The sequence below is a fragment of the Paenibacillus sp. EZ-K15 genome, from assembly GCF_002573715.1.
Classification (GTDB): domain Bacteria; phylum Bacillota; class Bacilli; order Paenibacillales; family Paenibacillaceae; genus Paenibacillus_AQ.
On sequence record NZ_PDHM01000028.1, the window covers coordinates 366,994 to 482,336 of the forward strand.

At 48.0% G+C, this 115,343-nt stretch carries 91 protein-coding genes and 4 pseudogenes (1 of these 95 running past the window's edge); 36 read left to right on the plus strand and 59 right to left on the minus strand.

Features of this window, described 5'->3' with window-relative positions:
• The first annotated feature begins 18 nt into the window (after positions 1-18).
• The 4 genes from CRG97_RS32005 to CRG97_RS32020 all read left to right on the plus strand — a co-directional run bounded on the left by CRG97_RS32005 (position 19) and on the right by CRG97_RS32020 (position 3,527).
• Positions 19-399, plus strand: a complete 381-nt coding sequence (locus CRG97_RS32005; protein WP_098749499.1) for a HEPN domain-containing protein — start codon at positions 19-21, stop codon at positions 397-399.
• Between the two features lie 131 nt (positions 400-530).
• Positions 531-965 (plus strand): VOC family protein, encoded by a 435-nt coding sequence (locus CRG97_RS32010; RefSeq protein ID WP_098749500.1) that lies wholly within the window; start codon positions 531-533, stop codon positions 963-965.
• Between the two features lie 514 nt (positions 966-1,479).
• Positions 1,480-2,925: a DEAD/DEAH box helicase gene (locus CRG97_RS32015; protein ID WP_098749501.1), complete on the plus strand. Its 1,446-nt coding sequence runs from the start codon at positions 1,480-1,482 to the stop codon at positions 2,923-2,925.
• Positions 2,926-3,023: 98 nt separating this feature from the next.
• Positions 3,024-3,527, plus strand: coding sequence for a VOC family protein (locus CRG97_RS32020; protein WP_098749502.1), 504 nt, complete (start codon positions 3,024-3,026; stop codon positions 3,525-3,527).
• A 53-nt stretch (positions 3,528-3,580) separates the two neighbouring features.
• Here the strand turns inward: CRG97_RS32020 and CRG97_RS33910 are convergent.
• Positions 3,581-3,811 (minus strand): annotated as a pseudogene (locus CRG97_RS33910) (cytoplasmic protein); the annotation flags it as partial.
• A 683-nt stretch (positions 3,812-4,494) separates the two neighbouring features.
• Between CRG97_RS33910 and CRG97_RS32035 the strand changes: the two are divergent.
• On the plus strand, positions 4,495-4,878 hold the full coding sequence (locus tag CRG97_RS32035; protein WP_237566635.1) for a hypothetical protein: 384 nt from the start codon (positions 4,495-4,497) through the stop codon (positions 4,876-4,878).
• A 14-nt stretch (positions 4,879-4,892) separates the two neighbouring features.
• Here the strand turns inward: CRG97_RS32035 and CRG97_RS32040 are convergent, their stop codons facing one another.
• Positions 4,893-5,972 (minus strand): ankyrin repeat domain-containing protein, encoded by a 1,080-nt coding sequence (locus tag CRG97_RS32040; RefSeq protein ID WP_098749503.1) that lies wholly within the window; start codon positions 5,970-5,972, stop codon positions 4,893-4,895.
• A gap of 160 nt (positions 5,973-6,132) precedes the next feature.
• Between CRG97_RS32040 and CRG97_RS32045 the strand changes: the two genes are divergently transcribed.
• Positions 6,133-7,143 (plus strand): DUF4303 domain-containing protein, encoded by a 1,011-nt coding sequence (locus CRG97_RS32045; RefSeq protein WP_098749504.1) that lies wholly within the window; start codon positions 6,133-6,135, stop codon positions 7,141-7,143.
• A gap of 45 nt (positions 7,144-7,188) precedes the next feature.
• On the opposite strand, the gene CRG97_RS32050 is transcribed toward CRG97_RS32045, so the two are convergent.
• Positions 7,189-7,755: a hypothetical protein gene (locus CRG97_RS32050; protein ID WP_098749505.1), complete on the minus strand. Its 567-nt coding sequence runs from the start codon at positions 7,753-7,755 to the stop codon at positions 7,189-7,191.
• 106 nt (positions 7,756-7,861) lie between these two features.
• The gene (locus CRG97_RS32055) at positions 7,862-8,596 is read right to left on the minus strand and encodes a hypothetical protein (protein ID WP_098749506.1); all 735 of its coding nucleotides are present in this window, start codon (positions 8,594-8,596) and stop codon (positions 7,862-7,864) included.
• Between the two features lie 244 nt (positions 8,597-8,840).
• Between CRG97_RS32055 and CRG97_RS32060 the strand changes: the two genes are divergently transcribed.
• The 6 genes from CRG97_RS32060 to CRG97_RS32085 all read left to right on the plus strand — a co-directional run bounded on the left by CRG97_RS32060 (position 8,841) and on the right by CRG97_RS32085 (position 17,672).
• On the plus strand, positions 8,841-9,977 hold the full coding sequence (locus CRG97_RS32060; protein ID WP_098749507.1) for a DUF418 domain-containing protein: 1,137 nt from the start codon (positions 8,841-8,843) through the stop codon (positions 9,975-9,977).
• A 19-nt stretch (positions 9,978-9,996) separates the two neighbouring features.
• The gene (locus tag CRG97_RS32065; RefSeq protein WP_098749508.1) at positions 9,997-11,118 is read left to right on the plus strand and encodes a sensor histidine kinase; all 1,122 of its coding nucleotides are present in this window, start codon (positions 9,997-9,999) and stop codon (positions 11,116-11,118) included.
• Entirely contained in the window at positions 11,115-11,720 is a 606-nt protein-coding gene (locus CRG97_RS32070) for a response regulator transcription factor (protein WP_098749509.1), read from the plus strand. Before CRG97_RS32065 ends, CRG97_RS32070 begins: the two co-directional genes overlap by 4 nt.
• A 51-nt stretch (positions 11,721-11,771) precedes the next feature.
• Entirely contained in the window at positions 11,772-12,317 is a 546-nt protein-coding gene (locus tag CRG97_RS32075; protein WP_098749510.1) for a hypothetical protein, read from the plus strand.
• Between the two features lie 158 nt (positions 12,318-12,475).
• A complete protein-coding gene (locus tag CRG97_RS32080; protein ID WP_098749511.1) occupies positions 12,476-13,981 on the plus strand; it encodes an alpha/beta hydrolase family protein in 1,506 nt (501 codons plus the stop codon).
• Between the two features lie 271 nt (positions 13,982-14,252).
• The gene (locus CRG97_RS32085; protein WP_161952980.1) at positions 14,253-17,672 is read left to right on the plus strand and encodes an S-layer homology domain-containing protein; all 3,420 of its coding nucleotides are present in this window, start codon (positions 14,253-14,255) and stop codon (positions 17,670-17,672) included.
• A gap of 134 nt (positions 17,673-17,806) precedes the next feature.
• Here CRG97_RS32085 and CRG97_RS32090 read toward each other — a convergent pair whose 3' ends face one another.
• The 8 genes from CRG97_RS32090 to CRG97_RS32125 all read right to left on the minus strand — a co-directional run bounded on the left by CRG97_RS32090 (position 17,807) and on the right by CRG97_RS32125 (position 32,292).
• Complete coding sequence (locus tag CRG97_RS32090) at positions 17,807-18,421, minus strand: hypothetical protein (protein WP_098749513.1); 615 nt, start codon at positions 18,419-18,421, stop codon at positions 17,807-17,809.
• A 204-nt stretch (positions 18,422-18,625) separates the two neighbouring features.
• Positions 18,626-21,739: a hybrid sensor histidine kinase/response regulator gene (locus CRG97_RS32095; RefSeq protein WP_481856232.1), complete on the minus strand. Its 3,114-nt coding sequence runs from the start codon at positions 21,737-21,739 to the stop codon at positions 18,626-18,628.
• Positions 21,740-22,132: 393 nt separating this feature from the next.
• On the minus strand, positions 22,133-24,913 hold the full coding sequence (locus CRG97_RS32100; RefSeq protein WP_098749515.1) for an endo-beta-N-acetylglucosaminidase: 2,781 nt from the start codon (positions 24,911-24,913) through the stop codon (positions 22,133-22,135).
• Between the two features lie 131 nt (positions 24,914-25,044).
• Positions 25,045-26,565: an ABC transporter substrate-binding protein gene (locus CRG97_RS32105; protein ID WP_098749516.1), complete on the minus strand. Its 1,521-nt coding sequence runs from the start codon at positions 26,563-26,565 to the stop codon at positions 25,045-25,047.
• A gap of 128 nt (positions 26,566-26,693) precedes the next feature.
• Positions 26,694-27,641: a carbohydrate ABC transporter permease gene (locus tag CRG97_RS32110; RefSeq protein WP_098749517.1), complete on the minus strand. Its 948-nt coding sequence runs from the start codon at positions 27,639-27,641 to the stop codon at positions 26,694-26,696.
• 21 nt (positions 27,642-27,662) lie between these two features.
• Positions 27,663-28,592: an ABC transporter permease gene (locus CRG97_RS32115; protein WP_098749518.1), complete on the minus strand. Its 930-nt coding sequence runs from the start codon at positions 28,590-28,592 to the stop codon at positions 27,663-27,665.
• A 251-nt stretch (positions 28,593-28,843) separates the two neighbouring features.
• Positions 28,844-30,394: a response regulator transcription factor gene (locus CRG97_RS32120; protein WP_098749519.1), complete on the minus strand. Its 1,551-nt coding sequence runs from the start codon at positions 30,392-30,394 to the stop codon at positions 28,844-28,846.
• A complete protein-coding gene (locus CRG97_RS32125; RefSeq protein WP_237566636.1) occupies positions 30,391-32,292 on the minus strand; it encodes a sensor histidine kinase in 1,902 nt (633 codons plus the stop codon). The genes CRG97_RS32120 and CRG97_RS32125 overlap by 4 nt, the downstream gene beginning before the upstream one ends.
• A 508-nt stretch (positions 32,293-32,800) precedes the next feature.
• On the opposite strand from CRG97_RS32125, the gene CRG97_RS32130 reads away from it, so the two are divergent.
• Together CRG97_RS32130 and CRG97_RS32140 are read left to right on the plus strand one after the other, a co-directional pair.
• Entirely contained in the window at positions 32,801-33,721 is a 921-nt protein-coding gene (locus tag CRG97_RS32130) for a hypothetical protein (RefSeq protein ID WP_237566637.1), read from the plus strand.
• 236 nt (positions 33,722-33,957) lie between these two features.
• Positions 33,958-36,591, plus strand: a complete 2,634-nt coding sequence (locus CRG97_RS32140; protein ID WP_098749522.1) for a family 16 glycosylhydrolase — start codon at positions 33,958-33,960, stop codon at positions 36,589-36,591.
• Between the two features lie 197 nt (positions 36,592-36,788).
• Here CRG97_RS32140 and CRG97_RS32145 read toward each other — a convergent pair whose 3' ends face one another.
• Positions 36,789-37,304, minus strand: coding sequence for a hypothetical protein (locus tag CRG97_RS32145; RefSeq protein WP_098749523.1), 516 nt, complete (start codon positions 37,302-37,304; stop codon positions 36,789-36,791).
• Positions 37,305-37,695: 391 nt separating this feature from the next.
• Between CRG97_RS32145 and CRG97_RS32150 the strand changes: the two genes are divergently transcribed.
• The 8 genes from CRG97_RS32150 (at position 37,696) to CRG97_RS32185 (ending at position 45,149) form a co-directional block, all read left to right on the plus strand.
• The gene (locus CRG97_RS32150) at positions 37,696-39,147 is read left to right on the plus strand and encodes an AcpB/EbpR/MafR family transcriptional regulator (protein ID WP_098749524.1); all 1,452 of its coding nucleotides are present in this window, start codon (positions 37,696-37,698) and stop codon (positions 39,145-39,147) included.
• Between the two features lie 137 nt (positions 39,148-39,284).
• Positions 39,285-39,995 (plus strand): purine-nucleoside phosphorylase, encoded by a 711-nt coding sequence (gene deoD, locus CRG97_RS32155; protein ID WP_015738049.1) that lies wholly within the window; start codon positions 39,285-39,287, stop codon positions 39,993-39,995.
• Positions 39,996-40,155: 160 nt separating this feature from the next.
• A complete protein-coding gene (locus CRG97_RS32160; protein ID WP_015738050.1) occupies positions 40,156-40,755 on the plus strand; it encodes an ECF transporter S component in 600 nt (199 codons plus the stop codon).
• 44 nt (positions 40,756-40,799) lie between these two features.
• Complete coding sequence (locus CRG97_RS32165) at positions 40,800-41,549, plus strand: energy-coupling factor transporter transmembrane component T (protein WP_098749525.1); 750 nt, start codon at positions 40,800-40,802, stop codon at positions 41,547-41,549.
• Positions 41,546-42,406: an energy-coupling factor ABC transporter ATP-binding protein gene (locus CRG97_RS32170; RefSeq protein ID WP_098749526.1), complete on the plus strand. Its 861-nt coding sequence runs from the start codon at positions 41,546-41,548 to the stop codon at positions 42,404-42,406. The genes CRG97_RS32165 and CRG97_RS32170 overlap by 4 nt, the downstream gene beginning before the upstream one ends.
• A complete protein-coding gene (locus CRG97_RS32175) occupies positions 42,403-43,209 on the plus strand; it encodes an energy-coupling factor ABC transporter ATP-binding protein (RefSeq protein ID WP_098749527.1) in 807 nt (268 codons plus the stop codon). The genes CRG97_RS32170 and CRG97_RS32175 overlap by 4 nt, the downstream gene beginning before the upstream one ends.
• Before the next feature lie 23 nt (positions 43,210-43,232).
• Positions 43,233-44,186, plus strand: a complete 954-nt coding sequence (locus tag CRG97_RS32180; RefSeq protein WP_098749528.1) for a nucleoside hydrolase — start codon at positions 43,233-43,235, stop codon at positions 44,184-44,186.
• A gap of 27 nt (positions 44,187-44,213) precedes the next feature.
• Entirely contained in the window at positions 44,214-45,149 is a 936-nt protein-coding gene (locus CRG97_RS32185) for a nucleoside hydrolase (RefSeq protein ID WP_098749529.1), read from the plus strand.
• Positions 45,150-45,191: 42 nt separating this feature from the next.
• Here CRG97_RS32185 and CRG97_RS33915 read toward each other — a convergent pair.
• The 10 genes and pseudogenes from CRG97_RS33915 to CRG97_RS32235 all read right to left on the minus strand — a co-directional run.
• A pseudogene (locus tag CRG97_RS33915) lies at positions 45,192-45,287 on the minus strand (uracil-DNA glycosylase); the annotation flags it as partial.
• Positions 45,288-45,417: 130 nt separating this feature from the next.
• Entirely contained in the window at positions 45,418-47,166 is a 1,749-nt protein-coding gene (locus CRG97_RS32195; RefSeq protein WP_237566638.1) for a S8 family serine peptidase, read from the minus strand.
• Between the two features lie 510 nt (positions 47,167-47,676).
• Entirely contained in the window at positions 47,677-48,453 is a 777-nt protein-coding gene (locus tag CRG97_RS32200; protein WP_098749530.1) for an AAC(3) family N-acetyltransferase, read from the minus strand.
• A 210-nt stretch (positions 48,454-48,663) separates the two neighbouring features.
• On the minus strand, positions 48,664-49,005 hold the full coding sequence (locus CRG97_RS32205) for a helix-turn-helix domain-containing protein (protein ID WP_098749531.1): 342 nt from the start codon (positions 49,003-49,005) through the stop codon (positions 48,664-48,666).
• Positions 49,006-49,529: 524 nt separating this feature from the next.
• The gene (locus CRG97_RS32210) at positions 49,530-50,108 is read right to left on the minus strand and encodes a TMEM175 family protein (protein ID WP_098749532.1); all 579 of its coding nucleotides are present in this window, start codon (positions 50,106-50,108) and stop codon (positions 49,530-49,532) included.
• Positions 50,109-50,960: 852 nt separating this feature from the next.
• Entirely contained in the window at positions 50,961-51,563 is a 603-nt protein-coding gene (locus CRG97_RS32215) for a hypothetical protein (RefSeq protein WP_098749533.1), read from the minus strand.
• Positions 51,564-51,962: 399 nt separating this feature from the next.
• A complete protein-coding gene (locus CRG97_RS32220; protein WP_098749534.1) occupies positions 51,963-52,403 on the minus strand; it encodes an SRPBCC family protein in 441 nt (146 codons plus the stop codon).
• Entirely contained in the window at positions 52,400-52,849 is a 450-nt protein-coding gene (locus CRG97_RS32225) for an SRPBCC family protein (RefSeq protein ID WP_098749535.1), read from the minus strand. The genes CRG97_RS32220 and CRG97_RS32225 overlap by 4 nt, the downstream gene beginning before the upstream one ends.
• Positions 52,846-53,352, minus strand: a pseudogene (locus CRG97_RS32230) (MerR family transcriptional regulator). Before CRG97_RS32230 ends, CRG97_RS32225 begins: the two are co-directional and overlap by 4 nt.
• Before the next feature lie 492 nt (positions 53,353-53,844).
• A complete protein-coding gene (locus CRG97_RS32235) occupies positions 53,845-54,765 on the minus strand; it encodes an alpha/beta hydrolase family protein (RefSeq protein WP_098749536.1) in 921 nt (306 codons plus the stop codon).
• A 418-nt stretch (positions 54,766-55,183) separates the two neighbouring features.
• Here CRG97_RS32235 and CRG97_RS32240 point away from each other — a divergent pair, with 418 nt between their 5' ends.
• Positions 55,184-55,561, plus strand: a complete 378-nt coding sequence (locus CRG97_RS32240) for a MarR family winged helix-turn-helix transcriptional regulator (RefSeq protein WP_237566648.1) — start codon at positions 55,184-55,186, stop codon at positions 55,559-55,561.
• 243 nt (positions 55,562-55,804) lie between these two features.
• Here CRG97_RS32240 and CRG97_RS32245 read toward each other — a convergent pair whose 3' ends face one another.
• A complete protein-coding gene (locus CRG97_RS32245; protein ID WP_098749537.1) occupies positions 55,805-56,059 on the minus strand; it encodes an AMP-binding enzyme in 255 nt (84 codons plus the stop codon).
• A gap of 756 nt (positions 56,060-56,815) precedes the next feature.
• On the opposite strand from CRG97_RS32245, the gene CRG97_RS32250 reads away from it, so the two are divergent.
• Together CRG97_RS32250 and nspC are read left to right on the plus strand one after the other, a co-directional pair.
• Positions 56,816-58,054, plus strand: coding sequence for a saccharopine dehydrogenase family protein (locus tag CRG97_RS32250; protein ID WP_098749538.1), 1,239 nt, complete (start codon positions 56,816-56,818; stop codon positions 58,052-58,054).
• Position 58,055: 1 nt separating this feature from the next.
• Entirely contained in the window at positions 58,056-59,183 is a 1,128-nt protein-coding gene (gene nspC / locus CRG97_RS32255; RefSeq protein WP_098749539.1) for a carboxynorspermidine decarboxylase, read from the plus strand.
• 176 nt (positions 59,184-59,359) lie between these two features.
• On the opposite strand, the gene CRG97_RS32260 is transcribed toward nspC, so the two are convergent.
• The 9 genes from CRG97_RS32260 to CRG97_RS32300 form a co-directional block, all read right to left on the minus strand.
• Positions 59,360-59,848 carry an imm68 putative immunity domain-containing protein gene (locus tag CRG97_RS32260; RefSeq protein ID WP_098749540.1) on the minus strand — a complete coding sequence of 163 codons (489 nt, stop codon included), beginning with the start codon at positions 59,846-59,848 and terminating at the stop codon, positions 59,360-59,362.
• A 60-nt stretch (positions 59,849-59,908) separates the two neighbouring features.
• On the minus strand, positions 59,909-61,582 hold the full coding sequence (locus tag CRG97_RS32265; RefSeq protein ID WP_098749541.1) for a DUF6138 family protein: 1,674 nt from the start codon (positions 61,580-61,582) through the stop codon (positions 59,909-59,911).
• A 283-nt stretch (positions 61,583-61,865) separates the two neighbouring features.
• The gene (locus CRG97_RS32270; protein ID WP_098749542.1) at positions 61,866-67,901 is read right to left on the minus strand and encodes a CehA/McbA family metallohydrolase; all 6,036 of its coding nucleotides are present in this window, start codon (positions 67,899-67,901) and stop codon (positions 61,866-61,868) included.
• 111 nt (positions 67,902-68,012) lie between these two features.
• Entirely contained in the window at positions 68,013-69,119 is a 1,107-nt protein-coding gene (locus CRG97_RS32275; RefSeq protein ID WP_098749543.1) for an SGNH/GDSL hydrolase family protein, read from the minus strand.
• Positions 69,120-69,349: 230 nt separating this feature from the next.
• Positions 69,350-70,114, minus strand: a complete 765-nt coding sequence (locus CRG97_RS32280; protein WP_098749544.1) for a Cof-type HAD-IIB family hydrolase — start codon at positions 70,112-70,114, stop codon at positions 69,350-69,352.
• A complete protein-coding gene (locus tag CRG97_RS32285; protein ID WP_098749545.1) occupies positions 70,111-70,947 on the minus strand; it encodes a carbohydrate ABC transporter permease in 837 nt (278 codons plus the stop codon). Before CRG97_RS32285 ends, CRG97_RS32280 begins: the two co-directional genes overlap by 4 nt.
• Positions 70,948-70,976: 29 nt before the next feature.
• Positions 70,977-71,927 carry a carbohydrate ABC transporter permease gene (locus CRG97_RS32290; RefSeq protein ID WP_098749546.1) on the minus strand — a complete coding sequence of 317 codons (951 nt, stop codon included), beginning with the start codon at positions 71,925-71,927 and terminating at the stop codon, positions 70,977-70,979.
• Positions 71,928-72,265: 338 nt separating this feature from the next.
• Positions 72,266-73,738, minus strand: coding sequence for an ABC transporter substrate-binding protein (locus tag CRG97_RS32295; RefSeq protein WP_098749547.1), 1,473 nt, complete (start codon positions 73,736-73,738; stop codon positions 72,266-72,268).
• 195 nt (positions 73,739-73,933) lie between these two features.
• The gene (locus CRG97_RS32300) at positions 73,934-74,521 is read right to left on the minus strand and encodes a YdcF family protein (protein ID WP_237566639.1); all 588 of its coding nucleotides are present in this window, start codon (positions 74,519-74,521) and stop codon (positions 73,934-73,936) included.
• Positions 74,522-74,839: 318 nt separating this feature from the next.
• On the opposite strand from CRG97_RS32300, the gene CRG97_RS32305 reads away from it, so the two are divergent.
• Positions 74,840-76,024 carry an ROK family transcriptional regulator gene (locus tag CRG97_RS32305; protein WP_237566640.1) on the plus strand — a complete coding sequence of 395 codons (1,185 nt, stop codon included), beginning with the start codon at positions 74,840-74,842 and terminating at the stop codon, positions 76,022-76,024.
• Positions 76,025-76,700: 676 nt separating this feature from the next.
• On the plus strand, positions 76,701-77,024 hold the full coding sequence (locus CRG97_RS32310) for a methyl-accepting chemotaxis protein (RefSeq protein ID WP_098749550.1): 324 nt from the start codon (positions 76,701-76,703) through the stop codon (positions 77,022-77,024).
• A 25-nt stretch (positions 77,025-77,049) separates the two neighbouring features.
• On the opposite strand, the gene CRG97_RS32315 is transcribed toward CRG97_RS32310, so the two are convergent.
• The 7 genes and pseudogenes from CRG97_RS32315 to CRG97_RS32350 form a co-directional block, all read right to left on the minus strand.
• Positions 77,050-78,426, minus strand: a complete 1,377-nt coding sequence (locus CRG97_RS32315) for an FAD-dependent oxidoreductase (RefSeq protein ID WP_098749551.1) — start codon at positions 78,424-78,426, stop codon at positions 77,050-77,052.
• Positions 78,427-78,985: 559 nt separating this feature from the next.
• Positions 78,986-79,171: pseudogene (locus CRG97_RS33925) on the minus strand (NAD(P)H-dependent oxidoreductase); the annotation flags it as partial.
• A 208-nt stretch (positions 79,172-79,379) separates the two neighbouring features.
• Positions 79,380-80,333, minus strand: coding sequence for an alpha/beta hydrolase (locus CRG97_RS32330; protein WP_098749552.1), 954 nt, complete (start codon positions 80,331-80,333; stop codon positions 79,380-79,382).
• Positions 80,334-80,838: 505 nt separating this feature from the next.
• Entirely contained in the window at positions 80,839-82,041 is a 1,203-nt protein-coding gene (locus CRG97_RS32335; RefSeq protein WP_098749553.1) for a pectin acetylesterase-family hydrolase, read from the minus strand.
• A gap of 334 nt (positions 82,042-82,375) precedes the next feature.
• Positions 82,376-83,551, minus strand: a complete 1,176-nt coding sequence (locus CRG97_RS32340) for an MFS transporter (RefSeq protein ID WP_098749554.1) — start codon at positions 83,549-83,551, stop codon at positions 82,376-82,378.
• 144 nt (positions 83,552-83,695) lie between these two features.
• Entirely contained in the window at positions 83,696-84,748 is a 1,053-nt protein-coding gene (locus tag CRG97_RS32345) for an LLM class flavin-dependent oxidoreductase (RefSeq protein ID WP_098749555.1), read from the minus strand.
• Positions 84,749-84,898: 150 nt separating this feature from the next.
• Positions 84,899-85,180 carry an ArsR/SmtB family transcription factor gene (locus CRG97_RS32350; protein ID WP_098749556.1) on the minus strand — a complete coding sequence of 94 codons (282 nt, stop codon included), beginning with the start codon at positions 85,178-85,180 and terminating at the stop codon, positions 84,899-84,901.
• 289 nt (positions 85,181-85,469) lie between these two features.
• Here CRG97_RS32350 and CRG97_RS32355 point away from each other — a divergent pair, with 289 nt between their 5' ends.
• Both CRG97_RS32355 and CRG97_RS32360 read left to right on the plus strand, forming a co-directional pair.
• Entirely contained in the window at positions 85,470-86,003 is a 534-nt protein-coding gene (locus CRG97_RS32355) for a sigma-70 family RNA polymerase sigma factor (RefSeq protein WP_343225221.1), read from the plus strand.
• Entirely contained in the window at positions 85,993-87,315 is a 1,323-nt protein-coding gene (locus CRG97_RS32360) for a hypothetical protein (protein ID WP_098749557.1), read from the plus strand. Before CRG97_RS32355 ends, CRG97_RS32360 begins: the two co-directional genes overlap by 11 nt.
• Positions 87,316-87,621: 306 nt before the next feature.
• On the opposite strand, the gene CRG97_RS32365 is transcribed toward CRG97_RS32360, so the two are convergent.
• The gene (locus CRG97_RS32365) at positions 87,622-88,497 is read right to left on the minus strand and encodes a DUF4261 domain-containing protein (protein ID WP_237566641.1); all 876 of its coding nucleotides are present in this window, start codon (positions 88,495-88,497) and stop codon (positions 87,622-87,624) included.
• Between the two features lie 334 nt (positions 88,498-88,831).
• Between CRG97_RS32365 and CRG97_RS32370 the strand changes: the two genes are divergently transcribed.
• Entirely contained in the window at positions 88,832-89,938 is a 1,107-nt protein-coding gene (locus CRG97_RS32370; protein ID WP_098749558.1) for a PRK06851 family protein, read from the plus strand.
• Between the two features lie 480 nt (positions 89,939-90,418).
• Here CRG97_RS32370 and CRG97_RS32375 read toward each other — a convergent pair whose 3' ends face one another.
• The 4 genes from CRG97_RS32375 to CRG97_RS32390 all read right to left on the minus strand — a co-directional run bounded on the left by CRG97_RS32375 (position 90,419) and on the right by CRG97_RS32390 (position 93,935).
• The gene (locus tag CRG97_RS32375) at positions 90,419-91,129 is read right to left on the minus strand and encodes a class I SAM-dependent methyltransferase (RefSeq protein WP_098749559.1); all 711 of its coding nucleotides are present in this window, start codon (positions 91,127-91,129) and stop codon (positions 90,419-90,421) included.
• A gap of 281 nt (positions 91,130-91,410) precedes the next feature.
• On the minus strand, positions 91,411-91,890 hold the full coding sequence (gene rlmH, locus CRG97_RS32380) for a 23S rRNA (pseudouridine(1915)-N(3))-methyltransferase RlmH (protein WP_098749560.1): 480 nt from the start codon (positions 91,888-91,890) through the stop codon (positions 91,411-91,413).
• A gap of 262 nt (positions 91,891-92,152) precedes the next feature.
• Entirely contained in the window at positions 92,153-93,277 is a 1,125-nt protein-coding gene (locus CRG97_RS32385) for a cytochrome P450 (RefSeq protein WP_237566642.1), read from the minus strand.
• 79 nt (positions 93,278-93,356) lie between these two features.
• The gene (locus tag CRG97_RS32390) at positions 93,357-93,935 is read right to left on the minus strand and encodes a TetR/AcrR family transcriptional regulator (protein ID WP_098749562.1); all 579 of its coding nucleotides are present in this window, start codon (positions 93,933-93,935) and stop codon (positions 93,357-93,359) included.
• Positions 93,936-94,202: 267 nt separating this feature from the next.
• Between CRG97_RS32390 and CRG97_RS32395 the strand changes: the two genes are divergently transcribed.
• From CRG97_RS32395 to CRG97_RS32405, 3 genes are all read left to right on the plus strand, one after another.
• The gene (locus CRG97_RS32395) at positions 94,203-94,376 is read left to right on the plus strand and encodes a DUF3934 family protein (RefSeq protein WP_098749563.1); all 174 of its coding nucleotides are present in this window, start codon (positions 94,203-94,205) and stop codon (positions 94,374-94,376) included.
• A gap of 44 nt (positions 94,377-94,420) precedes the next feature.
• Complete coding sequence (locus CRG97_RS32400) at positions 94,421-94,873, plus strand: HEAT repeat domain-containing protein (protein WP_202619027.1); 453 nt, start codon at positions 94,421-94,423, stop codon at positions 94,871-94,873.
• Positions 94,874-94,981: 108 nt separating this feature from the next.
• Entirely contained in the window at positions 94,982-95,275 is a 294-nt protein-coding gene (locus tag CRG97_RS32405; protein WP_098749565.1) for a hypothetical protein, read from the plus strand.
• A gap of 103 nt (positions 95,276-95,378) precedes the next feature.
• On the opposite strand, the gene CRG97_RS32410 is transcribed toward CRG97_RS32405, so the two are convergent.
• The 7 genes from CRG97_RS32410 to CRG97_RS32440 all read right to left on the minus strand — a co-directional run bounded on the left by CRG97_RS32410 (position 95,379) and on the right by CRG97_RS32440 (position 103,754).
• Positions 95,379-96,431, minus strand: a complete 1,053-nt coding sequence (locus CRG97_RS32410) for a GTPase (protein ID WP_098749566.1) — start codon at positions 96,429-96,431, stop codon at positions 95,379-95,381.
• Between the two features lie 189 nt (positions 96,432-96,620).
• Complete coding sequence (locus tag CRG97_RS32415; RefSeq protein WP_006207301.1) at positions 96,621-96,788, minus strand: CxxH/CxxC protein; 168 nt, start codon at positions 96,786-96,788, stop codon at positions 96,621-96,623.
• Positions 96,789-97,205: 417 nt separating this feature from the next.
• Positions 97,206-98,573 carry a S1C family serine protease gene (locus tag CRG97_RS32420; protein ID WP_098749567.1) on the minus strand — a complete coding sequence of 456 codons (1,368 nt, stop codon included), beginning with the start codon at positions 98,571-98,573 and terminating at the stop codon, positions 97,206-97,208.
• 1,073 nt (positions 98,574-99,646) lie between these two features.
• Entirely contained in the window at positions 99,647-100,594 is a 948-nt protein-coding gene (locus CRG97_RS32425) for a nucleoside hydrolase (protein WP_098749568.1), read from the minus strand.
• A 31-nt stretch (positions 100,595-100,625) separates the two neighbouring features.
• Positions 100,626-101,459, minus strand: a complete 834-nt coding sequence (locus CRG97_RS32430; protein ID WP_098749569.1) for a carbohydrate ABC transporter permease — start codon at positions 101,457-101,459, stop codon at positions 100,626-100,628.
• Positions 101,456-102,337: a carbohydrate ABC transporter permease gene (locus CRG97_RS32435; protein WP_098749570.1), complete on the minus strand. Its 882-nt coding sequence runs from the start codon at positions 102,335-102,337 to the stop codon at positions 101,456-101,458. The genes CRG97_RS32430 and CRG97_RS32435 overlap by 4 nt, the downstream gene beginning before the upstream one ends.
• 94 nt (positions 102,338-102,431) lie before the next feature.
• A complete protein-coding gene (locus CRG97_RS32440; RefSeq protein ID WP_237566643.1) occupies positions 102,432-103,754 on the minus strand; it encodes an ABC transporter substrate-binding protein in 1,323 nt (440 codons plus the stop codon).
• A 279-nt stretch (positions 103,755-104,033) separates the two neighbouring features.
• Between CRG97_RS32440 and CRG97_RS32445 the strand changes: the two genes are divergently transcribed.
• The gene (locus tag CRG97_RS32445; protein ID WP_098749572.1) at positions 104,034-104,789 is read left to right on the plus strand and encodes a helix-turn-helix domain-containing protein; all 756 of its coding nucleotides are present in this window, start codon (positions 104,034-104,036) and stop codon (positions 104,787-104,789) included.
• A gap of 237 nt (positions 104,790-105,026) precedes the next feature.
• A complete protein-coding gene (locus CRG97_RS32450; RefSeq protein WP_202619028.1) occupies positions 105,027-105,290 on the plus strand; it encodes an alpha/beta-type small acid-soluble spore protein in 264 nt (87 codons plus the stop codon).
• 167 nt (positions 105,291-105,457) lie between these two features.
• On the opposite strand, the gene CRG97_RS32455 is transcribed toward CRG97_RS32450, so the two are convergent.
• From CRG97_RS32455 to CRG97_RS32490, 7 genes are all read right to left on the minus strand, one after another.
• Positions 105,458-106,261, minus strand: coding sequence for an MBL fold metallo-hydrolase (locus tag CRG97_RS32455; RefSeq protein WP_071219359.1), 804 nt, complete (start codon positions 106,259-106,261; stop codon positions 105,458-105,460).
• Between the two features lie 7 nt (positions 106,262-106,268).
• A complete protein-coding gene (gene yycI / locus CRG97_RS32460; RefSeq protein WP_098749574.1) occupies positions 106,269-107,018 on the minus strand; it encodes a two-component system regulatory protein YycI in 750 nt (249 codons plus the stop codon).
• Between the two features lie 39 nt (positions 107,019-107,057).
• The gene (locus CRG97_RS32465) at positions 107,058-108,338 is read right to left on the minus strand and encodes a YycH family regulatory protein (RefSeq protein WP_098749575.1); all 1,281 of its coding nucleotides are present in this window, start codon (positions 108,336-108,338) and stop codon (positions 107,058-107,060) included.
• A complete protein-coding gene (gene walK, locus CRG97_RS32470; RefSeq protein WP_098749576.1) occupies positions 108,335-110,164 on the minus strand; it encodes a cell wall metabolism sensor histidine kinase WalK in 1,830 nt (609 codons plus the stop codon). Before walK ends, CRG97_RS32465 begins: the two co-directional genes overlap by 4 nt.
• Positions 110,164-110,895, minus strand: a complete 732-nt coding sequence (gene yycF, locus CRG97_RS32475; RefSeq protein ID WP_071219355.1) for a response regulator YycF — start codon at positions 110,893-110,895, stop codon at positions 110,164-110,166. The genes walK and yycF overlap by 1 nt, the downstream gene beginning before the upstream one ends.
• 1,220 nt (positions 110,896-112,115) lie before the next feature.
• Positions 112,116-113,684, minus strand: coding sequence for a peptidoglycan DD-metalloendopeptidase family protein (locus CRG97_RS32485; protein WP_098749578.1), 1,569 nt, complete (start codon positions 113,682-113,684; stop codon positions 112,116-112,118).
• A 272-nt stretch (positions 113,685-113,956) separates the two neighbouring features.
• Positions 113,957-114,646, minus strand: coding sequence for a hypothetical protein (locus CRG97_RS32490; RefSeq protein WP_098749579.1), 690 nt, complete (start codon positions 114,644-114,646; stop codon positions 113,957-113,959).
• Positions 114,647-114,900: 254 nt separating this feature from the next.
• Here CRG97_RS32490 and CRG97_RS32495 point away from each other — a divergent pair, with 254 nt between their 5' ends.
• Positions 114,901-115,343: the 5' portion of a response regulator transcription factor gene (locus CRG97_RS32495; RefSeq protein WP_098749580.1), read on the plus strand. The gene runs 235 nt beyond the window's last position; only the first 443 of its 678 coding nucleotides appear in the window; the start codon lies at positions 114,901-114,903; its stop codon lies off the right edge, out of view.

The following is a 115,343-nucleotide window of genomic DNA, read 5'->3' on the forward strand; positions in this document are numbered from 1 at the left end:
CGTTAGGAGGCAGCCGTTATGGAGAATAGTTTGCATCATATAATAAAAGATTATTGTCAACTTGCTAAATATCATATGAAATTAGCTCATATCATGAGAAATCACAATCGGTTCATGACGTCCCTCATCCTTTGTCATTCTGCTCTCATGGCCATGATCCGAGCTCTATTTATTTATGAGAACAGAACACTACCCAGCTCAGAGCTGACACTGGTTGATCTCTTGCAACTATTACATACGGACTACAACCCCGGGCTTGAAATCGTGGTGTTTGTTGGCAAGTTAAATTTTGTAATTTATGAGGATCAGCAGAGTTTAGAGGTCGTGAAGGAAGAAGATATGGATCGGCTGATAAAAAGAACAGAAGAGGTTTTAAGGGAATTATGTGGGAGAATGTGATACGGTTCCTCATCAGCAATCCCGAATAATCCTTCTGCCCTGAAAAAGCTAAAACACTGACATAACGCCGTCAGTTATCGCAGCTCATTATAGCTATAACACCAAACATAACAGGTTAAGGAAAATAAATGATGAGCACACACCCAACATTGCGAGGATTTGCGACCATCAGTTACTGGGCGGACGATATGGAAGCGGCAAAGGCTTGGTATTCCGATCTGCTGGGTATAACGCCATACTTCGAAAGGTCAGGTCCCGACGGGCAACTGGTATACGCCGAATTTCGGATTGGAGACTACCAGCACGAGCTGGGTCTCATCGATCGCCGTTTTGCCCCTGCACAACCAACATCCGGCCCCGGCGGAGCGATCATGTACTGGCATGTCGATGATATAGAAGCCACCCTCAGCCAATTGAAATCCATGGGGACTGAAGAGTACGAACCTCTCGTACACCGGGGAGAAGGATTCATCACGGCATCCGTTACGGATCCATTCGGCAACGTGCTGGGAATTATGTACAATGCTCACTATGTAGAGATGCTGAACTCACGAATCCCCGGATGACGAGAATCATGGTAATCAATAAAACGGTACACGTTCGAACTCGGCAAGAATAGCCAAATTGGTTAAGTGACAACCACAGCACAGAATATTATTGTGTAGTTAATTACAATGAAAGATCATTCGGCAAGTTACTTGGATTCTGTTGAAGAGGCCCTGTATTGGGCTGGATTGACAGCACACGCAAAAAATGGATACCGCGCAGACAGCACAACGATTCTCACCCAGGAAAAAAATGAGCAACTGGTCAGAGCTTAATAAAGAGCGCGTCCGACGGTTAGATCGATTAGGCTTCATGACAGTAGCCGGAAAGAAAGTATTATCCGATATGAAGACCGAATCTTTTATACGTTGTGTATTCATCAACCGATTTACGGTTATAGTTATCTAAGGGCTTTTTTCGTTCATGAATGTACCGATCCATATCATTGGATTCAGATTATAATGGATGAGTATATGATAGACGGTGAAAGTCTGTATATATAGGTATTCGAATATAGCGTAGAAGAGGTTGAAGATGAGCAGGAAACATTTTACGGATTATCAATTAAGCGAAGCGATAGTTAACGCGCTGAATAGCTTGGGCTATAATACACCGACAGAGGTACAGACGGAAGTCATTCCCGTTGCGCTTGAGAAAAGGGACCTTGTGGTCAAATCGCAAACAGGTAGCGGCAAAACAGCTGCTTATGGTATCCCGCTTTGCGAACTCGTGGATTGGAATGAGAATAAGCCGCAGGCATTAATCCTGACGCCAACCCGCGAACTGGCATTACAGGTCAACGAAGATATCACGAATATTGGGCGTTTTAAGCGGATCAAAGCAACACCTCTTTTTGGGAAACATCCTTTCCATATACAAAAAGCCGAGTTAAAGCAAAGAACGCACATGGTTGTGGGTACGCCGGGACGTGTGCTGGACCATATTGAACGCGGATCGCTCTCGCTCAATAAGATTGCCTATCTCGTCATTGACGAAGCAGATGAGATGCTGAATATGGGCTTTATTGAGCAGGTTCAGTCGATTATTCAAAAGCTGCCTCGTGACAGGGTCACCATGTTATTCTCTGCTACGTTTCCTGAGGATGTGGCCAATTTGGCCCACAAATATATGAACCAGCCTGCCCACATAGAGATTCAAGCCAGTGGTATAACAACTGCGACGATAGAACACACGCTCATTCAGGTGATGGAGACGAACAAGCTCGCTCTTCTTCAAGATTTGCTCATTATTGAGAGTCCGGATAGCTGTATTGTGTTCTGCCGCACGCAGGAGCATGTAGATAAACTGTTCAGATCATTGGCTGATCTCGGTTATCCATGTGATCGTATTCACGGTGGAATGGAACAGGAAGAGCGTTTCGAGGTCATGAATGCATTCAGAAGAGGACAATTCCGTTACTTGATAGCGACGGATGTAGCCGCCAGAGGTATCGATATCACGAATATCACCCATGTTATTAATTACGATATCCCGCTTGAGAAGGAAAGCTATGTTCACCGCACAGGGCGTACAGGACGCGCAGGCAAGACGGGAAAAGCGATTACCTTCGTCACACCGAAGGACGACAAGAGATTAGCCGACATTGAAGCGTATATTGGGTTTCCTATATCAGAAGTGAAAGCTCCCTCCATCGAAGCCGTCGATCGCCGGCGAGAAGCTTTCGAGCACAAACTAAAAATTCAACCTGAACTAAAAAAAGATAAGCGCGAGCAATTAAACAAACAAATTATGAAGCTTAACTTCAATGGCGGCAAGAAAAAGAAGCTTAGAGCCGTGGACTTTGTCGGGACGATTGCCAAGCTTGAAGGGGTAACCGCAGACGATATTGGGATTATTACGATCCACGATTTTGTGACTGATGTTGAAATCCTGAATAGCAAGGGACCTCTTGTGCTTGAAATCATGAAAAACACGACGGTAAAAGGCAAGCTGTTAAAAGTGCGCCAAGGGAATAAATAAAAAGTTGAAGACATAATCAACACTGACATTACGCCATCAGTCATCGCAGCTCATACTAGCTATAACACCAAACATAACGGGTTATAGGAGGAAAATAAATGATGAGCACACACCCAACATTGCGAGGATTTGCAACCATCAGTTACTGGGCGGACGATATGGAAGCGGCAAAGGCTTGGTATTCGGATCTGCTGGGTATTGCACCTTACTTAGAACGTCCGGGACCCGATGGTCAACTGGCCTATGCCGAATTTCGGATTGGAGACTACCAGCACGAACTGGGTCTCATCGATCGCCGTTTTGCCCCTGCACAACCAACATCCGGCCCCGGCGGTGCGATTATGTACTGGCATGTTGATGATGTAGAAGCCACCCTCAGCCAATTGAAATCCATGGGGTGCTGTAGAGTACGAACCTCTCGTACACCGGGGAGAAGGATTTATCACGGCATCCGTCACGGATCCATTCGGCAACGTTCTGGGAATTATGTACAATGCTCACTATTTAGAAATGCTGAATACCAGAATTCAGGCGTAACCGGAAGCTTACCGCTTACTCTCCGATCCAGAAAAAGGAGCAGCATAAGCTGCTCCTCATCATAAAGCCCTCAATAACATCCGCACTCACACAACATATTCTTCCATAATCTGCTCGATATCGAATGGAGTAACATCGAAGGCTCAAATATTTCACCGGAGCTGGGTTTCTTGCGCATCATCCAGCCCACGAAGCACTCGGGCAGGTTGCAGTACGGTTGATTCGTATACGAATGAAGAGTCGCCACAATATAACGTCCGCCGTATTGGACGATGGTCTGAATATGCAGAGCAATGAATTCGCATGCTCCTTGAGGAGCCGACACGATATCTCCGCTGTGCACGGCCTTCCTTCCTCCCTCAGCTTGGCCGAATAATAATCTTCATCTTGGACCAGTCTCGGGCTCCCGCCTAATTTGATCAGGAAAGACTGATCCATCGAATGGAGGTCGCTGCATGTCTCACGATGCGAAATAAGATGCTTGGTCAGGTCCGGGTGCGCAAAATGATCGTTCAAGCTCTCATCGGTCATTGCGTGCTCCATCACCTTGATAGAGCAATCAGGATATTGATTGTGCTTCACGTATTTCTCATAGTCATTAGGGATGAAAATAGAAATCATAGATGCCGGCTTGAAAGGATGAATAAGACTTAAATAGAAGTAATAGCCCAGGTCACCTTCCTGATGGTATCCGCTTTGTCGTCGAAATAGGCCGGGGCATTGCCGCCGATCCAGCCCGTACTTTGTCCTGTAGATGGACCTCGACCGGCCTCATACAGTATACAGTCCTTGCGCTCAGCTAAAATATTCGCGTAATTTTCCATACCTATGATATGAATCCGGTTAAAGGACCCTTTCCTCCTGCTGATTTAGTCCATGCGATGCCAAGTGATTCCGGCTTAATAGCCAGTCCTGCAGCAATGAGGCCTAGAACAAAATAAGCGAAACCTCTGGACTTATCTTTTTTGTTAAAATAAACTTAAAATGGAAGCCGAACGATTTTCGAATTCCCGATCATGATTGGAAAGCGAGGTGCAGCCATTGACGACCCTTATTGTGATCATCGTCATTTTCTCACTGATCACGCCGACAATCTTCATCACGAAATTTGCCAAGGAATTACGGGCGAACAACAAACGAAACGTGCAGCGCAAGACGATTCTCGCGAGCGGTACTCCAGCTCAAGCGCAGATCAACTCGATCCAGCAAACGAATGTGGAGGTCGAAAATCAACCTGAAGTGTTGCTCGACCTAAGCGTCACGAAACCGGATGGCGGGACGATCCATACCGTCGTAAGGACCGTTATCCCGATCATAAGCATCCCAACGTTCCAACAAGGCAATATCATCGAAGTAAGGCATATGACCATAGACAATGAGTTGAAATTCGAGGTCGTAGGCGCCTATATACCTTGACCATGAATTCTCGATTACAGCTCTCCCTCAAGAAAACGGATGAGGTACGATTCAGGCTGCGCGAGGAACTCGGTAAAGCTGCATAGATCGGCGTATGTCTGATGCTCCACATCGTAACAACCAATCAAGCCCTTTTTCTTGGGATTCCATACGAGCTGCAGATCGGAGTAATTGTCAATGTCGGCTGACAGGCGCAGAAGCTTTTGTCGGCCGACTTTCATCTCGATCGTATCCGTCAGGGTGAAGAAATCGATATACCCGATTTCATATTCATTCTGCGGCAGCTCAAGCCGCAGCTGGTCTCCTGTCAGAAAGCGGACGAGTTCATCGGTCAATTTATATTTTTTCAGCGCATACTTCTTGTTCTCCAAACTATGAAACTCGGCCGGCTCCAGCGATTTCAAGTAGTCCGCCAAGGCGGTATCCTTATTGCTCACAGCAATCGTATATGGTCGTTCACCGTCCTTTTCCGCTATCGTCACGTCCGCGCCTCGTTCAATCAAATGCTTTACCATGGCAAGATTCCCCATCCGCACGGCAACAGTTAACGGAGTGGCTCGATAAGGATAGACCATGTCGGGCTGATTATAATTGATGTCCGCCCCATGATCGAGTAGATAATCGAGGGTCTTATAGTCATGGTCCGACACGGCTTGGCGCAGTACAGCGCTGCCATGCAGCTTGATATCCAATCCCAGCTCATGAATGAGCGGGATGTTTTTTTTGTTGCCGTAATAGGCCTGTGCATATGCACCTGACCCGATTTGATTGAGTTTATCCAGTTCGGCGCCTTGCGCAGCGATATACCGAACGATATCTTCCTTTCCATAGCGAACAGCCTTTAAAAAAGCCGGATTATGATGGACATTCAGGTTAACGCCGTGTTCGACCAGCAGCTTCACAACATCCATTCGCTGCGAGACCAGCGCCAGATCGAGTGGGCTTAACGTCGTATATCTGCTTAGTACGATGCCCTCCTCGATATCCCAGCCTGCGGCGATTGCTTCCTGCAAAGCCGGAATGTTTCCTTTGTAGATGTTCATGGCTATTTCCGGCAGCTCTTCGAATTTACCGATATCTTTCAGAACGATCATCTATTTTCCTCCCTGCGAAAATCCTGTGTACGTATGCTTCTTCCTGAATTCAATAATTGGAATGAAATTTCCCTTTTTCACATGACTTGTAAGGCAGGAATGCCTCCGGCAAGCGTTGAATATGGCATAAACGATCAAATCAAAGGAGTTGTTCAAAGCAATGAGTGCGTACGACATGCATATCGGCAAACTAATCAGTGGGCGACGGGACTTGGAAGGCAGCGGGCTTTACATACTCTGTGCCCCCGATAAGACCATCGTCGAGCTGGATTCCATCCAGACGAATGACGTAATTCTAGTAAGCTCCAAAAACCTGGAGGATGCGCTGTACGAGTTTTGCCAATCGGCTATGGACAACTACGTCTCAGAAGGGAACAACCAGGATATCTATGCTTTTTCCATTTACACCGATACGTATCACGGCAGTTACGTCATATACATCAACAATCTCGAAGGTCTGGACCAAAGCGTGGAGCATGCCCTCGAATATGAACGGAAGCGGCATCCAGAGCGAGGGGATGACCGGATCCGGGAGCAGCTTTATTATGAATTGAAATACGCGGAAGCTGACTATCCGTTTATGTACGAAACCATGCCGGAGCGGCTCGGGACATGGCTTGGCATGTATGCCTGCATCATGTTGGAGGAGCCCGGTTATCTCGATATCGAGCAGCGTTATCTGTTTGAAAAAGAGCTCTTCGACTCGCAGCTATTCTTGATTGCCATCGATGTGATCCATCGCCTGCGGCACGACTTTGAGCGGCTCCGTCGAACCGATGATTTCATCGCCTATGTCTCAGCGGCGGACGGCGTCGGGGGGGATTCCCTGACGACCAGTCAGCTGCTTCGACGATGTGTCAGCGAAGAGCTGCTGTACAAGGCCATGCCTGACGTCAAAGAGAAAGACGAAGCCTTTCGGGCGGCCATAAATGCGGTACAGCAAAAGCCCCTCCGGGAGCAGGTTATGCACTGGGTTACCGTCATCGAGCAGGGAGAGTTCAGCAAGGGCAGCCCGTACAGCTTCTGGAAAACCGACTATGAAGCGTATGAGCAGTTGATCGAACTCGGCGAAACGGCTGTCCCTTACATCCGAGAGCATTTGAACAACAAGCTCAATGAGGATACGCGGCTGATCCTGGAGACGGTGCTTCGAGATTTGGGACAGCTCTAGCTTGCCGCTTGATCGGTTCCTACCCCATGAACAGCTCCTTAATGCTTACAAAGGAAATGGCGGAGCTTTTTCTGCTGCGATGTTATCGGGATGGACGTCTGCAGGCTCATGGCCATTCAAGCGGAGATACATGTATTCCATTTCTTCCAACGGCATTTGTAGCGTTCGGCTGATCTCATAGAGGTCGATGTCTTGCGATAGAAGCTCCCGTGCCTGATGGATTTTTCCATTTAGCCAACCGTTTTCGAGCATCCATTCCTTCACCCGGTCCAACAGCTGATTCTGGGTTACCGCATCTGCATGCTTTTTATATTTAGCAATGGATTCCGACAGATAGTCGTAGAGATAAATACCCAGTGCCTCGCGTTGCTCGTGCTTGGACATTCGTTGATACTGCTCATAGCTTAGGCTGATATCCAATTCAAGCGTATGATCCCTGCTATCAAAACGTCTGGATGTTTGCCGGCCGTAACTTTCCGGTAAAACGCGAAATACAACAAAGATATCGAATGGAAACTTCCAGGCGGCGGCTATTTCCTCTAACGGCAGCAGCTCGTCCCTCAATTGGCCTACGCACGTTCCGTGTGTATCCAGCGTAAAAGCTAGCTTCACCCCATGTCCCCCTTCAGTAGACCCTTTAAATAGTATGGCCTGCCTAAATTTATCTTGAACTTGAACACAGTTTCTCTCATGATGAGTGCCGATAATAATCTAAGTGTTATGAAATCCTTTCGCACCCTTTCGACAAGAGCCATGCCTCCATAACGGCAAACGCCTGCTCTGCATCCTGTTCATAGAAGACGGCTACCTCTTGCTGATAAGCATAATTGAATCGTACATATCCGCCCATTTCCCGGTAGAACAAAAGGCAAACATAGGGCGTTTCAATAGACAGATCAGAAGGAAAGGCCGCTTGACACACTCCCGCCAACTCAGGTAATGACAGCCCATCCTGCACCGGGGGCAAGCGTAAGAAGAGATGACTCCGCGTACCCGTCCACGGTTCATAATAAACGGCTTCCTCTTGGCTGCGCCCATACACCTGACGATATATTTCGTCCAGCACTTCCGCGTACAGGTCTTCATCGTCCTCCCGTGCCTGCAGCGAAATCGCCTTTATACGCTCCTCATGCCGGGGCAACCACAGCAGACCGGACGTCTTAGGATGCACGGCCAAAAAATCACCGTCTACCGTTGTGCCTATTGTGATACACTCTGCAATCTGCTGCTCGGTAATTGGGCTGTCTTCATCGTGCTCCCATAACCCGTACTCGGCAAAAGGCTGAAGCACCTCCGTATCCGGTAACTGGACATTCATCCATCCTCGGTAAGTCCCTTCGCCGAATCGCTGCAAAAACCGCAGGTAGCCCGGCGGATAAACAGCGGCCTCCTCCCTGGCAATCTCCTGATTTCGACCATCTGATAGAAGCCTGGGTTCAGATACGATGTACATGATCATCCTCCTATTTTTGAGTAGATTCATTTCCGTCAACGAACCTCAATTGGCAATGCTCCTAACCATTATTCCACAATTTTCAAGTGGTGACGATAGCCCCATCATCGCTTGCCCAATTCCCTTCTTCCAAATGTTATGACACGTGTCATACGGATCTCTTTACAGGTGTGAATGTTGCATCAAACGGATCGCATCTACAATAAAAACACGAGAGAATCAACAAGGAGAGAGGGAGTCGGAGATGGTACAACGAAAAGACAGAATCCGCCTGCTGGACATTTTGCGGGGCTTTGCGATTCTGGGAACGCTTGGGACGAATATTTGGATCTTCGCATATGCCGGGGACCTCAGCTACATTACAACCTTTGATCATTCCGGTTGGTGGGGAGCGAATGACTTACTTCGCATGATCGTCTTATTCCTGGTGAACGGGAAGCTGCTCGGACTGCTGACAATCATGTTCGGCGTCGGCCTGGAAATGAAGTACCGGCAGGCCAAGCGCAAGGGAAAGCCGTGGCCGGGTGTTTATTTATGGGCCGTCCTGTTTCTGGTCCTCGAAGGCCTGCTGCATTTTATATTGGTCATGGAGTATGACATCTTAATGAGTTATGGAGTTACCGCAATCATTGCAGCCTTCATCGTAAAGGGCGGCGACCGGCTCATCGCCCGCACGATGAACGTGATCGGCAGCGTCTTCGCCATTGCAATTCTGGCCCTCGCGGGACTGATGCTGACGAGCGGTGGCCATGTATCGTTGGGTAGTTTTGGCGATGTCGTTGCTCTTTATCAAGAAGGCACTTGGATGGAGCAAGTTCAATATCGGCTGGCGAACTTCCTTCCGCTGCGAATGGAGGCTATCCTCGTGATTCCGACCAATGTGTTTCTGTTCCTGCTGGGGGTTCGCTTCATGCGGGCAGGGGTATTCTCCCCGGATGAGAACGGCCAAAAACTGCGCAGAACGCTATTCAAGCTTGGGATATATGTCGGTGTGCCGCTCAACTTGCTCATTTTTATCCCCGGCGGCGCTTTCGATCTACCGGTGCGATATTTATTCGCCCCGCTAATGTCCATGGGGTATATAGCAATCATGGCGAGAATGATACAATATACGAAATGGGAATGGCTATGGCGCCGTCTGGAGAACGTCGGAAAAATGTCGCTAAGCTGCTATGTGCTCCAGAACCTCATCGCATCCGCTGTTTTTTACGGCTGGGGATTGGGCCTTGCCGGCAAGCTGAATTCAGCGGCCATTATCGCGATCTGGTTGGTAATCTCCGCATTTCTGCTGGGCATGTCGTCCCTATGGCTCCGCGGCTTTAAGCTGGGACCCATGGAGACCGTCCGCAAACAGGCGATAGGTTTCTTCGAATCAAGATAGCCGAAATTGGGGGCTTGATATGTTCTATAAGTTGTACCCGAGGGATCAGATTAAAAGTTATTTGCTCATCGATATCATACTGACCGTATTCTTATGCTACCAGGTGTTTCGTTCAGATACGGCGCTGGGACTGTGGGGCAGCCTCTTGCTGCTCCTGCTGTTCCTTGTTTCGTTCTATATCGCGCTGTGGCGCCGGGGCGGCTGGCTGTTGGCTGCCGTGCTGACGGGCCTGTTCGCCGTAGGCGTACTCGGGGTGTATACGGGGCCGAGCACCCTGCTGTTCGGGATCATTTTTGCCGACTTGCTGGGCCGGTCCAAGTCCAAGGTGCATATCGCCATCGGCAGCGGGGCCATTGCCCTATCATTCCTGCTCGTGTTCGTTTTCCGAAAGGAACCGCTGCTCGAAACGTCCAATGCCATTTACCTTCCGATCATGATCATTCAATCGGTATATCCGATCGTCATCTACATTAAGGAGAAAGCGAAAAGCCTGCAAGGGGAGCTGGATGAAGCCAACGAGCAGATCGCAAAGTATATCCAGCAGGAGGAGCGACAGCGAATCGCTAGGGATCTCCACGATACCTTGGGACAGACCCTCATGATGATCAAAATGAAGAGCGAGCTGGCGACGAAATGGGTGGATAAGGATGCTGCCCAAGCCAAGCGAGAGCTAGGCGAGATTCTGGATACCACCCGAACGGCCCTGAAGCAAGTGAGGGAGCTGGTATCCGATATGAAGTTCATCTCGCTGGCGACCGAGCTGGAGCATGCAGCCAAGCTGCTCCATACGGCGGGAATATCGCTGAGCATCGAGAATCCGGAGAAGCTTCCGCTGTTATCCAGCGTAGAGGAAACGATGCTTGCGCTCTGTGTTCGGGAAGCCATGACCAATATCATCAAGCATAGCCAGGCCAAGCGGTGCACCATTAGGCTGGAAACGAAGGACCATGCCTTCGGAATCTACATCGCGGATGATGGCGTGGGGCCGGCGGGGAACAGCGACGGAAACGGCATCCCGTCGATCATGGAGCGGATGAAGACGCTGGGCGGCTCTTTCGCCATCGCCCCGGCGCCTGAGGGAGGCACCAGGGTATCCTTGAATCTCCCCCTTCGCCGACATGAAAAGGAGGACGCTTCATGATTCGAATCGTCATTGCGGAAGATCAAAAAATGCTTCGCGGCGCATTCGCCTCACTGCTTAATTTCGAAGATGACATCGAGGTCGTGGCCGAGGTGCCTGACGGGCAGCAAGCCTGGGACGCGATCCAGCAGCATCAGCCGGACGTGTGCCTGCTCGATATCGAGATGCCTCATATCAGCGGCCTGGAATTGGCCGAGTCCATACGTCAAGCAGGTCTGCCCTGCAAAATCATGATCGTGACGACCTTCGCGCGCCCGGGTTATCTGCAAAAAGCGATGGATGCGCAGGTGGAGGGCTATCTGTTAAAGGACGAGCCGATCGATTTCTTGATCGAGGCCATCCGGCGGGTCATGAAAGGCGAGCGGGTTGTGAGCACCGATCTGGCGGCCGCACTCTTCATGAAGGAAGAGAACCCGCTCAGCGAACGGGAAATCGAAATGCTTCGCTTAACCAAGGAAGGGATGACCACAGGGGAGATCAGCAAAGCCCTGTTTCTGACGAGAGGAACCGTTCGCAACTACCTCTCCTCAGCCATACAGAAGCTGGATGCCGAATCCCGGCAGCAGGCCGTGGCGATCGCCGAGGATAAAGGGTGGCTGTAAACAACCCTGGACACAGCGCCCCTTGTTTATGACTTGAAGGAGGAGATCGAAATGAACGCTTTGACCCATACGACAGCCAGCGTTCCCTGGCAGCGGTTGACGACCGCCTATGGAAGAGGAACGGACATTCCGAGCCTCATGGAGACCGGGCAGTATGAGGAGTTGGCCAACCTGATCGAGCACCAAGGGACCCTGTGGCAGACAACGCCGTGGGCCCTGCTTATACTCCTGCGTAAGCTTGCCAAGCGGACACCACAGCAGGTCACCTCGGAGGAAGTTGAGCTGTACATGGCCGTAGCCTCTGCCATAACCGTGGAGTATATGGATTCGCAGCATACGATGGAGACGATGGACAAGCTGCTGGACGAAAAGTACTTATGGCCGGAGAACGAGGAAGAGGATGAATCGCGATGGGAGGAGGAAACGCCGCCTGGCTATGAGTCGGAGGCCTTTATCAGCTATTATTACTTCAGTTATGTGCTGCTAAGGGAGGCGATTCCTCTTTTCACCGCGATGCTGAACGGTAACGATAAGCTTGCTCCTGCTATTGCAGAGCTGCTGCTTCTGCTTGAAGCCAAAGAGCTTTTTGAAAAATAATGAAAGCATAAAAATAACCTTTGCTAACTTCTATGTCAGCAAAGGTTGTTTTGAGTTCAAGCACCCCATATTTAAACCATTTTTAAACGGAACTGGCCGTTCGTTTTAACCTTGATCCGTTACGATAAAAGAAAATGGAGCAATAAGGGAGAGAACGTATGCGAGTATTGGAAATGTTGTTAGTCACATCTTGCGTTTTGGTGCTGATGGACTTACTGTTCCGTAACACAATCAACCGGAGGACAGGGGCTATAGCCGGCATCGCTTGTGGTTCACTGTTAGCTGCGCAGCTGCTGTTTGAGGGCTATAGGTGGCAGATGATCCCAGCCTATATCATCGCCGCATTGCTTGTCGCCTTCGTCTTATTCAGGCGCAGTAAGATCACGAAACCGCTTCGTTTCATGATATTGACCCTATCTATTATTTTTCTGGGCGGATCGGTTGCCTTATCGGTATTACTGCCGATCTTTCATTTACCGAAGCCTTCAGGCGAGTTCAATGTGGGAACGGAAACGTTTCATTTTACCGATACCGACCGGGAAGAAACGTTTACCGAGCAGAAGGGCGACAAACGGGAACTTATCGTTCAGGTATGGTACCCTGCTGCGGAGTCTGGCCGAAATGCCGAGGAAAATATGGTGTTCCCTAAAGACAGAGGGCTGTTCCATACCTATATGCAAGCTTATTCCGGATATCTGGGCCTTCCCGCTCCCGCTCTCGACTACTGGAAATACAGCCAGGCCAATTCATCTATCCATGCCGATTTGCATCCCGCGGACAATCCGTATCCAGTGGTGCTGCTATCGCACGGCATGGGGGTCGGCAAAATTTTGCATACGTCGCAGGCTGAACATCTTGCCAGCCACGGTTATATCGTATTCGCCATCGATCATACTTACAGTACCGTTGTGACTACTTTTCCGGATAAGCGCGTGACCGGTTTCCTTACGGAACAGTCTCAGGATCGATTGTTTGAGGACAGCCGCGCCATTTTACATGTATGGAACGAGGATATCGCCTTCGTCGTGGATCAGTTGGAGAAGCTGCATTCAGGCGCCATCGCCAGCAAATTCAAGGGAATGCTGGATATGGACAACATCGGCATGATGGGTCATTCCTTCGGTGGGGCAGCAGCTTTTGAAGCTGTTTATTCCAACCCGCGAATCAAAGCCGGCGTGAATATGGATGGTACATTGTTCATAACGGAGAACCGGGATGCCATGAAGAAACCGTTTATGTTCCTGAAATCGGAAGAGTTTACGAATATAAACGAGAAGCAGGCGAAGTACCGCAATACCCCGGCCACGGAGGCAGAGCTCAAGGGACTCCGGTTAACGCGTGAACAATTCGACAACATTCTGGCGAATCGGGAATTGGAGCTGAAGCTGATGGACCGCCTATCGCAACAAGGACAAGGACGGACCATTTATATCGAAGGAGCCGGACATTATAACTTCACCGATCTTCAGCTCTACTCTCCGCTCATCAGACTAACCGGCATGACAGGAAGCATTAATGGAGCAAGGGGTGCAGAAATCGTCAATCGCTATCTTTTGGAGTTTTTTAACCAGCATTTACGCGGAACCGAGAGTAAGCTTCTGGCCGGTCCCACTGAGGACTATCCGGAAGTGAAGTATCCGAACTCGGTTTTTCAAGGAGAATAGATTGAAAGAGAAACGCTCTTCGTATAACGGAGGGCGTTTCTTTATGGGTTTAGCTTTTAAACAACCGCCTTCCCCTCCCATCATTCGTCCGAATTTCCATTTATGTGAGCAATTCATGCAAAATGCAACAGCCAATGTAGAGTTCTTGTAGAGATTTGCGTGATACAATTCCATCAAATTCAACCCTACCATATTGAGGAAAAATAACAACCGAGTAAAGACTATTAATTCCTTTAATAGGTTAGAGATCAGAACAGAGAGGATGGGAAATTTGATCAAGCTTTTCAAGAAAAAACAGGCAGCGTTATTCCTGAGCAGTATCCTGGTCATTGGTGGTTTACCAGCAGGATTAGCTCCGAATGAAGTGAGTGCTGCTGAACCACAGGAGGCTTTAATCACCACATCTAACGGTAACACCAGTTATGATCTGATTGACGGGACAACCACTCCCCCGGTTATTGTAGATTCAGCAGTTACGGTTCAAGAATCCGTCTACACGAAAAACTTGAATGCCGCTACAGTAGTTATTGAAAATTTCGTAGCTGGGGATACATTGAAGGTTACTTTAGCAAGCGGAATCACAGGAACTTATAATCCTGCTAATGGTATCCTGACATTAACGGGTGCAGCTTCGGTTGAAGACTATAAAAAGGTATTGTCTAGCGTTACCTTTTCGACAACCTCCAGCGTAACAACAGAAAGAACCATCAAATTCACGCTCGGCGATGCTCTTCCTTATGAAGCTAACGGCCATTTTTATAAATATATAAAAACAAGCAGCTCAATTACCTGGGATGTGGCAAAGGCTGAGGCCGAGAACAGTGAATATTTTGGACGTAAAGGGTACCTCGTTACGATTACAAGTCTGGAGGAAAATACCTTTGTAAAAGAAAAGACATTAGGTATCGGTTGGCTTGGTGCAAAAGATATCGAGCGGGATGCAAGCACACCTAAAAAAAATGGTGACTGGCGCTGGGTAACGGGGCCGGAAGGCTTGGAGAACAGCGGGCAAGGCACGAAATTCTATCAAGGTTATACAGGCAGCGGAAAAGACCTTTTGTATACCAACTGGGATGTTGGCGAGCCAAATGACCATAGTGGAACAGAATTCGTTGCGCATATTTTTGGACCCGGAAATAAAGCGGGTAAGTGGAACGATTACTCTCCAACCAACGCTTCAGTAACAGGATATATTGTTGAATACGGCGATATGCCTGGCGACAACAATGTTGTAATTAGCGCCGAGAAGACCCTTTCTTTTGTGAATGTTACCGAGCTTACAAAAGCAAAAGCGGTAGCCGATCAATTAAAAGAAGAAGACTATGCTGAGACAGAATGGCTTGAATTTGAAAAAGCTTTGGAAGATGCCAAAACGATCCTTGAAAATCGCAGCAAAACCCAAGACGAGGTAGACGCAGCCCTGAAAGCGCTGAAAGATGCACAAGAGCAGCTCAAGCCCCGGGTTACAATCACGGAGCCGAGCGGCGATACGGTATATGTGGCCCAGCCTGAGTTTGAGGGGAGCGTTCCTCAAGGTGCAACAGTCACCGCAGCTATTTATGATAAAGACGGCAAGCTTATCGGAACTCCTCAGGTCAAAGTGAATCCGGATGGTACATGGAGCTTTGCACCTGACCAAGAGTTGCCTGATGGCGACTATGTGGTTGAGGTGACTGCTGAAAAGGACGGCAAGACAAGCACAGAAAAGAAAAATGTGACGGTAGATACCACAAAACCGAATGTACAGATTACTGAACCAAGCGGTGAAAAAGTCAACGTGGCCAAACCGGAATTCAAAGGTATCGCGGACAAGGATGCAAAGGTCATCGTTGAGTTGAAAGATGAGAGCGGTAAGGTAGTTGCGACCCGCGAAGTGGACGTAGACAGCAATGGAAATTGGAGCTTCACTCCGTCCGAAGACTTAAAAGACGGAAAATACACAGTCAATGTAACGGCAGAGAAAAATGGCAAGGTGTCCAAAGACTCCAAGGTCGTTACGGTAGACGCAACAGATGAGTCACAGTTATCGGGTCTCGAACTAAAACGTGGGGATGGAACACCGATTGCGATCTCTCCAGCCTTTAACGGGGGAGTGACCCATTATCAGGCTTCGGTGACCCAAGATGTTTACAATACAACCGTAACGCTGGCAACTTATGACCCGAACGCCACGATCGAAATCTCGCTTAATGGCGGGGCATGGCAAGGAGCTCCTAACGGCTCTGCAAGTGATGAATTGCCGTTAGCATTCGGCACCAATACGATTGTTGTGAAGGTAACGGATTCCCAGGGAAATGTGACGGAATATACGCTGACCATCACCAGAGGCTCCAGTGACAATAATAACGGAGGTAATAACGGAGGTGATAGCGGAGGCAACGGCGGAGGCAGTACAACGCCTTCTACGCCGCCTACGACTACACCGCCCCCAACGGACCCTGGCGTGAATACGTCCGTGAACGGTAACGACGGTGGGTTTGCCACAGGGAAGACAACCACCTCTGAAGGTAACAAGCAAACTTCTGTACAGGTAAACAGAGATAAGCTTGGAGACATATTAACGAATGGAACAGGTCAGAAGCTGTCCATTCAATCTCCGAATGATGGGAATATGCAGGTTGATGGTTTAACGGCTGCGGACATTCGTTTGTTAGCTGATAAGGGAGCAAGCCTTGACATCGGGAATCCATTAGCTATCTACCCGGTGCCTAGCAAGCAATTGGACTTGAATTCAGTGTCCGGGCAGCTGGGAAATGCTGCGCTCAACGATATCGCCGTTCATATCGACATTAAACGCTCCTCGGAGACTTTGAGAAACAATGCCAAGAACAAAGCAACATCGGCAGGCTACCAGTTGCTGGTTGATCCGGTCGACCTGGAAATGACTTTTAGCCGAAATGGTCAGACCGTAAAATCCGGGCAATTGAACGGATATGCTCCAAAATATATCGCTCTGCCGGAAGGTATCGACCCGAATCGTATTACGACAGGCGTTGTGGTCAATCCGGATGGCTCGGTATATCATCTGCCAACCGTAGTTACGAAGATCGGGGATCGTTATTACGCGCAGATTCATGATCTACGCAGCAGTGGTTCGTACTCGGTTATCTGGAATCCGCAGGATTTCGATGATGTGAGAACTCACTGGGCTCAAACGGAAGTGAACAACATCTCTGCTCGCCTTGACCTGCAAGGGAATGGTGGCAATATGTTCGCTCCGAATCGAAATGTGACCCGGGCTGAATTTGCTGAGATTGTGGTATTGGGTCTTGGGCTGATGCGTCAGGAAGAGCCAAAAACAACATTTGACGACGTTACGGCAACTGCCTGGTATCGCAATGCGATCTCGATTGCCAGTGAATTCGGCATCGTACTCGGTTATAACGACGGCGCGTTCCGTGGTAACCAGACGATTACAAGAGAAGAAGGAATGGCGATGATCGCTCGAGGCTATCAATTGATCAAGCCAGGCCATGCAATTAGCGAAACAGAAATTAGCAGACTGCTCGCAGGATATGAAGATGCGGCCCAAGTAGCAAGATGGGCCCGACCTTCCGTAGCAACCTTGCTGTCGGCAGATATTGTCCAAGGAAGCGGAGATAAGGGATTAACTCCGAAATCCACGATGACGCGGGCTGAAACGGTAGCCTTGATGCAGCGTCTGTTGCAAGTTACCCATTTAATCGATTAAATCAATAAGTTTGAGTCAATGACCCGCATGAGGCCCTTTGGAAAAAGTGACCGATTGCGGGTCATTTTTGTTCGATAATCTGACATCTGAATTCGAACTCACAGATTGGATGCAATCCTGAATGGTTAGGTGGCCTATTTGTTATTCATAACAAGCTCATATTTCTTAAAAATCCAAGAGAAACTCATGTCATTCATGGCATCTTGACTTATGCGAACAGATGGCTTTTGCTCTTCCATAGCATCTTTCGAATGTACCGAGAAACGAAGCAGCTTTGTCATTTTCTTCGTATATTTTGCTATTTCATCAAAAAAATCATAAGTTAACGGCTGATGTCCCCGAATATCCTCATAAATATAATACTTCCCTTGTTCATCCTCTACATTGATTTGAACGCCTTTAGGAAGGGAGAGCATGACATACGGTAATTCATCTTCTGCCCACTGCCCAAGATAGGGAAATTGGACACCTTCATTTCTGACAAAGAATCCGGAGTTTTCATTACCCATAACAAAAGAAATAGAATAGACAAAGAAAGGGTGGTAATTGGGCTTTTCTGAAGCTGTAAAATACTGATAATAGGTTCTATACGCCTCATACACCTGATTTAGATCATCTTGGGTCCTGGCATAATTGGTATGATGGAATTGTGCTTGTTTTTGCTCAAAGAATGTCAAAACACTTTTAAATTCTTCCGGCGTTATAAAGAATTTCACTTTATAAAATCCGCTGTTTTTCAATCTATCCATTCATCTCACCGCCAAATATTAGACTCATTAGTTTTAATAATTCTGATACCTATTCCACATATCTCGCACTTTTTCCTGGATTTTTTCTATACCATTAATTTCCGCCGTTGTAATGACACATTTCATCGATGCAAAAACCCCAGTAAGGAAAAAAGCCGCAGCTTCAATGCTTCGGCTTTTTGTCGTTTAGAATAAAATAACCACTCACTTCGTTTCGCTGCGCACGTAAAAAGTTACCTTAGTCCCCTTACCTAATGTGCTTTTTACTTGGAGTCCTGTTCCGAAGTGCCGCTTTAAGCGCTGATCCGTATTGATCAGGCCGACTCCTGAGCTACGGTCTGCTCTTCTTTCCAATACCCGCTGCAGTTGAACTTCGTCCATTCCGATCCCATTGTCTTGAACGGATATCTCTGTTAGCGTGTCATGGACAGAAATCCGAATATGTATTTCCCCTCCACGAGTGCGCTTCATAATGCCATGTCTTATGGCATTTTCAACCAAAGGCTGAATCGAGAGGAAAGGGACTTTTAACTCTTCGCAGTCATCTACCTCCCAAACGACCTGTAGCCGCTCATCAAACCGGACCTTTTCAATGTATACATATGAGCGCACTAGACTTAACTCCTCTTTAATCGAAACAAGTCCATCCATATCTTGGAATCTAAATTTATACCTCAAAAAATTGCTGAATTCATCAAGCAAATGACGCATCTTATCCAAATTAATGTCACTTAGAGCGGTTACGGCACTTAATGCATTAAATAAGAAATGAGGTTGGATTTGCGCTTGAAGCCATGCAGCCTCTAACCGCAGTTGTTCCCGAACCGTTTGTTTAATCGTGGTTAGCGCCTCAATCCGCGATCTGATTTCTAATGCTTCCACTGGCTTTGTCACATAATCGTTTGCTCCTGCAAAAAAACCGCTTTGGATATCCTTCGGCTGGCTTCTTGCGGTAAGGAGCAGTACAGGGAGCTCGGTAAGTGTATATCGCTCTCGAATCCTTCGTGTCAGCTCATAACCCGACATCTGCGGCATCATAATATCGGTGATGACCAGATCCCATTCCTTCGTGTCCAGCATAGCCAATGCTTCTTTACCGCTCGTTGCCATCGTTACATCATAATCGTCAGGCGGTAGTATGGTTTCGAGCACTTGCAGATTAACAGGATCATCATCCACAATTAATAAGAGCGGACGATCACGATTCATTGCAATAAAGGTTGTTTGTTTTTCCGCTGACGGAATGTCCTCTTTTTCCAGAACGATTGAGGCTGTTTCCTGAGTCGACACTGCCTGTAATGTTGTGGGTTCGAATGAGTCGGAAACATCTTCTTCCTCCTCCGCATTCAAACCCGCTAGCTTTAACGAAAATGTAAACTTCGAGCCTTCTCCTAAAACAGAAGACACCTCTAAGGTACCTCGATGAAGCTCAATGAGTTGCTTGCTTATACTTAAGCCCAACCCAAAGCCGCCTTCGATCATGGTCTCATTCGCGCTGGCTTGCTCGTACGGAAGGAATAAGCGTTTCAGCATGTCCTCATCCATTCCGATCCCGGTATCAGCAATAACAATATACGCTCTTCCGTCATCTGCCAAAGCCTGAATTGAAATGATACCTTCATTCGTATACTTCACGGCATTATGAAGCAAATTGAAAACGATTTGAATCACCCGGTTCTCATCCGCAATGACGGGTGGAAAATCCTCAGGAATCTGATTTACAATTTTGACAGACTTCACTTCAGCGTTAAATTGCAGCATATCAATGACTCCGGTTACGATCGGCTGAATCGATATGACTTTTTTCTGTAGACGCGGATTGCCCTCCCGTAGACTCATCACATCAATCAAATCATTTAATATAAGTGTTAGCCGACGTCCTACAGATAGTACCGTTTCGAGTTCCTTGACGCTCCTATCCTGTAACAACTGTCGTTCCCTGTTCAAAACGGATTGTGACATGTTAAGGATGCTATGAAGCGGATTTTTGAATTCATGAGACGTATTCGCCAAAAATTGATCTTTATGGTCATTCACTCTTTGCAAGGTTGCGGCAATCTCCTTGGTGTTAGCATGCATGTTGAAATACCCCTTAAACCATACGGCGGCCAAGCATCCCATCGAAAAAATCAGATCAAACGGATAATGGGCAACGCTCAAAGCGCTTTCCCGCAAGATTAGCGCCCAAAGGAAATGATGGACCAGCGCAAGCATGGAAAAAAGCAGTAACAGATGGTCTTTGATACCCTTGATTACCTTTTTTACGATGGCAATGATCGTGATGATTGCTGTGGTAAAGCCCAATAGAAAATAAACTGGGAAGAGCATGATCACCTGAGGCGGAGCCAAGAACAAGGTCAAGCCGGCAGTCCCAATAATCATAACATTATAAACAGGATAAACCCTGCTCCAATAAGGGAGTTCGCGATGAGTGGTACATTCCAGCAACGCATAGCATCCAATCATGAACGCCGCATTGGACAGCCGAAAGTCCCAATCACTGCCGACGTAGAATAATTGATGGAACAACTTCTCATCCGTACTCAATACACTCGAAAGGGTTACGCACAAGGTCAGCAAAGAAAAATAAAGCAGCCTCTTTTCCCTATTTCCCAGTAAAAATAAAATAAGCGCATAAACCGAATGCATCAAAAATAGGATAGCTCCCAGCGTCTGCATGGAAACGGAGAGTTTCATTTCCCTCCCAATGGCTGCTTCCGAACCGAATTTAATGGACCTGGCAATGCCGCCGCTCCGACTATCCACATAATTTGCCGCCTGAATCACCATTTCGATGACGCCGTTGTCGTCTGCCGTAAAGCTTGTAGAATAAGGCAGGTTCTTCGCCGTATATTCATCCTTCGTTTCCGCTACCCGACCGGATTTGGCAAGCAACCGGCCATTTACGTATACTTCGGATGAAGTACGCACGTTGGATACACGAATGCTATAATTCATGTCGTTCTCTGGATTTACAAGAATACGCAGTCGATAGGTCCCAAATCCATAGGAAGTTGACTCTTCACCATGCAAAGCTTCATTCCATCCTCCCGGAACCGAAATCAGCTTTGGCTCGATCTCGGCTGACACACGCTGCCGACGACCACCATCCAGCAACCATTGTGAGGGATAAAACTCCCATTCCCCATCAAGTAAGAGAACGCCGCCATCTTCTGCATTCCAATGACGTAAATCCAATTGCCCATTCGGAATGGACACCTGCTTTTGATGAGGTAACAATTCCATCCACACCATGCGCAAGCTCGATAGAATGACTAACAATAACCCAATTAACAAGATCATATGACTCTTTTTCATTTGGTATTTTGGTGAGTCGTTTGCCAAGAAGTATTCCTCTCCTAATCCATTCTAATATAGGCACTGCTCCATCATTTACGGTTCCAAATAGATATGAAAGAACAACCATTGACGACTTCAATGCCATCAATGGTTGTTTGCGTTGCTTCATTATTTATATATCGACCAGGATGGTCAATTTCAGTAGCCTTGCAATCCGTGCTCTTACCTCGGCACGCGTCAATTGCGCAGCATCCAAATAGTGTCCTATATCAGATTAACAACCCTAACTATACAAAATCTATACATGCTGGACTCGGGCCTTGATGGCGGTTTTATGACGGGACCCAAACTATATAGCAACCAAAAAAAAGCGTCCCCATCTAAGGGAAACGCTCTTTCTAGTAATCCGAATTATTTTAAGCCCAGTACTTCAAAATCATAAATCCGCGCTGCCGTATCCCCGCCTTGTGTCGCCTTCTCTACTTGAAGACGCACGTACTGTGCGGAGGTAAGTTCGATGGCATGGCTGCTGACCGCTTTCGTATTGTCTTTGACCGATACCGCATCCTTCCATTCCTTGCCGTCCGAGCTTACCTGAATGGTGAATGCCCGCGTATTGAATGCGGCCGGCTCTCCTCCGGCTTCCGCATGCTTGATCACGAATTCGCTGATCTTATGCTCGGCTCCCAAGTCCACCGTCATCGAATGAGGCCCGTCTCCGACAGCACACCATTTGGTAGCCGTATTACCGTCCACCGCAAATTGAGGTGCTTCCTTCTCATTCACGAAGCTGGATGCTGACGTTTTCTTGCCAAGGGCAAGGTTGCCAACGCCATTCTCCGCTTCCCGTGTAACCGTAATGAGCTTCTTCCGAACCAAGTCCTCGCCAACGCTATTTTTAGCGGTTAGCGTCACTTCGTACGTTCCTTCCTCCGGATATGTCACTTTAGGATTCTGCTCCGTGCTGGATGCTGGCTGTCCACCGGGGAAGCTCCAGCTCCAGGACTCCGTCACTTCCGATGAAAGATCCGTGAATTGTACCGTTTCTCCCGGTGCGATCAGCGTTTTATCCGCTTTGAAGGCTGCAACCGGCTTCGGATATTCCGGCCAGTCAAAGCTTATCGACGATGCTTTTCCTTGTTCGTAATGGCGGTTCACCGGAATCACGACCATCTTGGTTGCCTGCTCTTTCAGCAGCCGCTTCATTTCCGGCACGTAATATACGGTATTCCCCGTCATGCCCATCAACTCGTACTTGCCGTCCGGATGAACCCGGTACACCTGGTAGTACATCACGTCCTCAGCCTGTTTCGGTGCCTTCCAAGACAACCGCGCATCCCCATATATTCCGTCGCGGAAGTCGTTCTCGATGACCTGCAGATCGGTCACCTGATGCGGCTTCTTCGCCTGATCGTTCACCCGCGTAACGGCCAGACGGCCGATATTGGCCCGATAATCCGCGATATCCGCGGCAGATTCGAATTGGAGCGAGATTCCCACGATCGTGCGGCCTTTATACTTGTTCAGCTTGACGCTTCCCTGCTTCCAATCCTGATCTGCGCCCGTGGCGGCCCACTTGCCAGGCTCGAAAAATTCATACTTATCCGGCGCATCGGAGAATGCCAAACCGATCTTTACCTTGGCGTCCTTCGCATTGTCCGCATAGACGAGCGATACTTCCGTCGTCGCTTCAACCGGGATATTCGCCTTATACAGCTTGACGTGAGTAGAGGAGCCTTTGCTTACGGCACCCGCCACCTGAAGCGAGCTTCCACCGTAATAAGACTTGTTGAAATCGAATCCAGGCTTGAGGGCTTCACCCTTGCCGTTCGTTTCCGTGATCCAGCGCCAGGTCGGCAAAATATCCTGCAGGCTCCGGTTGCTCCAGTCGCTGCTTCGCATCACTTTGCCGTCCACCGCAAACATATGGCCGTTACCGGTATTAAAATGGGTGACAAATTCGGAACCGGTGAGCACGGTTTTGGCAACGACATCATTTGCAATCCCTCTCCAGGCAAGCGGATCGGTCCCTTCAGGCTGCGAGGTATTAGCCGGATTCATCCCAGGTCCCGCCCAGAAAATCTGCTCCTTTTTCATATACTCCTCATGAGTTTTAGAGCTGTTGAACGCCCAATCAGGACGGTAAATGCCGAGGGAGGTCGTCGCTTTCTTGCCGTCCGGGAACACAACCGGCCAATTGAACTTGCCCTCGTAGCCGTTCGCCTCCACGTCGATGCCAGCGTAAAGATCATACGGGCTGCGACCAAGCTCTGCCGCTTTGGCCGGGGAGTTCAAGAATGGCGTGATGTAGTCGTATTTGCCATTCTTCTCGTCCTTAAACTGCCAGCGGAAATCGATAAACATATTGTCGGAAACGCGCTGATTCCCCGCCTGGAAGAACATCTCGTTCTTATCCGTCAAAGCTCCCTGCCACTTCACCGGGCCTTCCTTGATCATGGAATCGTACCAGATCACTTCCATGCCAGGCGCTTTTTTCTGCTGAAGATACGTTAAAAATTCAGCCATCTTGGCAGCATCCTCAGGCGTTCCGCCCTGAGTTTCCTGATTGATGAACCAGCCGTCAAATCCGTAATACGTTGCAACCTCAATCAGTTTGTCTGCAACCGGGAAGGATCCGTCCTCCCGCTGCTTTAACAGATCATGCAGCCACTGGATCTTGCCTCCATGCTCGGTTTGTGGCAAGAAAACGGTTCCAAAAACAGGTACGCCATTCTTGTGGGCCGCATCGATCACGTCGGCGCTTGGCGGAACGATCAATCCTTCACCTGCAGAGCCGCCCCACATCACCAGCTTGTCGATATACTGCCAGTTACTGAACGTATAGGTATGGAACTTCTCCGAGCCTTGGGATGGAGCTCCGCTTGTGCTTGGATACATGGAAGCAATCGATAAAACCTTCACTTCCTCCTTGGCATTGCGGTTTACCTTATGGCCCTGGATACGCTGATCCTCCAGCTTAACCGTCCCCCGGTTAAAAAGCGCATCCTTATCCGTGGACGGCGACCATTCCAGCAGCGTGTTCGGATACCAATAGGACGAGTGAGGCTGTGCTGCCTCGGCTTCTCCAGCAAAACCCGTCAGGGACGCAGCCAGCACAGCCGTGCTCATCCATACCGTCATTCTGCGTTTCCACTGGGCTTTCGTTAAATAATCCGGTTTGATTCGTTTCATGGGAAAACCTCCTGTTTATGTAATGATTTCGTGGTGAACAATGAATGCGTTTTCCATCCAAAAGAAGGAATGACAGAGAGAAACGGCCGCTTTAGATCAGCCGTTTCTACCCCTCATACACTTTTCATGGATTACTTGTTTTGTGCCTTCCACTCATCAAACTGCTTTTGAGCTTCAGCGATAACTTTGTCAATGCCAGCATCCTGGAATTTTTGTTTTGCTTTTGGCAAGTATTCTTCAGGATCGATGGAGCCGGTGTACAGTGCAGGAATGAATTCCTTCGCCACGTTGGTGATGGCCGCAACTTCTGTTTTTACCGGAGCCGTGTCGAAGTTAAAGCCGAACGTAGGAGCTACCACAGCCGAGCTGTTAAACTTCTCGAATGCTTCCCACTTGTCTTCAGGCTCGCCTTCATGAAGATACGTCAGGAACATATTGCCGAGCGCAAATCCAGGCATTGCATAGTTTTCCTGCATAGCAGGCATATCTTCGATGTATGGCCCTTCAAGCTTCTTGTAGTGCGTGCCTTCCAAACCGTATTGAATCATATTGCGCAGTTTCTCATCCGTGTTCAGCAGGTTCAAGAACATCATTGCCCGCTCCGGATTTTTGGAGTACGAAGAAATCGCCATCATCGAACCCGCTGCAGAGCTGGTGTAAATAACCGGATCATGCATCGGTCTTGTCACAATGTCATATTTCGCGTTTCTGGACCAGCCGAGCTCTGCGTATGGCTGTGTAATCTCGCGGTCCACGAGCCATTTGCCGGTTTTGATGTTATCAATGCCGTCCAGCGTCGCTACGTCCTCGCGCACATAACCCGCTTTATAGTATTTGCGCATCGTGGTCAGAGCCGATTTCAGTTCAGGTGAATCCAACAGGTTCACAAATTTAAAGTCTTTGGTGTCAAGGTACATACCGATCGGAATTTCATCACCAAGCGGGAAATCAACCGGCAAGTACGGCTTAAAGCCTTTCGGTACAGCAAGCGGTGTAATATCTGCAGGCTCGCTCTCTTTAATCGTTTTCAGAAGCGGCTCGAGATCCTCAAGCGTCGTTACATTGGAAATGTCCAGGTTGTACTTATCCAGATATTTCTTATTGAAGCGCCATACAAACTGCTGTGCCAGTTCCTTATTGGCCGGGATGCCATAGTTCACGCCGTTGACCTTCGTTCCTTCCAAGAAACGAGGATCCAGCGTTTCCTTAATGCCTTTTCCATATTGATCAAGCAGGTCATTCAGCGGCTTAAACGCGCCCTTCGCTGCATTTGGAAGATAATCGAACGCCCATGAGCTAGTGAAGGCGATGTCGTAATTCTCGCCGGAGCTTGTAATAACCTGCATCCGCTGGCTGTAATCGCCCCAGTCGATCATACTGATCTCAATCGTTGCATTGATTTTTTCCGTCAAATATTTATTGATTTCCTCTTGAACCACGGGAAGATCCTTCTGGTTAGGTCCGATCATGTACATTTTTAGTTTGACCGGATCCAGCTTGGATACATCGACCGTGCCGTCGCTTTGAACGGCTGCCCCTTCTTTCGAAGGTTCGCCAGGCTTAGCGCCTTCCTTACTGCCGCAAGCCGACAATACGACCGTCAGCAGAAGCACGAGAGCAAGGGACAGTATAGAGACCTTTTTCTTAAACATGTGTTTTTCCCCCTGTATCACTTAATGGTTAATGCTATATTGACACCGCTTACACACTTGAGACATCAAAGCCGGATTTCTCCGGCAGTGTGCGATGCGGGTACAACCTTATGAAATTATGCTTGAAATTATCCTTTGACCGAGCCTACGGTCAGGCCCTGGACAAAATATCGTTGGAAGAACGGATATGCCATAACAATCGGCAGTGTCGCCAATACGACCATCGCCATTCTCACCGTCTCTGTCGGCAGGCCAGCTGCTGCATCGAATGAACCGATATTTTGCGCATTCTGCGTCAGAAAGTCCATGTTCTTCTCGATCTTCATGAGCATGAACTGCAGCGGAGGCGTTGCCTGCGGATTGTTATAATACAGCAAGGCGTTAAACCAGTCATTCCAGTACCCTAAAGAGCTGAACAAACCAATCGTGGCAATCCCCGGCAGCGAGACCGGCATCACGATTCGGATAAAGGTCAGAAATTCGCCGGCGCCATCGATTTTGGCGGACTCAATAATTTCATCCGGAATGGTCGTTTGGAAAAAGGTCCTCATGACAATGATGGAGAACGCGCTCAAGGATAAAGGAAATATCAACGCCCAGATTGTGTTTTGCAGATGCAGAAACTGGGTCATCACGATATAACCAGGTACCATACCACCTGAGAACAGCATGGTAAAGAATGCAAGGAAGCTGAAAAAGCCTCTAAATTCAAAGTTTCGACGGGACAATGCATAGGCATAAGTCGTAACCAGAGCTAGACTCACCAGCGTCCCCAGTACCGTGACCAGGAGCGTTAAGCTGAATGAGGATAGCAATTCGCCTCCCGTTTCGAAAATATATTCATACGCTGCCGTACTGAACTGACTCGGCAGCAGCCTGAAGCCTTCCAAGACCAGGGTCTGTTCATCCGTCAAGGAAATAATAATAACAAATAGAAACGGAAAGATACAGGAGAACGAGAAGATGCCGATCACGATATTGAAAATCGTATTCCACAAAGGGGAGATGGCGTTATAGTCTCTCTTCTTTGAACGCTTTGCCGGCTGACTGGCGGTTTGTGTTGATAGCTGCGGCATTATAGGTACACCTCCCTCGGATTAGAAGATCGCATGATCTTTTTCAATTTTACGAACGATATAGTTAGCGACCAAAATCAGGATCAATCCTACAAGCGATTGGTACAAGCCCGCCGCCGTACTCATTCCGATATCTCCCATATTGATGAGTCCACGGTAAACGAAGGTATCGATAACATTCGTGACCGGATACAAGGCGCCCGAATCCTTCGGAAGCTGATAGAACAATCCGAAATCGGAACGGAAGATGCCCCCGATTGCCAATATGGTCAGTATGATCATCAGCGGTTTCAACAGCGGAATCGTTATGTATCGCACCTGCTTCCACTTGGTGGCTCCGTCGATGACAGCCGCTTCATAATAAGACTTGTCGATCCCTGTAATAGCGGCCAGGTAAATCACGCTGTTGTAGCCCACGCCTTTCCAGATGCCGACAAAAACGAGAATGAAGGGCCAATACTTCGCTTCCGAATACCAACTGATCGGATCTCCTCCGAAATAGGTAATGATTTGATTCAGCGTCCCTTTGTCCACACTCAGGAAGGTGAACGCAAAATAACTGATAATAACCCACGACAAAAAATGCGGCAAAAACATGCCGGTCTGATATACCTTGGCCGTCCGCTTGTTGACAAGCTCGCTTAGCATGATCGCAAAGCCCACTGCAAAGACCAGACCCAGGATGATAAAAGCCAGGTTGTATAGGATTGTATTCCTCGTAATGATATAGGCATCATTGGTTGTAAACAGATACTCGAAGTTTTTGAACCCTACCCATTCGCTGTTGAACACGCTGGCGAAAAAGCCGTCCGGACTTATACGGAAGTCCTTAAAAGCGAGAACGGTGCCGAACATAGGCAAGTAAGCAAAGATAAGAAACCAGATGGTTCCGGGCAGTATCATCAGCAGCATAAACCGGTTGCGTATTACCTTTTTGATGAACCCCGACATGAGCACTCCTCCTCTTCCCTGTTAAATACAAGTGATGCGACTGTTGTAGAAGATCCCCCATGATCTTTGTCGATGCGGCTATTCTATCACTCGCCCTTTAACTACTATCATTGTGCCAAGTAAGCGCTATCGCGCTCAAGTTGAAAAATACTAGAACGGGATGGATAAATTAAAGAATCCCCCAAAAAACAGCAAAGAACAGGCCAAAAGGTTATCCACCCTGAGCCTGTCGCTTATGGTTTACTGTTCATTTAGATCCGATACATGGACCTCATTTCGGTTGGAGATACGCCCGTATATTTTTTGAACTGCCTGTAAAAGTACGAGCTGTCCGTATAACCTACGCTGAACGCAATATCCGCCGTCTTCTGATCCGTATGTAATAGGAGCTGCGTTGCTTTCTCGATGCGGTACTGGTTCAAATAATCCGAGAAGCTTGCGCCGACCTCCTGTTGAAAAAGCTGCCCCAAATAATTCGGATGCATCTGCAGCCGCTGACTGAGCGTCTTCAGAGAAAGCTCTTCCGGATAATGATGCTGCACCTGTTCCACAAGAAACGAGACATGCAGGCTATAGCCCTGATCCGCTTCTTGCAGGCGCGCGAGACTGCGCTCGACGATACGCCATACATGATTTCGGAGCCCCTGGAGCGTATTAATCCGGTGCATTGGGGTAAATATCTCGCTGTAATCGGGGTTTTTCTCCATATCCTTCGCCGCGATCATCAGTTGGACTGCCGCATTCAAGCAGGTTCCCCGGGGTACCGTCTGCTCCCCACTGCTATCGCCGAGAACGGACTCGATATAAGCCTGCAAGGAGGGAACGTCCCCTTCGATCAGCAGCTTTGCGAACGTGTCGGGACGAGCGGACGGCGAAGAAGCCTGAACGGTCTCCGGTTCCGCAGGCGGACTGTAAAGGGTCATGTCATCTCCGGCAATCAGGCAGGCGTTGAAACGGCCCTTCGCCTTCCTGTAGCTCTCCTGAATATCTTTGAAATCATTGAGTCCCGCATTCCCTTCGGAGCACCACATGCGCAAGCCAGTCAGCTCTCGCAGCTTAGCCATGGCATTTCTCATGCCCTCTCGTGCGGCATCCCTCTGTTCATTCATCGCGACCGACATCACCACGATGTCGTCATCCGCATCGGGGAAGCAAATTACCTCATGATCTCCCCCAAGCTCTTCCGAAAAAGCCCGGCAATATTCATCGGCTAGGCTGGTTAAGCGATAAAGCTGGGATACCGGTCGTTCGTCGGATATGAGCCGCAAAACATAAACCTGGTAAGACACATAATTCAGCGGAATGCCGAGAAGTTCGGCTCTTTGTTTTAATTCCGAGCTTTTGATTTCGCCGTTGACCCATCGCTGCAAAATATTGCTTCGGAGGATCTTCCAATCCTCCTCGGAGCGAAACCGTTTCAACTCCTCGCGCTCCCAATCGCCGCGGATATGCTTAATGGTGGCTTCCAACTCCTCGATGTTGATCGGCTTCAAAATGTAATTCTGAATGCCGAGCGTGATCCCCATCTTCACATATTCAAATTCTTCGTACCCGCTCAGCACAATAAATTTGGTACGGGGATGCATTTCTTTAACCTTCTTGATAAGCTCGAGCCCGTTCATTCTTGGCATCATAATATCCGTGATCAGCAGATCCACCGGCTCTTCCCTCAACCGCTCAAGCGCTTGTAACCCATCGTTGGCCGAACCTGTTACGTGCAGGTCGTAATTCTGCCAATCCACAATGGTGGCCAAGCCCTGAGCAATCAAAGGCTCGTCATCAACAAAAAATACCTTCCTCATGTCGTCTCCCCCTTGCGAAGCATCGGTATTTCCATGCGGACCTCGGTTCCCTGTCCCTCTGTGCTGTTTATGGTCACTCCGTAATCATTTCCGTAGTTCAGCACGATTCGTTCATGCACGTTCATCAGCCCGATCGAACGGTAACCCTTGTCGGGAGGCTGGAGGACCTTATCCAGCGTGCCGCGGATTTGGGTCAGCTTTTCCTCCGGTATGCCCGTTCCATTGTCCGATACGATGATCACGACCCGGTCCCCTGCCCCATGAGCTCGGACTGAAATTTTATTGTTGTCTTCCAGCGGACGAAATCCGTGAACGATATAGTTCTCCACGATCGGCTGGACCAGCAGCTTGATAATGCTGACATTTTGGATCTCCGGATCCACCTCGATTTCCGTCTCCAGCCGTCCGTCATAGCGAATACGGAACAAGTCGAGATAAACGGAACACATGTCCATTTCCTCTTCAACGGTAACCACCGTGCTTTTTTTTACCATGTTCTTGAACATGACCGACAAGCTGTATATCATTTGACCCACTTCCTTCGCCCCCACGAAATACGCCTTCATGCGTATCGATTCGAGCGTATTATATAGAAAATGGGGGTTAATCTGGGATTGCAGGGCAACCAGCTCTGCGTTTTTTTGCTTGATTTCCGAGGTATACATTTTATCGATATATTGCTCCAAACGGTCGCCCATGTCGTTAAACCGGCGGGAAATCTGCTGAAGCTCATCTTCGCCGGACATCTGAATGCGCGTTGACAGATCCCCTTCGCCGATCCGGTTCATCGAGCGGATAATCCGCTGGACTTTTTTGGAGAACTTGCGAACGATCGTAAACGTAATCGCAAAACTGGCCGCCATAAACACAAGGGTGACCAGGATCAGTCCGGTTCTTAAACTCTCCGTGCTCTCTTCGATCAGGGATTGCGACACAATCCCCACGACTGACAGTCCCGCATTGCCGACATTTAATATGTTTACTTTGGAGGGTTCATCCAGCTCCACCCAGTCCCCGGCTTTTTCCTGTTCCAAGTGGTAGGGAAAGGCTTGACCGTAGTACTCATCCTCTGAATCGTAAATAACGGTTCCCTGCGCGTTCAACACTAGAATTCGGCCTTTTACTGAAGCACGGCTCTCCAGCCAGGATGAAATTTGCCGGGCGTCGAACTCCACATTCATCATTCCCACTCGATTCAACGTCCACGGATCCTTCAGCTCTCTCGAATAGGAATACGATCTTGGACTGGAACCTCCGGATGAACCCGAGGACTCGTTTTGAGGCATGGTATCCCAGCTGTGCTGCTCCCGGCGGGCGAACCAGGTCTCCCACTTGTTCTTGGAACCCGCTTCATTGTTCAACTGCTGGTTGGTCCGGCTGATATGCATGTAAAAATTGTTCGGATAGCTGTAGATCGACACGCTTCTGGCGCTTGACTCCTGCTCCAGGTAGTTTTTCAGCAAGGTATTGAAAGACCGTAAACGCTGCTCTCCCGTCCTGGTGTATAAATCCAGCCGGTATTTCAGGTAACTCTCATATTCGTTGTTCAAAAAATAGATCAGCTCATCGCTCAGCGTGGCATCTCCGTAAATTTGCTGAAATATATTCTGTATGCCCTCATACTGCCGACTCAAATAAATATTCAGAACATGCGCGGATTTGAGATTCGCATCGGTCTGCTCGCGGAGTATGCGCTGCGTCTGGTATTGATAAACCAGAGTTGCCGCAATCGCAAACAGCACGATCATGACGGTCGAGTACAGCACGACGATTTTGTTGAACATTTTTCGCTTCAGATGATTTAAATAGAATTGGCGCAGTCTAAAAATATGAAACACACCCTGTTCTATAATGGTCACTTCGGCACCCAGTGTACACCCTTTCCGTAAACCCGGCAATTGAAATTTGCATCGTTATGAAGCTCAAAGAAATACATCGCGCCCTTTTCGAAGCCCTCCAATCCTGAACTCCGTTCATACAACTGGACGGTGTATCAACGTTATCCTAGCGCGGCATGGCGGGCGGTGCAGGGAACGAGAAATGACATCCGTTCGTCCTGACCGAACGCATAAACGAAAATACTAAACTACGATTTGGAATGGAACGGACAAGTCAGCACACTGCATTTATGATATCGAGGAGCAGAGGAATGCCCTTCTATATGTTGAATATGTATATGGAAGAGAAGAGACAGATTACGGCCATCACATAAATGACGAGTGTTAAATCATATATGAAACCGAGGATATGAAAGATGAAACTTCAATTACTATATAATGAATATCTTAATCTAAAATTCAATAGAGGATCACCGTCCGTTCCATTGGACGGCTTTGAATATGGACTTCTTGAGGAAGATGGCGCTGAATTATTCTTTGTCGAACATAAAGATGAGGCCTTTGTTGAGTGGCGTACGAATTACAGCCCCGAGATCCCCATTATGTTGTGAGCCCGGACTGGAAGCCTGTGCTCTCGGCTTTTTTTAACCATCTGGACGTCTATGATGAACTCGTGCTCTATTACCTGTTATTTACGATCAACACGACGACGTCCATCGTAAGGACCAATCCATTCCTTGCCATGAATGATTTTATGAAGAACTACTGCTTTTTTCAGTTGGCTCAGTTGACGGATGCCTCCGGGTTGAACGAGGAGCAGAGGCAGCAATTAAGGGACTTCTTTTTCTTTTTCTACCTGTATGCTCACCCGGTTAATGAGGAGACGCTCTACGCCTTTTCATTCAACGGGCAAGATTTGATTCATACGAAAACCAATATCCGTATGGAGCATTATTTTACTGTATATCACGATTACTATAGCGAGAATCTCGGCAAGCATAAAGACCAACTCTTCATCGCTCCTCATGAAATTCATGCCTGCAAGGATCTCACACTGGAGCTGTTAAGGTCCATCGAGGGTAAATCACCCAAGCTAATCATGCCTCCCGAAGAGGGTTTAGACGCACTATTACAGCTGATCAATAACGTTGATGATTTGATTCATATGAACGCCGAAAATAAAACAACGTTATTCGGTATTATGAGAGACTTTCTCTCGGACAATCGCTCGAACCCCTATCGACAGCATTGTTTCCGTATGCTGCTCCAGAATTACGTTTGTTATATCCTTTATTTTAAGTTTGATGAAATTGATGATCTGGTCGATTACTTTAAAGGCACTCCGGTATGGTGCGAAGCGATCATCAACAACATCTTTACCGATGCCATCTTTATTCAGAAGATGATGTGGCAGAACCAGATCGGTATAACCAAGTATCCGAACGTGACCGAATTCTTCAATGAGGAGGCCCGAGGGATTTACCTGTAAGCCAATGCAGGGGCATCCCGCAAGGAATGGCCTAATGCGCCGCCTTCATCCCAGCTGGATCTTGATGACCGTTGCGCTCGTTCATATAAACCCGAAATTATGGGACCCAACCAAAAAAATGGTACCTATCCTTCTGATTATGATATTCGATAGAATAAAGATGTTCTTCGGGTGTAAGCGTTTTCCATCGCGCGCATAGTCTGGGAGAATCCATAATTCTTTAAGGGAGGGTATTTATGAAGCGATCTCAAATTTCGGAAAGCCGGTATAGGCAAAGGGTATTGAGTTTGTTCTTAGCGGTCGTGATGCTGGCTGGCATCGGTCTATTGCCGACTTCGAAAGTTCAGGCTGCTGAGGCTGCTGGAACCACCATTACCTCGATGTCTTACTTTTCAGCTGCAGACGGACCTGTCATCACAAAATCAGGAGTTGGGCAGGCCAGCTACGGTTTTGTCATGCCGATATTCAACGGAGGCTCTGCCACCTGGAATGATGTTGCCCAGGACCTGGGAGTAAAGGTGAAAGTAAATGGCAGCTGGGTCGATATCGACAGTGTCGGCAGCTTTGTCTATAACCAGAACTGGGGTCACTGGAACGACGGCGGCTTTACCGGCTATTGGTTCACGCTCTCCGCAACGACCGAAATTCAGCTGTACTCCAAAGCCAATGGGGTTACGCTTGAATATTCACTTGTATTTCAAAACATCAACAAAACAACCATCACCGCGATGACCCCGACCCAAGGACCGCAAATTACGGCAGGGTTTACGGGCGGTGCCGGCTTTACCTATCCTATTTTCAACAATGATCCGGCCATAACCTATGCGGCCGTAGCGGATGATTTGAAGGTGTATGTGAAACCTGTAAACAGCAGCCAATGGATCGATATCGACAACAATGCAGCCAGCGGCTGGATCTATGATCAGAACTTCGGCCAATTCACTGACGGAGGCGGTGGTTACTGGTTTAACGTAACGGAATCGATTAACGTCAAATTAGAATCGAAGACCTCTTCGGCTAACATCGTCTATACCATCTCCTTTAATGAGCCCGTAAGAAACTCTTATGTCCTTACGCCTTATGAAGGAACGTCCTTTACAGCCGATGCGAGCGGCGCTATCGGCATCCCGCTGCCTAAGATTGATGGGGGTGCGCCAATCGGCACGGAGCTTGGCAATTTCGTATACCAGATTAACATCAACGGACAATGGGTGGATCTGGACAATTCGAGCCAGAGCGGATTTGTATATGCCGCTAATGGCTACAATAACATGTCCGCCGCCAATCAGTGGGGGTATTGGGCCGACCATATCTATGGCCTGTGGTTCCAGCCGATCCAGGAGGATATGCAAATCCGCATCGGCTATCCATTAAATGGGCAGGCAGGTGGAAGTGTGGGCAGCAATTTCGTCAACTATACCTTGATTGGTAACCCGGATGCTCCCCGTCCGGATGTAACCGATCAGGAGGATATTCCGATCGGAACGCCAAACGACTCAGCCATCGAGGGCATGAATCTCATCTGGCAGGATGAATTTAACGGAACCGCGCTCGATCAGAGCAAATGGAATTATGAAACAGGTTATTATCTCAATGACGATCCCAATACATGGGGTTGGGGCAATTCGGAGCTGCAGCATTATACCGATCGTGCACAAAATGTTTTTGTACAGGACGGAAAACTTAATATCAAGGCTTTGAACGAGCCAAAATCCTTCCCGCAGGATCCAAGTCGGTATGCACAATACTCCTCCGGCAAGATTAACACCAAAGATCATTTTTCCCTCAAGTACGGCCGAGTGGACTTCCGGGCAAAGCTGCCTACAGGCAACGGCATCTGGCCTGCGCTCTGGATGCTTCCCCAAGATAATGTGTATGGAACATGGGCATCATCCGGTGAAATCGACGTGATGGAAGCAAAAGGACGCTTGCCAGGCTCGACGAGCGGCGCTGTACACTTTGGGGGACAATGGCCGACGAACCGGTATCTTTCCGGTGAATATCACTTCCCTGAAGGGCAAACCTTTGCCAATGACTATCATGTTTATTCCGTAGTCTGGGAGGAGGACAACATTAAATGGTATGTGGATGGCAAGTTCTTCTTTAAAGTGACCCGGGATCAATGGTATTCCGCAGCGGCGGCGAACAATCCAAATGCGCCTTTCGATCAGCCGTTCTACCTCATTATGAATCTAGCGATCGGCGGGACCTTTGATGGCGGCCGGACCCCGGATCCGTCCGATATCCCTGCAACGATGCAGGTAGACTATGTGCGTGTGTATAAAGAAGGGGAAGGCGGCGGCCAGAATCCAGGAAACGTGCCGGTTACCGGCGTAACGGTGAATCCGACCACGACACAGGTCGAAGTCGGGCAGAGTGTTCAATTAAATGCCAGCGTGGCACCGTCCAATGCAACGAATAAGCAGGTCACCTGGTCCGTTTCCGGTTCCAGCGTCGCTTCCGTGAGTCCGAACGGTCTCGTGACCGGACTCGCTCAGGGTACAACAACCGTCACGGCGAAGACCGCTGACGGCAATAAAGCAGCCAACGCCACGATCACCGTTGTACCGGCATCATCTACCGTGATCGTCATCGGCGATGAGGTGAAGGGCCTGAAGAAGATCGGCGATGACTTGCTGTTCTATGTCAATGGCGCAACCTTTGCCGATTTACATTATAAGATCAATAATGGCGGGCAGTTAAACGTAGCCATGGCTCCAACGGGGAACGGTAACTATACCTACCCTGTCAACAACCTGAAGCATGGGGATACCGTCGAGTATTTCTTTACCTATAACCCGGGGCAAGGAGCACTAGACACGCCTTGGCAGACGTATGTTCATGGGGTAACGCAAGGAACACCGGAGTAACCGGGGAAACTTGAACAGACATGTCTCTGCCGATAAACCGGTGTCTGCTCCGGGTTGCAAGAGCACAATATCCAATAAATCAGGGCAAACAGAAGGCCGTCGACATCATCGACGGCCTTGCTTCAGTGAATCAGCTATCGTAGGTTCTCCGTTAGCTGAATCAATGGTCTTAATATTTTTTGCATGTCGCTTCAATATTACGAATGTACACTCGCCGCTTTACTCGCCTGTCTGCAATGCAAGATTTTCATGGCGTATCTTGCTATAGGCTGTGCGACCAACATTTCAATCCAGAACGCTACGCCAAAGTTCCGAGGCCAGGTATGGAGGAAATTTTTAAACGGATCCAGACTTATGTGTTTCGTACCAACCATAGGGCCAATAATGGAGAGCAACAGAGATAATACCGTTACATTTAGTACGATATTTAATAGTACTCTTGCATTAAATCCATCGGTCTGTCCCACAAATTTAGGCATCACCTTACCAACGATCGGGCCTGCAATTAGCTTTACGCATAACACGACGATGATCCACATAATAGGAATCACTTTTAGACCATCCATGTAAACTTCTTTACTAAAGCCGCGTTCCAATCCCATAATAATCGGCGCGATCGTGTTTACTGAAATAATCGATATGATCAATAAAAATAATATGCCCTCTTTTCCGTTTCTAGGCAGTCTTGTCTCTACGTATTTCTGGTTTGCCATTCCCTATCATCACCCCTTCATATAAATGGTTCACCGTGTTATTTTAGCGATTTAGGAGCTTCTTCATAAGTGAACATTTCGTGAACATTCTCGCCTCACTGATCATTCGGTCATCAAGCCTTTTACACCAACACGTCGTTAAATTTCTGATATACCGATTGATTAAAACCCCAAAGCCCATTACGATTACTTATAAGGATACTTGTCCTGAGGCATAGCTATCCTCAAAATAGAAAAAGCACATTGACTGTATGCCGCGTAAAATGGGAAGCCTTCTGAATGTTTAACACGACTGTTTATAAATACGTACATTACGACTCATACTTAGGTCTATCAACGGGGAAGAGGATTGCCATCTAACCGAATCTTCCGTAAGGGGGAGAACAGACACATGGAAAAGGAATTCATACTGACACATAAGCTGTTGACCCTGCTCGATTCCGAATATCGCTGGTTCACCCTTGCCGAGATTGAAGAGCAGATTGGCGTATCGGACAAAACCATCCGTAAAATTATCGATGAAGCCAAGCAGGAGCTTCCTCCTGAGATTCATTTTGAAATTTCGCGTGGAAAAGGTGTCATTCTCCATTACGATAAACGAAATGTCGCGATTGGTGAGGTCATCTCTTCCATGTACAGGCAGAGAACCTTCTACCAGCTGCTCGCTGTGCTTTTTGCTGAGGGAGGGCGTTACTCGCTGGAAGAGCTGGCAGACAAGCTGTATATGAGCTCTTCCTCGCTGAAAAAGCTGATCATCCGGCTGAACAACCATGAATTGAAGCCATACCATTTGCGCATTGCGTATTCCATGCCAGAGGTCAAAGGCAGTGAAATCAGTATCCGTTATTTTTACTGGAAAATGTTTTACGATGCCTATGAATTTTCCGGCTGGCCATTTGCCGACATAGACCAAGCCCAGATCCATGAGTACATTACGGCGATCGAGTCGGAGAATGACATCGTGTATTTCCTTAACGCTAAGCGGAGCTTGTCGTTTCTGGCGGCAATCATGATTACCCGAGTGCTGCAGGGCAAATATGCGGATGTTCCCAACGGGCCATATGACTGGGAGAACCGCATGCTTCACGCCTCTGTTGCCGCATTGGCCAGAGCGCTGGAGCAGCGGTACGCCATTCATTTGCCGCTGGACGAAATCCGGTTTCTGCAGGCCATGTTCAGCTTGGGCCAATACAATTATTATGATGAAGCGAAAGTCAGCGCGATGATATCGAGGGAGAAAGCAAATCTCGTGCAAATCGGGGATGAAAAATATCAAATTATCAATCATTTCCTCATGCTGGCGCTTGCCGCGTTCCCTGCGATCGATATGAACGACCGGTTCATCTGGGAAATCAGAGATTTCTTTGAGAAGCTCCGGCTGGAAAATGCGCTTCCCGATCTGATCGCTATCTCGGCAAGCGGCCTGACGGAATATGTCCAAAGGGATTGCCGGCCCATGTACCAGAGCGTAAAAAGCTGCATGCAGGAATGGAGCCAGCGCTACCCGGGCATTCAGTATAACGACTATCATCTGACGAAGCTGACGCTGTTGATCAGCTCCAGCCTGCGCTATAACAGCAAAAAGGCTTTCCTGCTGATCGGCGAGGAATTCTCCATCCGCCATTACGTCGCCAAGCTCATCAAGAATGAAATCGGTGACGAGCTGATCATCAACACCTCCATCATGGAGGGGCTTACCGATGAAATGATTCAGAAGCACGGCATCGATTTCGTGATCAGCACGTTCCCCGTTGAGCTGCATACAGTGCCCGTGGTCATTATTTCAACGATACCGACCAAACGGGATTTAGAAAATATCCGCAAGGAATTAATGCAACCATGAGACCTCATGGTTGCATTTTTCCGTTAAGCTCCGTAACTTTCTGGTCTTGGTTATCCCTCCGATTCTTACTATGATGAAGGCATATCAATAATTAAAGCGCTTTCTTAAGAGGGAGGCCAGTAAGCAGGAGGAGCAAGATGAGCATACATTTGGGAGCACAACAGGGAGATATCGCAGAACGCGTGCTGCTGCCCGGCGATCCGCTGCGGGCGAAGTTTGTGGCAGAGCACTTTTTGGAGGAGGTATATTGTTACAACGAAGTGAGAGGCATGTACGGGTACACCGGCCTTTATAAAGGAGTTCCCGTTTCTGTCCAAGGTACGGGAATGGGCAACCCGACCATGAGCATATATGCGACGGAGCTGATTCAGGATTACGGGGTCAAAAAGCTGATCCGCATCGGTACTTGCGGCGCCATGCAAAAAGAGCTTCAGGTCCGCGACATCGTACTGGCCCAAGCCGTATCCTCCGACAGCAATCTGATGGAAAAAATATTTCATGGCTGTAATTACGCGCCAACCGCCGATTACGGCATGTTAAGCAAAGCGCATCAACTGGCTCAGGAGAAGCAGGTGAATGTCTTTGTCGGCAACATCTATAACTCCGATGAATTCTATAGGGAAACTTTGGACCGTCTTCATAAATTCATGGAATTCGGCGTCCTCGCGGTCGAGATGGAAAGTGCCGCCCTATACACGCTTGCTGCTAAGTACGGCGTCAGGGCCCTGTCCATATTGACGGTAGGCAGTCATCTGCTGACCAATGAACGCTCGTCCCATCAAGACAGCGAGAAGTCCTTCCACGACATGGTCGAGGTCGCGCTCCATACCATCTTAGCGGACGAATAGTCTTCCGCAGGATTGCTTGTATAACAAAAACGTCTATCGACGTACTCTCAAAGAAGACAGACCGCGTTTAGCGGTAGATTTTCTTGCGATATCAGGCAGCAGATCCTCTGAAGTTTATACTTTCTGATATCAACAAACTATGCTCTAGGGGGAAAAATCAATGGGAATCAAACGCGGATTTAAATATGATTTTTCGTTGTTGGCCATTTTGTTGATCCCGATCGGGATCGCCATCAATTTTGTTGGTGCGCAAATCATACTGCTGCTCAAGCTGCCGATTTACCTGAACACCATCGGGACGATTCTGACGGCCATGATCGCCGGTCCTTGGGTCGGTATGATTACGGGGGCGAGCACCAATCTTGTTGTCGGCATAACGAACCCGGTCTCGTTCGCATTTACGCCTGTACAAATGGCCGTCGGTCTGGTGGTCGGCCTGCTCTCCATGAGAGGCATGTATACGAAGCTGTGGAAAGTGATCTTGTCTTCATTCGCTGTCGTACTGACCGTTCTGATCGTGGCCTCTCCGATCCAGGTGCTGATGTTCGGCGGAGCGACCGGCAACTCTTCGGATGCTGTGGTTGCTACATTCCTGGCCTCCGGTCAGCAGATCTGGACAGCGGTATTCTCAACCAAAATCCTGGTAGAAAGCGTCGACAAAATCATCAGCAACGTCATTGCCTTTGTCATCGTGATGAAGATGTCCCCAAGATACTTGTCCAAGCTCAATTACGGTGCAGCTTTTATCAAAAAGAAATGACGTGTAGTCCATATTGGATACGCTTTCATAAAGGAGGGGTTCTTGTGAATAACGAACGGTCCTTGTTGAGCCGTCTTTATCCAACAACCAAGTTTATGATTACCATCGCTTTATGTTTGGCCGCATTTATCGTGCCCGGCTACGGGTTCAGCTACGCCGTTCTACCGATTTGCATGGTGCTGGCCTACTTCGCCGGCAGCTTTAAGGAGTTTTCCAATCTGGCGATCAAGGCTCTGCTGATGATTGTTGTGTTCATCTTTATTCTGCAAAGTTTCTTCTATCCCGGCAACGACATTCTGTGGAGCTGGAGCATCTTCTCCATCAAGCGGGAAGGACTTGAGTTCGCCCTGTTCCTAACATCCAAAATCGTGGCGGTGGCATCGGCCTTCATTCTGTTCTTCCGCATCACCAAGGTCAAGGATTTGGTCCATTCCCTGGAACAGATCGGCCTGCCGTCCAAAGTAACCTATGTCATCTTGTCCACCTTGCAGCTCATTCCGGAGATGAAAAAACTGACTCACGTCATCATGGATGCCCAAAAAACAAGAGGCGTTGAAACCGAAGGCAAGCTGCTTGTCCGCATGAAGGCCTTCCTGCCGACCCTTAGTCCGCTCATTCTCGGATCCGTGGCAAGCACGGAGGAACGGGTACTGACGCTGGAGTCGAGAGCCTTCTCGGCCAATGTCAAAAAAAGCAGCATCTACAAACTGGAGAAAACAAAGCATGACCGGCTGGTTCAAATTCTGCTGGTCGTACTGCTTGCTATCTTAATCGTCTGGAGAGTTGCGCTATGAGTATCATTACGATCAAGAATCTATCCTACCAATATCCGATCAGTGAGTCCAATGCACTCAAGAACGTAAATATAACGCTCGAAAGAGGCAAGCTGTATGCGCTGATCGGGGCCAACGGAGGCGGAAAAACGACCCTGTGCAACGTCATTCGCGGGTTTATCCCCCACTTCTATAAGGGAGATCTGCGCGGCGAGGTGCTGATCGAAGGCAAGGATATCCGCGAATGGGAAATGGGCGAGCTCTCCCAAAAAATCGGCTATGTGTTCCAGAATCCTTTTACACAGATCAGCGGCGTGAAGGATAACGTGTTTGAAGAGATTGCATTTGGCCTTGAAAATCTGGGCATGGAGCCTGCACTTATCCGGGAGAAGGTGGATCAGGTCATCAACATGCTGGAGATCGATTATTTGCGGGACAAAAACCCGTTCGAGCTCTCCGGCGGCCAGAAGCAGCGGGTTGCGCTTGCCTCCATCATCGTCATGGAGCCGGATGTGCTGGTCATTGACGAGCCGACCTCGCAGCTTGATCCGAAGGGAACAGAAGAAGTGTTCAAGATTATCGAGCTGATGAAGAAAAAGGGGAAAACCATCATACTCGTCGAACATAAAATTGAGCTGATTGCCGAATATGCCGACGATGTCATCCTGCTGAGCGAGGGTGAAGTAGCTATGCAAGGCAGCTCGCAGGAGATTCTTACCGATGAGCGTGCCCTGGCATTCGGAGCCGCGCTTCCCCAATATTCGCTGTTCGGCCTGGACATGCGCAAACGGGGGATGGATCTCGGGAGCATACCCTTAACGGAAAAAGAAGCCCTCGAGGCCGTGAAGACATGGATGAAGAAGGGGGTTAACGCATGAGCTTTCTGACTTTGACGAATGTTTCCTTTGCCTATCCGAACGGCTACAAAGCGGTGGATGGCGTCAACATGTCCTTCCAAAAGGGGGAATCCGTTGCCATTGTCGGCCAGAACGGGGCAGGTAAAACGACCACCGTCAAGATGATGAACGGGCTGCTCAAGCCTTCCGAGGGGGATGTCGTCATCGACGGCTGGAATACGCGGGATTATACCACCGCGCAAATATCGCGGAAGGTAGGCTATGTGTTCCAGAACCCGGACGACCAGATCTTTCATAACGATGTGTACAGCGAGATTGAATTCGGCCCCCGCAAGCTCGGCCTTCCGGAGGAACAGGTCAAAGCGAATGTCATGAAAGCGGCGGAGCTGGCAGGCGTCGTTCCGTTTCTTAAGGACAATCCGTACAATTTGCCCTATTCCATGCGTAAATTCGTAACGATTGCCTCCGTCATTGCGATGGATTCCAGCGTCATCATTCTGGATGAGCCGACGGCAGGTCAGGATCTTCCGGCCATGGCGCGGCTCGCCCATCTGATCGAGGCTTTAAACCAGGAAGGAAAAACCATCATCACCATCACGCATGATATGGAATTTGTCGTGAACAACTTCGAGCGGGTTATCGTCATGGCGAACCGCCAGGTCATTGCGGATGACGACAAGCGGGCCATCTTCTGGAATCTGGATGTGCTGGAGCAGGCGATGCTGAAGCAGCCGCATATCAGCAGGCTAAGCCACTCCCTGGATATCGGCCATAACATCCTGGCGATACCGGAGCTTGCGGACGAGCTTGCCAAGCATAAGTGAGGGAATAAGGGAGTGACAACGATATGGAGCAAGAGCAGGTTAAACACATCCTCTTGGATGTGGATACCGGCGTGGATGATGCCCTTGCGCTCATCTTTGCCGTAAAGTCCAATAAGCTGCATATAGAAGGCATTACAACGGTATTCGGCAATGTGGACGTGAAACAGGCGACGAAGAATACGCTCCGGGTGCTGGAATTGGCGCAGCCCCGGTACGAAATTCCCGTTGCCATGGGAGCGGATGCCCCTTTGTTTCGCCCTCGCCGGGAGAACGTAACCGCCATTCATGGAGCAAACGGCCTGGCCGGATATGAACTGCCGGAGGCGCGGCAATCGCCGGTGAACGAGAGGGCATCCGATTTCATCGTACGGAAGGTGCGGGAACAGGCGCATGACATTACGCTGGTCTTCACCGGCAGGCTGACCAATTTGGCGGTGGCACTCGCCAAGGACCCGTCGATCGCGCAGAAAGCCAAGCTGGTGCTGATGGGAGGCGCCATCAAGGTGCCGGGCAATATAACGCCCGTATCCGAAGCCAACATTCACGGCGATCCCGAAGCGGCGCACAGGGTGTTCGAGTCCGGGATTCCGATTACGATGGTGGGCCTGGACGTGACCGGAAAGGCCAAGTTCGGCGAGGCTCATTATCAACAGCTCATGAGCGGCTTCACGGATGAACAGGCAGAGTTAAAAGCTTTCATGCAGCATATATTCACCTTCAGCTTTGAGGCAAGCGACCGTTTGAACGAGGGCAGATACCGGCTGATGCATGATCCGCTGGCACTGGCTGTCGTCGAGGATGCCTCCCTTGTGGAGACGGAGGATTATTACGTCTATATCGAGACAAAAGGACAGGTATCCTCCGGTGCAACGCTGGTCGACTTCAGACGTCCGCAGTCACGGACCAATGCCTCTGTCTGCATGCAGGTCCGTGAAGAGGCATTCCTGCAGCATTATATCCGAACGGTGCTGTCATAACCGTCAGAGAAAGGAGGAACATGATTGATGCATCGAATCGTATTGGATGTGGATACGGGGGTTGACGACGCGTTGGCGATTGCCTACGCTGTCCGGTCTTCGGCTCTCGATATCCTAGGAATAACGACCTGCTTCGGAAACGTTCCGGTAGAGTACGCCACTCGCAATACGCTCCATGTGCTGGATCGACTTGGTGCAGCCGGAATCCCTGTCGCCATGGGGGAAGCCGCCCCCTTGTTCCATCCCTCGATGAAGTCGTATCCCGTCCAGTTTCATGGCGAGAATGGACTCGGCAACCTGGCATTCCCCGATCCGGCAGGCAAGCCGGTCTCAACGTCTGCGGCTGCCTTTATGGTGGATCAGATCCGGCGATATCCGAAGCAGGTAACGCTGATCTGCGTCGGTCCGTTGACCAATCTGGCTGCGGCCATTCTGCAGGCGCCGGAGATATCGTCGTTGGTCCGTCAGATTATCGTAATGGGTGGAGCCGTGGGCGTGGCGGGTAACCGCCGGATGCATGCGGAAGCGAATGTATACTCCGACCCGGAAGCGGCCCAGCTCGTCTTCCAATCCGGAGCTCCGATTACGCTGGTCGGACTGGATGTGACCATGCAGACCGAGCTCAGTCTGGAGGATATTCAGCGCTGGAGAGACCTGGATTCGGACCTGACCCGCTTCTTGGCCGACATGACTTCCTACTATATCGGAGGCTACCGGGAATCCTATGGCGACCGGACAGGCTGTGCCCTGCATGATCCGCTGGCGGTAGCTGTCGCGATCGACCTAAGCCTGGTCGAAGTTCAGCCGATGGTGCTCCAGGTGGATCTGGAAGGCATCCACTCCTATGGCAGAACCATTGCCGATCTGCGTCCGCGTTGTACCGACCGGCCGAACGTCAACGTCTGCACCGGCGTCGACGCCAAGCGGTTCCAGGAACATTTTATGGAGACCTTGATGAGATAAGCTGCAGCATAAGGAGTGAACGCCGGGTGCGTTCGCTCCTCTTTATGTTTCCCTCGCTGCTCTCTCCTCCCACTTCTCCCTCAAACCTTTCAAATCCTCGACAAAGAACCTTAGCAAATTGGGTCTTCTTCTTACGGCCCGGGTCCCGCACAAGAACGGGTTTACTGAAGGCACAGCTATGTTTTCAATGCACCGAATAAATAAAAGCGCCTCGCAGACGGATCTGCGAAAGCGCTCTGATCATTTACTCTGGATCAATTAAACCATATTATTTCTTCAACCATAATGCCGGTACGTTCGCCGGCTCCCAGCCCACCATCGAGGTATGTGCTTGAAGGCATTTGTATGTTGCTCCGCCATAAGTCACTTCGTCCCCGATCTTATACGATACACCCGGGGCCCAAGACGACGGCTGTGACGAATCGGAATCTGTCGTTGCCGTTACGGCATTGCTTGCTGCAGACCGATTACCTGCGGCGTCTGTCGCTTTAACTGTGAACGTATAGGTTGTATTGGGTATCAAACCGGTGATCGTTGCCGAAGTATTCGTGACGGTGGCCGCTAACGAGCTACCCTGGTATACTTCGTAAGCTGTTACGCCCACATTGTCAGTAGAAGCACTCCAGCTAAGCGATACGCTTGTGCCGGTTTTACCTGTGGTCGTTAAATTGCCCGGTGCGCTCGGGGCTTGCGTATCGCCACCGCCGCCACCACCTCCTGCCGCTTGCACAGCAGCGTACGCATCAACAATGCCATACCCATACTGATTCGCGCTTCCGGCAGGCTGCGCCGTATTCCTGAGAATATCTCTGGCCGCAGCAGGAGTAAGACTCGGATTGACCGATCTCATTAATCCTAGTACGCCTGCCACATGAGGGGTTGCCATCGAGGTGCCGGACATGGTTGTATATTGACCGTTTGGATATGTGCTGTATATGTTCGATCCCGGAGCCATCACATCAAGACCCGTTCCATAATTCGAGAAGCTCGAACGCGTTCTGCTTGATGTAACGGAACCCACCGCAATTGAGCCGCTGTAAGCTGCCGGATAAGAGATGCTTGGAAGTCCGTCATTACCGGTAGCTGCCACTACGATTGTGCCAAGGCCAACCGCTGTTTGGATCGCCTCATCCATCCCGCGATCATAGCCGCCGCCGCCCAGCGACATGTTGATGACATCAGCTCTAATATTCGCGGCGTGAAGAATACCTTGTTGAATGCCATACATCGAACCTGAGCCGCTGTCGCTAAGCACTTTAACCGGAACCAAAGCCGCGTTCTGCATGACGCCTGACACCGATCCATAGCTGGCGATCGTTCCCGCAACATGCGTGCCGTGCCCATGACGATCGATTGTGGTACTGTCTACAAAGCTCCGACCCAGGCTGGTGTTCACCAGATTACTCAAGCTCGCATGGTTGCTGTCAATTCCCGTGTCAAGCACGCCAATTCGAACTGAGCTAGACCCGGTCGTAATCCCCCAGGCTTGCTGAACCTTAATCATGTCATAATGCCAACGCTGATTGTTGTGAATCGCTTGAACTGAAACATCTTCCAGAGCTGCGGTTTCAAGCGCGTACACTTTGCGGTTTTCAGAGATATACCGAACTTCGAGACCGAGGTCATCTAACGTTGTCTGCAATGCTTCTTTGGCGGAATCGATGGACTTGTAGTCATTTACAGAGTACTCGATCAAATATACCAATCCCATTTGTTCTATCGCCGCAGCCCTGACATCGTTATCTAGCTGCTGCACCGAGAAGGTGCCCATATCCTGTCCGAACAGTGAATCGGCAATAGTAAAACCGCTCTTCGTAAGGGAAACCGATTTCATCAATGTATGATCTGCGCTTTGAATCGAATTTACATCGGGCGGCTCCGCAATCGACACGACGAGTTGACCTTCAATATAATCCGTCGAGTGACCCTGAGCGGAGCTGCCAAACGATACCCCTGCAAAGAGGCTTGCCACTAAAAAAATGGCGACTAACATCGAAATTGCATACTTCCTCATCATTAAAATCCCCTCCAAGGAACAAATATGAGCCAATCGTCTGGTTTCTTGTTTACTACATGATGAAGTGGAGTTTGTCATGATGCTAAGAAAGTACATTTGAAACAACGCAAATGTATCACAGCTCCTTTTTTCGGCTATTTTCCTTGATTTCCTCGTTTTCCTTGATCCCCCCTTCCTAACATCATAAATATGGCAAGGGCGGCTAATAAATTACCCCTATTTCCTAATGAATACTTTTATATCTTTTTTTGGTAAATATAATCACTATTTCATGGAAAATCCCATTTCATCTTGCCCGTAATGCCTTGGCCTAACTGCGTGTTGGCGATCGCTGGTCTACAAATGACAACTTGCCTGTGTGATGTATGGAGTCAGGAGGACGGGCTATCGGCGAAAAAAAAAGCGAAAGGAGCTAGCGGTAACCAGCCCATTTCGCTTTTTGCACTTATGTATGAAATGCTTATACCCTACACTTGACCCATTCTCACCCAATCCCTGCGGTCTTTTCGATCAATCGTTGTTGACTGAATGATACAAGGGACGATTATCCGAGAACAAATCCGGATGGTCCTTAAGCATTTCAGTTATGATGTTCGCCACCTTAGCGGCATCACAGACCCTTACAACAGCATCGCCAAGCCGCCCTTTATGCATCGCACCTTGACCTTCAAGCACCTCATCGACTTTCCAAAAATGCTCTGACCACGACAACCCGCAATGTCTGCGGGAGGGTACAGGAATTTCTGTTCCGTCCGGTAACACCGTGTACAGCATCTCGTGGTCATCCGTTAACCTGCCCGGTATGTCCACCCACTCTTCGACTCCATGAATAAAGGTGTTGCGCTTTAAATCGACCCCAACTAACAAGATGGTCGCCCTTCGGTCGAGCAGTTTCCCCCAGGCAGAACCTCTAGCGCATGGCGTATCGAAACGATGATCGTCATTTGTGAACGCTATGGCATCCTGACCTAATGCTGCCACGGAATGAGTAGGGTGCAGCGAACGTACCACACCAGGCCGTTTGCGAAAAAGTTCAGGCAAGATCCCGACACAAGAAGGTGACTGATCCACGTGAAATTTCGGATTATCCGCATTGATGTAAGACCACGTATGAGTGGGTAACACCAGCAGCCCAGCTTTCATATAGGCTGTCAACGCATCCAGGACTGTGTCCGCGCCACCCTCGACCAGTCCCATACTCTTCATCGAAGAATGGACCAACAACGTCCCTTTGCTGTCAATGCCCAGCTGCTCTAATTGCTTCATTAAGCTCTCCATCGTGTGCATGTTCTTCTCCTCCTGCGGCCCATTATATCAAAGCTAGCCTCACTTAGGATAAGGATATAAAGGCGAAAACCGCAAAAGGGAGCATGCCGCGGCAGCTCCTTTCTCACTCATAACATTTTATTTTCAACTTGATGCTTAGTTTGATTAATAATAAAAGCTCATCCCTCAACGCCGGAAGACAAATTTAAAGGCGGTCTAATGATCTCCCTCTCAATTCAACGGATCGTCCAACATTGCGTCGATGACTTTTAATATCCTCTTTTGCTCATTTTCGCTTCTACTTCGAAGCCTGTTCACAATTTCTGCGAGTGTAGACTCGCTCGCGTCTCCGCTAACAGGCTGGATATAATTAAAAAACTCCACCATCGAAAGATTGAGCGCAATCGTAATTTTATTTAGTACCACAACGGAACATACCTTTTCGGAACGCTCCAGCTTACCAATATACGTTTCGTGTACCTCAGCCTTACTTGCAAGTTCCTCTTGGCTTAGTCCACGTAGTTTTCGGAAGTGCCGAATGCCTTCCCCTACCATCTTCATCAAATCACTCACAGCGATCACCCTAAGCAAACCATAGACCAGCCATATGATTACTCCAAGATACTATAGAATTTAATTTCGTAAAATATACCCTATAAGGATTTATACTTGCTATAATAAGATTGCCCTATTCTTCCAAATAATAAAACTCAATGGCCAGAAGAGAGGCCTCCTGGAGCTTTAAGAAAGGAATGAGTCCCATTAGAGTGCTATGTATATTCCCTGACAACTCAACGACAGATATTTACGTATCCCAAGTAGGAGAATTTCTTCGTCTCACAAAATTAGTAAACGGAGTAACGATGGAAGGATCCCATTACAGGATTGCCCATACAGAACTTATTGTTGAAAAAGAAACTTTCTATATTTCAGTGCTATTAAAGCATTGGCATGTGAAATAAACCGTGATTCAGAACCTTCGAGATGTTACCGAGTATTCAATAAAACCAGCTTGGCTGCTTAGGTGAAGAGTCCATTCTATACACCAAAAAAAGCTCTTCAAATCTCGCTTGCATGCGAGAATCGAAGAACTTTTCTTAGTGACCTCTCAGGACGTGCTCGATTCGCTTATCCGGCATGAACCAGATCACAGCAACAAGTACGAAAAAGAAGCCGGATATCCAAACACTCACATAGGCGGTCAAGGCCGCAGTCAAGTAGAGTAAAGGAGACAGTTTTCCCTTCCAATCTTTACTCATCGCTCCGAAGAATGAGGAATCGCTGGAATGCTGGTTCATAATCATGCGCTGAAGCAACCAGTACGAGAACGCCGCTAGCAATAAAATAATCCCGTACAGCGCCGTTGGAGTAGGTGCAAAATGGCTTTCCCCCATCCAAGCTGTCGTGAACGGCACAATGGATAGCCAGAAGAGGAGCAACAAGTTGAGCCACATCAACCGCCCGTTCATTGTTCGAACCATGTGCAGCAGATGATGATGATTATTCCAGTAGATGCCGATATATACGAAACTGAAGATATAGCTAACAACTTTCGGGCCAAGTTCGATTAGCGCATGCCAGTCATGGCCTTCTGGCACTTTGAATTCCAGCACCATGATCGTAATAATAATGGCCAACACGCCATCGCTGAATGCTTCCATCCGGTTTGCTTTCAATGCGTCTCACCTATTCCCCTCGCTTCATGTTGTCCCAGGCGCCAGGTTTGCCTCCCACCTGGTTCGATGTGGTCTATAATTTCCATTATAGAGATCGTTTGTCCTGAGTCTACCTACTTTTCACCTGAATTTGGGGAATGACCTTGAACGATTCCACATCCCTCTAGAACGCTCTTCAACTTCTCCTCTTCACCTGATAATACAATCTGAAATAATATGCCAAATTCGCTATATTTACTATCGATAATACAACAAGCCATACATTCAGAGAGGACATGGAAGTCCAGAGTCCGAACCAAGGTAATACACGTCCAGCACCAATAAATGTAGCGATGGATGACAGAAACAAGAGAAGCAAGATAGGGAGCATTCTTACGACCGATGAAAAAATCAGCTTGCCGGTCGTGATGCCTTTTTTTCTCCTAATGATACGCAAGTGTGAATAACCCCACCAAAAGGCTATGAAGTTCCCCATAATTCATAATCTGACCGTGACGCAAAAAGCGCTGGCTCTTCAGGGTACAAACTTGCTGCCAATGGCAAACGTTCAGATAGAAGCATGTAATCCCCCCAAATATATATATGAATTTATATTATTCAGGTGTTAAAACACGAATTAATAAGAGAATACCACGTATATGGAATGATTGGGTATTATTCTTGCCAATAAAAGACATTCGTCCTGCTAATAAATCGCTCTTCTCTGATAAGGTTCAGCTTAACGGATCTATCGGCGAAAAATAGAAAGAGAACCGGCATGGGCCAGTTCCCGTGTTGTTTTATGAGCCTATAAACATGGTTTAATGTTAAATGGGGCTACATATATAGAGGCGCGAGTCAGAGCTATATAGATCATGCAAACTGGTATTTTTTAAACCGATCTTTCAGTTCTTCTTCATACGGCAGCCACTCGAAATCACTCCATAAAGACATGCCTACGAGTTCCGATAGCTTATCAACGGCCTGTGCCGGACTCGTCATCCGAATGAAGTCGTCAAAAGCTTCCTCACGGATATCCAACGCTTCACGCAGGTAATCATCCTGAAGACGCTGTTCCTGGAGTCCATATTCATCTCGCACCAACGGGTCACAAAAGATTCTTTCGGCTTGGATGTCCCCTTTCTCAAAAATCGACAACTCGAATATTTCATCATTGATGAATCCGACCGTCATCACCGGCTCCTCGATAAGCCGGGACAATGCTTTGCCGGCCTTCTTCACCGTACCCCATACAAAATAATCGTGAAGCACGCTGATCCAGTTCTCGTTGCTGCTGCTTATGTACATTACGGTTTCTTGCGTTTGTTCTGACTGGGCATCATCCGAAACCGCTTGGTTTGGATTGGACGACTTGCCTAATACTTCGCCGGAACCTTCGCTCAGCGCTTTTAACGCTTCAATCGTCTTCTCAAGATGGTTCGACTTGATATGCAAATTCGCGAAACTTCTTCCCACGGTTTAGCCTCCCTGCTTTACATAAAATAAGGGTCTTATCGTCATGGTTTCGACACAAACCGCCTGATGCGGACTCAACAAAGCTTTCTTTTTCGGGGCCTTGGACAGCGTAAAAACCTCAATCAGAACTCCTGTTCAGGTGTATGTATCTTATTTCCATTATAGTGATCATTTTTCCTGAGTCTACCTACTTTTCTCCTGGATTTTGGAAATGGCCTTGAACGATTCCATATCCCTCTGATCCGCCTTGATAGACTCTACAGATCTCCACCGCCGTCTTCCGTTACTAAAACAGAAATCGCCGTCCGATTCCCAACAGGGATCGTGAACGGCGACAATTTTAGAGTCATCACATAAGCAGCAGTCTTTTCGGGTGAATGCAGATATCACTTGGTAACGCTAGTCGGCCAATTCCGCTAGCACCTTGCCAAGTCGGTTAAGCTGCTGTTCATTAGCTTCTACGCAGATGGGCTTAGCTTGTTCAAACTCCTCTTTTTTCTTGAAAAGTTGACGGAAGGTGACCCTGGTGCGGCCATCGAAGCCCTCGAAGGTAGCCGTTACCCGAAATTCGTGAACGTTTAGATGATCAATCACGACCCGCTCTGTCGGCACGAACTCAACAAAGACATTATGGTTAGGATAATCCACGCCATCCGGACCGTGCATGGTGAACTTCCACGCACCTCCCGGCCTCATATCGCACTCGTGAAACGTATTCTTAAAGCCTTTCGGCCCCCACCACTTTGCTAATAAATCAGGGGTTGTCCATGCCCGATACACAAGCTCTTGCGGGACATCGTACTCGCGCGAAGCGATAAGTTCATTTTCACCTATGGTCATGTTCCTTCCTCCCCTTCTACTACCTTGCCCAGTGTGTCCAACATGATGTTTGTCCCGTGTTCCCGTACTTCTGGCGTATCATGTCCGTCAAAGAATGCACCTTGCTCTGTGAAAATCAACTTCGTACCGCCCTCCACCTTGATAAGCTCGACCGTTGTAATCGAGACGGAGATGCGTACGCCGCCCGAATCCAGTGTGTATGTATAGACAATGCGCTGCTCTGGAACAAGCTCCTGGTAGCTGGCGTCGAAGGTAAAAACCGGCCCTTCCGGCGGCCCGCCGCTGCTGTACTCGCGCCCGCCAACCTGGAATTCGAAGATTTCTGGCTTCGAAAACCACTTGGCTTTAGCAATCGGGTCGGCCCATGCTTGATAAACCCGCTCCGGTGGAACGGCATAAATCCGTTCTACGACGAAGGTTCCATGCTTGACGAATCGTTCGTTCATTCATTTTCCTCCTTATGTTTCGAAATTCCGTTCTCTTCGGCAAGAAAATCTCCCAACAGGTCCAAATGTCGCTCCCAACTCGTTTGCCGCTCAATGACCGGTTTCTCAAATCTCATCTTCATCGCCTTCAGAAGGCTCGTGAAATCTTCAACCGTTAATTCCGCCTTGCCCTACATAAGCTTGGATACATATCTTAGCTGCTCCAATAGTTTCTGCTGCAGTTTAATCTGTTCTTTGATTTGGTCTATCTGCAGTTCCACGATCTCAAGCGGACTGATCTGCCCGCCATTTAAGGCCGATTTAATTTCCTCCAGAGATAATCCCAGCTCCTTAAGCGATAATATCTGGTGCAAACGTGACAAGTCCAATTCATTGTACAGCCTGTGGCCGGATTCCGTTTGTCCCGACGGAGAGAACAACCCGATTTGATCATAGAACCGCAAGGTTCGGACGGTAAGCCCCGTCAGCTTGGCGAGATCCCCGACCTTCCAATGTCTCTTCATGAACCATCTCCACTCTTTGGCGCTAGCTATGTACCGGTAGCTCTATTGTAAAACATTACGTTACGTAAGGTTCAAGTGAAATCGTGACGCTCTGCAAGAATTTTTTTGCGCTCTAATTTTGAACACAAGCTATTGGTCCAAGCTTATGACAGCGACATGAAACACTACTACCAAGCTCGCAGCGAGAACACCCGCGACGACGGCTGGTCGCGCAAGCACATCGACTTGCTAAAGATGAATCCCCTCTCGGTGGCATGCTTAAGTACACGTCCAGCAAGGGCTTGAATATAACCTGAGGAGACAGAGGCATGGGCATTTCGGGGAACCATTTCGCCCTACTTATGATACGGTTCAGCTTAACGTCTCTATCGGCGAAAAATGCGAAAGGAGCTGCCGCGGCAGCTCCTTCATTATTTTCATTGAAATATTATACTATTATAAGGGCGAGTATGCACTGTCGTGGCTGTCGAGTCGACACCACCCATCAGGCCTTTACTTGGACTCAATACGACCCAACGGGATGGCACTCTCTTCCAGATCTGCGCGAGCTGCCGGCCAGCTGGAATTGTCGAGGTCGAGCGCGTTGCGAAGGTAGGCCAACGTGAGCCGCTGGATCAGGGCGACTCGTTCGGGGCTCTCGTCCGTCGTCTCCGCGACGCTGTAGCCGGGGATCCCGCCGAGCGAGTGCTCTGCCCCGAAGAGGGTGAGCAAGCTCTTGCTGCCCGGGCTCAGGAAGTACGGGTCGGTGAACCAGTCCGGCCCCCGAGTGGACAGTTGAGACTGGTCATGGTCTCCCGCTACCACGAGAGTCGGCGTGCTCATGTCCGCGAAGCTCGGGTTCATGAAGGGGAAGTGCTCGGCTGCGAACGGAGACAAGTCAGCTCCGCCCCGGCCAGTCGTGGCCAGCAACACACCCGCCTTAATCCGCGAGTCGGACATGTCCTCTCCCGGTTCGCCGTGCGCATCGAGGACTCGAGCCCCCAGCAGCATGCTCACCGTCTGGCCGCCCCAGGAGTGTCCAGCTGCGGCGATGCGGCTTCGATCGAGGCGCCCGCTGAGGCCGGGAACGGAAGCCTCAATAAGATCAAGCTGGTCGAGGATGCGCTTCATGTCCTCGACTCGGAAACGCCAGATCCGTGGTGTACGGGGATCATCAGGAGGAAGGTTCAGCGTCCTCGAGTCGAGATGGGTGGGTTGAATGACGACGAAGCCGTGAGCAGCCCAGAAGTCGGCCAACGGGCCGTAGCCGTCCAACGACGAGCCATAGCCGTGCGAGAAAACAATAATAGGCAATTCACTCCCAATCGCGGGCGCAGACACTCGAACTTGCAGATCCTCACCACGGTCCGGGGCTGGTAGCACTACCGGCTTCACCGAGACAACTGGAGTAGGCGCACTAACGTTGATTTTCATAATAAATGTTCCTTTCTTGGAAAAAGATTAGCCAAACCGTTTCTGGTAGAAGCGGTCAAGCAGGTTCCTGAAATACGGGTACTCTTCGATAACACGTTCGAGATAAATCACCAGGGGAGCGGGCCGTCCTCTTTCGAGAATGTGCCCATCGGACCGTTCGCTTCGAGGAGCGCGAGGCGCACGGGCTCACATGCGGCCCGCATAGTAACACTCTCCCTTTTTACTTCGATGTGCGATCTTTGCAATATAGCCTTAGGTTGATGTGTCAACCTTTATCGACGATAACACATTGTGGTTGATACGTCAACCGTGCTATTATGTTCCTATGGATAAGAACGAACTAAACAAAGAGGAAATGCGAATATGGCATATGTGGAAAGGCTCCTTTCAGAGCATCTTCGGTCGCGTAATAAAAGAGATGTCGGAGCACACAGGACTATCAGAGGGTGATTATGGGGTATTGGATCGGTTAGACCTTTTGGGGAACGGTAGCCTTCGCCAACAGGAATTGGCCGACTCGATGGACTGGGATAAGAGTCGATTATCACATCATCTGACGCGGATGGAAAAACGCAGACTTGTGATGAGGAAACCATTAGACACGGATCGGGGTGTTCAAGTCGTCATCACTTCCGCTGGAAAATCAGCATTGGATGATGCCCGTCCCATAGTCTCCATGGCAATACGCAAACATTTCCTTGATCAATTAACGGATCAAGACATTGAGTCGATTACTAGGCTGGCGGAAAGGACAAAAACAGGGTCTTCAGCGTCTTGTGAAGCCCCGCCAACGTGACTGCGTTTTTGATGTTATTCATGAAGTGGATAAGTGGACCGGTACTCAATGAAAAGAACTCTCCAGATTCGGAGGGTTCTTTCATTTTTATCCATATACTTCGCCCTTATCGACAGTTACTTTTTACTGTTTACCGTCACTTGTGATACGATTCTCCGCACTGTCTGCACCGGCATGTTTTAAGGCCATCCTTTGCGGGATGGCCTTTTCTTTTAGTCACGTTTACTTAACTATTCCTTTTGCTTAGCTCTTCGGAATCAGATTGGATAATTGCTTGTGTAGCTGCTTTTTGTCCACCTTATCCACGACCGTTCGAGCCAAATTATCTAGGATGAACAGTTGAGTTGGCCATTTATGCCTTGCGAGACTCGGTTCGCAAAACGCCTGCAGCTGTGCCAGGTCCAAGCTACCGCCATCCCGCAGAACAACGCAAGCGACGAGCTTCTCACCTTCGCAAGGAAGTGAGAGTCCGATCACCGCCGAATCATTAACCATCATTATTCAGGTGTTAAAACTTGGATTAATAAGAGAATACCACTTATTATGAATGATTGGGCATTCATCTTTCCAATAAAATACACCAATCCTACTAATACATTGTCCTTCTACCAGGAGATCAATTGCCACCTATGTTGAGCTAATCCAGCACGTCCGGCAGGCTCTATTCGTGTGGAATGCCTTGAATATGATGCCTCATTTTGTTTTCAACACCGTAAAAATGCTCTTGTTTTAAAATTTTCCTTGTTCAATAATCCTTATCCTGCTATTATGAAATAGCGTGATTTTTGGAAAGCGAATAGTCAATATATTTAGGATCTTTCCAAGCAGATAATATTTGACCACTTCCATTTAGGAAGTTAAGGCCATACGGACAGCCGGGTCAATTGCCGATTGGCAACTTTCGTTGCCTTATTGATTGAGTTCAAAGCTCAAATTTTATAAGTTGGTTACTTTACAACCAGTGCTTCTGCACACAACTTGTGAAACGGTCAATAAGAGTGGTAAAAGTAATTATTTGCTATATAGACTCTGATCCTAACATGATATATTTGAATATTAAGCGCCTTTCTATAAAACGTTGAGTTTTATAGCTGACTGACGAGCAAGCAAGAGGTTTGTGCGGTCATGCTTATTGGGACTATCTTATTATTTGACTATATCAAAGCAAGTGTGATGCGCATGGTGCGTGTTTCGCTTGCTTTTTTTGTTGCCGTTTTACATTTAAAAAAATTATTTCGGATAGGAGATTGAAAAATGGGAAAAGCACTAATCATTGGCGCCGGCGGCGTAGCATCTGTAGCCATTCATAAATGCGTTCAAAACAGCGAGGTTTTCGAAGAAATCTGTATCGCCAGCCGTACGAAATCCAAATGCGATGAGCTGAAAGCAAAATTGGAGGGTGGCAAAACCAAAATTACGACCGCACAGGTCGATGCAAACAACGTAGACGAGCTGATCGCTCTGATTAACGAAGTCAAACCGGATATCGTCATGAACCTGGCTCTGCCTTACCAAGATTTGACGATCATGGATGCTTGCCTGGCCACCAAAACGCACTATATGGATACGGCAAACTATGAGCCGGAAGATACGGCGAAATTCGAATACAAATGGCAATGGGATTACCGCGAACGCTTTGAAAAAGCAGGAATCACAGCTCTTTTGGGCAGCGGATTCGATCCAGGCGTAACCGGCGTATTCTCCGCTTATGCGCTGAAACACTATTTTGACGAAATCGAATATATCGACATTCTGGATTGCAACGGTGGGGATCACGGCTATCCTTTCGCAACGAACTTCAACCCAGAAATCAACATCCGTGAAGTATCCGCTAACGGACGCTACTGGGAAAACGGGGAATGGATCGAGACGAAGCCGATGGAAATTAAGCGTGAATATAACTTCGCTGAAGTCGGCCAAAAGGATATGTACCTGCTCTACCATGAAGAGCTTGAATCCCTTGCGCAAAACATGCCTGGATTGAAACGCATCCGATTCTTCATGACTTTCGGTCAAAGCTATCTCATGCACTTAAAGGCGCTTGAGAACGTAGGAATGACTTCCATCGAACCGATCGAATACGAAGGAAAACAAATCATTCCGCTTCAATTCCTGAAGGCCGTACTCCCGGACCCGGCTTCCCTGGGACCTCGGACAGTGGGCAAGACGAACATCGGCTGTATCTTTAAAGGAAAAAAAGACGGCCAAGACAAGACTTACTACGTCTACAATGTTTGCGACCATCAAGAGTGCTATAAAGAAGTGGGCTCCCAAGCCATCTCCTATACAACTGGCGTGCCTGCCATGATCGGCGCGGCGATGGTCATGACGGGCAAATGGAATAAACCGGGCGTATTCAATATCGAAGAGTTCGATCCGGATCCATTCATGGAAGAACTGAACAAATGGGGACTTCCATGGGTAGAAGACTTCAATCCGGTGCTTGTTGACGCATTGCCTGAGGAAGCGAAACAGCCGGAGCTCGTTCGCTAATATGCGGTTCGAGGAATTACCGACACCCTGTTTCGTCGTCGATGAAGCACTCATCGAAAAAAACCTGAACATTTTGAACGGCGTTATGCAGCGTACGGGAGCCAAGATTGTGCTGGCGCAAAAAGCTTTTTCCATGACGGCCATGTATCCCCTCATCGGACAATACTTAAGCGGCACGACTGCGAGCGGTTTATTCGAAGCGCGGCTGGGTCACGAGGAAATGGGTAAAGAAAATCACGTCTTTGCCCCTGCCTATCGTGAAGATGAAATCGACGAAATTATTTCCATTTGCGATCATATTATCTTTAACTCCTTCTCCCAGTTGGAAAAGTATAAAACGAAGGCTCTTGCTGCAGGTAGAAAAGTTGGCCTTCGCATCAATCCGGAATGCTCGACGCAAGAGGGACATGAAATCTATGACCCCTGTTCGCCGGGGTCCAGATTCGGCGTGAAACGAGAGGATTTCCGGCCGGAACTGCTCGAAGGCGTTACGGGACTGCACTTCCATACCCTGTGCCAACAGAACTCGGATGATTTGGAGACCACGCTGAATGCGGTCGAAGAAAAGTTCGATCCCTGGCTGCCGCAGATGGAATGGATCAATTTCGGTGGCGGTCACCATATCACCAGAGACGACTATGATATCCCGAGACTCGAAGCTTGCATTTCACGAATGCAGAATAAATACGGCTTGGAAGTCTACCTTGAGCCCGGAGAAGCCATCGCACTCAATGCGGGCTATATGGTCACCTCCGTGCTGGATATCCATCGAAACGGTATTGAGATCGCGATCGTAGACACGTCGGCTACTTGCCATATGCCCGATGTTCTGGAAATGCCTTATCGTCCACCACTCGTCGATTCGGGCGAAGCCGGGGAGAAACCATACACCTATCGGCTTGGCGGTCCGACCTGCCTGACGGGTGATGTCATCGGAGACTATTCCTTCGATCAGCCCCTTAAGAACGGTGACAGATTAGTGTTTGAAGATATGGCGATCTACTCCATGGTCAAAACCAACACCTTTAACGGCATGCCGCTGCCGGCCATCGCCGTGCAGGAGAAAGACGGAAACTGCCGCATCGTTCGCGAGTTCGGCTATAAGGATTTTAAGATGAGACTCGCTTAAAGAATAATTAAAAGCCTTAGCCCTGCAAGTAAGGGTTAAGGCTTTTTTGTCTAACGTCTAGTTCAGTTTAACGGGGCTATCGGCGAAAATTCACCACGGCACTTAAACGCCAACCATCTTTATTTGTAATGACCCATAACCATATTCAAAGGATCTTTATCACAAACGTATGCACATTATACCAGCTCATCCGCGATCATTTTTGCCTTTTCCGCAAGCTCTCTCATATCATCGGCCGGAACAAGCTCGGCTAATTCGTAAGCCAGCGGATTACGGGAAAACTTGTACAATTCATCCCGAAGCAGGCTCCTTTTTTCTTCGGAGGCATCTATATAAAGTTTGCACGGCTGCCTAGACGCATCCAAATCATGCAAATCGACATAGCCTGATTTATGAGACTCCAACACAATGGCTGAAAGATCGATTAGAGCTGAGCAGGCAATATCAAGTTCTCCTCGAAACGTGCCGTTAGCATTTTTTATATCAAACCCAATACTTCCGCCGTTCTCCAAGTCCCCCTCAGCAAGCAGCACATCGAAACCCAAGTCCTCTAAAATCTGATTGAGCGTCACATCCGTTGAGTCCAATTGTTCCAAATAGTCTATTAATGCCAGCGAATCATCGGAACCGCCAATTAAATCTCCCCACCATTTGCTTATGTACATGTTCTTCTCCCACTTTCTTTTAAGCATTGTAATTATCCAATTAAGATCGAGCAGCCACCATCATTCTATGCCCGCTGCCTTTAACAGGCGAAGCAGCAGCTCCTTGCGCGGTTCCTGCGCCTTGCGAGCCAATGCAGCCAGCTTCTCCAACTTGCCCCAGATCGGGTACAGTACCCGCTCGGCCTCATCATCCGACAAAGTCTCTATTTGCTGTACGAATAGCGTCAGCTTGTCTTCGCTTTCCAGCTCCGGCTGAATCTTCAGCTTTAGCGAATCGTGGGAGCGCAGCAGGCAGACGATCAAGGTAGGAATCGAGCGTTCCGTTATGCCATAGGTTGCGGCAAAAACGGCTGTGAACTTGTCATGCACCAGCTGGTGCTCATCATCCACAAGGTCCATGTAAGCTTCAACAAGCGGAAAATAACGCTCGGACGAAAGCCCCAGCCCGAACACAGCATAACTGCCCGGCATGGCGCTTTTTTCGTCCTCCGTATCTTCATACCATTCAAATTCTACCATCGCCTCACGAGCATATTCCTCCAATAACGGATGCAGCTCGGAATAAGCCAGAGCATTCGCAAACAAACGGTGCGTGTCCGATTTGGCAAGCCCCTTGACGGGCAAATACTCTCTCACGCTGGATTTTAACTTGATTTTGTAGCTTTTCGGGAAGCCCTTTCGAAGCAGAGAGAGAATAAACAAAATCGCCCGCTCATACGCCCCGGCTTCTTCCTTGCGAATGACGATGGTGAAGAGGGAAAAGACATCGTTAGCCTTGCATTCAACCAATTCATGGTGCATATTCACTTCGTCGTGAGAGAAGCTGTCGCTGCCCTCCTTCAACATGCGTACGGCTTTGCCGCTGCCAAGCTGCTCCGCCAGCTCCAGAAAAGTCTGCCCCCTAAATTTGCTGTAGTTCGGCTCATAACGAATAATCATTACCGCGCCGTACAACAGAAGGTCAATAGGCTGATTCGGCTCATCCTTATTCTCAAGAACAGCATCCGGCTTGAGCACATATTCATTAGTCCTGTATTCGGAACGGGTGACGTCATAGTAACGTGGCAGGAATACATCCTCGGCCCAGCCCGTCAAAGCCCTAATAATATCTCTTCGATGCTCCGCGAGAGCCTCAACCCGTTCTTTATTCAACTCCTGAATCCGGTCAAATAAAGCGATCGCCTTTGCGGCTTCCGGTTCGGGGAACAAATACGGATCCAGCAGATGACGCGCCAAAAAGAAAGTTTCCAGCGGCTTTGTCGGGTAAGTGCCCTTCTCCAGTTTTTTCTCGATATAGGACTGAATTCGCTCCAGAAGCTGACGCTTTTTCGCTTCATATACAGTTTCCAGCACTGTTAATTCCACAAGCCCGTCTGTCGTCGCGAAGGTTCCTTGAAAGGTAAACTGGTAATTGATCAACGGCGACGTTTCCACCTTCTCCAGCCTCTCCCTGACGATTTCCGCCAGCAGTGGCTGAACCTCATGCAGTATCTGCTCCCGCGTAAAGGGCGAAACTTTCATCGACTTTTTGCCTGCGGCGCTCCCCACAGATCTCGAACTGTCAACCCTAGTCCTCCCCGGCCGATAATCCAGCATGACAAAGTTAAAGATGCCTACTTGCAGCGTGGTGCGTAAGACCACTTCCTCTACGTTCGTTCGATTCTCCTGTTCGTCAAACCATTTATGAATGGCCGTTTTCATCTCTTCCAACGCTTCTTTCTGCAATTCGTTCATTGTCTCTCACCTTTCCACATATTCCATCTTTTCTCAACATTATCATACTATGAAAATAGAAATCCTTGTTGAAACTATATACCTCTTCTGGAGACCAGATAAATACTTTTGAAATCGAAAAGCTTTATTGACCAAAATAAATCACTTGCGGACACAAATGAAAATGAGCCCGGTATAATTACCGGACTCATTTTATTAAACTGCCCAATACTTGAGATTCCTTTAACCGGAATCTTTTATTCACCTTTGCCGACATAATAAATGTCGTGCCGCTCAAGCAATCTCATGGCTTCCTCGCCATGAAGGCAGGAGGGTGCGGCATCCGGTTCGCGATCCACCACTCCCCCGTTCCGACTAAGGCCGAAGAAGTGAACTGAAGCGTGACTTCAGAATCCATGCCTAGGTTGACTCTCTCCATATCGATTTGCTTCTGAGTCAAGGTTTTTAGCTCATAGGATTCAATCAATCCATCATACTCTGCCGTGATGAGTACGGTTCCTTCCGAAATCGCCGTTACTACACCGCTAGCGCTGATCTCCGCTATACTTGGATCACTGCTTGTATAGATGACGTTTATCTCTACCTTTTCACGGCTTCCATCGCTGTATACAGCGGTAGTCACCGTTTGATCACTCTCTCCAACGACCAGTACAGCCGGCCCTTCGAATTCAAGCTCAGTCAGTGTAACTGGCTCTTCTTCGTTGCCTTCTGATACCGATTGTAAAACAGGTCGTTTAGCAATACCGTCCCATCCCCAAATCGCGTTAAAGTCCCACCCTAACCTGTCAGTATAGGTGGATGAAGTCTCTATCTCAGTTTCAGATAGTCCTAATCCTTTAAGGGTTGTTAAGGATCCTTCAGCAACACCTTCTCGATCCACCATCATGCCGTCAACCGCATAATTATTTTCGAGAGTGGCGGTGTGCCCCGCAAGAACTCGTCCCATCACCCGGTTCGCCATCGTTGGCGCCGTAACCGAAGGGCCCAGGGCAATGACATTTCTGACGACCGTATCATTGTATCCGTATCCAGTCACTCCGCCCGCATTGCTCGTAATCGCCCGAACAGTTCCAGACGCGTACACGTTTTCTGTTAGGCTGCCCGAGTTCGTAATTCCGATTAGGCCGCCGGCCTGACTTACCTGAGCGGTTACATCCGCGGTAGAATAGCTGTTTCTTACGATGCCATTGGAATAGCCTACTAGACCACCCACTGTGCTGGAGCCTGTAATGGAGCCTGTTGAGAGACTATTCTCTAACTCACCATTGTTCGTGTTGACGAGTATGCCTATTCTGCTCCCGCCAGTGACGCTGGCATCTATCATGGCTATATTTTTAATAACTCCGCCATTCAGATGGAATAAGCCGCCGCTCGAAGAATTAAAGTTAACTATTTTCTTCCCGTCGCCATCTAAAACACCAGTGAACGAAACCACTTTAAAAAGTGACTCAGCCGGTTGCCCGGAATAATCCAAATCATTGTCCAAAATATACTTTTCCGCTGGGAAGTTTTCCATAACGTTCAAATCAGCAATGGATTTGATTCTGTAATAACCCGCTTCATTTCTTTCCAAAGGCACGACAGGCTCTCCTGCCTCTTCGGGATTACTGTTCAATACCGGACGCTTTAAAGCATCATTCCACATCCAAACCGACTCAAAATCCCATTTCAAACTATTAATATACGTATTGGGATCTTCAACCTGTTGCTTTGATAGCCCTAAACCTTTTCTGTTGTTAGCAGCGGCAATACTTTCGCCTTCTACATCCACAATCATGCCATCAAACGCATAATTATTCTCAAGCGTTGCGGTATGCCCAGCAAGAACTCGTCCCACCACACGGTTCGCCATTGTCGGCGTCACGACTGAAGGACCCAGAGCAATAACGTTTTTAACAACCGTATCATTATAGCCGTAGCCAGTCACTCCGCCTGCATTGCTTTTAAGCGCCTGAACGGCCCCAGATGCATACACGTTTTCCGTTAAACTGCCTGAGTTTGTAATTCCGATCAAGCCGCCAGCCTGGTTCAACTGGGCCGTTACATCTGCAGTAGAATAGCTGTTTCTTACGATGCCATTGGAATAGCCCGCTAGACCGCCCACTGTGCTGGAGCCTTCGATTGAGCCCGTTACATAACTATTCTCTACCGTTCCGTTGTTCGTATTAACGAGTATGCCTATATTACTCCCGCCAGTGACGCTTGCATCTACCATAGCTATGTTTTTAATCATTCCGCCATTGAGATGAAATAAGCCGCCATTTTCTGATTTAAAATGGTTTAACGATTTATTATTTCCATCAAATGTGCCGAGGAAAGGCATCCCCTTAAATAGGGGTTCAAATAGCTGCCCTTCAAAATCAAGATCGTTTTCCAATATATAATTTTCATCTGGAAATTCTGAAATGGTCTTTAATTCGCTAATCGAACGAATGATGTAGTACCCATCTTCATTCTGATCAAGCTTCGGCTTTGGAATATGATCTTCGTTAATTACCTCCAAATTACTTTGCAGTAATGGACGTTTGGCATCTTCATTCCAGATCCAGATCGAATCAAAATCCCAACCGAGGGTTTCTGTGAAAAATGATGACTTCGTGAATGCTTCTGTACCGACCCCCTGTCCTTTTTCATTGTTTGGATCATCAACCGTAACGTTCTCACTGCTAACAAACATATTTTCATCGGCGTAATTATTTACTAAAGTTGCTGTATCCCCAGCTAAAACTCTGCCGACAATTCTATTCGATGCAGTACCTGTAACAATAGATGGATTTAATGCCATACTATTTTGAATGACCGTATGGTTATATCCGTATCCGCTGATGCCGCCAGCATTTGATTCTTCTGCTATTACGGCTCCCATGGCATAGACCTGTTCGGTTATACTCCCCCGATTCGTAATCCCAATCATGCCGCCGGCTTGCTTGCCTCGTGCATTGACCCGAGCTGTTGAATAACTGTTTCTTACGATACCGTTCGAGAAGCCCACAAGCCCGCCAACTGTAGAATTGCCTCTAATAGATCCGGTACTGTAGGCATATTCCACGATTCCATCATTCTGATCAACCAGGATCCCAATATTACTTCGGCGTACATCAATGTCAGCATTGATTATTCCTACATTTCGAATAGTCCCTTCATTAATGGCAAAGAGACCCGCGCCGCCTGAGGAGACAATAACGCCTGTAATCGTATGTCCTTGCCCATCAAACGTACCCGTAAATGGAGTGCCATTCGCGCCAATTGCTTCAAAAAACACGCCATTACCATCAATGTCCCGATCTAGAATAAAATGTTTGTCCGGGAACTCATGCATTTTATAAAGTCCGCTGGCACTTTTGATTTGATATGGGTTGCCTTCCGAACCATCGCCCAGCATTCCTTCTTTAGCTATTAACGGGTCCGTTAAAGGCTCTTGATCGATTGGATTATTAACCAATCTTACGACGATCGTATGTTCATCGCCAAATGAAAGAGGGTTGTCAAATAAGATGATTTGTTCACGTCCGAGATGTTCTAGCGTTGCTTCTTGAATCACCGTTTCCAACAGCTGTTCACCTGTATGATCACGCTTTTCCCCGATAACGGTGACACGTTCAAGCGAACTCGGGTAATTCAAGACCCCAACGCCCTTCAAGACGTTATTTTCTATAATTGCGCTCGTTAAGTTCATATAATGTTCAGGTTGTTTAATCGTAAATGAATCAATTTCAACACCGTCGCTGTTGTAAGCTTTCAACGTGAGAGATTGATCGTTTGATTCTAAAATAACACCCGTCTGCTTATTTTCATCATAAACGATATGATCCCAGTCAAATGATTTATTATCATAGAACGTTGGACCTGATGAACCAACGGTCACAAAAGTTGTTCCTAAATTCATCGCTTCTTCCGATATATCTTTTACACCGTTTCGTATGGTTGTCCGTTTATACACATGATCATGACCGCCAATATACATACTAACGCCAAGCCGTTCAAATGCTTGAGACAATTTCACTCTCATCATGTCCATACCGGTCTCATCGCCAGATTGACCGCCATAATAAGGATAATGCCCCATAACGATTTTCCACTTCTTGTCGGTTGCCCGCAAATCTTTTTCCAGCCATGACAGCTGCTTGTCGAAATCCAGCACAGAATTCAGAACAGCAATGTGCATATCGCCATAATCAAACGAATAATTCGTTTCCCGGTAACTGCCTTCACCGTTCTTCGGCAGGTTAAAAAAACCGGAGAACGGCCCGATTTTCCGCTCCGTCGCACGTTCACGGTCCCCGACAATGTGAGCAGAAACTAGATCCATGTCATTGTTGTAAATGTTGCTAAACACATCATCCCATGCATACATATTGCCGCCGTTCTCGACCAAGTCTCCGACTTGAATCACAGTCTGTCCGTTTGAATTTTTCTCCTGCAGAACGTCCAGCATATTTTTAAAGAGCTGGAAGCTTTCCGGATTTCGATCCGGAACTCCAAGATCTCCCATCACATACATAACGGCTTCCTCTGAGGCTGGCGCGGTCCTAAAGCTATAACTGCCGCTCCAAGGTCCAGTCGGTGAAATTCCATACCGATAGTCATACGTTGTCCCTAAGTCGAGATCTGTTATATTCGCTTCATGAGCTGCAAGCACGCGATAATTACTCTTCGCAAACGTATCACCATAGGCGACTTGAAAATAAGAGACTTCCGCTTGTACCATTTCAGCATGGTCCCACGTCGTCTCTGACTCAGGTTTATATTGAACATACGACGTTTCTAATGCCTTATCCGTCACTACATTTATTCCCACTTCATGTTCGTTTGCACCTATATTAACAATGGGTTGAAATTCATTTAAAATGTTATCGGCATCTAGATTTTGTTGATCAACAAGTAATCGAATAAGTTCAACACGCGTATTTCCTTGAGCGTCGGTTGCTACATACTTAATGAAATATTCTCCATACATGTCGACCTTGAAATGCTGATTTGCAACCGCTACTTCTCCCTTATCATTTAAAACGATGGCTTCCACCGATAAAGATTGACCGCGATGATCCGTCGCCGAAGCGCCCAGCACTTCCACTTGATCCCCAAGCTTAATCGTGTCGGGATATTGTCCATGAACCGTAATTTCAGGCGCGTGCACCGTGCCCCTCGTTTCCTCACCAATCCAAATTGGAGCACTTATCGCTTCTTCACCGTCTGCTTGGAAAGCTCTAACGATGAAATAATCCCCATCTTTACTTGCTAAGGTTACTTCCTTTTTAAATTGATTGCTGGAAATATTGGGGTATTCCTTGACGATTTCGCCGCTGTTTTTGTAAACAACGACTTTATCCAAAATATCGTTAGCATCAGGGTCATTTATCCGTATCTTAAGATCAATTTCCTTTGTTTTGGCTGGAAGGATCGCCCCCATCATTTGACCTTTTGCTGAAACCGCCATTTCTAAGTTACGATCAAATGATACATAGGTGCGGTGGTTTCGCATCGCCTCGTAAAGACCTTCTCTAGTAAGATTATCTCCCCACATACCGGTCACATGGGGCTGAACCATTCCCCAATTTCCTTTATGCTCGTCTCCGCCAAACACAGGAGAAACATGCCAGCCTCGATCTAATGCCTTGGTATAGATTGCAAAATCATTGGAGGATTTGTATTCCATCATATTAAGGTTTCTGTCAACATCTCGGTTATAATGTTTAAATTCATTGAAACTCCAATTTCCTGACGAGCGTGGATGATTAAATTGAGCAATCGCATTAGGATCTTGGGCAAGTCTTGCATAAAAGGTTGGCAAATCATATTTGATGTCGCTCCAGCCCCAAGTGCCATCCGCACCTACTCCATGCGTTCTTGCAAACCATGGGGCATTAAATAGGTTGATATGGCCCGCTTCATCATACCAAGTCACTTCCGTACCAGGCAGCGTAATAAATTCGTTATCACGATTGTGAGCATCTGATTGCTCATGCAGCAACTTGTATTCTTCTGAATAAGAGTCTTGAACATTCGTAATAAAATCACTGCCCGTACTGATATCATAAGTCACGTCGTGTTCAGTCACTGCAAAAAAATCAAAATCTGTATTAGCTTTCACAAAATGATAAGCATCATTAGGCAACAATATCCCATCACTAAGAGAAGTATGGGAATGCATGTGACCTCTGAACAGTGAAGCTCCTAAGTACTTAGCTCTATCTTTTTTAGAAACACCAACTTCTTTCTCTGCAGACGCAAATACCAAATTGCCGTAACACAGACTAACAACCCCCGCGATCATACAAGCCAGCACAATGAAAGGCAGTTTTCTTCTTTGGGACTTCACTCAAGATCCTCTCCTTTTTCGGCTTAAATGGTAATACAGGTATTAGAAAAACAAACAGCCCCTAAACTAAAAAATGCGTCTGAAGGCTGTTCATATCATCTATCTTGTTAATCACAGTCGCAACAATCGCTTTATGATAGGTGCAAGCGACTGTGCCATGCGCAAAAATCCGAGGTCCGTTGGATGTGTTCCGTCAACCGTACAATCATTGACGAAATCATCGCCTAGCAGCTTAAAACCGTCAACGAAATGGATATTACGGTCTCCTTCTGTCCGCCTTTGTTCAACATTCTCTACCTGAATCAGCCTGCGACGATCATTAAGCTCCCTTCTCTCCATATAGAACTGGTCTTCGGCAGTACTAATCCTAGAGACTACTAATATAGGAACTTTGGGATGTCGCTCTCTCAAAATTCCGATGAAGGCTGGCAGCGTTCGTGCGATGTTGCCAGCCTCGCCCGTATTCCCTTCATAATCAAGAATGAATAGCGCCGGATCATCGATTTCCGACATGATATGCGCGAGCTCCGGCTCGCCCTTTCCATTCCCCGAGAAGCCAAGATTTACGAACTCCACCGGAATCATACGGCTGAGAATATTAGAATAAGCCATACCCGGCCGGGAGGCGCATCCCCCTTGCGTAATCGAAGTTCCATATATAATGACGGGTCTACTGCTTGCATAGGCAGGTGCATCGCTTATGACAGCATCCTTATCTACACCGATCCACACCTCCTCTACCCCTTGGTAGAGCGGCATGTTTAAGGTGACGGCCACATCTTTTTTTGTATCCCACTGATAAAGCTGTGATTCATATTCACTTTCCGTTGGCTTGAATTTAGCCGTGGTAATAAAGTTCTGCTCTCCCGGCTCTCCAAGATAGCAGTCAACCCCGCACTGCCCGGTAGGCGGCATATGATACATATTGGCCGGTCCGGCAAGACGCATCCTTATGACCAGCCTTGAGGAATTGGTGCGAAAGCGAATTTGCCCGCCTGCCGTACAATAAGCAAGCGTATCAACCGCGGGCGGCAAGACAGCCCCGGAAGCCAAAGGCAGGCGTCTGTAAATCCCATCCTGCGCAAGCCAAGGGAAGCCCGCGATGTGAAAGGGCGCTTCAAGCGGAGAATGCCATTTCAACTGTTCGCCATTTGTTGTCTCCGGGTATATAGTTCCGCCCAGTTGATCTAAGTTTATCTCTTTCGATTGAACGGCCATCTATATCTACTCCCTCACTATATTTACTAGAGGTTGTTCAAAAAGTCGTCTTTTGATCACGAAGTGAGCCAAGAAGTAACTCGGCATCGAATCTTGAATTCAGCCGGTCCTTCCGGTGCTCACGTACCCAAAACGTACGCTCCGCTCCTCACTCCCTACCTTCATCCAACCTTCTCGGCGCTGAAAATCCGACTTTTTGAACTCGCACTACTAGAATACGTTTGCTGCGTTTACTCCATTTGGAATACATATTTCCGAATCGCCTGAGCAACGCCGTCCTCATTGTTGGTAGCCGTAATTACGTCCGCTATGGACTTGATATAATCTTCACCATTGGCCATCGCCACACCGAGACCTGCCGCCTTCAATAGCTTCGCGTCATTATCACTGTCTCCCATAGCAATTACATCGGACATAGAGAAGCCAAGCATCTGACAAACCTCGCGTACTCCGCTTTCCTTTGTAATGCCTTTAACTGAAATCTCCATATTACTAAGGGCCGAACGGGTAACTTCAAGCGTCCCCCAACTGAGCAGCTCTTCCTTAATTTCCGCGAGCTTCTGTTGATCATTACTGCCGATGCCGAATTTCATCCAATCCCGTTCGAACATCTCAGACGTCCAATCCTTGTCGCCCGTCAGGCTTTCCACGCTGTAGCCCCAATACCACTCGCCCCGCTCGGCAGCAATGGCGTGCATATCGCGGACCGTGTCCCGAGGGAGGAAGACTCGCTTTTTAAGCCTGCCCGGTCCTTCCCAAACTTCTGCGCCATTAAGCAGCACCATCGGGGAATCGAGCCCAAGCTCGTTCCAGAAGCCCTTTGTAGTTTGCAAGCCTCTTCCGGTGGAGAATATTACTTTAACACCGTGATCTACTGCATATTGAAGCCACTTTTTGGTCTCTTCCGTAATTTGCTTTTCATCCGTCAGAAGAGTTCCGTCCAGGTCCAATGCAATCAACTTATACTTCGCTTTTACCTGATGCATGACATTCATCCCTTCACAGCCCCCATTGTCGCGCCTTCCATAAGAAGTTTTTGGAATAGGATATAAATAATAATGGACGGTACCATCGCAATGGTTACACCGGCAAACAAAGTTACCCAATCCGCAGTAAACTCCATTTGCTTGTTCGCAGAATACATTTGCACCGCAATGGGATATTTCTTTGGATCGCTCAAATAGATGAACGGCGCTAAGAAATTGTTATAGAACCCTAGGAACTTGAATACGCCAACGGTTACAATGCCCGGTGTAGACAATGGAACAATAACACGCCAAAACTTTTGGAATAATGTAGCGCCATCCATCGTTGCGCTCTCCTCAAGCTCCATCGGCAGAGAGCTCATAAACCCTCCGAGCAGCATAAGGTAGAACACGCTTTCTCCCAAACTAGACAGGAGAATTAATCCGGTCAAGCTATTGGTCAAACTCAGTTCCCGCATAATGACATACTGGGGTACAAGCGCATTGATGCCAGGCAGGAACAGGGACAACATAATCAAACCCCAAATCAATTTTCTTCCTTTGAAGCTCATTCGAGTAAGCGCATAGGCGTTAAGGGTCGTAAAGAAAAGTCCAAGCACCAGACTTCCGCCAACATAATAAAGGGTATTTAAGAGTGATTGCCCAAAACCGTATTGATTCCAAGCCTTCGAATAATTCTGCAATCTTAGTTCCGAAGGCAGCGCCCATATATCTTTAAAAAACTCTGGATTGCTTTTTAACGATTCATAAATAACCCAGATTAAAGGAAATATTATAGTCAGCGACCAGGCATAAAGCACCAGACGCCACACAATGTCCATTAACGTTCGTTTTTCCTTCAAACATATCCCTCCGAACCTTCATATGGAAACTAATACTCGTAGCCTTTGTTCGGCACAAATTTATCGATTAATAGCTTTGCCGTTACTAATATGACGAATAGAATCATACCGACTGCGGAAGCGTAGCCGTAATTCCGATACTCTACGCCGAAAGCTAAGTTAAACATGTAGAGGCCGATGACGTCCGTCGACCCGAATGGCCCCCCATTCGTCATAATGAGGATGATTTCGAAGCCCTTCATTGTGCCGACGACAAGGAACAAAGCGCTGACGCGGATAATTGGCGTAACGAGCGGCATTGTAATTTTAAACAAGCGTGTCATATGTCCGGCGCCTTCAAGAATCGCCGCCTCGTACAATGACTTTGGAATCCCCAGCATCGCATTGGCAAAGATAATGACGTACAAGCCGACCCCGCCCCAAACCCATGCCGGGATAATGGATGCAAGCGCCGTGCTTTCATTGCCCAGCCAATAGAAATTTCCGGTATCAATTCCGACGAACTTTAGAATCCCATTCAGCAAACCGTACGATCCGTCATAAATGAAAGCCCAGAGGAGAGCGACTACGACCGTAGATAAAACGTTCGGGAAGAAAAACAATACCTTCAAAAATTTATTTTCTTTATACGTTTTATTGGTAATTAAATAGGCAAGGAGCAGGGAGATGATAATAACAAAGAAAGGCACTGTTATCATAAGAATCAAGTTGTGGGTAAGCGCGCGCCATACATATTTATCTTGGAATGCGGTGACGAAATTGGACAGTCCGACAAACGTTGCATCCGTAAACCCGTCCCAATTGAGCAGCGCATAATAAACGGATAAAATGTTCGGAAACAACGTGAAAAGCAAATAGCCGCCAAAGGGAGGCACGATGGCTATGAACAGAAATATCCACTTCTGCGTATTCGCTTTATCTAGACCCATAAGCTTGCGCATAGGGGTCTTTGGTGTCTTCACAATGGTTGAATCAGACACAAGAGGTCAACTCCTATCTTACTGGACGTTTATTAGAGGTTGTTCAAAAAGTCGTCTTTTGATCACGAAGTGAGTCAAGAAGTAACTCGGCATCGAATCTTGAATTCGGCGGGCCTAAGTAGAAGCTTCCGAAGCATGTTTCCTGCGGAAACATTTCAGGTGCTCACGTACCCAAAACGTACGCTCCGCTCCTCAGTCCCTAGCTTCCAACCTTCTCGGTGCTGAAAATCCGACTTCTTGAACACGCACTATTAGTCATTTTCAGTGTGAAGCCTATAGGGTCTCAGACGTTAAAACGGAAGAGCGGAGATGAATCCTCCCCGCTCCAACACGTCTTATTATTTCTTTTCAACCTCTAGAGCTTTCTTCAGCAGCTCTTCAGCTTGCTCCAGAATCGGTTTCGGATCCTGCATGCCCATAGCAAATTTCACAATATTCTCATTCATTAATTTTTCTGCTTGAGCAAGATTCGGATCGGAAATGTTGATAGACCGGCTTGCTTTAAAAGTCTGAGCATTATTATCTGCAATGTATTTCAGAACAGATTGAGCAGAGCTGGAAAGGTTAGCCGCTCTGGCAGGATCTTCCGTCAAATCCTTGCGCATTGGCAAAGCGCCTGCCTTTTCGGCAGCAAATTGTTGATTTTCAAGCGTAACCAGCCATGCGATCAGTTCTTTGGCCCACTTTTTGTTTAATTCCGGCTTAGCTGCCCAGATATAGTTGAAGTTTGAAGTTCCGCTTCGAATCCAAAGCTGTTGATTTGTGTTATCTCTGAAAGGAACAGCCATGAAACCCCAATCGAAATCCTCAGGCGTTGCTTCCTTCATCTCATTCTCAACATGTGTCCCAGTCGATACCATAGCAGCTTGCCCCTGAATAACCTGCATTTGCGATTGCGTATGGTTCAATGCCGGAAGTCCTTCTGCAAAATATCCTAGCTTGCCAAGCTCATAGAAGCGCGTCCAGGTTTCAACCGTCTCTGGATTTGTGTATTGCGGCAAACCATAAGTTCTATAATTTTCGATAAATTCATCGACATGACCATTGATATCAGCCAGTTCAAAATTTTTGGCTGTTCCGAAAGCCCAGTTATGGTAGCTTGGATGAATGCCCGGGAACGTAATTGGAGCAATGCCGTCCGCTTTAATGTCTGCTAGAAGCGCTTTAAATTCGTCCCATGTGTTCGGGTTTTGGTTCCAGCTATGCTCTTCGAATAGCTTTTTGTTAAAAAACAACCCGCCAAAGCTACTCGCCGTAGTAAATTCATATCTTTTCCCATTGATCAGCGGCGTTGACTCGTACATGCCAGGCATCATAAGATCCTTGACCTTTTTATCCGGTACGTCTGGAAGAGGGAATTCCCAAATGTCATCCATTGGTTCAAGCTTACCGGCTTCAGCGAGCCCTATAATACCTCCAGATGGCTCTGTATTGAATAGATCAAACATGTCATTATCATTGCCTGCAGAGATTTTTGTAGAAAGAATCGTCTTCATATCAGCTGAAGCCGTGATGTCTATTTTGACATTGGGATACTTGGCTGTGAACGATTCAACTGCATAATCGAACCACTCCCGGCCATATCCTCCTACAAAGAAGCCTACCTTTAGCGTTACTTCCTCATTCTTCGGCAATCCATTCTCATAAACATCTACTTCAGCAGATACACCCGGCTTATCCGAACCAGCAGGAGTTGTACTTGGGCTAGCCTCGTTCTTTCCGCTGTTACCACCGCAACCAGCCAGCATTGTTAAAGATAATAGCGCTGCAACACCCGTGCTCATGAATCGTTTCATTTTTCCATTAAACATTATTTCGCTCCCCCGTTAATTAATAAATAAATTGGATTAACTATTTAAGCATAACTATGTTTTGTTAATCAGCAATCAAATCAGGGTAAATAATTTGTAAATAAATATTGGCTATAGCCTCTGGAGCCTCACCTCCTATATATGCTGTAAACGCTTACATTTTAATTACTAATCGGCCCGTTGTCAACCCTTTTATCAATTGTTTTGATCATTAATTGCCCTATTAATAATGGGGAGAGTTAATCGGAATGCCCGAATTTCCAAAAATGTTAATTTCATCTGAAATCCCACAATGCTTCTAAGGCTTCGATTAGCGTAGAAACCGCCTTTTATGCCAAGACGATGCATAATATACTTCGTGCGGCGGACATGAAATAAATTTGTTATGATAATAAAAGATTTTAGCTGGTATTGCTCCATCAATTGCTTGCTAAAGATTAAATTTTGAACGGTGTTGTATGACTTGTCTTCTTTTAATACTCTTTTTGCCGGAACGCCCTTCTCAACCAGGTACTTCTTCATCAGCTCCGCTTCCGAGTGACGTGAACCAACAGCTCCCCCCGATACAATGATATATTTGTGCCCATACTGCCGAAATAGTTTGTAAGCCTCATCCAATCTTTCCTTAAGCAAAGGGTGTATTCGGCCGTCTTTAGATACATAGCCAAGTACAATAAGCGCATCTGCCTTACCAGGTTTCAACATAACTGCATGCAGCCAGCATATGTAAGTCAGCACCGCCATCGCCGCTATTGCAATTATCCATCCAATCCATGCCATCATTTGCTCCTCTGGGCGTCAATTTGTTATGTTTAATCAAATCAATTTACAAATATAATATCTTTTTTTATCACAATGTCAATACAATCCGTTTCGTTTTTTTAGTATTTTTGGATTAAGAGTTTTCGTATGGACTGCATCATACTGCATAAAACCGCCATATATCGTCGTTTTTTTGGGAATTTATAAGGAATGTTATTTGAATTTAACTAACTTGCAACTTTTATTCGCCTCGTATTAATGCTACACTTGAAGCAAAGTATGTTCCTAATTTGTCAAATGTTTTGAATCTATATTATATAAAACGTTGTTGGAAAGAGGATGCATATCGTGAGTGAGTCGGTCAAACCAACTAGCCATATGTTATTAAAATCAATTAATCAGCAGAAGGTTCTTTTTCTCATTTATTCAGAAGGGCCGATCTCTCGCGTAGAGCTTGCGGAAAAAACTGGACTAAGCAGACAAACGGTAACCAATATCGTGAATCGCCTGTTGAAGGAAAAAATAATCGTGACAGGGGAGCTTATCGACTTGGAGGCAGGCAGCGGAAGGAAAAGAGTCGGCCTTCATATCAACAGCGGCCACTTTTATGCCATCGGGCTTGAGCTCGCCGGCAAATACATTCGCGGAAAAGTGTACAACCTGCGTCAAGAGGCAGTCGCATCAGCAGAACGCACGAGCAACAAATATGGTTCTATAGATGTGCTGATGCAGCTGTTACATGAAGTTATTGATGAGCTGCTCACCCAGGTACCCAACACTTCTAAAGTAAAAGGGATCGGAATCAGTATGCAGGGCCTGGTAGATTCTCAGCATGGCATCGTTCTGCGAACACCCGGCATAGGCGTTCATCGCCTGCCACTCAAGCAGCTGCTTGAAGACAAATATAACATCCCCGTGTATATCGAGAACGATGTCAATCTTCTCTCTGTCAACGAGAATATGAACGGCTCCTTGAAAGAATCCAATAGCAATATCACCATTAAGTTTGATTATGGTACAGGCGGCGCAATCGTCCATAATAAACAAATTATAGCAGGATCAAGCTTTGTTGCAGGTGAATTCGGGCATTATAAAGGCTTCTATGGAGAAGATGCCTATCCATGCCATTGCGGCAGATCCGGATGCTTAACGACGCTGGCTTCCAGCAGCGGACTGAGTGTTTCCATCAAATGCACACTAGAGGAGTTCGCAGAAGGCATAAGAACTGGAGATCCTAAGTTCCTTAGTTTATACGAAAAAATTGTCGATGGCATCGCGACCGCCGTTACCAATATCATTACATTTATAAATCCAGACAGTTTGCTTATGACTGGTCGAGTCATTCCTACCATCAGTCCCGAAATGTTCAACGAGATTAAAGCTAGAGTGATGCACCAGTTGCCTGTGACAGTTAATAACGTACAATTGATCCACCTTCATAACAAACCGGATGAAACAAAGCTTGCTGCCGGGTTAGTTATTAAACGTGCATTTGAAATACCGCTGGATACTTTATCTCTTTAATACGACGGATGAAACCATACTAGAACGGTTCATCTCTGACTTAGAATGAACCGTTTTACTTTTTACCATCCGCTATTCAAATCTATATACTCTGTAATATCTTTTTTTGCGACCCTTCATGAATTCTCTCCCCCATGGATCAATGCCGATGAGAAGCAAAAACCAGTTGGTAGTCGGGCTCTCAGAAGTCACCTGCAGCGTCAACGAGCCTTGAAGGAATCGCTGAAGGATAGATACCATGTGGACGCCTCCGACCGGATTTCGAAAATCGAATCCTAACTTGCACGCTGTCACTACGCTCCGCTAGCCAGATCCTGTGATCGTTTAACCGGAACGGGGCTGATTTAGTACAAGCGGACAAGATATATAATCAGATTCTAAGGAAACAGATTCAACTTTGATTATCGCCACGGGGCCTGTACGTCCTTACGATATCGACAAGAGTAGGACAAATCGAATCCAATTCCCGGGTGGTCATGGATAAGGTGTTTATTGCGACAAACCTTGCAACGGAAGGAAATCAAGCGTTGATATGGTTGTTAGACAGATGAATTCTATCAGTTTTACAGTGAACCAATCCGCTGAGTACATGAAATACTTAGTAGATAATGCCCTTCACATAGGAAAAATTGTAGAAGTCATCAATACAATCGCTAATCAAACGAATATGTAAGCCCTGAATGCTTCCATAGAAGCTTCTCGCGCTGGAGAACATGGACGTGGTTTTGCAGTGGTTGCAGGTGAAGTGAAAAAGTTGGCTGAACAGTCATCCAAATCGGCCCAACAGATTACGTCCTATGTGGAGAGTATCCAAGAAGGAATTCAAAACGCTGTCCAGTCCATGGAGCAAGGTACAAGAGAGGTTACAGAGGCACTCCATTTGGTGACCCAAGCGGGATCATCGTTTAATGAAACTATGGAGGAGGTTACATCTTCTGCAAATGTACTGTCTAGCATGGAGGAAGAACTCCAAGAGAAAATAAGGCAGTTTAAGTTATAACAGAAGCTTCACGCCTAAGGGAATATTACGCTTTGATTGAAAAAAACAAATCATTCAAAGCCTCACCCATGGTTGGGTGAGTAAAGATATGATCCCTTAGGAAGGTAAACGGTTGTTCCATCTGAATCGCCATGCTCACCATATTGATGACCTCACTAGATTCCGCACAGAACAAGGTTGCTCCAAGAATCTTATTAGTATCGGCATCTACAATCGCCTTCATGAATCCGTCTGTTTCCTGGATTAAACGCGCACGAGGAATCGCGGCTGCAGGAAGTTTTGCCACCTTAATGCTGTACCCTTTCTGACATGCTTCTTCCTCACTGAGGCCGACGCGGGACAGCGGAGGATCCATGAACATGGTGTAAGGAACATTGATTCGATCTGCGGTATGACGGGTACCATTCCCAAAGAGATCGCCTTTCACGATTCGATAATCATCGAGCGATATATAAGTAAACTGTAGCCCACCCTTTACATCGCCTAGAGCCCAGATATGGGGGACGGATGTTCTTAGATGCGCATCGACTTGGATAGCACCACGTTCATCTAGCTTGACACCTGCTGCTTCCAGATTAAGTCCATCTACATTTGGTTTTCTACCCGTTGCCAGTAAAACAGTATCTACATGCAGTTCTTCAGCATTGCCCGCTACCTCATAGGATAGAACCGTTCCCTCTTGCGTATCTTTGAGTCCAATGACTTTAGCAATCAGTTTAATATCAATACCCTTCTTTGAAAGGACATCATAAACAGCATCCGCAACATCTCGATCTTCACGCGCAATGAACTTTGGTCCTCCTTCTAAAACGGTTACTTCCGAGCCAAATTGACGATAGATGGAGGCAAACTCTAAACCAATATAGCCGCCACCGATAATCGCCAGCTTCTTCGGCAGCCTTTTCTTGTCCAAGATGGACGTGCTCGTGTAAACATGCTGACTCTTTCGAATTCCCGCAATATTAGGGATGACCGCCTCAGCACCTGTATTAATAAAGATTCGAGGTGCAGATAAAATCGTTATCTCTTTATTTGAAGTGACCTGCACTTCATGGTCGGACACAAACGATGCTGTTCCATCAAATACTTGAATATTTTGATGCTGGGCTAGATTGTTATAGTTTTTCTGACGCAGGAAGGCAGTGAGTTCATCCTTTTGCTGAATGGCTTGATCATAATGAGCGAGCTGCACCTTCGGATCTTGAACCTCTTTAACTTGTTCTTGTTTTGCTTGGTGAGCTAAGAATTTCGTTGGTATGCAGGCGATATTGATACAAGTTCCTCCATACATCTTATTGGATCGTTCGATAACCGCCACCCTCCAATTGTGGTTAGCGAGTTCCACAGCTAGTGTTTTTCCACCTTTTCCAAATCCAATAATGATGGCATCAAATGTTGTCATCTAAAATTCCTCCCTACGTTTAATTTCGAGACTGATGAGTCAAAGTATATGATTTCATGGCACTCACAGCTTCTTGTGCAGACCATGAAGCACTTGCTACAAGACCAAAGTTTAGTTTCCCCGCATTATAAGCATCCATACCTGAAGCAGCCGTCCCATCGTAAACGACACCTGCTTCAAAGCCTTAAAATTTTATGCAGGCTTGAAATGATGGTCTTGCCATCGCTGATCGAGGATGCGCTTCAAATCCTCGACTCGGAAACGCCATATCCGTGGCGTACGGGATCGTCAGGAGGAAGGTTCAGCGTCCTCGAGTCGACATGAGTGGGTTGAATGACCACGCAGCCGTGAGCAGCCCAGTAGTCGACCAACGGCCCGTAGCCGTCCAACGACCAGCCAAAGCCGTGCGAGAAAACAATAATAGGCAATTCACTTCCTGCCGCGGGTGCAGACACTCGCACTTGCAGGTTCTCACCACGGTCTGGGGCTGGTACTACTACCGGCTTCAATGAGACGACTGGATTAGGCGAACTAACGTTGATTTTCGTTTTGGCTGCTATGCCCAACCGTATTCGAGAACATCATCAAGCCATTTTTTAGGGTAGGCAGAAGATTAAACCACCGTATGGGGAACTGTAAAACGAGATTACTATGTGCTTCAATTAATGTCTGTTCCTTTTTCCATATCAAAGTTACTGTCCGGATAAACCTTATACAATTCGTGTACAGTATTCTTTTCAGGGAAACTTCCACCCCCCGCTTTACCACTATTTGTGATACGGTTCATCATATCAATTAAAAGGCAAAATGAAAGGGGCGCCCCTGCAGGGCGCCCTTAATCTACATATGTGTTCGCTGTCATGACCAATTCTATCCAATCTTTGACTGCGGGCAAATGAAAAGAGAATCGTCTCTGTCACATCGGATGCCGTTTATCAGCACTTTCTTACCTATTATTGGAATCCGTCCTTTAGCCAAGCGCCGGCTAATGCAATCGCACCGCGGGCGGCTAACGTATCTGCCAAATCATTTAGCATAACGAAATCATGAATGATTCCTTGATAACGCACCGTCGTGACGTCCACGCCAGCCTTCCGAAGCTTATTCCCGTAGGCTTCTCCTTCATCCCGAAGAACGTCGGCTTCAGCCGTGATGATGAGAGCCGGAGGGAGATCACGAAGCTGGTCGATGGAGGCTCTCAGAGGAGAGGTATGGATTTCATTCAACTCTTCCGGTTTGTTGATATACTGTTCCCAGAACCAAGCCATCCCATCACGGCGCAGGAAGTACCCTTCGGCGAATTCATGGTACGAGTCCGTATCCATTCCGGCATCCGTAACCGGATAGAACAGCAGCTGTCGTTTGATCTCGGGGCCTTTTCTTTCCTTAGCTATCAACGTGATGGCCGCTGTCATATTGCCGCCGACGCTGTCACCCCCGATGGAGATATGATCTGAATTCAGGCCATGAGCTTTGCCGGAGGAAGCGATCCATTGCAGTGTAGCATAGATCTCTTCAAGGGCTGTCGGATATTTGACTTCGGGAGACAAGCTGTAATTAGGAAATACGATGGCGGATCCGCTTCTGACCGCCAGCTCGCGAATCAGCCGGTCGTGGGTATGGGCATTGCCGAACACCCATCCTGCGCCATGAATGTACAAAACAGTTTTAAGCAATTGTCCGGCCGTGTTCTTCGGACGTAGGATCCGAATGGACACTTGACCGCTTGGTCCGCCTGGGATGCTGAGATCCTCAATATCTACATCCTGTTTCTTGACATCTCCCGATTGAACTTCGTCTACCGTAACTCTTCCCTTCTCAGGTCCAAGATGGAATAAGTAGGGCGGATTCGCAGTAGCCTCAACGAATTGTTGTGCGGCAGGCTCAAGAATAATCTTTTTGGTCATGTTTAGCATTCTCCTCTATCATTATTAATTGCAGAAAATTAAATTGTGAAAAACCATTCAGGCTAAAAAAAGGATTACAACTTGCGTAGCTCCCAGAGAATATCCTCCGGCTCCATCCTCTTGGTAAAGTCCGGATTCACGTTTGCGGAACGGATAACGGAGTATTCGTCAATCATGAACGTTCCCGTCACTGGAAGCAGCCAATGAACCGTCCCAATGTACTCGTTAGGATCAATATTATGGCTTAGGTATATGCTCTTCAGATAGTCGGCACTTCATACAACAGGTTAGTTTTGGCGGCAACGATTCCCTTAGGGTCGCTGAGAACCTAAAAGGACAGTTCTGTTTTCCTCAGACAGCGTAGGACGACCGATTCGTATTTTCTGGATAATATCGGAAAACGCACCTTTGCATCTCGCCCTACTTATGATACGGTTCAGCTTAACGGGACTATCGGCGAAAAATAAGAAGGAGTGGACCCCCCTAGACCTTATAACCAACAGCGTCAGCCCTCTTTCTCCACAAAATGCCGCCCCACGGAGTAATATTCATCCTTATTCACGGCATCGTCCAGCCACTTCATCAGCTTCACCCCGTCCTGTTCAGCTTTGTAGAAATGATTTAATGGAGAGAGTGTATGTGGTGTCCTGCCCGTCTTCTCGTTAAGACCGTAATCCGTGATGTAATAATAGTAGCCTGGCAATCCTTGAGTTAGCTCTCCGGCAGATTGCAGCATGCGGGCCGACCAGCGATGCACATATTCGCCATCATCCAAAACGTCACCATTCAGATCCTTTTCAAAGTCGAACAGCAGCTCATCATAAAGCGTATTGGACTGCAAAATTACCGCATTGTCCGGGAGCAGCTTGCGGTTCGCCGCGAATACGGACGAAATCAAATCGCCGTTGACTTCATAACCAAAGGTTTCTGCAAAGTTGACCTTCCATTCGTTATCGATAATATCCGGCCAGCGGTTGGCATTTAAGTAGGAGCCGTCCGAATATTGATAAATGCGGGCATCCGGGTAGCGTTTCGCAATCTCAGGCGCCCAGAACGCAGCTCCGAATCCTCCGGCGCTTTCTCCCGCAATGAGGATCTTTTCCGGCGCAGCGAAATGGTTTGCAATCCATTCCAATGCTGCGCGCGTATTGGCTTGACCGTTGTAACGCATTGTAAACGACTTGCCTTTGGCGTCCGTATATTCCTTGGATGCATTCCCGATATGCAGATCACCAGTAGAATAAGGGATATATACAATATTCCAATCCTTGAACGGATTGTCGGGGTTATTATTTTTCAACAGGCCGCCAAGCGTACTTACTTTAAAGAATGGAATGTTCGGAAAGTAATATTTGATCTCACCGTTCTTCATTACATTACTCAAATTGATCGGCTGCGCGGCAGTCACCGCATCCCAGGCCACACCGCCCCCAGAAAAATAAATGATCAATTTATCTTCAGCAGCTGCTCCCTTATTGGCAAGTAAATAGTATTCCGAACCGTCGGCAGAAATTACTTGTGCATCCTGGTCAAACTTGATTTTATTCCAGACATAGCGCTCCGCAGCAGCCCATTTATCCGGTTCCGCAGGCTTTTCAAGTATGAAGAAATAAACATAACCCGCCAAAACACCCAAAGTAAGTGCAATTCCGCCTATCGAAGTCAGGAGAATCTTGTTGATTCTTTTCACTGTTTTCTTTTTTGCCACACAAAGACCGTCCTCTCAACCATAAAGTAGTCCACAAGTTTTTCAATCTTCATTATCATGCTGATTTTAACGTCCAATGTGAATGTAAGCACCATAAAATTTAGAGTGCTGTTTATGCTACTGCTCAAAAAGTAAATTATTGTTGATTTAGCTGCTCGAAACCAGGGGTCAAAGTGTGGCGAATTATAACTTAGATGCCCTCTATCTCCCTTTTTATTACCCTATCCAGAAGCTATAATCAAGCTAACATGCACAGAAGACCACCGAAGAAATCGGCGGCCTGATCTGTCGGTGAGTATATAGAGACTTGGTTTTCAAACCTCAGTTTTGTCGGTTACGCTCCGTTTCGTTCCGCCATTGAAGATCGGCGACGCATGGATAAAGAAATAATAGCCGGGATGAGTCCAATTGCGACGCCAACTCCGCCAAACCAACCAACTGCTGCAAGAGAGACGCTGTCTACAACAATACCCCCAATTACAGCCCCTACGGCCATTCCCAACTGCACGATAGAATTGTTCAAACTCAGGATGATCCCCGAAGCCTGAGGAGCCATGCCGATTAAATAAACTTGTTGAACCGGCCCCGTCGACCAAGCGAAAAAGGACCATAACATAAGCAAAGGCAACACGAACATGGACGAGTGGGAGAACGCAGTCAGTAACAATAATATTCCGGAGTGAAAGAGCAAGCCTCCAATCATCGTACGGGGGATACCCCATTTATCTGCACCGTAGCCGCCAACTTGGGAGCCTATGAGACTGGCCAGCCCAAACGCAAACAGCCCGACGTTTACCATCCCTTCGCTCATCCCCGTAATGTCCAAAAGAAACGGCGTTATATAGGTGTACAGCATCGTATAGCCCAATATCCAGAAAAAACTGATGGAAAGCGCGACAGTGATTCGGGGGCTTTTTAATAAGGCAAGCTGTTCCCGAATAGGAACGGGAGCCTCTCCTTCCGATTTCGGAATTGTCAGCAAAAGGACCAACATCGCGACCAAGCTCAGGGCTCCGACTCCCGTGAAGATGATTTTCCAATCATGTGAGCCCGCGATGATCCTCCCAAGCGGGACCCCTAGAATAAGTGCGAGGTTAAAGCCCACTAGAACCGTGGCGATAGCGCTACCCTGTTTTCCAGGATGAGATATTTTGGCGGCAACCGTCAGGGCGACGACTATAAATACCCCCGTGCTGATTGCCAAAATAATTCTTGCTCCGAGCAGCATGCCGTAGCCTGTAGTTGTGACAGTGATCAAATTCCCAACGAAAAATAATCCCAAAGCCGACAGCATAAGCTTTCTTCGATCCATTTTTGCCGTGAATGCAATAAGAATCGGGGTGCCGATGGCATAAGCAAGCGAGTAGACCGTAATCAACTGCCCGGCCGCCGCTACCGACACTCCAATATCACTTGCAAGCATATCCAAAATGCCAGCAATCACAAACTCCGAAGTTCCGACTAAAAAGCTGACAATGGCCAGAATATAAATTTTCCATGAATTCCCCATCTATTTCTCCTCTTTTCATTTCAACAGATCTAAATCTATAGAAGTCATATTTAAAAAATAACGCTCAATTCGCCGACTTCATTTCTCGGCTCAATCAAGCCTCCTCGTTCCAAGCGTTCGTACTCTGCTTTAAGCGTTACGGCCTTACGTCTGACGGGCGAGCTCCTTACGGACAATCGGCGCTACTTTGGTGCCGAGAAGCTCAATCGTCCGCAGCAAGTCGCGATGCGGCAATGAACTGAAATCGTTGTACATCATGAATCGAGTCAAGCCTAGGTTCTTATGCAGCAGCACGATCTTCTCTGCGACATATTCGGGATCTCCGACGTAAAGAGCGCCGTTAAGGCTGCGGGCTGAATCGTACGAGTCACGTGTATAAGGAGACCAGCCTCGTTCCCAGCCAATTTGGTTCATTTGCTCGGCCATGACAGGATAATACCGCTTAGCTGCCTCTTTTGTCGTATTCGAAATAAAGCCATGCGAATGCGTAGCAATTTGCAGCTTATTCGGATCGTGACCGGCTTTCACGGCGGCCTCTTTATAAAGCTCCACCAAGGGTGCGAATCTTTGCGGCTCCCCTCCCAGGATAGAGAAGGCAATCGGAAGTCCCAGCAAACCGGCCCGAACAGCTGATTCCGGGTTGCCGCCCGTACCGATCCAGACAGGCAAAGGCTCCTGCTGTGCACGTGGATAGATTCCCATGTTGTCAATCGCCGGGCGAAGACCGCCGCGCCAGGTCACCTTTTCGGAGGCCCGAATCTTTAACAGCAGTTCCAGTTTATCTTCAAACAATTCCTCGTAATCTCTTAGGTCATAGCCGAATAGCGGAAACGATTCGATGAACGATCCCCGTCCGGCCATGATCTCCGCTCGCCCGTTCGATAGACCGTCCAGCGTTGCAAAGTCCTGGTACACCCGCACCGGATCATCCGAAGATAGCACCGTCACTGCGCTCGAGAGCCGGATCTGCTCCGTTTTAGCGGCAGCGGCGGCCAGAATGACAGCTGGCGACGAGCTTGTATAGTCGATTCGATGGTGCTCGCCGACGGCATAGACGTCGAGGCCAACTTGATCTGCTAATTGCATCTCTTCGATCGCTTGGCGCAGCCTCTCGGCATGTGAAACACCGCCATTTCGGGGATTTGCATGGAGGAATGTGCTCATTCCAATCTCCATCGTATTCGATTGATCGCTCATAGTCATTCTCTCCTTCTTACTATGATTAGGGATGATTAGTAAAAACTGTTGAATGATCCTTGCAAATCGGCTCGTTCGCTAAAAATTAATTCAAGTATAACCCCCATCAATTCTACAGTTCTACACTTATAGAAATAACTTCTAAAAAAATTACGCCAACAAAAAGGGCGCAAATTTTTCTGCTATTTCTCGATTGACGTTATAGTGAATATACGATCCATTCTTGCGAGAATCAATCAAGCCAGAGTCCGTCAATTGCTTCAAATGATGCGATAGCGTCGAGCCTGCAACCGATTCAAGCCTTTCACCGACGGCGGTGAAGCATAAATTGCTCTCTTTCGCGAGCAGTAGAGCGATTTTCAGCCGGGTTGGTTCCCCCAAAGCTTTATACACTTTAACCGCTTGCCCGATATCTTCTTGATTTTCTCCCATGATAATCACCTCCCCGTATCCCTTCTGCAGTTCTATAACTATCGAAACCAATATTAGCACCAAGCCATTCAAAAGTAAAGGGGGCGCCTTGGTTTTGCGCCCCGATCAGCGCCGGTAGAACGTAACCAGCCCAGCCCGCGATCCTGCACATGGTAAATAAGTGCGTAAGACGGATGTGATTTGGTGACTTCACCAATACACCTCTAAACAATTTTCTCGAATTAAATATTGGATAATAAAGCCATTGCTTGCTTTGGTACGTCTAATTAGATATATGAACTAAAAGTGGGTGAGGAGAATCGAAAATCTCGTACATAAAGCACGATTAGGTGATCACCATGCGTACATCACGTTATTTCAGCAATATGAGCAGCAATTGTATCGAACAGCCTTCGTGTACGTGAACAATCAACAGGACGCTTTGGATGTCATCCAAGAAACGGCCTATCGCTCATTCAAGCTAATTGCGACCCTGAGGGAACCAAAATATTTTAAAACGTGGTTAATCCGAATTTGTATAACTTGTGCAATTGATCTGCTTCGCCAACGAAAAAAAGTCGTTCACCTAAAGCCCGAACACATGGAATTTGCTGTCGGTAATGAGGATTACGATGTGCCGCTTTCGATTTCATTGAAACAATTAATTGAACAATTAGATGAGGATGAACGAAGCGTAGTCCTGCTGAGATTCTATCATGATTTCACGATCAAGGAGATTGCCGAAGTCCTGCAAATCCCTCTCGGTACCAGCAAAACGATACTATACCGCGCCTTGCATAAGCTAAGGAAGGTAGTTAAGGAGGAGTCTGTATATGAGCAATAATATAAAACAAGCCATTGAAGAAATCCCTATTCCTGCAATGCTTCATGAACGAAGTCTAAACGGTATTCACCAAGCGAAAGAAGAATGGGATACGGCATTAGCTATCCCCAAGAGGAGAAAGCGGATTATAAATCGAGTTGTTGCAGCTTCCTTGATCGGCGTACTCTCCATTAGCGCAGCAGTTACATTCAATCCGCATCTTTCAGCTGCAATTCAAAGGGCACTACAATTCATTCCAGGAATCGGTGTGGTTCAAGACAGTAGCATAGATTCTTATATGCTAACAGAACCAGTTGATATTAAACTCAGCAATCATGACGTTACCATAACTGCTATGTTGGTTCAAAAGGATATGACGACGATTGAATTGAACGCATATACAGAAAGTTCTTTTAAGATTAATATCATAAGCGAATCTGGTAAGGTGTTCGAAAGCTCATCTGTTTCAACATATGGTGGCGGTAGCTTTTCAAAAATCACACATAAGTTCTATGGTCATGTTGATATTAAAGATTATGCACAGTTGTCTTTTGATGATTTCAAGAAGGAGGTATTTACCATTCCACTTAGCAAGATGGATAGCATTGACAGCCTAAACGCTATCGGTGATTCCATGGAAATCGATGATCTCGAGATTACGGCTATTCCAACTCCTGCAGGTCATAAGGGCAGAATATTTTTAAGTACGAAACACTCGAATCCATTCAGATATAATGAACATAGTTCTGCTGAGAAAGGTGATCTTATTATACTGAATGAAAACATCAGCGTTACGGATGAATTTGGTAATGACTATCCAATAGATAACAAGGGCACATGGATTCCTTTTAAAGACATTTATTTCAACTTGGGAAACTCAGATGTTAAGAAATACACGTTAACCATCCCGCAATTGATGAGTGTCGGTCATGAGGAAGTCAAGCTATCGATTAACGTTCCGGACGGAACAGAAGGTCCATTAAACCAATCCTTCGACATTGCTGGTTACCCCGTAGAACTGACTAAATTCAATAAATTCAAGTCGCAAGATAACAAAGACTTCATTGAGATATATGTAGAGATGCCAAATCCGCAACAGCTGAATCGTTCTTTAAAGGATTTCGATGTTTCCATAGATACTACACTTGGATCGTACAAGGCCCGTGATGCAACAACTGGCGTGTTGAAATCTTTCTCGGTTAGTTATGATCCTAACGACTCGGGGAAACTGGATGTTACTGTATCCAAACCGATTATTGATATGAAGGGGCCATGGAAATTTGAAATAGCAGCAGATAAATTTAAGAGCCAGCAGGTCGCCGAACACGAATAGGCACAGAGTCTCTGGTCTGAATGATCGTGGCAACTGCATGTACGAAATGGAAGTTTGAATTCCTGTCGTTAAGAAGCCTAGTACTTAGAAAAGAGAGCAACACGAGTGACTGCCACTCCTGGGGCGGCAGCCATATCCGGGGAAATAAAAGCATTAAAAATGAGCTAGCGGGGACATACCGCCAGCTCATTTTCGTGCCGTATCATATAGCAGGCATGTTAGTCTAAAGATGACGGTTCAGTCGGCTGGATCGGGACACCCCACGCAACTCCCGGCGCGAGGTGCGCGGTCATACGTCGGCCGGATTTATTCTCGTTCTCCTGCCGCATATTCACCTGGACTGACATCCATCACTTCTCTGGAAGGCTGGATCAGCGACATTTCGAACCTGCAAGGCCAATGCACTTCCGGCACCATCTCCCCATTCAGCAAGCCGGCGATCGTTTCGCCGTCGCTCACCGGTACATCCGCTTCAAACAAGTAGGCTGCGACATTGAATGCATGCCGTGACACGTCATTCGGATCCAATGTATGAAAGTGGTACTGGACATCCGGAAGGCCGAGCGCAAAGAGACCGAGTGAATCGATCAAGCTGTCTTCGGTCCCATGAATGGTAAAATAGCGGATATTCATGCCGAACTGCAAGAACCGCGCAGCTCCTTCGTACGGATTATCCGCAATTTCGGCCGTATGCAGCAATTTTCCGCTTGATGGAATCCAGATCGCTTTGCAGGTGGGGAACAGACTTACGGCAGCCTCCAGCCAATCCGCCAATAAGGCGCTGCGCGATTTATAATCCAGCCCCGCCGCCATGAAGTCGCTGATCAGCAGCTTATAGCGGCATTTTTCCAGAACGTCCTCGGCATCCGGCATCGTCCAAAACTGGGTGCGCTCCAAGTCGGTAATCGTCTCCGGTTGAAAAGGAGTAACGTCTGCCATCATCACCTGAGCTGGCAAGTTCCCCTCCTGGTAGGCTACTTTATAGGCCTCTACGGCAAACGACGACAATGCGCCATCTGCCGACACGGTATCCGTTTTCCCGCATCGGGTTTCTAACGCATTCCGAACGGCTTCCGCATTCGGCCGTTCCACTTTCTCCTCAAACAGCAGATACATTTGAAATAACCGCTGAAACTCACTTTTTTCATCCAAATCTTGCTGAAGCACGCGTCCGCTCTCCATTCTCCCCTACCACTCCGTTCGTATGTCGTTCCCTTCTACTATAGAGATTGCCGCACGGTTCACGCAAGTCCGGCCAGGAAATTGATTCCAAAGTCGGATCTATGGGGGTTACAGCCTTTCCCAAATCCGAAATCCCATCTCCGCCTTACGCCTATCAAAGCAGTCGGGTGAAACTGGACCTTCTTGTAGCCCCGTCAACAAATAGCGAAAAACATGGGAGAGGACGAACACCATTTTTTACAATGCGGAATATACAAATGAATAGGCACTTATCCCAATCATGCTTATTCTGTAAACTTTGCGAATCGGAATAGGTACAAAGGAGTGTTTCAGGTTGGTAGTAAAATCATCTCACTATTTTGCCCATGGCAACACTGCGCACGGAGCTCATTTCTTGTATACATCCGCATTTGATGGGCTGAACAAGATATTTGTCCTTACGGGGCCCCAAGGTACGGGGAAATCGACGGTCATTCAAAGCTTGGCGGATATCCTGCTGGATAAAGGCTTGCATGTGCAATGCTTCCACTCCCCTCTCCGTCCCGACGAACTGGATGGCATCATTTTAACGGAATTGAAGGTTGGTATTGTCGACGGGCGAGTCTGTAAGGGGATTTCGGATAGGGGGGCCGGGGAAATCGTCTTTATTCATTTCGAGGAAGCGTTTGATAACAGCCTTATTTTACCGGAACATTTCATAACGATAGAAGATCTTAGAGGCAAGCTTGAAAGCGCCTATTCAAAAGCGTATGAAACGTTCGCAACGGCATTGCAGATTCATGACGAGTGGGAAAAATATTATATCGAAAATATGGATTTCTCGAAGGCCGACCAGATTGCGCAGGATTTGATTCAAGAATTATACGCCGGTCATGAAAGCGATACGCCAACCGCTTCGCGTCACTTATTTCTCGGAGCTGCGACCCCGAGAGGTTCATTCGATTTTATTCAAAGCTTGACCGCTCAGCTGGAAAGACGGATTTTCATCAAAGGAAGGGCGGGATCTGGCAAATCGACTCTGCTGAAAAAGCTTGCCTCCGCTGCCGAAAAAAAAGGAATCGATGTGCAAGTGTTTCATTGCGGCTTTGATCCGAACAGTTTGGATATGTTGATATTCCCGAAGCTTGGAACAGCTATCTTCGACAGTACCGCTCCGCATGAATACTTTCCAGATCGGGACGGGGATGAGATCCTGGATATGTATACACGGACTATAGCTCCTGGAACAGATGAAGCTCATGCTGCCGAAATAGCCAGTATCAAAGCACGCTATTCGGCAAAAATGAAAGAGGCCACCTCCCATCTGGCCGAAGCCGAAGCCATCGATTCTCAAATTAAGGCCTACTATGTTGCAGCCACAGATTTTTCGATCGTAGAGAAACTCCATCTGCAATTACAGTCCGAATTGAATGAACTGATCGGCTCCATTAAGCTTTCATAATAAGATACAACCCAAAAGCGTTCTATTTCAGACGGGGCTCAGCAGTCCAATGCAAGCTGAGCCCCGTTTGAGATTGAATCTGCCTTCCACTTCGCCTATGGCCTTCTCCAAAACGACAGTGCGTATGGGACTGCAACGGAGCGCTCTCCCTTTATTCATGAATACATCTCTATTATATACGTGTACATTCGCCGTTTTCTCGTAGATGCGAGACACACTTTAACGTGTGTCGTATATAGAGATATATTTAATTACGGTGACCGATTGCATTCGTTACTTGTGATAAGGCTCCGCTTAACGGGCCTTCGGCGAAAAATCGAAAAGGAGCTGCCATCTGCGGCATGCTCCTTTGTTAATCACCAGTAAATCTTATACCGCCGCAACCTCCGTTACTTATGATGCGGTTCATTGTTATGTATCTAAATCCCAATAGGCTATTGACTATAAAAATATGTATCAGTGTGTACTGCAATGCGACTCTTATTGCTTATTTTTAAACATATAAAATTTACTATAAAACTCTTGGTTATTCGTGAACGTCCTATTTGCGAATGTCCTTTTCAGGACCACTTCATCAACTAGTTCCATACCAATACCTTTGAACATATTTATATATGTCTTTTCATTTCGGTAGATTGCAGCATAGTTTTTATTGACATATAGTTGGCTAGTAAATGTGGCTACCGAATCTTTTACCACAAGGTAACCATCTTTCTTAATTATTTTGGGGAATTTTGAAATAGCGTTTCTTACAATGATATCATCAGGAATTGCTGTAAAAACTCCCATGCACATTACATGATCATATACCTTTTCTGAACTAAGTTCAGTAATATTCCCAACACTAAAGTTTACATTCATAATGTTGTTATTTTCAGCCATCGTTTTGGCAAAATCAATTAAACTTTGGGACAAATCAAATGCATCAATGGATTTGCAATATTTGGAGGTCAAGATAGTGAATCGCCCATTACTACAGCCAATATCAAGAACCTCATCGTTATTTGTTAATTTAGGAATGAAAAGCTCCATCAGGGCTTTTTCTTGATTATTATATAAATCTTCTGAGCTAACATAACTGTTTTCACAAGATTCCCAGAAACTACTTGCTATTTGTTGGTGTTCCATTACTTCCTCAGTATTGGAACAATCTCTAAAAATCTCAGCACCATTATCCATAATTTTTTTCATCAACTTTTTCCTTTAATTTACCTTTTATTTTAGCATAGAAGATCCTTCTTTCATACACTATGGCTCTAACTTCCATTGTAATCGTTTTATAATATAGTAGTTTGATTAACTTTGAAAGTAGTCAACTTCACATTAGCGTTTCGCAATATTAGATTTTTTCGGCACTAAAATCATCCGATCAAAGACTATATGGAGCCCGCCTGCGCGGCGATTTTTCCCCGAGGGTCCAACCTGCGGGGCAACTTTCTTTGCTCAGCAAGCGATCGCCCCCAAAATTTGCGTTATTTATGATACGGTTCCCCCCGATTAATCTTCACCGCCCGGTAAATCTGCTCTACCAGCACCAGCCGCATCAGCTGGTGTGGCAGGGTCATCCGCCCGAAGCTGAGCTTCGTCTGGGCGCGCTTCAGTACGTCCTCGGAGAGGCCGTTAGAGCCGCCAATGACAAAGGCGACGTTGCTGGTGCCGTACGTCCCCAGCTTGTCGATGTGGGCCGCCAGTTCCTCGCTGGACCACAGCTGGCCGCCGATCGCGAGGGCGATGACGTGGGTGTCCGGCTTGATGTGGCTGAGAATGCCGACGCCCTCCTTCTCCTGCACTTGCCTCATCTCAGCTTCACTCATGTTCTCCGGGGCCTTCTCATCCGGCACCTCGTGCACGGACAAGCGCACGTAAGGCGCAAGACGCTTACTGTACTCCGCAATGCCCTGCACCAGGTACTTCTCCTTCAACTTGCCTACGCATACCATCTGTATATTCATAGCGTTTTTCGCTCCTTAAACTCTGCTGTTATGTCGTTCATTCTAACATTGTACCGACACCAATTAAAGGACATACCCTGACCTACCCCGCCTTCCTTCAGCAAGCTCCCTCATTTCCTTGTCAACACAAAAGCCAGCAGAGCGTTAGAGTTTGAGACTGCCAACTCATTTACTTCTAAGCTTGTTCGACTGTGTTTGACCAACTTACAGCGATTATCGAAAAAAAAGAGCCGCTCTCTGAGAGTGACTCTTCTCTTCGTGTCTATTTTAAAAAGGCCGGCAGCTCCTTCAGCGCAAACATCATCGTGCTATCCATCCGTTCCAGCTCTACGGAGCGATCACGGCGATATTCGGGGTAACGATCCAGCAGGGTCTGGAGGGCAATCCGGGACTCCATCCGCGCCAGCTGTGAGCCCATACAGTAGTGGATGCCGCTTCCGAGTCCCAGATGCGGGTTCGGATTCCGGTGGATGTTGAATACGTCCGGCTGCTCGAACACATCCTCGTCATGATTGGCCGAAGCCATCCAGATATAAACGAACTGTCCCCGCTTCAGCTCCTGCCCACGCAGCACCGTGTCCTGCTTCACGCTGCGGAACATCATTTGAACAGGTGAGAAGTAACGGAAGACTTCTTCGATTGCCCCTGGAAGCAGCGTTGAATCTCCAAGTACCTCTGCACGGACCTCAGGCAGGCTATCAAAGGCAAGCACCGCCGATGAGATCAGATTGGTTGTTGTTTCATTACCCGCTACGAGAAGGAGAATACAAAATCCGATAATCTCCAGGTCGGTGAGATGTTCATTGTCGATACGCGCCTCCACCAGTTTCGTAATCAGATCGTCCTGCGGATGACGACGACGATTCTCCGCGATTTCGGAGAAGTATTCGCTCATCTCCCGCTGACACTGATAATAAGCATCCCCATTGTTACCTACCAGGGCGTCCGACCACGCTTTAAATCGCTCCCGGTCCTCCATCGATACGCCGAGCATCTCGGCAATCACCGTGATCGGCAGCGGACTTGCGAGATCGGCAACGATATCCATCTTCCCCTTCTTCTCCGCTTCGTCCAGCAGGGATGTCGTGATCTCCTGGATCTTAGGGGCAAGCGATTCTATGATACGAGGTGTAAAAGCATGGGATACCAGCTTACGCAGCTGACGGTGCTTCGGCGGATCCTGCCGCAGGATGCTGGATTCAATCGGGTCATCGGAAGAAGAGGACCCTTGAGAAGAGAACACTTCGTAATTCGTGAAGACGGCTTTAACATCCACGTATTTATAAACGTTCCAGCCTCCATTACCCTCAATTGCCTCCACCGGAGATTCCGTCCGCATCTGGCGGAACCATTCCAGCGGGAGTAAACCGTTCTTATTCCATTCCATGCTTAACACCTTCGCTTTCCATCGCTAATTTTTTAAACTGACTGGTCAGTTATACGTGCTTAAAAAAAGAAGGCCTTGCTTATTCAAGCGATATAAACAGGCCTTGAGTAATCATCGTGAATGCAAATCGCTCCAGATCCTCGCGCGAATACGTATCCTGATGATTCAGATAATAATTACAGGTGCTCTCCAGCGTTCCGACAATACTAGCAGCGGCCAGATTAGGGTCAACGGCACGGCACAGGTTCTCTTCGCACTGACCTTCCTCGATGATGCTTGCCAGGAAGCTTAAATACTTCCGTTTCAGTTCCTTCAACTCGTCCAGAACATCCTGCTCGATGCCGTTCGAAATCTCATTAAATACGATGTGCGAGAAATGGCGGGATTCGAGAAACAGATCCAGATGATGGCGAATCGTGCGCTCAATCTTCTCCTTCATTGGCAGGGAGGAATTCAGGTCTGCCTCCGTCCGCTGCATGATATCTTCGAAGCCCTGCTTCACCACCGTCTTGAAGAGCTGGGATTTGCCCGGGAAGTTATAGTACAGAGTCCCCTTGGCAACCTGTGCGCGGGCTGCAATCTCGTCCATGCTTGCGCGGTGATATCCCTTCTCGGAGAATACCTCAATGGCTGCTTGGATAATTTTATCTTTGCTCACAATCGAATCGGCCCTTTCATAACTAAATTTCAGATCACCGTTCTTATTCTGACTGGTCAGTTCAAAAATAAGATACCATGCTGGGAAAAATTAGTCAACCGAAGACATGCCCCTACTTATACCTAAAACTCCATCCCCATATAATTCGATTCTTATGCTGATTTCCGTGGTATCCTATACATATGGCCCAATACAGTGTATATTTCAACAGTGCTGGTAAACAATCAGAAATATAGGGACAAGAATATACCGTAACGGAGTGATGGGTTGAGTAAATCCAAGGGCAAGGGCGGAACAGGCAGAGGCACAGGCAAGAAGGGCTGGAGCCGCTGGGATGCAAGTGCGAGAAGAGCGAAGAGTAAACCCAAACCTTATACCAGTAAAGGGGCCAAGCAGGCAGACGGTACATCGGAAGCCGAGAATCATAAAGGCACCCCGTAATGAACATATGGTACAGATCGACCTGATACATCATATTGAAGGAGATGAACGGATTGGACAATCAAGAATTAATAACGGATATGCCCGAGAATTACGAGGAGCTCAAAAGCTCCGCCAACCGGAATGCCAATTGGAGAGAACGGTTAGACGCGGTGGAAGCGTTGGGAAATTGGAAAAATCAGAAATCCATTGATATTTTGCTGCATAGACTGAATACGGATGCGGTTTATCAAGTGCGGGAGGCAGCCTATCGTAAACTCCTGGCCTTTGGTGAGGACGTGCAGATGCCGGAAAGACCCAAAGGCGAGCTGATGAAGGACGTTTCGAAGGTGTTGCTCCGCATTAAAAAAAGCCTTCCCCGTGACCACACGTATGAAGACTTCAAAGAGAAATTAAAAAAGATGAGAATCGACATCTACGATACGTACGAAGGTGACAAGGGCGATGACTTTGATCACTGGCTGGAACAGACTTGGTCTTCATTATTAAGAAGATAACAAGGCGTCAAGCCTTCCGGAGCTGACTATGTATATGAGAAATCCGGTTATGTTATACTGAACACAAATATTAGTTATAGGAGTGGTACTCTGAGAAAGCAAAAGCCCATGTCGTTTGATGATCTGTTGAAGGAATTACAAGGCCAAAAATCGGTACAGGAGGATCCGGATAACATCTCTCTGGAAAAGCTGTTCAATGAATCGTTTATGCGTAAACATTCATCGCACAGCAGTTTTGAAGATTTTGTGGTAAAAGGTAACTTCCAAGTGGAAACGCACGAAGATATCGATAACATTCCGGATGAACTGTTTGATCGTCATGTTTCTAGAGAAACCGATTTCCCGGATTGGAAATCGATGCTGGAGCAGGCAAAAGCCGATCACGCTGCGGCCATTAAGTAAATCATGATAATGTCGCTGCAATGACGCAGCTATGATCAGGGGCCGATGGCCCCTTTTTCTATTTCCATCCGTTAGATGTGGTATGCATTCGACATCGTCTTCCTTACTTCGACTCGGACTTGGATTCCGATTCCGATTCGGTTTCCGTCTCCGCCTTCTCCCTGAACCTCTTGTAGAGCTTCGTAATATTCGCCGTATTGATCTCGATGTTGTGCTCGTAAGCATATTTCACCGCATATCCCAGCGCCAGGGTGGTGGCACCCGCTACCGTTGCTCCGGCGACCGACCCCGCTCCAGGGAAAACCTTTACGATCTGCCGAAAAATGCTCTTGCCGATATTCCCGAATATCGTGGCAATGACCAGCTCCTTGGCCGTCTCCTTGCTGATCGGCCTATTGTACAGCACCGCAAGCCTGGTGAGCAGACTCACCTGAATGCCGGTAATCGGAATGATATCCGACCCCGGGATGGGTGATGCGCCTACCGCTCCTGCCGAGATCGAGGCTCCGATGATCCACCCGTTGGCAGTCGCTGACTTCTCCTTGATACTTTTGGCAAAGAGAATGTCTTTAGACTTTTTTTTAAGCATCTCCAGAATGCTGCTCCGCAGCCGGTCAATGTTCTCACCCGTCCTTGAAGATACCGGCGCAACCTCATAATGCCCACCGGTCTCCTTCTTAATCCGTGCTACCAGGCGGTCGATTTCATCTGCAGCGTCTATTTTGTTCAGCACGATCAAGATGTTCGAGTTCACGTCCTGAATCTTCTCGAAGGACTTCTTCTCCGCCTCGGAGAAGACAGTGCCCGCAGCGTTCAGGAAGAATAGAACAATATCCGCTTGTTTATAGTATTTCAAGGTGATCTCCGAGTTCGCGGTGTTCACATCATTCAACCCGGGTGTATCCATGAAGTAAATATGCTCCTTGTACTTATGCGGTTTAATTTCCGTCGTTTCTCCAGGCTCTGCCCCGATAACAGCGACCTCTTCACCCACGATCCGGTTCATGGTGGAGGACTTGCCTGTATTCACATCACCAATCAGAGCGATGAGAATTTCCTGCTTCAGCTGACGGTTGATGTCATCCATTTCCTTCTCATAGGCCTCATCGGCTGCCCGACTGATCTCGTCTTCCCATGATCTTCTATAGTCACCCATTTCTGATCGTCTCCATTCACGCTAGGTTACCCGCGCCTCCGTGTAATCTATACATCCATCATACACTACGGAGGACTGTCCACCGAAGCTTCGTTTCTTTCTATTCACTTCATCATCTCTTTAAACAAAAAAAGCGTGAATTCATCACGCTTTCTCATTTGGATTATTTATTTAATTAAAATATTCACGTTACACAACTAAAAACTCAGCATGCTTCTCGCACTCCGCGCACTTCACCGGTGGGTCCCAGTCCGAAAACTCGGTCTCCTTCAGATCAACAATATCCGGGGCATCCTCATATTCATCCACGAAATTTTCGATCGCTAGTTCCACATGTTCCTTGCATACGACGTACATTCTATGCATCCTTTCTATCTTTCGCCTCATGTTGTGTTTATCTTCAAAGCAGTATAGCCACTCTTCTGTTCTACCACACTCTACGAGAAAAAGAAATGTTTTTAACCCATTTGCTCATCCCGACCGTTTTTCAATCCACAAAAGCTTCCTATCTATCCATGGATTTCACATCCAAAGTCCTTATACCCACCATCATTTTCGATGCAGACAGCAAAAAAAGAGCGTAATCTACGCTCTTCTTCGCGGCCGTTTCACGGCTCGTATCTAACCTTTTTCAATCTCTCTATATTGGATATTATTCAACGCTAACCATAATATATACCCATGAACCTACTGCATTAAACAATGGACAAGCACATTCACTCCAAAAAAACCCGCAATGACTTGGGCCAACCAAGTCAGCCAATCCAGCCTGCATTATTCCCCAGGCTTCTCTTCCAGCTTCACCTTCAGCGACTGCAGCTTGCCGTCACGATAGAAGGTCACGTCCAGGTCTTTGCCCACCTTCGTGTTAAGGTAGAGATGCTTACGCAGCTCCAGCGTTGTCGTGATCGGTTTGCCGTCCAGTTTGACGATCACGTCGTTCAGCTGCAGACCGGCATCCAGCGCAGGTCCAAGCGCATCCAGCACGACCACGCCTTCGGTTACCGTCTTCGGCAGCTTGAGGTTCTCCTTCTCCTTCTTGCTCAGCGGAGCATACGGATTACCCAAGTCCACGGAGTATACGCCAAGATAAGGGCGTGCAATATGCCCCTTCAGCATTAGCTCGGTTACAACCTCCGTAATTTCATTGACCGGAATTGCAAACCCAAGCCCTTCTACGCCGGTGTCCGCAATTTTCATCGTGTTGATGCCGATAACTTTACCGTTCAAATCCACCAAAGCGCCCCCGCTATTCCCCTCATTAATGGCAGCGTCGGTCTGAATGACCGCCTGCTCCCAATCGTAGATGCCGTCCTGGTTCAGGGATACCGGTATCACACGGTTCGTGTAACTGACAATCCCGGATGTGAGCGTGTCGCCCAGGCCTAGCGGGTTGCCGATAGCGATGACCGTTTCGCCGAGTCGAAGCTTGGAGGAATCCCCAAACTCTGCGACTTCTCCGATGCCTTTACTGTCAATCGACAGAACAGCAATATCGCTAACTTTGTCTGTTCCGACCAACGTCGCCTTCTTCTTCTCGCCGCCTACCAGTACAACCTCAAGGGAAACGGCACCTTGAACCACATGGTTATTCGTAATCACGAAGGCTTTGCCTTCAAGTTTCTTGAAGATAACGCCAGAGCCCAGGGTGTCTTCCTGTGAACTGCCGAAATCATTTCCGAAATCAAAATCCTCACCGAAGTCGAATCCCTCCGGAAGCTCAAAGTCTCCCTCTTCCTCTGGCAGGGTACCGAAATCCTCTTCCAATCCTTCTCCCTCAGGGCCTTCCTCTTCAGGCACCGCGCTCTCTTTATGTGTCAGCACACTGACAACAACCGGTCGAACCTTCTGAGCAACGCTAATAATCCGTTCATAGGGATCCCCATCGGACGTGGACAGCTGATGGCTGCCATTAATCAGGGTAATCGGTGAAGAGGTCGCAGGATGGCCCGTTATGAAGCTGAACAGCATCACCGCAATCAGAGCACTGCACACCGAACTGATCGCGGAAATCTGGAATGTGGATAAACCCTTTTTACGGCGGGTCGTCCGCCACTTCGTTCGCTCAGGTCGGTCCTCGCTGGTATTTTTGCTCCGTCTGGAAATTTTAGTTGAATAGAAATCATCGTCAAATAATCCCATTGCGATCCCTCTCTCCCCTTGGTTGCTACGCGTCAAGATACTTTACCAGCTTCAGACCCTCCGCCATTACCGACTGACCTATGAAATCATCTTGTCGTCATAACAACCTGCCCTGTACCGAGTGTATCTAGTTTCCTATGAAATCGGCAGCGTACCACCTGTTAAATATCTCTCTATTGTAAAGACTCTTCAGCGGCTAAAAAAGTTGCATTTTTGAGCATTCTGTTTGAACTTTTATCGAAATATGGCTCTACATTGAATATTTCAATCCATAGCTTGAAATGTAGTTCCAAAAAAGGTATGTATTGCCACCCAACAGTTCAAAAAAAACCCTGTATTCTTCTATTACCACAAACAGGGCGACTTAAGCGCAAAATGTCTGTTTTTCTAAAAAAAGATGGGAAAACCTGGGCTGGTCGCATTTTAGAAATGCAAACGCCCTGGTACTTATTCGATGCAAGTGCTTAACAGAAGCAATCAGACCTTCTAGTGTTCCTATTGTACCACACGAACAGAGGTTCACGTCAGCTTTCTTTAATAAATACAAATGCCAAATTGATGGCAATTTTGAGAGTCAGTACAATGTGAGATTCTGCATTTCATAACAACGAATAACCCGTATGAACCTATTAACCTTGTATACGTGCAGACAACCCAATGGTTCCATTAAACAGGGATTTTCTTCAATCCAACTCTTCTCTTCCGGCATATCCACTATTCCTAGCAGCTGACAACCCTCATTCGCGCATTCCCCCCTTAAACAGGATACCGGACAATTATGTAAAGAAAATGGCAATATTATCGGCCTGTCATGCCAAATCGATCCATTTCGGAATGCCGAGTTACAGGCTCTCCGACGACCCACACATCATTCCTATTTGGATTCCCCACAACTTATTCATCCTAAGCCACCCATTGCGAAAATTCTTCCTGTTCCCTCTGCTTCGCCCCTGTAAACAGGATCAGCCTATCCTGTTTTCCTATTAAAAAAACCAGAAACCGTAGGGTTTCTGGTTGAAGATGAATCTAGCTTATGCGTTCACTATTGATAAGTTAATTAGCTCTCCCCGCAATTACGCGAGCACGGCATCCATCACCATTCGTAAGAAACGGCGGTAGTCCGCTTCATAGGCCACATTAATTTCGGGCAAATGTTCCCAAGTATGGTGATGGCGCGTATCCAAAATCGTCATGCCCAGGGTCAATTCCCCCTTCGTCTCGATCCCGACCTTGCCCTTCACGTATTGAATCAAAGAAGGCTCGATTACCGCGGCGACAGCCATCGAATCGATGAGCACGCAATACGATTCAAAGCCGCGTCTCAGCACGAATTGAACCATGTTATGCAGGAAGTCTGCCTCGCGGTTCGGCGACTGCTTCAGCTCAGCCAGCTCGGTCTCCGTAAAGTTCACGTCAAAATGGGTAGCCACATCCAATCCGATGGCATACAGCGGCACGCCTGAGTTAAATACGATCTCCGCAGCTTCCGGATCCACGTACACATTCCACTCACTCTGCGGATTATCGCCGGTAGCGTTGGCTGTTGCATATTTATTGAGTCCATAGGAACCGGCAATCGCCGTGATCGAGCTGATCATCGGTTTGATCTCCGGTGCAATCATCATGGCCAGCGCCACATTGGTCAGGGGACCCAGCGCCAGAATATGAATATCTCCCTCGTTCTTCTTGACCATCTCTATAATCATATCAGCGCCATGCAGACTTGATAGCTCCAGCTTCGGCGCCGGCAGATGATACTCAGCTTGTCCGTCCGAGCCATGGCTGAACGGATCGGAAGCCAGTGCCCGCACCAGCGGTTTCCCCATGCCCTTGGCCACAGGGATATCGCTCTTCCCAAGCAGCTCCATGACTTTCAGGGCATTCGCGCTGGTCACATCGATCGGATAGTTACCGGCTACCGTCGTAACCGCCTCTACCTGAAGCGCAGGGGATTTGATTGCCAAGATCAGAGCCAGAGAATCGTCCATCCCCGGATCACAGTCGATAATTACTTTTTTCATTGTTTTCTTCCTCTCTCCATACGAAAAAATATTACTTTACGCTTCCCTGGGTGAGACCGCTCACCAGATAGCGCTGGAACACAATCGTCAGGACAATCACAGGCAAGCTGGAGATCAAGCCGCTAGCCGACATCAGCCCCCGGTCCAATCCGCGCTCGCTTACGAAGGTGCTCGTCAGGACCGGCATCGTCTTCGTATGCGCGCCCGACAACGTCACTGCGAACAGGAACTCATTCCAGCAGAAGATGAAGCAGATCAGCCCCGCAGCCGCAATGCCCGGCATGACCACCGGGAGCACAATTCGGAAGAATAGTCCGATGCGGGAACAGCCGTCCATCATCGCCGCCTCCTCCATCTCCACGGGCAGCTGGGCGAAGAAAGAACGGAGCAGCCATATAATAAGCGCCATATTCAGCGCCGAATAGGTAATGATTAATAGAACATACGTATCCAGCAGATTCACGCGATAAGCCAGCAGAAAGATCGGCACAATAACGACCACGGGCGGAATCATCCGCGTCATCAAGAGCAGATTCGGCAACAGCGGGCCCCCTGTACGGAATCGTTCAATCGAATAAGCCGCAATGGCACCGATGAGCACGGTGATCAGCGTGGCAATTCCGGAAATCAGCAGGCTGTTCACCAGACTTGTCACGAAATCCGGGTTCTCAAACAGGGTCAGGTAGCTGTCAAAGACCGGCTGCTCCGGGAACCAGACGGGTGGAATGGCCATTTGATCAACGGGGCGTTTAATCGACGTCAGAGCCACCCATACAATCGGCAGCATGAAGAAGAGGAGGAACAGGAGAAGTATTCCTGTTTTGATTCCTGTAAACAGATGGCGTTTCCGTCTTCGGCTGTTCATTGCTTCTTCCCTCCCCGGCTAAGCATATAGAGCGCACCAAATATGACAACGGCCAGCAGAATCATCACGGCGGTGGAAACAGCCGACGCATACCCCATGTCATAGCGGCTAAATGCGATTTTATAGTTGTATACCGACACCAGCTCGGTTGCCGTGCCCGGTCCACCGCTGGTCAGAATATAAACCAAGTCGAAGGTCCGGACAGCATCCATCGCCCGCAGCACGGCTACGGACAGCAAGGCTGGAGCAACCAAAGGCAGGGTCATCGACCAGAAGGTCTTCCATCTGGAAGCCCCGTCCATCTGAGCGGCCTCGTACACATCATCCGGTATCCCTTGAAGGTTAGCGAGTACCATAATCATGACAAACGGACTCCACTGCCATACATCCGCCAGAATGACCGAGAACATTGCCCAGCCCGGATCCGTCAGCAGCTTCGATGTATCGAAGGGAATATGCAGAAACTTAAAGATGGGTCCTAGCGGCGTAAATTCCGGAAGCAGGAACAGTCTCCAGGCTACCCCGACAACAACGGGAACCATCATCATAGGGACCATAAAGGCAACTTTGAAGAATGACTTCCCCCACACATGACCCTTCAGCAGCAGAGCCAGCATCGTTCCCACGATCATTTCCGCGGCAACTGCGCCTACCGTGAACTGGACACTTCTCCATAATGAATTCATGAAGGTGGTGTCCGCCAGAAGCCTTTTGAAATTATCGAGTCCAATAAATTGGATGCCCAGGTCCGGTCGCTGCAGCGGATAGGAGAAAAAACTGAGTCCCAGTGCTGCCAGAATCGGAATCAGCAGGACCAGAACGATGATCAGAATGCCCGGCAAAACGAACCATAGTCTTTCACGTGGTTGAGATGGCATTGTTCATTAACCGCCTTACATTAGAGAATATAGAGAAAGGAAGGGTGCCCCTTCCTTCTCATAGCAGCGAACTGCTGTCATTCATATATGATCCTTAGTAGCCACGCGATTTCATCAATTCATCGAATTCGGTAGCCGCCTCTTTCAGGGCATCTTCGGCAGCTCGTTCGCCGAACAGATATTTCACGACGGCATTCGGCAGAATTTCGCCTGTAATCGTCGAGCCTTCCGGAATCAGTGGCAAGGTCTCAAGACGGAAGGAATTCATAATGTCCGCATGCGGCTCATAGAAACTGTATTCCGAAGCCAAACTTCCAGTAAGTGCCGAAGTACGGGCAGGAATGTTTCCTACCGGCGCAGCTTTCTCCATCATTTCCTGGCTGGTTGCGAACTCCATCCATTGGAAAGCGGTTTCCTCATTGTCGGAATGCTTGGTCATGACAAAGCCGTATGGCAGATAGAAGCGTTTAATGTCGCTCGTATTGTCGTCATTTCCCGGAATTGCAGTGAAGCCAACCTTACCGGCAATAGTGGATTGATTCGGATCCTGCGCCATTTGCGCAACCGTAGTGGCCATCTCCGCCATCGCGCTGCGTCCTTGCAGGAATTCGGAGGAAGCATCCGACCAACCATACTGTCTGGCCGCAGGAGAAGCATACTGGAACAATTCCTTGAAATCATTCAACGCCTTGATACCCGCTTCATTGTTGAATTGCTGTTTATAATTGCTGTCGTATAAGTCGCCGCCGTAGTTAAACAGACGGTTATAGAATGCAAAACCAGACAGAATGCTATTCTCGCCCATCAGAGTCACACCGTACAGGTTCTCGTCCGGACGGTTAAAGAATGCTGCGATATCCTTGTACTGCTGCATCGTTTGCGGCGGCTGCAGCTCATAGCCATACTTGTCCTGGAACGCTTTCTTCTCGGCCGCATCTTCAAACAGGTCGGTCCGATACAGAATGCCGTGCGTTTCATTCATATAAGGAAGGAAATACAGCTGTTTGTCCGCACCGAAATAAGCGTTGTCGATTCCCGGAAAATCATCCAATTCCAGCTCGTCCAGCTTGGCCTGCTCCGTGGCAATCGGAACGATATAGTTCGCTAGTTGGAATTCAGGCACCCAGCCGATCGGGACATACGCCAAATCGAAATCGACCTGTTCGGATACAAATTTTAATTTAAGCTGTTGTTGATACTGGTCGTAAGGAAGTTCCACGACATTCACTTTCACGCCGTACTTTTCCTCGAAGTCAGGGATGATGCTCTTGAACGCATCCGCATGGGAACTGGTTTCCGCCATAATTGTCAGGGTCTTCGAACCCGAAGTCTCCCCCGATCCAGCCGTACTGCTTCCAGCTCCAGACCCGGAACATGCGGAGAGCAATAGTGAAACCATGAGTAATGCCGCTAACATTGTAAAACTTCTCTTTTTAGAAAATACCATGATAAGCCGACTCCCCCGTTTTTCTCTATAGTTTGTTTGTTCCTAATCCATAACCTGTAACGAAAATGACAGAAATACCGACAATAGAATAGAGACGTCCCCCCTAAAGCATAAGCTGACACGCCTTGTCGAATTGTCATAATAGGAACTAACTGATAGGATAATAACAATAAAACAGGCGGGATATCACCCGAATTCGGTCATCTTTTTACAATAATCGGCTAATATTTAGCCACAAGGAGGGGAATTATGGACCGATTGCTGTTTCTTTTCCATACTCACCATAAAAAAGACACCTATATTCAGCTGCATCAGCATAAATGCTATGAACTTGTTTATTACTTCGGCGGAAGCGGAAATACGCGGATCGGAATGTCAAATTTCGCCTTCAAACCGCATACCTTCGCTCTCATTTCTCCACATACCCTGCACGATGAGAAGCATACCTCCGATTCGGAGCTGCTCTTTATCGGCTTTCTCTGCGAACAGGAAGAGGCCATCCGCAATTTAAACAAAGTCATTGAGGATGACGATAAACATACGATCCAGCAGCTGATTCTGAGGATGGAATATGAGTTTACCTCCCAACAGGAGGGATATTATGAGATGCTCAATCTGCTCGTCAGCGAGTTGACCACGCAAATTCAGCGTCTGGTAGGTCTGAACAAACATCTCCAGCCGGATGAAGGACGGCTTAAATACGCCATCAATTATATGGACGAGCATTTTCAGCAAAAAATTTCCGGCGAATCATTAGCCAGCATGTCCGGGTACAGTTACGAGCGCTTCCGCCATTTGTTTAAGGAAACAACCGGCGTCTCTCCTCAGCACTATTTGCTGCGCAAACGGCTGGATCATGCCAAGTCCCTGCTGCTGCACACGGAAATGACCATCTCGCAAGTGGCTAACGATTCGGGATTCGTCAAGGACTCCCAGTTCTCTGCTGTATTCAAACGGGAAACCGGGGTTACTCCGATGGCCTTCCGCAAACAACCCAGCCTCTAATACGAAGTACATCTGAGGTATACCTCAATAAGTATATACGTTAGGTAAGATTTCGTCAGATATTGAACGCAAGCGATGCTCTGATTCTATCCTGTGTGCAGAATTTGCTACCTCTGCCACAGTCCCATTCTCTTCAACTCTTCCCATAGTTGAACTGGTTAGGTTATCCATTCATCTGTAGGTGACCTGCAGGGAATGTTATGAAGGGGAAACCATACTGTAAGGAGGGGTTATGGAATGGCTAGAAGATCAAGGCGGCGCCGGAGTCCCGAAATGCAGCAGTTCATGACCGACGTCATGCGGGAGGAAGGCTATCAAGTAGACCCGCAGAGACAGCAGGACGTCAAATATGAGGTGGCCAAGTCACTTGGTGTTCCGCTGAAGCCGGGCGACAACAGAGATCTGACCACCGAGCAGGCCGGTAAAGTCGGCGGTGCGATTGGCGGTTCCATGGTCCGGGAGATGGTTCGTATGGCGCAAGAGAGCCTCAGCAAGCGTTAAAACTAACCTTGTTTCTTGGATTATGGTATTCCTTAAACAGCAAAAACAGCTCCATATCATAGATCCCTATGACGGTGGGGCTGTTTTTGTAATGCCTGTATAATGATAACTAATATATGATGGCTTCGAAAATAAATTTCCTACGGTAAACCTGTCGTTGCCTAAACCTATTCCCCCACCTTATCCCAAGGGGTCGGACGGTCATAATACGTATCGCACAATTTGAACTCGCTATCCTTAAAGAAGCAGCCGCGGTCCTCCATCGTATCGCGTACGGTCATTCTCGCCAGCTCCATCATGTTGTGATCGAGACTGAGATGAGCAAGATATGTACGTTTGGTATCTCCCGTCAGCAGCTCGCTTAAGGCATCGCCTGCCGAATTATTCGATAAATGCCCCATGTCGCCGAGAATTCGGCGTTTGGTATTCCACGGATAGCGTCCCATCCGGAGCATCTCAATATCGTGATTGGCTTCCAGGACCAGGACATCCGATCCATCCAGCGCTTTCTTCACCTTATCACTGACATAACCGAGGTCCGTAGCGACGCCCAGCTTCTCGTCGCCGTCATAGAAGCAATAACCGACCGGTGCCGCAGCGTCATGGGATATTTCAAACGGCTCCACCCGAAGCGTGCCAAAATCCTTGACCTCATGACTCTCCAGCACAATCCGGTTCTCTTCCGCAATCTTGCCCAGCGACTTGCTCATCGCTTCCCACGTCTTCTCATTGGCATAGATCGGCAGATTGTATTTGCGTGCCACTGCGCCAAGCCCACGAATATGATCCGAATGCTCATGCGTGACCAGGATCCCGTCGATTTCTTCTCCCATCATTTCGCGTTCCTTCAACAGTTCATCGATGCGCCGTGCACTTAAGCCCGCATCAATCAGCAGTGTCGTATCCTCATTGCGGACAATGGTCGCATTGCCCGTTGAGCCGCTCGACAGCACGGAAAATGAAATCCCCATAGTCTTGTTACTCCTTTGTCGTATCGCTTTTTGGCGTCAGCACGTCCCCGCTGATGCCTTGTACATAGATCATCTCGCCATGATCCAATGTAAACCGCCAGGTTGGTGCTGCTAACTGATCCTCCGTATTAAACAACTGTCCATAATAGCCAAGCTGAATGTCCCTTACCGCCGAATCAGGCGGGATGAAATTACGTTCAATAAGTGTCTCCAATGCCTTCGATGCGGGCAGAACCTTCTGCTCCTCCATATCGCTGCTTGGCAGAATCTCAAACACGGGTACGCGAAACGCATAGATCTTCTGGGATTCATGGATAAACTCCAATTCCACATTAAATAGGGGCCATTCCTTCTGCACCAACGGTCGAAATACGAAGATGTTCTCCTTATCCGATGGCTCATCATGGCGATAGTTCCCAAGATCCGCGATCTTGCCTTCCAGCGCATTCCGCAATTCCTTCTCATCGGCATAAATCAGCTTGGTATCCACCGGCTGCTCCAGCCCTACCGGCTCTCCCTGGGCTTCCGCGCTGTAGATATAATTAATCTTGGGCAACTGCGGCGTTTCTGTTGGAATCGGACTCAGCAATTGAATCCCATTTTTCTCCATCACCTGCTGGGTGCTCTCGGAAAGCGAGGTAAAATCCAGATTGGAGCCGAGCTGCTCGCGGTAATCCATCCAGAGCTGATAGCCCAGCACCAGATTCAGCAGCAAAAACGCGTAAATCAATACATTTTTGGCACGGCCCCAATCCATGATCATCCCTCCTTGTGATTCAATTACCATCTTCATCATTTATTCGAGTGTGATAACTGACCCGTTCTGGAGCTCCAAGGCCCATACAGGCTTCAACAGCAGCCCTTCTCCGGTCCGCACCGGTAAATAGGCAGGATCCAGACCTATAACCATATTTTTCTCCTCGATATAAGGCTTCAGCTTCGCTTCCAAGGCCTCGCCCCCCGTCAGCTTCACCATCTGCTTCTTCAAGGCAGCAGACTCAAGATATAAGAGCGAGCGCTCATACGAGGTTACCGTTCCCTGCTGTAAATCCAATTCCATGACGCCATACTGAAAGCCTGGTGTATTCAGGATCGGGAATCCGCCATAGTACTGCTGGAATTTCACCAGCGTTCGATCCTCGGATTCACCCGCCTTAGCCAGCCTGTACGTGCCATTCCAGCCCCCGTGCTGATTCACGAAATCGATGGCCGACAGCACATCCTTGCCAGGGCTGCTCTCACCGGATGGCGGTGCAGCCGGATCGGTATAACTGATCCATTTCTGCCCCTGGTCCACCTGCAGGCTCCGCTTACTGTCCGTATAAATCTCGGACCCGTCTTTTTCCCGGATGTTGCGGGTGATACTAGGGTCAAAGAACAGGCTTCGCTGCATCTGCTCTACCGTATATTCGCCAATCGGCAGTTCAATGCTGACCATATTCAGTTCCTTCTCCGGGGTATAATACCGGCCATTCACCATCTTATACGGTGTCCAGCTCAGCCCGAAGTCCACCAGTTGATCCACGTCCTGTACGGTCAAATCCGCCTGTGCAGCTTCATAAACGACATCGCCCTCCGTACTGAAAAACATCACATGGATCTTCGCTTCGCCTTCCACGCTGTACAGCCATATTTTATTGATGCTCTCCCCTTCAAACAGGGAATCCGGAACGATCTGCATCACTCTCTGGAGCAGGGTAACCGGAATGCCCGAATCAAAGCTCAGCTCAATGCCCCGATTCTCGGAGCGAACCTTGGCCCAGTCGATGTTGCTGACCATCCTACGCTGAAAATTATCAAAAGTCCGCCCTTTAAGCCGGTTATACACAAGATTGTAGAACGTATCGTTCGGATAGAACACCGTATGTTGGTCTTCGCCCAGATGAATAATCATCTTGTCGGGAAAGAGCAGATTCTCGGCCTTTTCCTCCGGGCCCATTTCCTCGGTTCGGATATAGGCGTTCTTGGATTGCACAACCGAATCACTGCCTGGAAAGCGGAAAATCAAAACGTAACTCTGCAGCAAACTGCCAACGACCAACACAACCAACAGAATGGTCTTTAATCGCTCCTTCACGTTAACGCCCTCCCCTCGTAATCCAGGGGCAAGGTGAAGGTCACCGTGGTGCCTTTCTCCAGCTCGGAATGAAGCGTAATAAAACCTCCATGTGCCCTGACAATTTCCCGGGCAATGGATAAACCGAGGCCTGTTCCGCCTAAATTGCGCGTCCGAGCCTTATCTACCCGGTAGAATCGCTCGAAGATCCGGTCAAGATCCTTCTTCGGAATGCCGATCCCGGTATCCTTTACCGATAAGGACAGCATGCCTTCCTCCGTAATGCTTGCATCCATGGTGATAGTGCCTCCGTCTGGCGTATATTTAAGAGCATTAGATATCAAGTTGTCGAGAACCTGATCAATGCCATCCCGGTCCAGCATAGCTGTCGATACGCCCGGTTTCACCTCAATAATGGTACGGATATGCTTTTGCTTCATTTGAAAAGAGAAACGGTCCTCTACGTCCTCCAGCATCTCCACAATGTCCGTTGGCTCCTTATGCAGCGCAGCCTCCTTGGAATCAAGCCGTGACAGATGCAGCAGGTCCGTTACCAGCCGGATCATCCGGCCGGTCTCATTCTGAATGACGCCGACAAATCGCGGCCCCATCTGTTTATCCTCCAGCGCCCCATCCTCCAGCGCCTCGGTATAACTCTTGATGGTTGTCAGCGGCGTGCGCAGCTCATGGGATACATTCGCCACGAACTCCCGCCGGGATGCTTCCAATTTTTCTTGCTCTGTAACGTCTTGCAGCACCGCAATCGTACCGGTGATGCCGATCTCCCGCCGGTGAATCGGAGTAAAGGTCACACGCATCATGAACGGTTCGCTGCCCTCGTGCGGCACAATCTCCAGCAGTTTGGAATCATGACCTTCACTGAGCGCCAGCGCCTCCGACTCGGACTCCTCAAGACCCAGTAGGGACACAATATCGTGTCCTGCCAGCTCTTCCCCTTCCACGCCCAGCATTTCGCCGGCGCGCCGGTTCATTAGAATGACGCGTCCCGCTTCATCGGTTGCGATAACACCGTCGCTCATATTGGTCAGAATCGAAGCAAGCTTCTCTTTCTCTTCTTCGTTCTGCGAGAGGGCTTCGCGCAGACGGCTGGTCATATAGTTGAACGCCTGGCTGAGCTGGCCGATCTCATCGCTGCCGAACACTGGCGTTTTCTCGGTAAACCGGCCATCCGCGACAGCCCGGGCATGCTTGGTCAGCTCCTTGATCGGATGGGTAATCGTATGTGACAGGATTACGCCAAGCACCGCCGTCAAACCAAGGGCCAAGAGAATGCCCGATATAAAAATATTGTTGATCCGCTGCATCGTGCTGTACAGCTCGCTCATGCTGGCTACGATATAAATCGCACCAACGATTTTCTCGTTGTACATGACGGGCTTGGCCACCACTTTTTTGCGGATATTATCATCATCGATGATATACTCTTCATTATCCTGTATTCCCTGCAAGGCCCGGCTGACAACCGTCTGCGTGTTCTTGGTGTTCACATAATCAGCGTGGGAGGGCAGCGAGGTCGTCAGTACCCGCCCGGTGGGATCCAGCACCTGGATCTCGGCTCCGTTCAAATTGAACAGATTGTTCACCATAATCCGCAGGCTGTCGATCGAATCCTCTTCCGAATCATTCTCGCCGCCAAGGGTCTTAGCTGCCAGCACTGACATCAGCTCGGCGCGCTCCTGCAAATCCTTCGTGAAGTTGCTGGTCAGCGAGTTCTTCATCGCACTAACAAAATACACCCCGATCAGCTGCATCGCGATCAGAATGAGAAGGACATAGATGATGATGACCTTCGCCTGAATGGTGCGGAAGAAGGACAGCCACTTCATTACAGGCCTCCGTTTTTAGCGCTGCGCATCAGGTAGCCTAGTCCGCGCCGAGTCAGGATATATTCCGGCTTGCTCGGATTCTCTTCAATCTTCTCGCGAAGTCGGCGAATCGTAACATCCACAGTCCGCACATCGCCAAAGTATTCAAAACCCCATACCGCCTGCAGCAAATGTTCACGAGTCATCACTTTGCCGGCATTACGGGCCAAATAATACACCAATTCATATTCGCGGTGCGTCAAATCGAGCGCTTCCCCGCTTTTGTATACCATGTACATATCGGTATCAATAAACAGCTCAAACAGCCGCAGGCCTTGTCCGCCTGCACTTGTGCCGCCTGTGTTATCTGCTGAGTTGTCCGGCTTCTGCTGACGGCGCAGATGCGCCTTCACGCGTGCCAGTATTTCTCTGGTGCTGAACGGCTTCGTCACGTAATCATCTGCGCCAAGCTCAAGTCCAAGCACCTTGTCGATCTCCCCGTCCTTTGCCGTCAGCATGATAATCGGGATCTGCAGGTTCGCGGCACGTACCTCGCGGCACACATCCATTCCGTCTTTTCCGGGCAGCATCAAGTCAAGCAGCATTAAATCCGGCCGCTTCGTGAGTGCAATCTCTACCGCGCTAATGCCATCAAAAGCGCAGATGACCTCATAGCCCTCTTTTTCCAAGTTAAACTTTAAAATATCGGCGATGGGTTGTTCGTCATCCACCACCAGAATGGTTCCCTGCATTGTCCTGTTCACCTCATACCTTCACTTAAAGAGGATGTTCAAAAAGTCCCTCTTTGATCACGAAGCAGCACCAGTAGCCCACTCGACATCGAATCTTGAATTCAGCCGGGCTTTCCGGTGCTCACGTACCCAAAACGTACGCTCCGCTCCTCAATCCCTAGCTTCATCCAACCTTCTTGGTGCTGAAAGTTTGACTTTTTGAACTCACACTTAAACGGTCTTCCTCTCATTTTACCACACCTGTCGCCGCTACACACCCACCGCTCCTAACCAGTTGACCCGATTTAGGGGGTGGTCACTTTGACGATAAGCTCCAATGAATAACAGATCAGGCGTAAGAGAAGAGGATCCCCTTCGCTTTATGGGTGCGCGGATTAAAATGATGAAGATCGTGCTCTTGTAAGAGCGTCTCCATAGTTGAAATTCATAACTTTTCTGGATTATGATGGAATCATCCTTCTTTAAGGGAGTTTCATCCGTTTTATTTAAGTTAAGAATGAGAGCTCAATCTATAAATATAGGAAGGAGTTATATGGATGGAAAGTACAAATATAGTTACTCATTTTAGACCCATATATATTCTGTTTATCCTCATTCTGATCATCTCATTGTTCATCATGATTTTTCGGAATCGCCATAAAATAATCAATGGTTTTACAATCGCAATAATTACCCTTATTAGTTTGGCAGTATCCGCTCATCTGACCTATCAAATAGGTTACCTTGCAGATGAATTAGGTACCAGCGGCGACGCTGTCTCCTTTATGATGTTTATTGTAGTAGTGATACTAACGTTGGTTAATCTCCTAGTCTACGCCTACAAAAGAGAATAATTCATATCGAGGGACACCGCTTGCTACACCACTGCAGACTTATTTCCCGTTCTGTCCCACCCACACCGCCTCCCTACGGCCGCTCGATTTAGGGGGCGGCCACCAGCTTCGCAGCTTAGCCGGAATGTACGGGGATGGAATCGACAGATAAGGGAAAATATCTTGGAAGACGCCTTTGGGAGTCCTTTGTCCCCTCATAAAATTCAATTCAGACAAAGGGCGGACAACAGCGGCTGGAAAGATATTTCCCGTTCTGTCCCACATCCCCACTCCAACTGGCAAGACGCAAAGATGGCCGCCCCCGTTAAGGAGCGGCCATCTTCACTATTATGATATATGAACCAATAATGGCTTATGTCGCATTGGTTTACCTAGTATAACACAGAACTACAGATAATTCATCGGATTTTGGGCAACTCCATTTTTTTGCACTTCGAAATGGAGATGAGTTCCAGTAGAACGGCCCGTATTGCCCATGACGCCCAGCTTGGAGCCTTGTCCAACGGATTGTCCGCTGCTCACGGAAATCCTGCTCATATGCCCGTATAGGGTGCGGTATCCATTGCCATGATCGACAATGACGACATTGCCGTAACCGCTCTGCTGTCCAGCGAAGACCACTGTTCCCGAGGCGGCTGCCATAATCGTGCTTCCGCCAACCATATCGACACCCTCATGGCTTCTGCCCCAGCGATGACCGTAGGCACTCGTAATGCGTGCCCCGCTGACCGGCCATGCGAACATGCTGCCGTCGGATTTCTGGGTCACCGTTACTGCTTTTTTCTTAGGCGCCACCTTGGTGCCTTTGTACACAACTTCCGGCAGCGATTCCTGAACCACCTGTTGACCCGTCCATTGCTTGGAGATAACCTTCCCGTTCTCTTTGGTCACGATGTAATCCACGGTTTTGACGCCATCCCGCCCGGGACGAACGACCTTTCGTTTCCCAAGTGGAAGCTCGCTGCTCTTGCGGACGATCGTTTCCGGTTTGCTTGGCTGCTTCAACGACACCGTCTCCACCGTTCTTACCGTCAGCGGCGCTTCCGGCTTCGTCACCTGCAGCTCGGCTCCGATCTGAACGTATTTCTCCTCCAGCCCCGGATTCAGGGCCATGACGTCAGCAGACTTCATGCCGAAATGCTGTGCAATTGAGGAGATCGTATCCCCCTCTTTCACCGTGTACACCACGGGCTTGTCCTTCGTGCCCGTCAGCACCTTCACCGCTTCTTCCACGTCCAGCACCTTGTTCGGATCAGCCTTCGTGTTGGCCAGCGAGATTTTTTCTTTAATGTCAACCGATTGGAGCCCGCTTCCGTCACCACTCTTCTTGCCCGATGCCGATGCGGACGTCTTCGTGAAAGCGACCTTCTGCGTCTTCTCTTTCTGGGCAGCCGCCGGCGCGAACTTCAGCTTGGCTGCTTCGACGGCAGCTTTGGCCGTCTGCTGATCCTTCACGATCGCCACTGTCTTGCCGTTCACCTTCAGCTCCACGCCGCGGGCATATGCCTTCAGGATGTTATCCAGCTTATGGAGTGTCTCCTCGCTGTTCACCTCTGGTTTATAGGAACGGTCGGCTTTGGTTGTAATGCCGTTGGTATTGAGCACCATAAGTACATCTGGGTACTCTTCCTGATATTCCTTCTGCTTCTCTTTAATCAGCTGGTTAAGCTGGGCATCATCTTGAATGGTACCGATTGCTTTTCCATCTACAAACACATGATAGAACGGAATCGTATTCGCGTTCACATACGCTTTTCCGCCCGTATATATCGATCCTGCTATGAGCAATGCCCCTGCCGAAATCCAAATCCACCTGCGCGGTGAGTTCCATCCCCGTTTTTGTGGATTCGACGGCTCCGAGCGCTCACGATTCGAGTTGTTGTTGTGGGCAGAATGATCGGCTGCTTGCTTACGCAAGAGGCTGTCTATCCACCGTTTCCCCTTAGAACCTTTCATGTCTCTCTCCTTTAAGCCTTGTTCATATGTAAGAATCCATTCATCTGAACTTGCTGACTTAGCATTGAATGTGACACAACCTGTCAAAAGGTATCAAAATTTTAACCTTTTCGATCTTCGTATACTTTAACATAGCCTTTACAATCATTTCAAGTTTACGAAAACGGCGATAAACCCGCGCCCAGCGCGGGTTTCCTCATTTTTCCTAATATATAACCTTAGCAAGTCAGTGACAAAACAGTGACAGAACAGGCCTGAACGCCGTCATACCGTTATTCTTTGAGCATGGTGATCAGTTTATCGAATTCCTCTGCATTCAAATATTTGGATATGCCCTGCTCAATGTCCGCAAGTTCCGCCGCGGTCAGCCCATCCTCCATCGCCTCGGAGATCTTCTGCATTTCCGATTGGGGCAGCTTATTCATCAGCATGGTAAAAATCTCTTCCTTCTCCTCTGTTGGCAGACTGTCCTTTCGATCCACAATTTCTCCCGGTGTCATTACAATCTCCTGATCCTCCAGCGAGGAATCGTCTGGCTGCTGTGTCGTGTTCGTGCCCATCACGGGCAAGGAATTATCCGGTGCCTCTTCATCATTTGGCGTCTCCCCTGACGTTCCCGATGATCCCGAACTCGTCTCTTCGTCCTCCTTGGTCCCTCCATTCGTTTCGGAGCCGGCTCCTGATGCCGGTTCATCGTCCGCGGAGCCTTGATCTTCTTCCAACTGGCTATTATCCTTCGCGGCATTGACGCTTCCCGCATCCGGCTTGGTGCCGGAGCCCATGCCCAGCATCGACTTCATAATACCTCCAACCCCCATCGGCTCCGTCTCCAGCTGAATGTTAAAACTGGACAACACCGATTGAATATAGGCATTGACCACGATGCCTGTTGTCACAATCGTGAGCGTGCTCACCAGGATAGCGGTCAGGCTGATTTTCAGCAGCCATTTCGTCCACTTCATCCGTACTCCTCCTTCCTCATGCATGCTCTGAAATGACATGGCCATAATTGCTTTCTTTTTCCAGTATTGACGGCTCGGAATCGCTTCAATCCCATTTCCCTCATTTTTTCTACTTCCATTTGATATATTTCATGATTCGGTTGGATTTAGGTCACACTACTTCCATGCGATAGAGAGTACAATCGACCGCAGACCGGAATTTATGATACATATATAATCAATCGGTACTTCATATGAAGGAGGTCAATCTAGCAATGATTCATATATTAATCGCGGATGACGACGCGCATATTCGGGAACTGCTGCAATATCATCTGCAATCCGAAGGATACACGGTGTTTACTGCCGCTGATGGGGAAGAAGCTTCTGCTCGCTTGGCGGAGGAACAAGTTCATCTGGCTGTCGTAGATGTCATGATGCCGAACAAGGACGGTTATCAGCTCTGCGACGAAATCCGGCGTTATTATGATTTTCCCGTCATTCTGCTGACGGCCAAGGATCAGCTCGTGGATAAGGAGAAGGGCTTTGCTGTTGGAACGGATGACTACTTAACCAAACCATTTGAACCAAGGGAGCTGCTGTTTCGAATTAAGGCACTTCTGCGACGGTATCAGATGGTCAGCGCGGATAAGATCCATCTGAACGAAACGACCATCGACCGCAAAAGCTATGAAGTCCAGGGGCACGGGAAGGTACT

Coding starts and splice junctions, on each gene's coding strand:
- CRG97_RS32245 (WP_098749537.1), bottom strand. CDS start 56,059: ATGATGGTTAATGATTCGGCGGTGATCGGACTCTCACTTCCTTGCGAA.
- CRG97_RS32490 (WP_098749579.1), bottom strand. CDS start 114,646: ATGAAGTGGACGAAATGGCTGCTGAAAATCAGCCTGACCGCTATCCTG.
- CRG97_RS32275 (WP_098749543.1), bottom strand. CDS start 69,119: ATGGCCGTTCAATCGAAAGAGATAAACTTAGATCAACTGGGCGGAACT.
- CRG97_RS32120 (WP_098749519.1), bottom strand. CDS start 30,394: ATGAGGAAGGTATTTTTTGTTGATGACGAGCCTTTGATTGCTCAGGGC.
- CRG97_RS32065 (WP_098749508.1), top strand. CDS start 9,997: ATGTTCTATAAGTTGTACCCGAGGGATCAGATTAAAAGTTATTTGCTC.
- CRG97_RS32140 (WP_098749522.1), top strand. CDS start 33,958: ATGAAGCGATCTCAAATTTCGGAAAGCCGGTATAGGCAAAGGGTATTG.
- CRG97_RS32400 (WP_202619027.1), top strand. CDS start 94,421: ATGAACGGATTGGACAATCAAGAATTAATAACGGATATGCCCGAGAAT.
- CRG97_RS32295 (WP_098749547.1), bottom strand. CDS start 73,738: ATGTTTAATGGAAAAATGAAACGATTCATGAGCACGGGTGTTGCAGCG.
- CRG97_RS32425 (WP_098749568.1), bottom strand. CDS start 100,594: ATGAAAAAAGTAATTATCGACTGTGATCCGGGGATGGACGATTCTCTG.
- CRG97_RS32280 (WP_098749544.1), bottom strand. CDS start 70,114: ATGAATGTCATGCATCAGGTAAAAGCGAAGTATAAGTTGATTGCATTG.
- CRG97_RS32360 (WP_098749557.1), top strand. CDS start 85,993: ATGAGCAATAATATAAAACAAGCCATTGAAGAAATCCCTATTCCTGCA.
- CRG97_RS32180 (WP_098749528.1), top strand. CDS start 43,233: ATGGAGCAAGAGCAGGTTAAACACATCCTCTTGGATGTGGATACCGGC.
- CRG97_RS32405 (WP_098749565.1), top strand. CDS start 94,982: ATGTCGTTTGATGATCTGTTGAAGGAATTACAAGGCCAAAAATCGGTA.
- CRG97_RS32265 (WP_098749541.1), bottom strand. CDS start 61,582: ATGAACGAATTGCAGAAAGAAGCGTTGGAAGAGATGAAAACGGCCATT.
- CRG97_RS32305 (WP_237566640.1), top strand. CDS start 74,840: ATGCATATCGTGAGTGAGTCGGTCAAACCAACTAGCCATATGTTATTA.
- CRG97_RS32385 (WP_237566642.1), bottom strand. CDS start 93,277: ATGGAATGGAATAAGAACGGTTTACTCCCGCTGGAATGGTTCCGCCAG.
- yycF (WP_071219355.1), bottom strand. CDS start 110,895: ATGCAGGGAACCATTCTGGTGGTGGATGACGAACAACCCATCGCCGAT.
- walK (WP_098749576.1), bottom strand. CDS start 110,164: ATGAAGTGGCTGTCCTTCTTCCGCACCATTCAGGCGAAGGTCATCATC.
- CRG97_RS32415 (WP_006207301.1), bottom strand. CDS start 96,788: ATGTACGTCGTATGCAAGGAACATGTGGAACTAGCGATCGAAAATTTC.
- CRG97_RS32115 (WP_098749518.1), bottom strand. CDS start 28,592: ATGTCGGGGTTCATCAAAAAGGTAATACGCAACCGGTTTATGCTGCTG.
- CRG97_RS32260 (WP_098749540.1), bottom strand. CDS start 59,848: ATGTACATAAGCAAATGGTGGGGAGATTTAATTGGCGGTTCCGATGAT.
- yycI (WP_098749574.1), bottom strand. CDS start 107,018: ATGGATTGGGGCCGTGCCAAAAATGTATTGATTTACGCGTTTTTGCTG.
- CRG97_RS32005 (WP_098749499.1), top strand. CDS start 19: ATGGAGAATAGTTTGCATCATATAATAAAAGATTATTGTCAACTTGCT.
- CRG97_RS32080 (WP_098749511.1), top strand. CDS start 12,476: ATGCGAGTATTGGAAATGTTGTTAGTCACATCTTGCGTTTTGGTGCTG.
- CRG97_RS32160 (WP_015738050.1), top strand. CDS start 40,156: ATGGGAATCAAACGCGGATTTAAATATGATTTTTCGTTGTTGGCCATT.
- CRG97_RS32455 (WP_071219359.1), bottom strand. CDS start 106,261: ATGGGGATTTCATTTTCCGTGCTGTCGAGCGGCTCAACGGGCAATGCG.
- CRG97_RS32235 (WP_098749536.1), bottom strand. CDS start 54,765: ATGAAAATCAACGTTAGTGCGCCTACTCCAGTTGTCTCGGTGAAGCCG.
- CRG97_RS32315 (WP_098749551.1), bottom strand. CDS start 78,426: ATGACAACATTTGATGCCATCATTATTGGATTTGGAAAAGGTGGAAAA.
- CRG97_RS32240 (WP_237566648.1), top strand. CDS start 55,184: ATGTCGGAGCACACAGGACTATCAGAGGGTGATTATGGGGTATTGGAT.
- CRG97_RS32440 (WP_237566643.1), bottom strand. CDS start 103,754: ATGTTAGCGGCATTACTCATGGTTTCACTATTGCTCTCCGCATGTTCC.
- CRG97_RS32200 (WP_098749530.1), bottom strand. CDS start 48,453: ATGCACACGATGGAGAGCTTAATGAAGCAATTAGAGCAGCTGGGCATT.
- CRG97_RS32450 (WP_202619028.1), top strand. CDS start 105,027: ATGGCTAGAAGATCAAGGCGGCGCCGGAGTCCCGAAATGCAGCAGTTC.
- CRG97_RS32170 (WP_098749526.1), top strand. CDS start 41,546: ATGAGTATCATTACGATCAAGAATCTATCCTACCAATATCCGATCAGT.
- CRG97_RS32100 (WP_098749515.1), bottom strand. CDS start 24,913: ATGAAACGAATCAAACCGGATTATTTAACGAAAGCCCAGTGGAAACGC.
- nspC (WP_098749539.1), top strand. CDS start 58,056: ATGCGGTTCGAGGAATTACCGACACCCTGTTTCGTCGTCGATGAAGCA.
- CRG97_RS32105 (WP_098749516.1), bottom strand. CDS start 26,565: ATGTTTAAGAAAAAGGTCTCTATACTGTCCCTTGCTCTCGTGCTTCTG.
- deoD (WP_015738049.1), top strand. CDS start 39,285: ATGAGCATACATTTGGGAGCACAACAGGGAGATATCGCAGAACGCGTG.
- CRG97_RS32410 (WP_098749566.1), bottom strand. CDS start 96,431: ATGGGTGACTATAGAAGATCATGGGAAGACGAGATCAGTCGGGCAGCC.
- CRG97_RS32145 (WP_098749523.1), bottom strand. CDS start 37,304: ATGGCAAACCAGAAATACGTAGAGACAAGACTGCCTAGAAACGGAAAA.
- CRG97_RS32060 (WP_098749507.1), top strand. CDS start 8,841: ATGGTACAACGAAAAGACAGAATCCGCCTGCTGGACATTTTGCGGGGC.
- CRG97_RS32420 (WP_098749567.1), bottom strand. CDS start 98,573: ATGGGATTATTTGACGATGATTTCTATTCAACTAAAATTTCCAGACGG.
- CRG97_RS32150 (WP_098749524.1), top strand. CDS start 37,696: ATGGAAAAGGAATTCATACTGACACATAAGCTGTTGACCCTGCTCGAT.
- rlmH (WP_098749560.1), bottom strand. CDS start 91,890: ATGAATATACAGATGGTATGCGTAGGCAAGTTGAAGGAGAAGTACCTG.
- CRG97_RS32375 (WP_098749559.1), bottom strand. CDS start 91,129: ATGAAAAAAATTATGGATAATGGTGCTGAGATTTTTAGAGATTGTTCC.
- CRG97_RS32110 (WP_098749517.1), bottom strand. CDS start 27,641: ATGCCGCAGCTATCAACACAAACCGCCAGTCAGCCGGCAAAGCGTTCA.
- CRG97_RS32090 (WP_098749513.1), bottom strand. CDS start 18,421: ATGGATAGATTGAAAAACAGCGGATTTTATAAAGTGAAATTCTTTATA.
- CRG97_RS32340 (WP_098749554.1), bottom strand. CDS start 83,551: ATGGGGAATTCATGGAAAATTTATATTCTGGCCATTGTCAGCTTTTTA.
- CRG97_RS32430 (WP_098749569.1), bottom strand. CDS start 101,459: ATGAACAGCCGAAGACGGAAACGCCATCTGTTTACAGGAATCAAAACA.
- CRG97_RS32365 (WP_237566641.1), bottom strand. CDS start 88,497: ATGGAGAGCGGACGCGTGCTTCAGCAAGATTTGGATGAAAAAAGTGAG.
- CRG97_RS32195 (WP_237566638.1), bottom strand. CDS start 47,166: ATGATGAGGAAGTATGCAATTTCGATGTTAGTCGCCATTTTTTTAGTG.
- CRG97_RS32010 (WP_098749500.1), top strand. CDS start 531: ATGAGCACACACCCAACATTGCGAGGATTTGCGACCATCAGTTACTGG.
- CRG97_RS32220 (WP_098749534.1), bottom strand. CDS start 52,403: ATGACCATAGGTGAAAATGAACTTATCGCTTCGCGCGAGTACGATGTC.
- CRG97_RS32350 (WP_098749556.1), bottom strand. CDS start 85,180: ATGGGAGAAAATCAAGAAGATATCGGGCAAGCGGTTAAAGTGTATAAA.
- CRG97_RS32250 (WP_098749538.1), top strand. CDS start 56,816: ATGGGAAAAGCACTAATCATTGGCGCCGGCGGCGTAGCATCTGTAGCC.
- CRG97_RS32045 (WP_098749504.1), top strand. CDS start 6,133: ATGAGTGCGTACGACATGCATATCGGCAAACTAATCAGTGGGCGACGG.
- CRG97_RS32225 (WP_098749535.1), bottom strand. CDS start 52,849: ATGAACGAACGATTCGTCAAGCATGGAACCTTCGTCGTAGAACGGATT.
- CRG97_RS32175 (WP_098749527.1), top strand. CDS start 42,403: ATGAGCTTTCTGACTTTGACGAATGTTTCCTTTGCCTATCCGAACGGC.
- CRG97_RS32445 (WP_098749572.1), top strand. CDS start 104,034: ATGGACCGATTGCTGTTTCTTTTCCATACTCACCATAAAAAAGACACC.
- CRG97_RS32185 (WP_098749529.1), top strand. CDS start 44,214: ATGCATCGAATCGTATTGGATGTGGATACGGGGGTTGACGACGCGTTG.
- CRG97_RS32300 (WP_237566639.1), bottom strand. CDS start 74,521: ATGATGGCATGGATTGGATGGATAATTGCAATAGCGGCGATGGCGGTG.
- CRG97_RS32435 (WP_098749570.1), bottom strand. CDS start 102,337: ATGCCATCTCAACCACGTGAAAGACTATGGTTCGTTTTGCCGGGCATT.
- CRG97_RS32330 (WP_098749552.1), bottom strand. CDS start 80,333: ATGACCAAAAAGATTATTCTTGAGCCTGCCGCACAACAATTCGTTGAG.
- CRG97_RS32070 (WP_098749509.1), top strand. CDS start 11,115: ATGATTCGAATCGTCATTGCGGAAGATCAAAAAATGCTTCGCGGCGCA.
- CRG97_RS32040 (WP_098749503.1), bottom strand. CDS start 5,972: ATGATCGTTCTGAAAGATATCGGTAAATTCGAAGAGCTGCCGGAAATA.
- CRG97_RS32095 (WP_481856232.1), bottom strand. CDS start 21,739: ATGAAAAAGAGTCATATGATCTTGTTAATTGGGTTATTGTTAGTCATT.
- CRG97_RS32055 (WP_098749506.1), bottom strand. CDS start 8,596: ATGTACATCGTATCTGAACCCAGGCTTCTATCAGATGGTCGAAATCAG.
- CRG97_RS32075 (WP_098749510.1), top strand. CDS start 11,772: ATGAACGCTTTGACCCATACGACAGCCAGCGTTCCCTGGCAGCGGTTG.
- CRG97_RS32485 (WP_098749578.1), bottom strand. CDS start 113,684: ATGAAAGGTTCTAAGGGGAAACGGTGGATAGACAGCCTCTTGCGTAAG.
- CRG97_RS32015 (WP_098749501.1), top strand. CDS start 1,480: ATGAGCAGGAAACATTTTACGGATTATCAATTAAGCGAAGCGATAGTT.
- CRG97_RS32345 (WP_098749555.1), bottom strand. CDS start 84,748: ATGAGCGATCAATCGAATACGATGGAGATTGGAATGAGCACATTCCTC.
- CRG97_RS32020 (WP_098749502.1), top strand. CDS start 3,024: ATGATGAGCACACACCCAACATTGCGAGGATTTGCAACCATCAGTTAC.